Annotated in this window: 94 protein-coding genes (2 of these 94 running past the window's edge); 54 read left to right on the top strand and 40 right to left on the bottom strand. The window is 66.9% G+C overall.

Annotated elements, in window-relative coordinates; translation table 11 throughout:
• A protein-coding gene (locus tag J7U46_RS01505) for a ThiF family adenylyltransferase (protein WP_282823046.1) crosses the window boundary here: on the bottom strand, positions 1-685 show its 5' portion. 188 nt of this gene lie to the left of the window's left edge; 685 of the gene's 873 nt are visible here — the first part of the coding sequence; it begins with the start codon at positions 683-685; the stop codon falls past the left edge of the window.
• A gap of 302 nt (positions 686-987) precedes the next feature.
• Between J7U46_RS01505 and J7U46_RS01500 the strand changes: the two genes are divergently transcribed.
• The 20 genes from J7U46_RS01500 (at position 988) to J7U46_RS01405 (ending at position 25,788) form a co-directional block, all read left to right on the top strand.
• Positions 988-1,611, top strand: coding sequence for an XrtA/PEP-CTERM system exopolysaccharide export protein (locus J7U46_RS01500; RefSeq protein WP_282823045.1), 624 nt, complete (start codon positions 988-990; stop codon positions 1,609-1,611).
• Positions 1,612-1,705: 94 nt separating this feature from the next.
• A complete protein-coding gene (locus J7U46_RS01495) occupies positions 1,706-3,292 on the top strand; it encodes an XrtA system polysaccharide chain length determinant (protein WP_282823044.1) in 1,587 nt (528 codons plus the stop codon).
• 2 nt (positions 3,293-3,294) lie between these two features.
• Positions 3,295-4,203, top strand: coding sequence for an XrtA-associated tyrosine autokinase (locus J7U46_RS01490; RefSeq protein ID WP_282823043.1), 909 nt, complete (start codon positions 3,295-3,297; stop codon positions 4,201-4,203).
• A complete protein-coding gene (locus tag J7U46_RS01485; protein WP_282823042.1) occupies positions 4,184-5,752 on the top strand; it encodes a TIGR03016 family PEP-CTERM system-associated outer membrane protein in 1,569 nt (522 codons plus the stop codon). The genes J7U46_RS01490 and J7U46_RS01485 overlap by 20 nt, the downstream gene beginning before the upstream one ends.
• Positions 5,753-5,757: 5 nt before the next feature.
• Positions 5,758-6,834 carry an XrtA/PEP-CTERM system-associated ATPase gene (locus J7U46_RS01480; RefSeq protein WP_282823041.1) on the top strand — a complete coding sequence of 359 codons (1,077 nt, stop codon included), beginning with the start codon at positions 5,758-5,760 and terminating at the stop codon, positions 6,832-6,834.
• Complete coding sequence (wecB, locus tag J7U46_RS01475) at positions 6,831-7,976, top strand: UDP-N-acetylglucosamine 2-epimerase (non-hydrolyzing) (RefSeq protein WP_282823040.1); 1,146 nt, start codon at positions 6,831-6,833, stop codon at positions 7,974-7,976. The genes J7U46_RS01480 and wecB overlap by 4 nt, the downstream gene beginning before the upstream one ends.
• A 22-nt stretch (positions 7,977-7,998) precedes the next feature.
• The gene (locus tag J7U46_RS01470) at positions 7,999-8,886 is read left to right on the top strand and encodes an XrtA system polysaccharide deacetylase (protein ID WP_282823039.1); all 888 of its coding nucleotides are present in this window, start codon (positions 7,999-8,001) and stop codon (positions 8,884-8,886) included.
• A complete protein-coding gene (locus J7U46_RS01465; protein ID WP_282823038.1) occupies positions 8,883-9,929 on the top strand; it encodes a FemAB family XrtA/PEP-CTERM system-associated protein in 1,047 nt (348 codons plus the stop codon). Before J7U46_RS01470 ends, J7U46_RS01465 begins: the two co-directional genes overlap by 4 nt.
• Before the next feature lie 5 nt (positions 9,930-9,934).
• Positions 9,935-11,149, top strand: coding sequence for a TIGR03087 family PEP-CTERM/XrtA system glycosyltransferase (locus J7U46_RS01460; protein WP_282823037.1), 1,215 nt, complete (start codon positions 9,935-9,937; stop codon positions 11,147-11,149).
• On the top strand, positions 11,146-12,708 hold the full coding sequence (gene xrtA, locus J7U46_RS01455) for an exosortase A (protein WP_282823035.1): 1,563 nt from the start codon (positions 11,146-11,148) through the stop codon (positions 12,706-12,708). The genes J7U46_RS01460 and xrtA overlap by 4 nt, the downstream gene beginning before the upstream one ends.
• A gap of 39 nt (positions 12,709-12,747) precedes the next feature.
• Positions 12,748-14,031 (top strand): nucleotide sugar dehydrogenase, encoded by a 1,284-nt coding sequence (locus tag J7U46_RS01450; RefSeq protein ID WP_282823034.1) that lies wholly within the window; start codon positions 12,748-12,750, stop codon positions 14,029-14,031.
• Positions 14,032-14,099: 68 nt separating this feature from the next.
• The gene (locus tag J7U46_RS01445) at positions 14,100-15,584 is read left to right on the top strand and encodes an MBOAT family protein (RefSeq protein ID WP_282823033.1); all 1,485 of its coding nucleotides are present in this window, start codon (positions 14,100-14,102) and stop codon (positions 15,582-15,584) included.
• Positions 15,584-16,633, top strand: coding sequence for a hypothetical protein (locus tag J7U46_RS01440; RefSeq protein ID WP_282823032.1), 1,050 nt, complete (start codon positions 15,584-15,586; stop codon positions 16,631-16,633). The genes J7U46_RS01445 and J7U46_RS01440 overlap by 1 nt, the downstream gene beginning before the upstream one ends.
• Positions 16,630-17,781, top strand: coding sequence for a TIGR03088 family PEP-CTERM/XrtA system glycosyltransferase (locus J7U46_RS01435; RefSeq protein ID WP_282823031.1), 1,152 nt, complete (start codon positions 16,630-16,632; stop codon positions 17,779-17,781). The genes J7U46_RS01440 and J7U46_RS01435 overlap by 4 nt, the downstream gene beginning before the upstream one ends.
• A 12-nt stretch (positions 17,782-17,793) precedes the next feature.
• Positions 17,794-19,749: an XrtA/PEP-CTERM system amidotransferase gene (locus J7U46_RS01430; protein ID WP_282823030.1), complete on the top strand. Its 1,956-nt coding sequence runs from the start codon at positions 17,794-17,796 to the stop codon at positions 19,747-19,749.
• Between the two features lie 8 nt (positions 19,750-19,757).
• Positions 19,758-20,990 carry a TIGR04063 family PEP-CTERM/XrtA system glycosyltransferase gene (locus J7U46_RS01425; protein ID WP_282824930.1) on the top strand — a complete coding sequence of 411 codons (1,233 nt, stop codon included), beginning with the start codon at positions 19,758-19,760 and terminating at the stop codon, positions 20,988-20,990.
• Positions 20,991-20,999: 9 nt separating this feature from the next.
• On the top strand, positions 21,000-22,106 hold the full coding sequence (locus tag J7U46_RS01420) for a glycosyltransferase family 4 protein (protein WP_282823029.1): 1,107 nt from the start codon (positions 21,000-21,002) through the stop codon (positions 22,104-22,106).
• Between the two features lie 17 nt (positions 22,107-22,123).
• A complete protein-coding gene (locus tag J7U46_RS01415) occupies positions 22,124-23,473 on the top strand; it encodes an AMP-binding protein (RefSeq protein ID WP_282823028.1) in 1,350 nt (449 codons plus the stop codon).
• 24 nt (positions 23,474-23,497) lie between these two features.
• Positions 23,498-24,823 (top strand): putative O-glycosylation ligase, exosortase A system-associated, encoded by a 1,326-nt coding sequence (locus J7U46_RS01410; protein ID WP_282823027.1) that lies wholly within the window; start codon positions 23,498-23,500, stop codon positions 24,821-24,823.
• Positions 24,820-25,788: a polysaccharide deacetylase family protein gene (locus tag J7U46_RS01405; RefSeq protein ID WP_282823026.1), complete on the top strand. Its 969-nt coding sequence runs from the start codon at positions 24,820-24,822 to the stop codon at positions 25,786-25,788. Before J7U46_RS01410 ends, J7U46_RS01405 begins: the two co-directional genes overlap by 4 nt.
• A gap of 70 nt (positions 25,789-25,858) precedes the next feature.
• On the opposite strand, the gene J7U46_RS01400 is transcribed toward J7U46_RS01405, so the two are convergent.
• The 13 genes from J7U46_RS01400 to J7U46_RS01340 are packed head-to-tail and all read right to left on the bottom strand — an operon-like array spanning position 25,859 to position 43,211.
• Positions 25,859-30,817 carry an Ig-like domain-containing protein gene (locus J7U46_RS01400; protein ID WP_282823025.1) on the bottom strand — a complete coding sequence of 1,653 codons (4,959 nt, stop codon included), beginning with the start codon at positions 30,815-30,817 and terminating at the stop codon, positions 25,859-25,861.
• A gap of 32 nt (positions 30,818-30,849) precedes the next feature.
• Entirely contained in the window at positions 30,850-31,587 is a 738-nt protein-coding gene (locus J7U46_RS01395) for a class I SAM-dependent methyltransferase (protein WP_282823024.1), read from the bottom strand.
• Positions 31,588-31,602: 15 nt separating this feature from the next.
• Positions 31,603-33,273 carry an asparagine synthase C-terminal domain-containing protein gene (locus J7U46_RS01390; protein WP_282823023.1) on the bottom strand — a complete coding sequence of 557 codons (1,671 nt, stop codon included), beginning with the start codon at positions 33,271-33,273 and terminating at the stop codon, positions 31,603-31,605.
• A 32-nt stretch (positions 33,274-33,305) separates the two neighbouring features.
• Positions 33,306-34,295, bottom strand: coding sequence for a glycosyltransferase (locus J7U46_RS01385; RefSeq protein ID WP_282823022.1), 990 nt, complete (start codon positions 34,293-34,295; stop codon positions 33,306-33,308).
• Positions 34,292-35,395: a glycosyltransferase gene (locus J7U46_RS01380; RefSeq protein ID WP_282823021.1), complete on the bottom strand. Its 1,104-nt coding sequence runs from the start codon at positions 35,393-35,395 to the stop codon at positions 34,292-34,294. Before J7U46_RS01380 ends, J7U46_RS01385 begins: the two co-directional genes overlap by 4 nt.
• Positions 35,379-36,833: a lipopolysaccharide biosynthesis protein gene (locus tag J7U46_RS01375; RefSeq protein WP_282823020.1), complete on the bottom strand. Its 1,455-nt coding sequence runs from the start codon at positions 36,831-36,833 to the stop codon at positions 35,379-35,381. Before J7U46_RS01375 ends, J7U46_RS01380 begins: the two co-directional genes overlap by 17 nt.
• Positions 36,830-38,086: a glycosyltransferase gene (locus J7U46_RS01370; protein WP_282823019.1), complete on the bottom strand. Its 1,257-nt coding sequence runs from the start codon at positions 38,084-38,086 to the stop codon at positions 36,830-36,832. Before J7U46_RS01370 ends, J7U46_RS01375 begins: the two co-directional genes overlap by 4 nt.
• The gene (locus tag J7U46_RS01365) at positions 38,083-39,216 is read right to left on the bottom strand and encodes a GNAT family N-acetyltransferase (protein WP_282823018.1); all 1,134 of its coding nucleotides are present in this window, start codon (positions 39,214-39,216) and stop codon (positions 38,083-38,085) included. Before J7U46_RS01365 ends, J7U46_RS01370 begins: the two co-directional genes overlap by 4 nt.
• The gene (locus J7U46_RS01360) at positions 39,213-40,496 is read right to left on the bottom strand and encodes a DegT/DnrJ/EryC1/StrS family aminotransferase (protein WP_282823017.1); all 1,284 of its coding nucleotides are present in this window, start codon (positions 40,494-40,496) and stop codon (positions 39,213-39,215) included. The genes J7U46_RS01365 and J7U46_RS01360 overlap by 4 nt, the downstream gene beginning before the upstream one ends.
• A complete protein-coding gene (locus J7U46_RS01355; protein ID WP_282823016.1) occupies positions 40,493-41,206 on the bottom strand; it encodes an ABC transporter permease in 714 nt (237 codons plus the stop codon). The genes J7U46_RS01360 and J7U46_RS01355 overlap by 4 nt, the downstream gene beginning before the upstream one ends.
• Before the next feature lie 39 nt (positions 41,207-41,245).
• The gene (locus J7U46_RS01350; protein ID WP_282823015.1) at positions 41,246-42,112 is read right to left on the bottom strand and encodes a hydrolase 1, exosortase A system-associated; all 867 of its coding nucleotides are present in this window, start codon (positions 42,110-42,112) and stop codon (positions 41,246-41,248) included.
• Positions 42,109-42,933 (bottom strand): hydrolase 2, exosortase A system-associated, encoded by an 825-nt coding sequence (locus tag J7U46_RS01345; protein ID WP_282823014.1) that lies wholly within the window; start codon positions 42,931-42,933, stop codon positions 42,109-42,111. Before J7U46_RS01345 ends, J7U46_RS01350 begins: the two co-directional genes overlap by 4 nt.
• A 26-nt stretch (positions 42,934-42,959) precedes the next feature.
• Positions 42,960-43,211, bottom strand: a complete 252-nt coding sequence (locus J7U46_RS01340; protein ID WP_282823013.1) for a phosphopantetheine-binding protein — start codon at positions 43,209-43,211, stop codon at positions 42,960-42,962.
• Between the two features lie 205 nt (positions 43,212-43,416).
• Between J7U46_RS01340 and J7U46_RS01335 the strand changes: the two genes are divergently transcribed.
• Positions 43,417-45,015: an acyl-CoA ligase (AMP-forming), exosortase A system-associated gene (locus J7U46_RS01335; RefSeq protein ID WP_282823012.1), complete on the top strand. Its 1,599-nt coding sequence runs from the start codon at positions 43,417-43,419 to the stop codon at positions 45,013-45,015.
• A gap of 21 nt (positions 45,016-45,036) precedes the next feature.
• On the top strand, positions 45,037-46,293 hold the full coding sequence (locus J7U46_RS01330) for a pyridoxal-dependent decarboxylase, exosortase A system-associated (RefSeq protein WP_282823011.1): 1,257 nt from the start codon (positions 45,037-45,039) through the stop codon (positions 46,291-46,293).
• A 13-nt stretch (positions 46,294-46,306) separates the two neighbouring features.
• Here the strand turns inward: J7U46_RS01330 and J7U46_RS01325 are convergent, their stop codons facing one another.
• From J7U46_RS01325 to galU, 3 genes are all read right to left on the bottom strand, one after another.
• Positions 46,307-47,107 (bottom strand): class I SAM-dependent methyltransferase, encoded by an 801-nt coding sequence (locus J7U46_RS01325; RefSeq protein ID WP_282823010.1) that lies wholly within the window; start codon positions 47,105-47,107, stop codon positions 46,307-46,309.
• Positions 47,108-47,233: 126 nt separating this feature from the next.
• Positions 47,234-48,277, bottom strand: coding sequence for an acyltransferase (locus J7U46_RS01320; protein ID WP_282823009.1), 1,044 nt, complete (start codon positions 48,275-48,277; stop codon positions 47,234-47,236).
• The gene (gene galU / locus J7U46_RS01315) at positions 48,274-49,161 is read right to left on the bottom strand and encodes a UTP--glucose-1-phosphate uridylyltransferase GalU (RefSeq protein ID WP_282823008.1); all 888 of its coding nucleotides are present in this window, start codon (positions 49,159-49,161) and stop codon (positions 48,274-48,276) included. The genes J7U46_RS01320 and galU overlap by 4 nt, the downstream gene beginning before the upstream one ends.
• A gap of 93 nt (positions 49,162-49,254) precedes the next feature.
• Between galU and J7U46_RS01310 the strand changes: the two genes are divergently transcribed.
• The gene (locus J7U46_RS01310) at positions 49,255-50,226 is read left to right on the top strand and encodes an NAD(P)-dependent oxidoreductase (RefSeq protein WP_282824928.1); all 972 of its coding nucleotides are present in this window, start codon (positions 49,255-49,257) and stop codon (positions 50,224-50,226) included.
• A 6-nt stretch (positions 50,227-50,232) separates the two neighbouring features.
• On the opposite strand, the gene J7U46_RS01305 is transcribed toward J7U46_RS01310, so the two are convergent.
• Positions 50,233-53,037: a valine--tRNA ligase gene (locus J7U46_RS01305; protein ID WP_282823007.1), complete on the bottom strand. Its 2,805-nt coding sequence runs from the start codon at positions 53,035-53,037 to the stop codon at positions 50,233-50,235.
• Positions 53,038-53,210: 173 nt separating this feature from the next.
• On the opposite strand from J7U46_RS01305, the gene J7U46_RS01300 reads away from it, so the two are divergent.
• From J7U46_RS01300 to J7U46_RS01285, 4 genes are read left to right on the top strand one after another with little or no spacing between them, the layout of a single operon-like run.
• Positions 53,211-53,651, top strand: a complete 441-nt coding sequence (locus J7U46_RS01300; RefSeq protein ID WP_282823006.1) for a Spy/CpxP family protein refolding chaperone — start codon at positions 53,211-53,213, stop codon at positions 53,649-53,651.
• A gap of 4 nt (positions 53,652-53,655) precedes the next feature.
• Positions 53,656-54,351 (top strand): response regulator transcription factor, encoded by a 696-nt coding sequence (locus J7U46_RS01295; RefSeq protein WP_282823005.1) that lies wholly within the window; start codon positions 53,656-53,658, stop codon positions 54,349-54,351.
• A complete protein-coding gene (locus J7U46_RS01290; RefSeq protein ID WP_282823004.1) occupies positions 54,348-55,424 on the top strand; it encodes an ATP-binding protein in 1,077 nt (358 codons plus the stop codon). The genes J7U46_RS01295 and J7U46_RS01290 overlap by 4 nt, the downstream gene beginning before the upstream one ends.
• A 48-nt stretch (positions 55,425-55,472) precedes the next feature.
• The gene (locus J7U46_RS01285; protein ID WP_282823003.1) at positions 55,473-56,696 is read left to right on the top strand and encodes a phospholipase D-like domain-containing protein; all 1,224 of its coding nucleotides are present in this window, start codon (positions 55,473-55,475) and stop codon (positions 56,694-56,696) included.
• 29 nt (positions 56,697-56,725) lie between these two features.
• Here J7U46_RS01285 and J7U46_RS01280 read toward each other — a convergent pair whose 3' ends face one another.
• Positions 56,726-57,703, bottom strand: a complete 978-nt coding sequence (locus tag J7U46_RS01280; RefSeq protein WP_282823002.1) for a GMP reductase — start codon at positions 57,701-57,703, stop codon at positions 56,726-56,728.
• A 237-nt stretch (positions 57,704-57,940) separates the two neighbouring features.
• Here J7U46_RS01280 and J7U46_RS01275 point away from each other — a divergent pair, with 237 nt between their 5' ends.
• The gene (locus J7U46_RS01275; protein WP_282823001.1) at positions 57,941-59,068 is read left to right on the top strand and encodes a beta-ketoacyl-ACP synthase III; all 1,128 of its coding nucleotides are present in this window, start codon (positions 57,941-57,943) and stop codon (positions 59,066-59,068) included.
• Positions 59,069-59,083: 15 nt separating this feature from the next.
• Here the strand turns inward: J7U46_RS01275 and J7U46_RS01270 are convergent, their stop codons facing one another.
• The 3 genes from J7U46_RS01270 to J7U46_RS01260 all read right to left on the bottom strand — a co-directional run bounded on the left by J7U46_RS01270 (position 59,084) and on the right by J7U46_RS01260 (position 63,849).
• Positions 59,084-60,631, bottom strand: coding sequence for a methyl-accepting chemotaxis protein (locus J7U46_RS01270; RefSeq protein ID WP_282823000.1), 1,548 nt, complete (start codon positions 60,629-60,631; stop codon positions 59,084-59,086).
• A gap of 12 nt (positions 60,632-60,643) precedes the next feature.
• A complete protein-coding gene (locus J7U46_RS01265) occupies positions 60,644-61,423 on the bottom strand; it encodes a transporter (RefSeq protein WP_282822999.1) in 780 nt (259 codons plus the stop codon).
• A gap of 98 nt (positions 61,424-61,521) precedes the next feature.
• Positions 61,522-63,849, bottom strand: coding sequence for a PBP1A family penicillin-binding protein (locus J7U46_RS01260; protein ID WP_282822998.1), 2,328 nt, complete (start codon positions 63,847-63,849; stop codon positions 61,522-61,524).
• A gap of 129 nt (positions 63,850-63,978) precedes the next feature.
• Between J7U46_RS01260 and J7U46_RS01255 the strand changes: the two genes are divergently transcribed.
• The 3 genes from J7U46_RS01255 to J7U46_RS01245 all read left to right on the top strand — a co-directional run bounded on the left by J7U46_RS01255 (position 63,979) and on the right by J7U46_RS01245 (position 68,410).
• Positions 63,979-65,964 (top strand): prolyl oligopeptidase family serine peptidase, encoded by a 1,986-nt coding sequence (locus tag J7U46_RS01255; RefSeq protein WP_282822997.1) that lies wholly within the window; start codon positions 63,979-63,981, stop codon positions 65,962-65,964.
• Positions 65,965-66,001: 37 nt separating this feature from the next.
• A complete protein-coding gene (sbcB, locus tag J7U46_RS01250; RefSeq protein ID WP_282822996.1) occupies positions 66,002-67,447 on the top strand; it encodes an exodeoxyribonuclease I in 1,446 nt (481 codons plus the stop codon).
• 114 nt (positions 67,448-67,561) lie between these two features.
• Positions 67,562-68,410 (top strand): DNA ligase, encoded by an 849-nt coding sequence (locus J7U46_RS01245; RefSeq protein ID WP_282822995.1) that lies wholly within the window; start codon positions 67,562-67,564, stop codon positions 68,408-68,410.
• A 12-nt stretch (positions 68,411-68,422) separates the two neighbouring features.
• Here the strand turns inward: J7U46_RS01245 and J7U46_RS01240 are convergent, their stop codons facing one another.
• On the bottom strand, positions 68,423-69,745 hold the full coding sequence (locus tag J7U46_RS01240; protein WP_282822993.1) for an amidohydrolase family protein: 1,323 nt from the start codon (positions 69,743-69,745) through the stop codon (positions 68,423-68,425).
• The gene (locus J7U46_RS01235) at positions 69,742-72,849 is read right to left on the bottom strand and encodes an amidohydrolase family protein (protein WP_282822992.1); all 3,108 of its coding nucleotides are present in this window, start codon (positions 72,847-72,849) and stop codon (positions 69,742-69,744) included. The genes J7U46_RS01240 and J7U46_RS01235 overlap by 4 nt, the downstream gene beginning before the upstream one ends.
• A gap of 237 nt (positions 72,850-73,086) precedes the next feature.
• Between J7U46_RS01235 and J7U46_RS01230 the strand changes: the two genes are divergently transcribed.
• The 3 genes from J7U46_RS01230 to J7U46_RS01220 all read left to right on the top strand — a co-directional run bounded on the left by J7U46_RS01230 (position 73,087) and on the right by J7U46_RS01220 (position 75,454).
• Positions 73,087-74,025: a sensor domain-containing diguanylate cyclase gene (locus tag J7U46_RS01230; RefSeq protein WP_282822991.1), complete on the top strand. Its 939-nt coding sequence runs from the start codon at positions 73,087-73,089 to the stop codon at positions 74,023-74,025.
• A 356-nt stretch (positions 74,026-74,381) separates the two neighbouring features.
• Positions 74,382-74,924 carry an alpha/beta hydrolase gene (locus J7U46_RS01225; RefSeq protein WP_282822990.1) on the top strand — a complete coding sequence of 181 codons (543 nt, stop codon included), beginning with the start codon at positions 74,382-74,384 and terminating at the stop codon, positions 74,922-74,924.
• A 233-nt stretch (positions 74,925-75,157) separates the two neighbouring features.
• Positions 75,158-75,454, top strand: a complete 297-nt coding sequence (locus J7U46_RS01220; RefSeq protein WP_282822989.1) for a flagellar basal body rod protein — start codon at positions 75,158-75,160, stop codon at positions 75,452-75,454.
• Positions 75,455-75,487: 33 nt separating this feature from the next.
• On the opposite strand, the gene J7U46_RS01215 is transcribed toward J7U46_RS01220, so the two are convergent.
• From J7U46_RS01215 to J7U46_RS01175, 9 genes are all read right to left on the bottom strand, one after another.
• On the bottom strand, positions 75,488-77,413 hold the full coding sequence (locus J7U46_RS01215; protein ID WP_282822988.1) for a bifunctional 2',3'-cyclic-nucleotide 2'-phosphodiesterase/3'-nucleotidase: 1,926 nt from the start codon (positions 77,411-77,413) through the stop codon (positions 75,488-75,490).
• 40 nt (positions 77,414-77,453) lie between these two features.
• Positions 77,454-79,490 (bottom strand): ATP-binding protein, encoded by a 2,037-nt coding sequence (locus J7U46_RS01210; protein WP_282822987.1) that lies wholly within the window; start codon positions 79,488-79,490, stop codon positions 77,454-77,456.
• Positions 79,491-79,624: 134 nt separating this feature from the next.
• Positions 79,625-81,382 carry a S41 family peptidase gene (locus J7U46_RS01205; RefSeq protein WP_282822986.1) on the bottom strand — a complete coding sequence of 586 codons (1,758 nt, stop codon included), beginning with the start codon at positions 81,380-81,382 and terminating at the stop codon, positions 79,625-79,627.
• A 205-nt stretch (positions 81,383-81,587) separates the two neighbouring features.
• Positions 81,588-84,179 carry a bifunctional aconitate hydratase 2/2-methylisocitrate dehydratase gene (gene acnB / locus J7U46_RS01200; RefSeq protein ID WP_282822985.1) on the bottom strand — a complete coding sequence of 864 codons (2,592 nt, stop codon included), beginning with the start codon at positions 84,177-84,179 and terminating at the stop codon, positions 81,588-81,590.
• Between the two features lie 34 nt (positions 84,180-84,213).
• Positions 84,214-84,621, bottom strand: a complete 408-nt coding sequence (locus tag J7U46_RS01195) for a type II toxin-antitoxin system VapC family toxin (RefSeq protein ID WP_282822984.1) — start codon at positions 84,619-84,621, stop codon at positions 84,214-84,216.
• Entirely contained in the window at positions 84,618-84,881 is a 264-nt protein-coding gene (locus J7U46_RS01190) for an AbrB/MazE/SpoVT family DNA-binding domain-containing protein (RefSeq protein WP_282822983.1), read from the bottom strand. Before J7U46_RS01190 ends, J7U46_RS01195 begins: the two co-directional genes overlap by 4 nt.
• A gap of 126 nt (positions 84,882-85,007) precedes the next feature.
• Positions 85,008-85,556: a hypothetical protein gene (locus J7U46_RS01185; protein WP_282822982.1), complete on the bottom strand. Its 549-nt coding sequence runs from the start codon at positions 85,554-85,556 to the stop codon at positions 85,008-85,010.
• A gap of 115 nt (positions 85,557-85,671) precedes the next feature.
• Positions 85,672-86,667, bottom strand: a complete 996-nt coding sequence (locus J7U46_RS01180) for an aldolase/citrate lyase family protein (RefSeq protein ID WP_282822981.1) — start codon at positions 86,665-86,667, stop codon at positions 85,672-85,674.
• A gap of 68 nt (positions 86,668-86,735) precedes the next feature.
• Positions 86,736-87,722 (bottom strand): malate dehydrogenase, encoded by a 987-nt coding sequence (locus tag J7U46_RS01175; protein WP_282822980.1) that lies wholly within the window; start codon positions 87,720-87,722, stop codon positions 86,736-86,738.
• A 259-nt stretch (positions 87,723-87,981) separates the two neighbouring features.
• Here J7U46_RS01175 and J7U46_RS01170 point away from each other — a divergent pair, with 259 nt between their 5' ends.
• From J7U46_RS01170 to J7U46_RS01100, 15 genes are all read left to right on the top strand, one after another.
• Positions 87,982-88,767: a GntR family transcriptional regulator gene (locus tag J7U46_RS01170; protein ID WP_282822979.1), complete on the top strand. Its 786-nt coding sequence runs from the start codon at positions 87,982-87,984 to the stop codon at positions 88,765-88,767.
• Positions 88,768-88,905: 138 nt separating this feature from the next.
• A complete protein-coding gene (gene sdhC / locus J7U46_RS01165) occupies positions 88,906-89,295 on the top strand; it encodes a succinate dehydrogenase, cytochrome b556 subunit (RefSeq protein WP_282822978.1) in 390 nt (129 codons plus the stop codon).
• Positions 89,296-89,326: 31 nt separating this feature from the next.
• Positions 89,327-89,686, top strand: a complete 360-nt coding sequence (gene sdhD / locus J7U46_RS01160) for a succinate dehydrogenase, hydrophobic membrane anchor protein (protein ID WP_282822977.1) — start codon at positions 89,327-89,329, stop codon at positions 89,684-89,686.
• Between the two features lie 2 nt (positions 89,687-89,688).
• Positions 89,689-91,464: a succinate dehydrogenase flavoprotein subunit gene (gene sdhA / locus J7U46_RS01155; RefSeq protein ID WP_282822976.1), complete on the top strand. Its 1,776-nt coding sequence runs from the start codon at positions 89,689-89,691 to the stop codon at positions 91,462-91,464.
• A gap of 12 nt (positions 91,465-91,476) precedes the next feature.
• Positions 91,477-92,178, top strand: a complete 702-nt coding sequence (locus J7U46_RS01150; RefSeq protein ID WP_282822975.1) for a succinate dehydrogenase iron-sulfur subunit — start codon at positions 91,477-91,479, stop codon at positions 92,176-92,178.
• 32 nt (positions 92,179-92,210) lie between these two features.
• Positions 92,211-92,480, top strand: a complete 270-nt coding sequence (locus J7U46_RS01145; protein ID WP_282824925.1) for a succinate dehydrogenase assembly factor 2 — start codon at positions 92,211-92,213, stop codon at positions 92,478-92,480.
• 34 nt (positions 92,481-92,514) lie between these two features.
• Positions 92,515-93,825 carry a citrate synthase gene (gene gltA / locus J7U46_RS01140; RefSeq protein ID WP_282822974.1) on the top strand — a complete coding sequence of 437 codons (1,311 nt, stop codon included), beginning with the start codon at positions 92,515-92,517 and terminating at the stop codon, positions 93,823-93,825.
• 257 nt (positions 93,826-94,082) lie between these two features.
• Complete coding sequence (locus tag J7U46_RS01135) at positions 94,083-95,108, top strand: substrate-binding domain-containing protein (protein ID WP_282822973.1); 1,026 nt, start codon at positions 94,083-94,085, stop codon at positions 95,106-95,108.
• The gene (gene rbsK / locus J7U46_RS01130) at positions 95,105-95,998 is read left to right on the top strand and encodes a ribokinase (RefSeq protein ID WP_282822972.1); all 894 of its coding nucleotides are present in this window, start codon (positions 95,105-95,107) and stop codon (positions 95,996-95,998) included. The genes J7U46_RS01135 and rbsK overlap by 4 nt, the downstream gene beginning before the upstream one ends.
• Positions 95,999-96,009: 11 nt before the next feature.
• Complete coding sequence (locus J7U46_RS01125) at positions 96,010-96,978, top strand: nucleoside hydrolase (protein WP_282822971.1); 969 nt, start codon at positions 96,010-96,012, stop codon at positions 96,976-96,978.
• 29 nt (positions 96,979-97,007) lie between these two features.
• Positions 97,008-98,321 carry a TRZ/ATZ family hydrolase gene (locus tag J7U46_RS01120; RefSeq protein ID WP_282822970.1) on the top strand — a complete coding sequence of 438 codons (1,314 nt, stop codon included), beginning with the start codon at positions 97,008-97,010 and terminating at the stop codon, positions 98,319-98,321.
• A gap of 125 nt (positions 98,322-98,446) precedes the next feature.
• Positions 98,447-102,427: a phosphoribosylformylglycinamidine synthase gene (gene purL / locus J7U46_RS01115; RefSeq protein WP_282822969.1), complete on the top strand. Its 3,981-nt coding sequence runs from the start codon at positions 98,447-98,449 to the stop codon at positions 102,425-102,427.
• A 210-nt stretch (positions 102,428-102,637) separates the two neighbouring features.
• Entirely contained in the window at positions 102,638-103,582 is a 945-nt protein-coding gene (locus J7U46_RS01110; protein WP_282822968.1) for a LysR family transcriptional regulator, read from the top strand.
• 322 nt (positions 103,583-103,904) lie between these two features.
• A complete protein-coding gene (locus tag J7U46_RS01105; protein WP_282822967.1) occupies positions 103,905-104,777 on the top strand; it encodes an ABC transporter ATP-binding protein in 873 nt (290 codons plus the stop codon).
• Positions 104,778-104,789: 12 nt separating this feature from the next.
• Positions 104,790-106,085 (top strand): ABC transporter permease, encoded by a 1,296-nt coding sequence (locus tag J7U46_RS01100; RefSeq protein WP_282822966.1) that lies wholly within the window; start codon positions 104,790-104,792, stop codon positions 106,083-106,085.
• 4 nt (positions 106,086-106,089) lie between these two features.
• Here the strand turns inward: J7U46_RS01100 and J7U46_RS01095 are convergent, their stop codons facing one another.
• Both J7U46_RS01095 and J7U46_RS01090 read right to left on the bottom strand, forming a co-directional pair.
• On the bottom strand, positions 106,090-107,085 hold the full coding sequence (locus J7U46_RS01095) for an LLM class flavin-dependent oxidoreductase (RefSeq protein ID WP_282822965.1): 996 nt from the start codon (positions 107,083-107,085) through the stop codon (positions 106,090-106,092).
• A 55-nt stretch (positions 107,086-107,140) separates the two neighbouring features.
• Positions 107,141-108,238 carry a trypsin-like peptidase domain-containing protein gene (locus J7U46_RS01090; protein ID WP_282822964.1) on the bottom strand — a complete coding sequence of 366 codons (1,098 nt, stop codon included), beginning with the start codon at positions 108,236-108,238 and terminating at the stop codon, positions 107,141-107,143.
• Between the two features lie 46 nt (positions 108,239-108,284).
• Here J7U46_RS01090 and J7U46_RS01085 point away from each other — a divergent pair, with 46 nt between their 5' ends.
• Genes J7U46_RS01085 through upp form a run of 3 tightly spaced genes read left to right on the top strand, consistent with a single transcriptional unit; the run spans position 108,285 to position 110,437 of the window.
• Positions 108,285-109,025 carry a heparan-alpha-glucosaminide N-acetyltransferase gene (locus J7U46_RS01085; RefSeq protein WP_282822963.1) on the top strand — a complete coding sequence of 247 codons (741 nt, stop codon included), beginning with the start codon at positions 108,285-108,287 and terminating at the stop codon, positions 109,023-109,025.
• Positions 109,022-109,768: a 23S rRNA (guanosine(2251)-2'-O)-methyltransferase RlmB gene (gene rlmB / locus J7U46_RS01080; RefSeq protein ID WP_282822962.1), complete on the top strand. Its 747-nt coding sequence runs from the start codon at positions 109,022-109,024 to the stop codon at positions 109,766-109,768. The genes J7U46_RS01085 and rlmB overlap by 4 nt, the downstream gene beginning before the upstream one ends.
• A gap of 36 nt (positions 109,769-109,804) precedes the next feature.
• Positions 109,805-110,437, top strand: a complete 633-nt coding sequence (gene upp / locus J7U46_RS01075) for a uracil phosphoribosyltransferase (RefSeq protein ID WP_282822961.1) — start codon at positions 109,805-109,807, stop codon at positions 110,435-110,437.
• A 13-nt stretch (positions 110,438-110,450) separates the two neighbouring features.
• On the opposite strand, the gene J7U46_RS01070 is transcribed toward upp, so the two are convergent.
• From J7U46_RS01070 to J7U46_RS01060, 3 genes are read right to left on the bottom strand one after another with little or no spacing between them, the layout of a single operon-like run.
• Entirely contained in the window at positions 110,451-110,990 is a 540-nt protein-coding gene (locus J7U46_RS01070; RefSeq protein ID WP_282822960.1) for a chromate transporter, read from the bottom strand.
• Positions 110,990-111,568, bottom strand: a complete 579-nt coding sequence (locus tag J7U46_RS01065) for a chromate transporter (protein WP_282822959.1) — start codon at positions 111,566-111,568, stop codon at positions 110,990-110,992. Before J7U46_RS01065 ends, J7U46_RS01070 begins: the two co-directional genes overlap by 1 nt.
• The gene (locus J7U46_RS01060; RefSeq protein WP_282822958.1) at positions 111,568-112,575 is read right to left on the bottom strand and encodes a D-2-hydroxyacid dehydrogenase family protein; all 1,008 of its coding nucleotides are present in this window, start codon (positions 112,573-112,575) and stop codon (positions 111,568-111,570) included. The genes J7U46_RS01065 and J7U46_RS01060 overlap by 1 nt, the downstream gene beginning before the upstream one ends.
• 87 nt (positions 112,576-112,662) lie before the next feature.
• On the opposite strand from J7U46_RS01060, the gene J7U46_RS01055 reads away from it, so the two are divergent.
• Positions 112,663-113,172, top strand: coding sequence for a DUF1993 domain-containing protein (locus tag J7U46_RS01055; RefSeq protein WP_282822957.1), 510 nt, complete (start codon positions 112,663-112,665; stop codon positions 113,170-113,172).
• 14 nt (positions 113,173-113,186) lie between these two features.
• On the opposite strand, the gene J7U46_RS01050 is transcribed toward J7U46_RS01055, so the two are convergent.
• Complete coding sequence (locus tag J7U46_RS01050; protein WP_282822956.1) at positions 113,187-113,528, bottom strand: hypothetical protein; 342 nt, start codon at positions 113,526-113,528, stop codon at positions 113,187-113,189.
• Positions 113,529-113,532: 4 nt separating this feature from the next.
• The gene (locus tag J7U46_RS01045; protein WP_282822955.1) at positions 113,533-113,952 is read right to left on the bottom strand and encodes a hypothetical protein; all 420 of its coding nucleotides are present in this window, start codon (positions 113,950-113,952) and stop codon (positions 113,533-113,535) included.
• A 321-nt stretch (positions 113,953-114,273) separates the two neighbouring features.
• Here J7U46_RS01045 and J7U46_RS01040 point away from each other — a divergent pair, with 321 nt between their 5' ends.
• A protein-coding gene (locus J7U46_RS01040; RefSeq protein ID WP_282822954.1) for an acetylglucosamine transferase crosses the window boundary here: on the top strand, positions 114,274-114,625 show its 5' end (the start). The gene runs 1,529 nt beyond the window's last position; only the first 352 of its 1,881 coding nucleotides appear in the window; its start codon is at positions 114,274-114,276; its stop codon lies off the right edge, out of view.

Below are 114,625 nucleotides of genomic sequence, written 5' to 3'. Positions count from 1 at the left end.
AACCCATGACGCCGCCGCACAAGGCACAGGCCATCGGCGTGGAGGGGCCACGGCGCTCGCCGAAATTGACGGACGTCGGATCCACAAGATAGCTGCGATTCAGCATGGCCGGCGACAGGCCGACGATGAATCGTGCCAATTGCTCATCCTTTTCATGACCTTCGAGTTTGAAATAGTCCTCGAAGCTCATGCCGGCCGGATCGAAATAGAGAAAGGCCGTGCCCATGCCCAACGGCGCGGCTGTCAGCGCCGGAATGTGCTTCTCCTTGCACTTGGCAAACACCATCCGACGAATATCAAGGGCAAAGACATCGAGCGCGTCCGCGTAAATATCCACGCCCTCCAGGAATTCATCGACATTTTCAGCGTTTACCCCATGCGGGAAGGCGCGAATCTCCATTTCCGGATTGATGTCGCGCGCTATGCGCGACATCACTTCCAGCTTGGATTGGCCCATGGTGGACATGAAAGAGCCGGCCTGGCGGTTCATGTTGTGCAGGTCGAACTCGTCAAAATCCGCAATGACCAGCTTGCCGACGCCCAGGCGCGCCAGGGTCTCCACATATTTGCCACCGACGCCGCCCATCCCGGCAATGGCGACGCGGGCATTCCGTAGCTTGGCCTGCTCTGCTTCGGTAACCCAACCGATATTGCGGGAGAAGGCGCGGGCGTAGTCAAACTGCATTTGATTCCTTTGCTGGCGGAGGTGCTGCCCAGGCCGCCGGGCGACCTGCCGCGCGGCAGTATCGCCGAGCCCCGACAGGCCGACAACCGAAGGCGGAGGGCTCGGAGTTTCAGCCTTATCGAATCGCCGTGCGATATTGCTCGCGCGCCCTCGCAAGCCCCCTGTTTGCTGGGCACAAAAGCCTCAAAGCCCTGTGGCATGATCCGCAGATCAGCAGTTCGCCGGTCAGTGCTGTGCGTGCAGCAACGCTGTCGTCGCTGGCGCTGCCGCCACGTTCATCGATAGGAATTGCCTTGAAAACTATGTTTGCATCCATTTCGCGCCGCTGCGGCTGGCTGGTCTTGGCGGCTTCGTTCGGTCTGCTGAGTGCCTGCTCCAGCACGCGCGGCCTGCCGCCGGCACCGGCGGCTGCGGCGCAGCAGGATTACAGCTACATCATCGGCCCGGGTGACGGCCTCAACATCATGGTGTGGCGCAATCCCGAGCTGTCGATGCAAGTGCCTGTGCGCCCCGACGGCAAGATCTCCGCGCCGCTGATCGACGAGATGGTCGCGCAGGGCAAGAACTCGGTCGAGATCGCCCGCGACATCGAGAAGCAGCTGAGCAAGTATGTGCGCGACCCGGTCGTGACCGTGATCGTCACCGGCTTTGTGGGCCCGTACAGCGAGCAGATCCGCGTGGTTGGCGAGGCCGCCAAGCCTCAGTTCCTGCCCTACAAGCAGAAGATGACCTTGCTGGACGTGATGATCGCCGTGGGTGGCCTGACTGACTTCGCCGCCGGCAATAGCGCCACCATCCTGCGCTCGTCGGAGGGCAACAAGCAGTACTCCGTGCGCCTCAAGGACCTGATCAAGCGTGGCGATGTGTCGGCCAACGTTGAAATGCGGCCGGGCGACATCCTGATCATTCCGCAAAGCTTCTTCTAACTCTCTCGATCCACGCGCAGATGCATCGCGTTCGCAGCCCTCGCTGCGGCGCGGATGCCCCGGTGCCAGGCACCTCTCGTTTGAAGTAAGTTTGATGGATCTCCTGCTCGCTCAATTCTTCTCGATTGCCCGGCGCATGTGGAAGTACCGCTGGTACGGCCTGCTCGTGTCCTGGGTGGCTGGCGCCATCGGTGCGGTCGTGGTGTTCACCATGCCTGACCGCTACGAAGCCAGCGCACGTATCTACGTGGACACGCAATCGATCCTGAAGCCGCTGATGTCCGGCATGGCCGTGGCGCCCAATGTCGACATGCAGGTCAGCATGCTCAGCAAGACGCTGATCAACCGGCCCAACGTCGAGAAGCTGGTGCGCATGGCCGACCTGGACCTGAAGAACCAGACCAAGGCCGAGCAAGAAGCGACGATTGACCGCGTCACCGCCGAGCTGCGCATCAGCAGCGTGGGCCGTGACAACCTCTACACGCTGTCCTACCGCGACCGCGATCCCGAAACCGCCAAGCGCGCCGTGCAGTCGCTGGTCACCATCTTCATCGAGTCCAGCCTCGGTTCCAGCCGCAAGGACACGGCCACCGCCGCGAGCTTCATTACTGACCAGATCAAGACCTACGAGAGCAAGCTGGAGGAGGCCGAGCAGCGCCTGAAGGAATTCCGCCTGCGCAACATCCAACTGATGAGCGGTGACGGCAAGGACTCGGCCGCCCGCCTGGGCGAACTCAGCACGCAGCTGGAACGCTCACGCCTCGAACTGCGTGAAGCCACCAACGCCCAGGCTGCGGCCCGGGCCCGTCTTGAGGCTGAACGCACGCGCGGCGGCGACTCCACCACGGCCAGCCTGCTGCAGGAATCTGCCATCACCATCAGCACGCCTGAGATCGATTCGCGTCTGGATGCTCAACGTCGCAACCTGGATGGTCTGCTGCAGCGCTATACCGAGGTGCACCCGGATGTGGTCACGGCCCGCAAGCTGATCAAGGACCTGGAAGATCAGAAGCGCAAGGAAATGGCCGAGCAGCGCAAGAATGCGCTGGCCGCGCCGCCCACGCTGAGCGGCGCCAACACCGGCAGCCTGATGGCCCAGGAACTGAGCCGGGCGATTGCCGGGCAGGAAATCCAGATTGCCGCCTTGCGTGCCCGGGTTGACGAGTATTCGTCCCGCTACGCTGCCGCCCTGAATGCCCTCAAGACCGCACCGCAGGTGGAGGCCGAGGCCGCCCAGCTGAACCGCGACTACGCGATTCACAAGAAGAACTACGAAGAGCTGGTCAGCAAGCGTGAGCAGGCAACGATCTCGGGTGACCTGGACGTGGCCAGCGGCATGGCCGACTTCCGCCTGATCGACCCGCCGCGTGCCAACCCGAAGCCGGTGGCGCCGAATCGCCTGCTGCTGCTGGCCGGCGTGCTGGCCGTGGCGCTGGGTGTGGGCGTGTTCACGACGTTCGTCGGCTCGCAGCTGCGGCCAGTGTTCCATGATGCCGGCGAGCTGCGCCTGCGCACCGAGCTGCCCATCCTGGGCGTGGTGTCGCGCCTGGTCAGCGATGCCGAGAAGCGCCGCGCGCGTGTCGACCTGGTGCGCTTCGGCGTGGCCAGCGGTGGCCTGGTGGCCGTGTTTGCCGTGGGCCTCTCCATCATGGCGATTTTGATGAGCAAGCAGGTGGGTTGAGCATGAGCAGCCTGATCGAACAAGCAGCACAACGGCTGGAACAGCTCCGTCAGGCCGGCGTGGTGCTGCCGGACGCCCCGATACAAGCGCCGACGTCGCCCGACCTGCCGCCCACGCTGCCTTCCGCTGAGCCCGAAGCACCGGCCGTGCAGTCCAAACGTGTCGAGCTCGACCTGGTGGCCCTGGGTGCCCAGGGCTTCCTGGTGCCGACGGCGCCGCGTACCTTCATCGCCGACCAGTACCGCGTCATCAAGCGCCCGCTGATCAAGAACGCGATGGGCAAGGGCGCCGACAAGCTGGAGCACGGCAACCTGATCATGGTCACCAGCGCGCTGGCCGGCGAGGGCAAGAGCTTCACTTCGCTGAACCTGGCGCTGAGCATTGCCGCCGAACTCGACAACACCGTGATGCTGGTCGATGCCGACGTGGCGCGTCCCTCGGTGCTGCGCATGCTGGGCCTGCCGCAAGGCCCCGGCCTGCTGGACGTGCTGGAAAACCAGGTCGACATGGCCGATGTGCTGCTGCGCACCAACGTCGACAAGCTGACCATCCTGCCCAGTGGCACGCCGCATCCGCGCGCCACCGAGCTGCTGGCCAGCGATGCCATGACGGCTCTGCTGGCTGACATGGCCAAGCGCTACCCTGACCGCATCATCATCTTCGATTCGCCGCCGCTGCTGCTGACCACCGAGTCGCGCGTGCTGGCCTCCCACATGGGCCAGATCGTCATCGTCGTCCATGCCGACAAGACGCTGCAGGGCGCCGTCCAGCAGGCGTTGGCCAGCATCGAGACCTGCCCGGTCAAGATGATGCTGCTCAACCAGGCCCATGCCAGCTCCGAAGGCAGCTATGGCTACGGTTATGGCTATGGTTATGGCTACGGATATGGCAATGACGCCAAGTCTGAATGACGGACAAGGCTTGTGCATGCCGGCCGTGAGCCGCCTGGTCCAGGCGCTGCTGCTGCTCGGCGCGACCGGCTTGGCCTGGGGGCAGAGCGATGACGGCGGTGCTGATCGCCGTGGCCTCAGCATCAAGCCTTCGCTGAGCATGAGCGGCACCGTGACCGACAACATCGGTCTGAACAGCGGCGCCAAGGACAAGGCCGTGATCGGCATGGTCTCGCCGGGGCTCACGGTGCGCAGCAATACCGGCATGCTGCGGGGATCGCTCGACTACTCGATGGACGGGCTGATGTACTACCGCACCTCCTATGCCGACCGGGTGCAGCACCGGCTGCTCTCGCAGGCAAGTGCGGCCCTGCTTGAGGGCCGTTTTCTCATTGACATGCGGGCCTCGCTGGGCCAGCAGGCGCGCTCCGCCTTTGCCGCCGAACAGTCGGTCAGTTCCTATGTGAGCAACCCCAACCAATCGCAGATGGCATCGCTGACCATCGCACCGCGCTTGCGCGGTGTGCTGGCTGGCCTGGCCAACTACGACGCCAGCGTTTCGGGTACCGAAACCCGGGTCAAGGACTCCGTCCTCGGCGACGGTCGCAGCGGCCAGGCCGCGTTCAATCTGGAAGGCCTGGGGGGCGCCGAGCGCATCATCAACTGGAACTTCTCGGCCCAGGCATCGCGCGCCAAGGGGTCCGGCCTCGCCCGCACCACCTCGACCGACAGCGGCATGCTGGGCCTGCGCTACCGGCCCGACATGGACCTCGGCCTGAATCTGCAGGCCGGCAAGGAGCGCAGCAACTTCATCACGCTCGACCAGGTCACCAGCAACACCTACAGCCTGGGTGCGGACTGGACGCCTACCGAGCGTACGCAGCTGAACGCCGACTGGCGCCGCCACCACTATGGCAACTCGCATTCGTTGAGTTTCAACCATCGCATGTTGCGTTCGTCTTGGCGCTACTCCGACAGCCAGGCCGTCAACGGCCCCGGCGCGGTCGGTGGCGGTACGCGCCAGACCAATTACGCGCTCTACGACGCCATCTTCACGGCGCAGGAACCCGACCCCATCAAGCGCGACCTGATGGTGCGCGCCTTCCTGCTGTCAAGCGGCCTCAGCGCCGACGCCATTGCCAACAGCGGCTTTCTGTCCGGCGCGGCCAGCCTGACCCGTTCGCAGACCGGCGCCTTCTCGCTGCTGGGCCTGCGCAGCACGGCCACGCTGACGCTCAGCCAGGCCAAGACCCGCCGGCTCGACCCGTTCAGCAATGTCAGCGATGACCTGAGCGGTGGCGGCGTGCTGCGTCAGCGCTCGGGGGCACTCAGCCTCTCGCACAAGCTGAGTCAAACCACTTCGGTCAGCGTGAGTGCCGCAGATCAGCAGACCAGCAGCAGCACCACCGTCCTGACGACCGACCTCAAGACCCTGCTGACCAGCGTCAACGGCCAGCTGGGGCAGCGCCTGTCCTATTCGATCAGCCTGCGCCACGCGCGTTTCAGCAGCGAACAGAAGTCCTATCGCGAGAACGCCGTGACCGCCACCCTCACCCAGCAGTTTCAGTAGCCGCCATGTACGAAGCCTTCTACGGGCTCAGCAGCAAGCCTTTCCAGCTGAGCCCGGACCCGAATTTCTATTTCGGCAGCAAGCAGCATCGCCGTGCCAAGGCCTATCTCGACTATGGCGTGCTGCGCAACGACGGCTTCATCGTCATCACCGGTGAGATCGGTGCCGGCAAGACCACGCTCCTGCGCGGCCTGCTCGACAGCCTGAACCGCAGCAATGTGGTGATCGGCAACCTGGTCACCACCCAGCTCGACGCAGAAGACACGCTGCGCATGGTCGGTGCCGCCTTCGGCGTGCGCGTCAAAGACCTGCAGAAGTCCGAACTGCTGATGACGCTCGAGGCGTTTTTCGTCAGCCAGGTCAGCCTGGGCAAGCGCTGCCTCTTGATTGTGGACGAGGCGCAGAACCTTTCGGCTCGCGCCGTCGAGGAACTGCGCATGCTGTCCAACTTCCAGTTCAGCAACCAGTCGCTCTTGCAGACCTTCCTGGTCGGCCAACCCGAATTCCGCGGCATCCTGGCGCGGCCCGAGATGGAGCAGTTCCGCCAGCGCGTGGCAGCCACTTGCCACATCGGCCCGCTGGACGAAGACGAAACCCAGCGCTACATCGAGCACCGCCTCAAGTGCGCCGGTGCGGCCGGCAAGCCGACCTTCGAGGCCGACGCCTTCCCGGCCATCTACAAGGCCAGCCAGGGCATTCCGCGCCGCATCAACTCGCTCTGCGACCGCCTGCTGCTGCTCGGCTTCATGGCCGGCAAGACTCACTTGGCCCTGGCCGATGTGCAGGAAGTGCTGCGTGACGTCGAGTCCGAAACCGCCGTGCCGGTCAAGCCCACGGCCAGCAAGCTGGATGATCTGAGCTCGCTGACCGGCGATGTCGAGATCGACCTGGACCTGCGCGACAGCGAGATGAGCCGCCTCGACGGCGAGCTCACGGCGCTGAGCCAGGCCCAGCAACTGGAGCGCTTCCAGCGCCTGGAAGCCAGCCTGCAGCGGCTGGAGAAGATCAATCTGCAGACCCTGGGTCTGCTGCAGAAACTGGTGAAGGCCGTGCGGCCCACCACGACCGAGACCCGAGAATGAGCGAAGCAGCCGTGAAGACCCTGGCCCCCGTGATGTGCATCGTCGGTGCGCGCCCCAATTTCATGAAGATGGCGCCCATCCTGCGCGCCCTGGCCCAACACCAGCCGGCGATTCCGGCCCTGCTGGTCCACACCGGCCAGCACTACGACACCGACATGAGCAAGAAGCTCTTCGTCGACCTGGGCCTGCCCACGCCCGACATCAACCTGGAAGTCGGCTCCGGCTCGCACGCCGTGCAAACGGCCGAGGTGATGAAGCGCTTCGAGCCGGCGCTCGACGAGCACAAGCCCAGCTGCGTGCTGGTGGTCGGCGACGTCAATTCGACGCTGGCCTGCACCCTGGTGGCGGTCAAGAAGGGCATCCCGGTGGCGCACGTCGAAGCCGGCCTGCGCAGCTATGACCGCAAGATGCCGGAAGAGATCAACCGCCTCCTGACCGACCAGGTGGCCGACCGCCTCTACACGACCGAGCGCAGCGCGCTGGCCAACCTCGTGCGCGAGGGCATTGCCGAGGAGCGCGTGGTCTTCGCCGGCAATGTGATGATCGACTCGCTGGAAGCCAGCCGCCCGCATGCCCGCTCGCCGGCCGAGACGCTGGCCGCGCATCAGCTCGACTCGGCACTCATTCAGCATCCCAAGGGCTATGGCGTGGTTACGCTGCATCGCCCGTCCAATGTGGACGATGCCGAGACCCTGAAATCGCTCTTGAACGTGTTGGCCACCGTGGCCAAGGACCTGCCGCTGGTCTTCGCCATGCATCCGCGCACCCGCAGCAACATCGAACGCTTCGGCCTGAAAGACCTGCTGGACCCGGCCCGCGTGGCTGTGCTGCCGCCGCAGGGCTACCTTGAAATGCTCGGCCTGATGGGCGGCGCCACCCTGGTGCTGACCGACTCCGGCGGCCTGCAGGAAGAAACCACCGCTCTCGGCGTGCCTTGCCTCACGCTGCGTGAGAACACCGAGCGCCCGATCACGGTGGAGCAGGGCACCAACACCATGGTGGGCCTCGACCGCGAGGCCATCCTGCGCGGCGTGGCCGAGATCCTTGCTGGTCAGGGCAAGCGCGGCCGCGTGCCCGAGTACTGGGATGGCCACACGGCCGAGCGCATCGCCGCCGACCTCTACCAATGGCTGGGCGACTGAGCAAGCAAACAGGCAGACCAAGATGTTGATGCCCACTCAGCGCGGCACGCGCAATGCGATGACCATCGACGTGGAAGACTACTTCCAGGTCTCCGCCTTCGCGCCCTACATCAAGCGCAGCGACTGGGACTCGCGCGAGTGCCGCGTCGAGCGCAATGTGCAGCGCATCCTGGCCCTGCTGGCGAAGGAGGGCAAGCAGGCCACCTTCTTCACGCTCGGCTGGGTGGCCGAGCGCTATCCGCAACTGGTGCGCGACATCGTGGCCGGCGGCCACGAGCTGGCCAGCCATGGCTACGGCCATCAGCGTGCCAGCGACCTGACGCGCGAGGAGTTCGCTGACGACGTCGGCCGCGCTAAGCAACTGCTCGAAGACATCGGTGGCCAGGCCGTGCTCGGCTACCGCGCGCCCAGCTTTTCCATCGGCACCGGCAACCTCTGGGCCTTCGACGTGCTGCTGGAGCAAGGCTATCGCTACAGCTCCAGCGTCTACCCGGTCAAGCACGACCATTACGGCATGCCCGATGCCCCTCGCTTTGCCTACCCGGTGCGCGAAGGCCTGCTCGAGATTCCGCCGACCACGCTGCGCCTCGCGGGCCGCAATCTGCCCTCGAGCGGCGGTGGCTACTTCCGCCTGCTGCCCTATGCGCTCTCACGCTGGATGGTGGGCCGTGTGAACCAGGCCGAGCAGCAATCGGCGATCTTCTATTTCCATCCCTGGGAAATCGATGCCGGCCAGCCGCGCGTCGAGGGCATCGACGCCAAGACCCGCTTCCGCCACTACGTCAACATCGAGCGCATGGAAGGCCGCATCGCCCAACTGCTGCGCGATTTCGATTGGGGCCGGATGGATGAGATATTCCTGGGGCGCCGCGCCCAGGCGCTTGCAACGCTTGCAGCTGCAGCGCGATGAGCACAGGCCTCATCGTCAAGCGCCTGCAATCGCAGGACGCTGAAAGCATGCGGCGCTGGGACGAGTTCGTCTTCGCGCAAAGCACCGCCACCTTCTTTCATCGCGCCGGCTGGCAGCGTGTGATCAGCGACGTCTGGGGCCATGCCTGCTTCTTCCTCTACGTCGAGCGCGAGGGCCGCATCGCCGGCATCCTGCCGCTGGCGCAGGTGAAGAGCCGCTTGTTCGGCCATGCGCTGGTGGGGCTGCCGTTCGCCGTTTATGGCGGCGTGGTGGCGGAGGACGAAGACGTGGCCAAGGCGCTTGAGGCTGAGGCCGGCAGCATCGCCCGCCAGCTCGGTGCCGAGCATCTGGAGTTGCGCCAGGTCAACGCCCGCAATGCCGACTGGCCGCGCCAGGACCTCTACGTCACCTTCCGCAAAGAGATCCTTGGCGAGGAAGAGGCCAACATGCTGGCCATTCCGCGCAAGCAGCGGGCCATGGTGCGCAAGGGCATCAAGAACGAATTGCAGAGCCACATCGATGCCGATGCCGGCCGCTTCTTCGCGCTCTATGCCGACAACGTCCACCGCCATGGCACGCCAGCCATGCCGCGCCGATGGTTCGAGGCCTTGCTGAAGGAGTTCGGCAAGGATGCCGAGGTGCTGACAGTGACCGACGCCAATGGCCGCCCGCTAAGCTCGGTCTTGAGCTTCTACTTCCGCGACGAGGTCCTGCCTTACTACGCTGGCGACGATGAAAGCGCCCGCGATCTCGCCGCCAACGACTTCAAGTACTGGGAGCTGATGCGCCGCGCCTGCGCGCGCGGGCTCAAGGTCTTCGACTACGGCCGCAGCAAGCAGGGCACGGGCTCCTACAGCTTCAAGAAGAACTGGGGCTTCGAACCCACGCCGCTGAACTACGAGTACCAGCTCTACAAGCGCGACGCCATTCCGCAGAACAACCCGAACAATGCCAAGTACCAGCTCCTCATCAAGACCTGGCGCCGCATGCCGATCAGCTGGGCCAACTGGCTCGGTCCGATGATTGTTCGAAGCCTGGGCTGAGTCAGATGGCCAATATCCTGCTGCTCGTCCACCGCCTGCCTTACCCGCCCAACAAGGGCGACAAGGTGCGCTCCTTCCATCTGCTCAAGCACCTGTTGGCGCAGCACCGCGTCTTCCTCGGCACTTTCGTCGATGACCCTGACGACGAGCAGCATGTGGACACCGTGCGTGCCATGTGCGCCGGCGCCCATGTGGCGCGGCTGCACCCCTCGCGCGCCAAGATTGCCAGCCTGCGCGGCCTCTTGAACGGCGAGGCGCTGAGCCTGCCGTACTACCGCGATGCCGGCCTCGGTGATTGGGTGAAGCAACTGGGTGAGAGCGGCCAGATCGACGCCGTCGTGGTGTTCTCGTCCTCGATGGCGCAGTACGCCGAGACGCTGCCGCAACTGCCCATGCTCGTGGATTTTGTCGACGTCGATTCCGCCAAATGGACCGACTACGGCACCGCCCACCGCTGGCCGCTGTCCTGGCTCTACAAGCGCGAAGGCGAGCGGTTGCTGGCCTATGAATCCAGCGTGGCCAACAAGGCGCGCTGCTCGTTCTTCGTCACCGACAAGGAAGTGGCCCTGTTCCGCAAGCTCTCGCCGCAGAGCGCTGCGGCGCCGGTCGAGGCGCTTTGCAATGGCGTCGATGCGCAGTTCTTCGAGCCGGATGCCGGCCGTGCCTCGCCCTATGCAGCCGGCGAGGTGCCCATCGTCTTCACCGGTGCCATGGACTACTGGCCGAACGTGGATGCCGTGCAGTGGTTCGCCACCGAGGTGCTGCCACGTCTGCGCGAGCGCCGTCCCGAGATCCGCTTCCACATCGTGGGCCGCAGCCCCACGCCGGCCGTGCAGGCGCTGGCCAGCGATGTCGTCAACGTGACCGGCACGGTGCCCGACGTGCGGCCCTGGCTGCAGCATGCGGCCGTGGTCGTGGCGCCGCTGCGCCTGGCGCGTGGCGTGCAGAACAAGGTGCTGGAGGCCATGGCCATGGCCCGTCCGGTGGTGGCGGCACGCAGCTGTGTCGAGGCGCTGGACGTACAAGAGGGCGCCGAACTGATCGCGGCCGAATCGGCGGACGACTACCTTCGCGCCATCGAACGTCTGCTCGATGCACAAGACCAGGCTGCCGCCGTGGGTGTGGCCGGCCGCGAGCGCGTGCTGAAGTCTTACGCCTGGACGGCCCATCTGTCGGGCCTTGATCGCTACCTGAATCGCTCCGAGGAGATGGTGGGATGAGCCACGTCGTGCAAGAACCTGCGCGCGCAGCGCTGCCCGCCCACTGGCGCCAGCCGCTGGCGGCCTTGGTCGTGCTGCTGCTCGGTCTCGGCTTCCTGTTCCGTGACACCCTCACGGCCATGGTGCTGATCTGGGAACGCTCCGAGACCTTTGCCCATGCCTTCGTCGTGCCACCCATTGCGCTGTGGCTGATCTGGCGCCGTCGCCACGAGCTGGCGCTGATGCAGCCGCGGCCGAGCTTTGTCTTCCTGCTGCCCATGGCCGTGATGGGCCTGGGCTGGCTGCTCGGCGAGCTGGTCTCGACCAACTCGGTGACGCAGCTGATGGCCGTGGCCATGATCGTGCTGTCCGTGCCGGCCGTGCTCGGCACCCGGGTGGCGGCGCACATCGCCTTCCCGCTCGGCTTCCTGTTCTTCTGCGTGCCCATCGGCGAGTTCCTGATGCCGGTGCTGATGGAGCACACGGCCGACTTCACCGTCACGGCCTTGCGGCTCAGCGGCATTCCGGTCTACCGCGAAGGCCTGCAGTTCGTGATCCCCTCGGGCAACTGGTCGGTGGTCGAGGCTTGCAGCGGCGTGCGCTACCTGATCGCCTCGTTGATGGTAGGCACCTTGTTTGCCTACCTGAACTACCACTCGATGAAGCGGCGCTGGGTCTTCGTCGGCGTGGCCATCGTGCTGCCCATCGTGGCCAACTGGTTGCGCGCCTACGGCATCGTGATGCTGGGCCATTACTCGGGCAACAAGCTGGCCGTGGGCGTGGACCACCTGATCTACGGCTGGGTGTTCTTCGGCATCGTGATGCTGGCCATGTTCATGATCGGCGCGCGCTGGAGCCAGCCCGAACTGGCGTTCAAGGCGGGCGTGGCCGACCAACCGCTGACGGGGGCCGACAAGGGCCTGTGGCCCCTCGTGCTGGCGGGTCTCGTGGTGCTGGCCCTGCCGCGCATCGGCCTGAACCGCCTGGACCACTATGAAGGTCCGCGAGAGCTGAACGTGCCCGCGCCGGCTCTGGCCGCCTGGGCCGCGCAGGAGCTGCCGCTGACCAATTGGGCGCCGGTGTTCGAGAACCCGGCGGCGCAGCAGCAGGCCGTCTATGCCAAGGACGGCCGTGCCGTCGGCCTGCACCTGGCCTACTACCGCCATCAGGGCTACGACAGCAAGCTGATCAACTCGCAGAACGTGGCCGTGCGCTCGCACGACAAGCAATGGGCCCGCACCGGCGAGACCCTGGCCAGCGTGGATCTCGGGGCTGCCGGCTCGGTCACCGTGCGCGGCACCGAAATCCGTGGCGTCGAAGGCGCGGCCGCCCCGCGCCTGCTGGCCTGGCAGTTCTACTGGGTCAATGGTCACCTCACCAGCAGTGATATGCGCGTGAAGCTCTACACGGCAGCGGCCCGCCTGCAAGGGCAGGGCGATGATTCGGCGGCTGTCACCGTGTATACCTTGAACCCCGCAGAAAATAGCGAACTCGCACCGGCGCTGCTGAAGCAGTTCCTGAGCGAGAACTGGCCTGCCATCGAGCAGCGCCTGCAGGCTTCGCGCCGCGGCCAGAATTAACCGTATTTCGGAATAGAGAAAGAAAGAAGAGGAATCGAGATGGCGACTACTGTTGCAGTGATTGGCCTGGGCTATGTGGGTCTGCCCCTTGTGGTGGAATTCGGCAAGCACATGCGCACCATCGGCTTCGATATCTCGGTGCCCAAGGTCGAAGCCTGCCAGCGCGGCACCGACCCCTCGCGCGAGCTGACCGACGAGCAGGTGCAGGAAGCCAAGCATGCGGTCTACACCGCCGACCCGGCCATGCTGGCAGAGGCCGACATGATCATCGTGGCCGTGCCCACGCCTGTGGACGAGGCCCACATCCCCGACTTCAAGCCGCTGATCGGCTCGTCCACCAGCGTCGGCCGCCACATGAAGAAGGGCGTCACTGTCGTCTATGAATCGACGGTCTACCCCGGTGCCACCGAGGAGGTTTGCATCCCGGTGCTGGAGAAGGAGTCCGGCCTCAAGTGGAAGCAGGATTTCTTCGTCGGCTACAGCCCCGAGCGCATCAACCCGGGCGACAAGGAACACACGCTGACCAAGATCCTGAAGATCGTCTCCGGCGACACGCCGCAGACGCTCGACAAGGTGGCCAAGCTCTACGAAACCATCATCATCCCGGGCGTGCACCGCGCCTCCAGCATCAAGGCCGCCGAAGCCGCCAAGGTGATCGAGAACACCCAGCGCGACCTCAACATCGCCCTGATGAACGAGCTGGCCATCATCTTCGACAAGATCGGCATCGACACCTCCGAGGTGCTGGAAGCTGCCGGCACCAAGTGGAACTTCCTGAAGTTCAAGCCGGGCCTGGTGGGTGGCCACTGCATTGGCGTGGACCCGTACTACCTGACCCACAAGGCCGACATGCTGGGCTACCACCCGCAGGTCATCCTGGCCGGCCGTCGCATCAACGACAGCATGGGCAAGTTCATCGCCGAGCAAACCATCAAGCACATGATCGCCGCCGGCAGTTACATCAAGGGCGCCAAGGTCAATGTGCTCGGGCTGACCTTCAAGGAAAACTGCGGCGACCTGCGCAACTCCAAGGTGATCGACATCATCAACGAGCTGAAGACCTATGGCGTGGAGGTCTTCGTGACCGACCCGCAGGCCGAGGCCGAAGAGGCCATGCACGAGTACGGTGTGCGCCTGCTGCCCTGGGACGAGCTGCCACGCGCTGACGCCATCGTCGCCGCCGTGGCGCACAAGGAATACGCCGGCCTCAGCGTCGACGACCTGGGCAAGAAGATGGTCAAGGGCGGCGCCTTCATCGATGTGAAGGCCGCCTTCGACGCGCCTGCGCTGGAAGCTGCGGGCTACCGCGTCTGGCGTCTCTGAGGCTCCGCCTCCCGCCCGGCGCCGGCCTGCTTTCCTGAGGCCGGCTCACCGGGCACACGCCGACACGCATGCTGTTCACGACCGCACCGTTTCTGCTGCTGTTCCTGCCGATCACGCTGCTGGGCTTCTATCTGCTCGGTCGGCGCTCTCAGCAGGCGGCAGCGGCCTGGCTGTTCCTGGCCTCGGTTTTCTTCTATGGCTACTGGATGCCGGTGGCCACGTTGCTGCTGCTCGGCTCCATCGCTGGCAACTTCGCGCTGGGCCTGCGCATCGTTGACCTGGCGCGGCAAGGCCTGCAGCCTCAGGCCAAGCGCTGGCTGACGCTGGGCATTGCGCTCAATCTGGCGGCGCTGGGCTACTTCAAGTACGCCAACTTTTTCGTTGACAACCTGAATGCCGTGCTGGGCATGGACTGGCACATTGGGCGCATCCTGCTGCCCATAGGCATCTCGTTCTACAGCTTCACGCAGATCGCCTTCCTGGTCGACGCCTACGAGGGCAAGGTCAAGGAAACGCGGGCCATCCACTACGGCTTGTTCGTCACTTACTTCCCGCACCTGGTGGCCGGGCCGGTGCTGCATCATGCGCAAATGATGCCGCAGTTCGGCGACCCGGCGGTCTACAAGCCGGTACCGGCGGCCTTGGTCAGCGGCCTCACCATCCTGGCGCTGGGCATGTTCAAGAAGGTGGTGATGGCCGATGGCATCGCGCCCTATGCGGACGCCGTGTTCAACGGAGCCGATGGCGGCGTGCTGCCCGGCAGCAGCGAAGCCTGGCTCGGTGCGGTGGCCTATGCGCTGCAGCTGTACTTCGACTTCTCCGGCTATTCGGACATGGCCATCGGCCTGTCGCTGATGTTCAACATCCGCCTGCCGTTCAACTTCAATTCGCCTTACCGCGCGCAGAACATTTCGGAGTTCTGGCGCTGCTGGCACATCTCGCTGTCAACCTTTCTGCGCGACTACCTCTACATCCCGCTCGGCGGCAACCGCAGCGGCAAGCTCAAGCGCCATCTGAACCTGATGACGACCATGCTGCTTGGCGGCCTGTGGCACGGCGCCAGCTGGTCCTTCGTGCTGTGGGGCGGCTTGCATGGTGCCTACCTGGTCGTGAACCATGGCTACCGGGCGCTGCTCGGGGCGGCGCTGCACCAGCGCCTGGTGGCGAATTTCCTGTACCGGGGCGCTAGCTGGGCGCTGACGCTGGTAGCGGTGGTGCTGGCCTGGGTGTTTTTCCGGGCGGTGACGCTGGAGGGCGCCCTGCGCGTGCTGCAAGCCATGCTGGGCTTGGATGGCGCTGGTGCTTCGCCGCAACTGCTCTGGAATGCCGGCCTGCCCTCTGATCGAGGCCTGTTGTGGTGCCTGGTGCTGGGCGCGATCGCCCTGTATGCGCCGAACAGCAATCGCATCGGCGAACGGCTGCAGGCCAAGATGTCCCAGGCCGGCGCGATCCGGCCCTTGCTGGCCGGCGCCGCTCTGTGCGCGCTGCTCCTCATGCTGCTGATCAACATCGCCCGCGATTCGGTCAGCGCCTTCATCTATTTCAACTTCTGATGCTGCGCAAACTCGCGCTCGGTCTTGCTGGGGTGGGCAGCCTGCTGGTGGCGGCCGAGCTGCTGCTCCGCCTGCTGCCGGTGTCCACGGCCACGCTGACCGGCTACTACGTGGACCCACTGATACTCAGCTATCCCCCGGGCCACAGCTGGCAGGTTTCGACCGGCTGGGATCTGCGCAACTCGCGTCGCATGAGCGCCAACAACCTCGGCTTCGCGGCCGAGATCGACTTCGCGCGTGACCCCAATGCCATCGGCCTGATCGGCGACAGCTATGTCGAGGCCAGCATGCTGGACGCCAAGGACAGGCCGGCCGCCCAACTGGCTGCTGCCTTGCCGTCTCAACGTCCGGTCTATGCATTGGGCGGGCCAGGCTCGGCCCTGCTGGACTATGCCGAGCGCATCCGCTTTGCCAGCGAGAAGCTGGGCCTGCGCGATTTCGTCGTGTTGATGGAGTCCGGCGATCTGCGCCAGTCGCTGTGCGGGTCCGGCAATGTCCACGGCCCTTGCCTGGATCGCCAAAGCCTGCAGCCGCGCATCGAGACCCAGCCCGGCCCCTCGGCGGCCAAGCGCTGGCTGCGCCATTCGGCCCTGGCCCAGTACCTGGCCGGGCAGCTGAAGGTCGATGTGTCGCGCCTGCCGGCCCAGGCCTTCGCTGGCGCTTCGCACGACACGGTACCCAGCAAGCCGGTACCGGCCGCGGTGGATGAAGCCCAGCTCCGGGCGCGTCGGCTGATGGACGACGCCATGGTCGCCGCCGTGGTCGAGCGCTTCTTCGAGCGCATCAAGCCCTATGCCACCGGCCGCCTGGTTTTCGTCGTCGACGGCCGGCGCGACGCCCTGGCCGCGGCCTCTCCGCAGCTGCTGGACCGCGATGCCTTCGTGGTCCTGGCCCGGCAGCGCGGCTTCACCGTGGTCGATGCCGAGCCGCTCTACCAGCAGCACAGCGCAGCATCCAAGCTGTCGCTGAGCGTCAGCCCTCAAGACGGGCATCTGAATCCGCTGGGTGTGGGCTTGCTGATGCAGGCCGCCGCCCAGGCACTGCCATGAAGGCGGAACGCCTGGCCGGCGACAGGCCGCTGCTGGTCGCCCACGTCATCCACCAGCTCCACATGGGCGGGCTGGAGAATGGCTTGGTCAACCTGATCAACCGGCTGCCGCGCGAGCGCTTCCGCCATGTGCTGGTCTGCATAGAGAGCATCGACCCGGACTTTGCTCGCCGCATCCAGCGGGATGACGTGGAGCTGATCGCCCTGCATCGCTCGCGGATCGGTGTCTGGCAGCTGCGCTGGCAGCTGTTCAAGCTGTTCCGTCGTCTGAAGCCAGACCTGGTGCACAGCCGCAATCTCTCCGGCCTGGATGCCTTGCTGCCAGCTCGCCTGGCCGGGCGCAAGACCCTGCACAGCGAGCATGGCTTCGACATGGGCGACCTGCATGGCCGTCACAGCAAGCTGGCGCTTTTGCGCCGCCTGCATGCGCCGCTGGTGCGTCGCTATGTCTGCGTCTCGCGCGACCTGGGCCGCATCATGAGCGAGCACTGGGGCATTGCCGCCTCGCGCATCCGCCAGATCTACAACGGCGTCGACACCGAGCGCTTTCAGCCGGCCGAGCCGCGCCGGCATGAGTTGCTACCGGCTGAGTTGCACGGTCAGGGCCTCTTCGTGATCGGCACCGTTGGCCGGGTCCAGCCGGTCAAGGACCAGGCGACGCTCTTGCGGGCTTTTGCCCTGGTCTTGCAGCGCCGGCCCGAGTGGGCAGGGCGCCTGCGCCTCGCCCTGATCGGCGATGGCCCGCAGCTGGCCGAGCTGAAAGGCCTGGCTGCCGAGCTGGGCATTGAACCCCAAACATGGTTCACCGGCGCCCGCAATGACGTGGCCGTGCTGATGCAGGCGCTGGACCTGTTCGTGCTGCCCTCCTTGAACGAAGGTATCTCCAACACGCTGCTCGAGGCCATGGCGACCGGCCTCCCACTGTTGGCCACGGCCGTCGGCGGCAACGTGGAACTCGTGCAGGAAGGCGTGGTTGGCGCCACATTCGCACCCGGCGACGTCCGGCAGCTGTCCGCAATGATCGAGAATTACGCTGGCGATGCGGCGCTGTGCGCACGCCATGGCGCGGCAGCGCGCCAGCGGGCGCTGCAGCAATTCAGCCTGGCGGCCATGATGGCCAGCTACCAGGACGTCTACGAGACGCTTTGAGGATCACCAGCCATGTGCGGTATCACAGGAATTTTCGACACCCGCGGCACCGGCGCCATCGCGCCCGAGCAGTTGCAGCGCATGAACGACTCGCAATGGCACCGGGGCCCCGATGAGGGCTCGCTGCACCTCGAGCCAGGATTGGGCTTTGGCCACCGCCGCCTGTCCATCATCGACATCGCCACAGGCCAGCAGCCGCTGTTCAATGCCGACCGCTCGGTGGTCATCGTCTTCAACGGCGAGATCTACAACTATCAGAGCCTGATGGCCGAGCTGCAGGCACTGGGCTACGCCTTCCACACGAAGAGCGACACGGAATGCATCGTGCACGCCTGGGAGGCCTGGGGCCCCGACTGCGTCAAGAAGCTGCGCGGCATGTTCGCCTTCGCGATCTGGGACAGCAGCAAGCAGACGTTCTTCATCGCCCGCGACCGCCTGGGCGTGAAGCCCATGTACTACTCGCTGCTGGACGACGGCAAGCTGCTGTTCGGCTCCGAGATGAAGTCCATCCTGGCCTACCAGGACGCGCAGGGCGGCATGCGCCGCGAGATCGACCCGCTGGCGGTCGAAGAGTATTTCGCCCTCGGCTATGTGGCCGAGCCGCGCTGCATCTTCAAGCAGGCCAAGAAACTGGCCCCGGGCCACAGCCTGACGATCCGCCGCAGCCAACCGATTCCGGAGCCGGTCGAATACTGGGACGTCCACTTCACGCTCGACAACAAGATCGGCCTTGACGACGCCTGCGACGAGCTGCGTGAGCGGCTGCAGGAGTCGGTGCGGCTGCGCATGATTGCCGAAGTGCCGCTGGGTGCCTTCCTGTCGGGCGGCGTTGATTCCAGCGCCGTGGTGGCCACGATGGCCGGCATCTCGGACGGCCCGGTCAACACCTGCTCGATCGGCTTCGATGATCCCAAGTTCAATGAGTCGGCCTTTGCCCAGACGGTGGCCGATCGCTACAAGACCAACCACCGGCTCGAGATCGTCAAGAGCGACGACTTCGACCTGATCGACATGCTGGCCCGTCTCTACGACGAGCCCTATGCCGACAGCTCGGCCATCCCGACCTACCGGGTCTGCCAACTGGCACGCAAGCATGTGACCGTGGCGCTGTCGGGCGATGGTGGCGACGAGAGCTTTGGCGGCTACCGCCGCTACCGCATGCATTTGATGGAAGAGAAGATGCGCTCGGCCCTGCCGGCCGGCCTGCGCCAGCCGCTGTTCGGCATGCTCGGGAAGATCTACCCCAAGGCCGACTGGGCGCCGCGCATGTTCCGCGCCAAGACCACCTTCCAGGGCATGGCGCGTAGCTCGGTCGAGGCCTATTTCCATTCGGTCTCCATCCTGCGCGGCCCGATGCGCGACCAGCTCTTCAGCCAGAAATTCAAGGCCGAGCTGGCCGGGTACGACGCACAAGCCGTGTTCGATCATCACGCCGCCAAGTCCAATACCGACGATCCGCTGGCGCTGATCCAGTACCTCGATACCAAGACCTACCTGGTTGGCGACATCAACACCAAGGTCGACCGCGCCAGCATGGCGCACTCGCTGGAAGTGCGCGAGCCGCTGATGGACCATGAGCTGGTCGAGTGGCTGGCCACGCTGCCGTCCCACCTCAAGATCAAGGGCCAGGAGGGCAAGTATTTGTTCAAGAAGGCGATGGAGCCGCAGCTGTCGGAAGACATCCTCTACCGCCCGAAGATGGGCTTTGCCGTGCCGCTGGCGCGCTGGTTCCGTGGGCCATTGAAGCAGCGCGTGCGTGACGCCATCCTCGGCGACCGCCTGGCCTCCACCGGTTGGTTCCAGCCCGAGTACCTGCGCCACCTGGTCGATGGCCATCAGAGCGGTGCCTATGACTACAGCGCGCCGCTGTGGACGCTGTTGATGTTCGAAGCCTTCCTGCGCCAGGTCGTGGACGGCGGGGCGAACGTGACCGGCCTCGCACGACAAGCCGAAGAGGCGGTGGCCTGAGCATGACTATCCGCGTTCTGCACGTCCTCGATCATTCCATTCCGCTGCACAGTGGCTACACCTTTCGCACGCTGTCGCTGCTGCGCGAGCAGCGCAAGCTCGGTTGGGAGACCCACCACCTGACCAGCCCCAAGCACGCCGCCGGCCTCGGGCCCAAGGCGACCGACGCGCTCGAAGAGACGGTCGATGGCTGGCACTTCTTCCGCACGCCGCCGGCCACCGGCGGCCTGCCCGGCCTCGGCCAGTTGCAGCTGATGCGCCAGACGCGTGCGCGCCTGCAGCAGGTGGCCGAGCAATTGCGACCCCACATCATCCATGCCCATTCGCCGGTGCTCAATGCACTGCCGGCCATCAAGGTGGGCCGCGCGCTGGGTATTCCGGTGGTCTACGAAATCCGCGCCTTCTGGGAAGACGCGGCGGTGGACCACGGCACGACCAAGGAAGGCAGCCTGCGCTACCGCATCACGCGGGCCATGGAGACCCATGCACTGAAGCAGGTCGACCATGCCTTCACGATCTGCGAGGGCCTGCGTGCCGACATCGTGGCGCGCGGCATTCCGGCGGCCAAGGTCACGGTGATACCGAATGCCGTGGACATCGAGAACTTTGAACCTGGCGGCCAGCCCGACGAGGCCCTGAAGGCGCAGCTCGGCCTCACCGGCTGCACGGTGCTGGGCTTCATCGGTTCTTTCTATGCCTACGAAGGCCTGGACCTCTTGATGGCGGCCTTGCCGCAGATGCTGGCCCAGCGGCCTGACGTGCGTCTGCTGCTGGTCGGCGGCGGCCCGCAGGATGCGGCACTCAAGGAGCAAGCCAAGCAGCTCGGCGTGGCCGACAAGGTGGTGTTCACCGGCCGCGTGCCGCACTCCGAAGTCAATCGCTATTACGACCTGGTCGACGTGCTTTGCTACCCGCGCCATTCGATGCGTCTGACCGAGCTGGTCACGCCCTTGAAGCCGCTGGAGGCGATGGCCCAGGGCCGCATCCTGGTGGCCTCCGACGTGGGCGGCCACAAGGAGCTGATACGCGACGGCCAGACCGGCGTGCTGTTCAAGGCCGGCCATCCCGAGGCCCTTGCCGAAGCGACGTTGGGCCTGCTCAACAAGCCCGAGAGCTGGGACGCACTGCGCCGACAGGGCCGCGCCTTTGTCGAGAACGAGCGCAACTGGCGTGCTTCGGTGAGCAACTATCCGGCGGTCTATGAGCGGCTGCTGGCGGGTGCGCGCCGCGCGCCAGCCTGAACGCGCGAGATGAAGGAGTTCGAGCGCCTGCGCATCCTGCTGGTCGGCCCCTTGCCGCCGCCAGCCGGCGGCATGGCCAATCAGACCCGGCAGCTTTCGGAGTTGCTGCGTGGCGAGGGCGCTGACGTTGAACTGGTGCAGACGAACGCGGCCTTCAAGCCGGCCTGGGTCGGGCGTATCCCCATGCTGCGCGCCTTCTTCCGCCTCTTGCCTTATCTGTGGGCGCTGTGGCGCGCGGCAGGGCGCAACGACGTGATGCACCTGATGGCCAACTCCGGCTGGTCCTGGCATCTGTATGCGGCGCCGGCCATCGTGCTGGCACGCTTGCGTGGCCTGCCGGTGATGGTCAATTACCGGGGGGGCGAGGCGGCCGGCTTTCTTGAATCTTCGGGCGCCGTCGTCGCGATGACGCTCAAGCGCGCGCAGGCCCTGCTGGTGCCGTCCGGTTTTCTGCAGGCGGTGTTCGCGCCCCATGGCTACCAGGCGCAGATCGTGCCGAACGTGGTGGACCTGCAGCGCTTCCAGCCGGCTGAGCACGAACCTGCCACGCCGCACCTGATGGTGGCCCGCAACCTGGAGCCGCTGTATGACAACGAGAGCGCGATCCGCGCCTTGGCCTTGGTGCGCGAGCGCTATCCGGCGGTGCGCATGACCGTGGCCGGCAGTGGCCCGGAGCTGGGCCGCTTGAAGGCGCTGGCCGAGGAGCTGGGGCAGGGCGGTGCCATTCATTTTGCCGGTCGCCTGGATCGCGAAGCGATGGCGGCGCTGTACCGCGAGGCCACGATCTCGCTGAACCCGAGCCTCGCTGACAACATGCCCAACTCGGTGCTCGAGTCCATGGCCAGCGGCGTGCCGGTGGTGTCAACCGATGTGGGCGGCGTGCCCTATCTGCTGTTGCATGAACAGACCGGCCTCCTGGTCCAGCCGAAAGACCCAGCGGCGCTGGCTGCCGCTGTGCTGCGCCTGCTGGACGAGCCTGCGCTGCGGCAGCAATTGCGCCAGGCCGGTCTGGCCGAGGTGCAGCGCTACACCTGGGCCCGCGTGGCGCCGCTGCTGGCCGGCCACTACCGTGCCCATCTGCCACCGCATGCCGCGCCGGCAGCCAAGCATTCCTGAGCGAGCCAGAATCCACCATGCCTTCCCTCTACACCCGCTTCGTCTCTGGCGCGCTGTTCCCGCTGCATGAGCGGCTCAAGCACCACGACTCGGTGGCGCTGCGAAAGCAGATGGAGCGCAGCCAATGGCTGAAGCCGGCTGAGCTGGAAGCCCTGCAGCTCCAGCGGCTCAATGCGCTGCTGGCCAATGTCGGGCGGCATGTGCCTTACTACCGCGAGCTGTTCACCCGTGAAGGCATTGCCGCCGGCGAGTTCAAGAGCCTCTCGGAGCTGCAGCGCCTGCCTTTCCTGACCAAGGCAGTGATTCGCGCCAATACCGAAGCCATCAAGAGCGATCAGGCTGAGGGCCTGGCCCGGTTCAACACCGGCGGTTCCTCGGGCGAGCCGCTGATCTTTTTCATCGGCAAGCAGCGCGTCTCGCATGACGTGGCGGCCAAGTGGCGTGCCACGCGCTGGTGGGACGTGGACATCGGCGACCCCGAGATGGTGGTCTGGGGCTCACCCATCGAGCTCGGCGCGCAGGACCGCGTCAAGGCGATCCGCGACAAGCTGCTGCGCACTGAGCTCTTGCCGGCCTTCGAGATGAGCGAGGCCAAGCTCGACAGCTTCGTGACTGCGATCCGCCACAAGAAGCCGCGCATGCTGTTCGGCTACCCGTCGGCGCTCTCGCACATCGCCAAGCATGCGCGCGCCAAGGGCCAGCGCATGGACGACCTCGGCATCAAGGTCGCCTTCGTCACCTCCGAACGCCTCTACGACGAGCAGCGAGCGCTGATCTCCGAGGTCTTCGGCTGCCCGGTGGCCAACGGCTATGGTGGCCGTGATGCCGGTTTCATTGCCCATCAATGTCCGTCGGGCGGCATGCACCTGACGGCCGAAGACGTGATCGTCGAGCTGGTCGACAAGGATGGAATGCCCGTCGCGCCGGGAGAGGCCGGTGAGATCATCGTCACGCACCTGGCCACCAGCGACTTCCCCTTCATCCGCTACCGCACCGGTGACGTGGCGGTGATGGATACGGCGCAATGTCCATGCGGCCGCGGCCTGCCGATGCTCAAGGAGATCCAGGGCCGCAGCACCGATTTCGTCATCACGGCGGAGGGCACGGTGATGCATGGCCTGGCTTTGATCTACATCCTGCGCGACCTGCCGGGCCTCACGTCCTTCAAGGTGGTGCAGCACAGCCGCGAGCGCTGCGAGGTGCTGCTAGTACCGGAAGCCAGCTTCGATGCCGGCGCGCCGGCGCGCATCATTGCCGGCTTCAAGAAGCGGCTGGGCGAGCAGGTGGAGGTCGAGGTCAAGATCGTCGATACCATCCCGCCCGAGAAGTCCGGCAAGTTCCGCTACATCATCAGCCACGCCGTCTGAGCCCTGACCTGAACGCCTGAACGCATGCGCGATTTACTGATCATCACCATCGTCGTGCTGGCCTCGCTGGCGGCTTTGCGGCGCCCCTGGGTGGGCATCCTGGCCTGGACTTGGCTGAGCATCATGAATCCGCACCGCTACACCTACGGATTCGCCTATGACGCGCCGCTGGCCGCCATGGTGGCGGTGACCACGCTGCTCGGTGCCTTGTTCACCCGCGACAAGCACAGCCCCTTTCTGGGCCCGCCGGTCAAGTGGTTCACCGTGTTCATGCTGTGGATCACGCTGTCCTGGCTGGCTGGCCTCGACACCGATGGCGACTATCCGCAGTGGAACAAGGTCATGAAGATCGATTTCATGATCCTCGTCGCCCTGGCCCTGGCCAACACCAAGAAGCAGATCCTGCTGCTGGGCTGGGTGGCGGTGGGCTCGCTCGCCTTGCTGGGCGCCAAGGGCGGGCTCTTCACGCTGATGACCGGCGGCAGCTATCGCGTGTGGGGACCACCGGGCTCCTTCATCTACGACAACAACGAATTCGCGCTGGCCATGGTGATGACCGTGCCGCTGCTGCGCTTTCTGCAACTGCAGATGGACGGCAAGCTGCTGAGGCATGTGATGTCGGTGCTGATGATTCTCTGCATCGCCTCGGCGCTGGGCAGCTATTCACGCGGCGGCATGCTGGCCACGGTGGCGATGGCCTTGTACTTCTGGTGGCGTTCCAAGAAGAAGCTGATGCCGGCCATCCTGATGCTGGTGGTGGGTGCGGCCTTGCTGGCCGTGATGCCCGACCAGTGGTCGGAGCGCATGAGTTCGGTCCAGTCCTACGAGCAGGATCGGTCTGCCATGGGCCGCATCAGCGCCTGGTGGAACGCCTGGAACCTGGCCTTCCACTATCCGTTCGGCGTGGGTTTCAACGCAGCGCGGCCCGATTTGTTCGCACGCTTCTCGCCCTATCCCGACTACGTGCATGCGGCGCACAGCATCTACTTCCAGGTGCTGGGCAATCACGGCTTTGTCGGCCTCTTCATCTTCTTGGGCATTTGGGTGTCGACCTGGCGCAGCGCGTCCTGGCTGATCAAGAACGGCGCGGCTCAAGCAGAGACCCGCTGGTGCTCCGACCTTGGCACCATGGCTCAGGTCTGTTTGCTGGCCTTTGCCGTGGGCGGGGCTTTCCTGAGCCTGTCCTACTTCGACCTGCCCTATGTGGTCATGGTGCTGGTGGTGACCACACGGGTCTGGATGCAGGGCAAGGGCTGGTTGAGCGAAGCCAAGACCAAGACCAAGACCAGTCGCTGGGACCTGATGCTGGGTCTGGTGACGCGGCCAGACCCCAAGGCGGAGTCGGCATGATCCGCACGCTGATGGGGCTGGCCTCGCCGGCTGGGCCCCGTGCCCGCTTGTCCATCCTGATCTTCCATCGGGTGCTGGACCAGCCAGATCCGCTGTTCCCGGGTGAGATCGACCGGCAGGCTTTCGACGCCATCTGCGGCTGGTTGAGGGACTGGTTCCAGGTCTTGCCACTGGACGAGGCCATGGCCCGCCTCCAACGCGGCGACCTGCCGGCGCGGGCGGCGGCCATCACCTTCGATGACGGCTATGCCGACAACGAGGCCATCGCCCTGCCCATCCTGCAGAAGCACGGCCTGCCGGCCACCTTCTACATCGCCACCGCTTACCTGAATGGGGGCCGCATGTGGAACGACTCGGTGATCGAGTCGATACGCTTGTGTCCGGAGGCGACATTGGACCTGACGGGCACGCCGGCTGCGGCGCTGGGCCAGTTGGACCTTGGATCGATAGAGGCACGCCGCGCCGCCATTGGCGCCGTGCTCTCGGCTACCAAGTACCTGGAGCCGGGTGAACGACAGGAATGGGCCGGTGCTTTGCAACAGCGCAGCCATGCGCAGTTGCCGAAAAACCTGATGATGAGTTCTGAGCAGGTGAGGGCGCTGCGCCGCGCCGGCATGCTGATCGGCGCCCACACGATGAACCATCCCATCCTCGCGCGCCTGTCCGAGGCCGAAGCCGAGACTGAGATTGCTGAGGGGCGCGATGCGCTGGAGCAACTAATCGGCGAGCCGGTGCGGCATTTCGCCTACCCGAACGGCAAGCCGGTGCAGGACTACGACGCGGCCAGCGTGGCCATCGTCAAGCGCCTTGGTTTTGACAGCGCGGTCTCCACCGCCTGGGGGGCGGCCAGTGCTGCCACTGACCTGCACCAGGTGCCGCGCTTCTCGCCTTGGGACCGCAGCCGAGGCAAGTTCGGCTTGCGCTTGCTCAAGAACCTGATGGCCGGGCCCGAAGCCCGGCTCTAGACCCCCGTCCTGCTCCAATGAGAAGGGCCGGCATTGCCGGCCCTTTGTCTTTCAGCCCAGTTGCCGTCGCTCAGTTGCCCCAGGCTTCCAGTTCCACCACGCGGCTGTACCAGTACAAAGCGTTGCTGATGGTGACGCGGACGCGGTCGGTGCTGACAGCCGGGAAGCTGATCGAGCGCATCACCTTGTTGTTGCCGCTCACGGCACCGCCGGGCACGGTGACCCAAGCCGAGCCATTCCAGTACTGCACCGTGAAGTCCTGAACGCCATAGAGCGTGAACGTGGTGCTGTCGGTGGGCTCGACGCCGGCCGCATAGTTGTCGGCCAGTGTGTACAGCACGATGCGATCAATCGTCTTGCTGCCGCTGAAATTGATCTGCAGCCAATCGGGGAAGCTGCTGGCCGACGCGTCGTTCCAGCCACCGCCGTTGGCCCAGCGATTGCCCTTGCGGTCGCCGTCGTTGACGGCGCTCACGGGGTAGGCCGTCGAGTAGACCGAGGACGCCGTGGCCACGCCACCGTTGGCCTGCAGGGCCACATTGATGGAACTGCCGCCGGAGGCCGGGTTGACGGTGATGCTGGTGCCCGCCGTCGTGGTGGTGGCGCCGCTGTTGTCCGTCGCGCGGGCGGTCAGCACATAGCTGCCTGCCGTGACGCCGCTCCAGCTGAAGGCGTAGGGCGCAGACAGGCTCTCGCCGATCTTGCTGCCATTGGCGAAGAACTCGACCTTGCTCACCGTGCCGTCGCTGTCGCTGGCGGAGGCTGTCAGGCTGATCGTTGCTGGGTCGGTGTAGCTGCTGCCGCCGGCCGGCGCCGTCAGGCTCACTGTGGGCGCCACATTGGCCGGCGGGCTGACCGTGATGCTCACGCTGCCCGAGGTGGTGGTGGCACCGCTGTTGTCGGTCGCGCGGGCGGTCAGCACATAGCTGCCGGCCGTCACACCGCTCCAGCTGAAGCTGTAGGGCGCCGACAGGCTCTCGCCGATCTTGGTGGCGCCGGCAAAGAACTCGACCTTGCTCACCGTGCCATCAGCGTCGGCCGCGGTGGCCGTCAGCACGAGGCTGGCCGGCGCCGTGTAGCTGCTGCCGTTGGCGGGGCCGGTGAGGCTCACCGTCGGCGCCTGGTTGGGCGGCGGGTTGACCGTGATGCTCACGCTGCCCGAGGTGGTGGTGGCACCGCTGTTGTCGGTCGCGCGGGCGGTCAGTACATAGCTGCCGGCCGTGACGCCGCTCCAGCTGAAGCTGTAGGGCGCCGACAGGCTCTCGCCGATCTTGGTGGCACCGGCAAAGAACTCGACCTTGCTGACAATGCCGTCGCTGTCGCTGGCGTTGGCCGTCAGGGTGACGCTGGCAGGTGCCGTGTAGAGGCTGCCGCCGGCTGGCGCCGTGAGGCTGACGCTGGGCGCCACATTGGGTGCGTTGACGGTGATGCTGCTGGTCGTCGAGGTGGTGCTGGCGCCCCGGTTGTCGATGGCGCGCGCGGTCAGCACATAGCTGCCGGCCGGGACGCTGGTCCAGGCGAAGCTGTAAGGCGCTGCAGTGGCCTCGCCGATCTTGCTGGCACCGGCATAGAACTCGACCTTGGCAATGCTGCCATCGCTGTCGGCGGCCGTGGCGCTGAGCGTGATGCTGGCCGGTGCCGTGTAGCTGCTGCCGCCAGTCGGGCTGGTCAAGCTGACCGTGGGCGCCAGGTTGATGGTGACGCTGACGCCGGCCGAGGTGGTCGCGGCGCCGCTGTTGTCAGTCGCGCGTGCCGTCAGCACGTAGCTGCCGGCCGCCATGCCGCTCCAGTTCAGGCCGTAGGGCGCTGACGTGCTTTCGCCGATCTTGGTAGCGCCGGCATAAAACTCGACCTTGACGATGCTGCCGTCGCTGTCGGCCGCGTTGGCGCTGACGCTGACCGTGGCTGGCGCGCTGAAGAGGCTGCCGGTGGTGGGCGAGCTCAGGCTGACCGTGGGCGCCACGTTGGGCGCATTGACGACGATGGCCACGGCGCTGGACGTGGTGGTGGCGCCGGCATTGTCGGTGGCCACGGCGGTCAGCACATAGCCACCGGGCGTCACACCCGTCCAGGCATAGCTGAAGGGCGCAGTCGTGCTCTCGCCGATCTTGGTGGCGCCATTGAAGAACTCGACCTTGGCGACGCTGCCGTCGCTGTCGGTCGCGGTGGCCTGCAGCGTGATGCTGGCCGGTGCCGTGAAGTTGGCGCCGGGCAGCGGCGAGGTGAGGGCCACGGCCGGCGGCGTGTTGGGGCCGGCATCGCCCGAGGTCCAGGCTTCCAGTTCGACGATGCGGCTGTACCAGTAGAGCGAGCTGCTGACCAGCACACGGATGCGGTCGGTGGTAACGGCCGGGAACGTGAAGCCGCGCATCACGTAGTTGTTGCCGGTGACGCTGCCGCCGGGCACGGTGACCCAGCTGCTGCCGTTCCAGTACTGCACCTGGAAGTCGGTCAGGCCGTATTGTGTGAACGTGGTGCTGGCCGTCGCCTCGGGGGCGCTGGCGTAGTTGTCGGCCAGCGTGTACACGACGATGCGGTTGATCGTCTTGCTGCCGCTGAAGTTGATCTGTGCCCAGTCGGTCCAGCTGCTGGCCGAGGCGTCGTTCCAGCCGCCGCCGTTGCCCCAGTTGTTGCCGCGCCGGTTGCCGTCGTTGATGGCGCTGACCGGATAGGCGGTGGAATAGACCGACGAGGCCGAGGCCACGCCACCATTGCTTTGAAGGGCCACATTGACGCTGGGGCCACTGCCCACGGGGTCGGACACGGTGACGTTGACCGTGCTGCTGGTGGTGGTGGCGCCGCTGTTGTCGGTGGCGCGCGCGCTCAGGGCGTAGCTGCCAGCGGCAACGCCGGTCCAGGCGTAGCTGAAGGGGGCCGAGGTTTTCTCACCGAGCTTGGTGGCTCCGGCGAAGAACTCGACTTTGGCCACGCTGCCATCGGCATCGGAGGCGCTGGCGGTCAGCGTGATGGCGGCTGGGCTCGTGTAGCTGCTGCCCCCGGTGGGCGCCGTGAGGCTGACCACGGGCGGCTGGTTGACTGACGGGTTGACGACGATGCTGACTGTGCTGCTGGTGGTGCTGGCACCGCCGTTGTCGGTGGCGACGGCCTTGAGGCTGTAGTTGCCGGCACTCACGCCGGACCAGTTGTAGGACCAGGGCGCCGACGTGGCTTCGCCGAGCTTGGTGCTGCCGGCATAGAACTCGACCTTGCTGACCGTGCCGTCGCTGTCACTCGCATTGGCGGTGAGCGTGATGCTGGCCGGCGCAGTGAAGACGTCGCCACTGATCGGCGCCCCGAGGCTCACCGTGGGTGGCGCGTTCGGCACCGGGATGACGGAGATGTTGACCGCAGCCGAGGTCGCCGTCATGCCGGTGTTGTCCGTGGCAACGGCGGTGATCGCATAGCTGCCTATCGCCACGTTGTTCCAGCTCAACGCATAGGGCGCGCTGCTGGCTTCACCGATCTTGGTGGCGCCGGCAAAGAACTCGACCTTGCTGATGCTGCCGCCCACGTCGGAGGCGTCGGCGCTGATGTTGATGCTGGCGGGTGCGAAGTAGCTGCTGCCGGCGGTGGGGGAGGTCAGGGCGACGGTGGGGGCGCCCACGGCCTTGACGAGCTTCAGGGCCCAGATGTCGCCCAGCATGCCAGTGGCGCGGCCGCCGAAGATCACGGTGCGTTTCAGGTCGGCGTCATAGGTGATCTGCGACAGGTAGCGGCCGGGCGGCGTGGTGGGCGTGCTGACCTGGGTCCAGGTGTTGCTGGCAACGTGGTAGTACCAGGTGTCGCTGGCACCTACACCCTCGCCGGTGCCGGCCTCGGCGCCGCCGAACAGCACGATGACGCCGTGCTCCTCGTCGTAACTCATGACCTGCTGCGCCCGGGGGGACGGCGCGACCGGCGGATTCATATTGGTCCAGGTGTTGCTGGGCAGGTGGTAAACCCAGGTCTGCCCGGGCTTGCTGTACTCGGGGCAGACCCCGTCGTATGAGCAGACGCCGCCAAACAGCACGAAGACGTCGTTGGCCTTGTCGTAGACGAGGGAGTTCAGCATCTCGCGCATGTGAGGCGGCGTGCCACCGCTCGGCACGGGCAACTGAGTCCAGAGCTTGGTGCGCACGTCCAGGCGCCAGACGCTCTTGTCCGAGCCCAGCGATTTGCCGCCAAACAGAACGAAGGCTTCGCTCGCGTCCGAATAGGCCACGGCCGGTGCAATCCGGGCGCCGGTGGGTGTGATGCCGGTGTTGCCGGGCGGCGTGTCCTGGCCGACCCAGGTCTTGGTGGCGGGATCGAAGTACCAGATGCCGGCACCAGCGGTTGCATACAGCTGGTAGCTGCTCCCCGGGTTCAGTCCAGTGATGGGGCTGGCCAGGGTCAGGGTCTTGGCGTTGTCGTCGTAGCCGCTCACAAGGACGTCAAAACCGCCCGAACGCAGGTGCCATTGCACGTAGCTGCCACTGGCGGGCGGGGTCAGGCTGGGGTCGACGACCTGGGTGGCCGTGGTGCCGGTGGCAGCGGTGCGTGTGGTGGCATAGGGAGGGCAGCGGTAGCCGCTGGCCACGCCGAAGATCCAGTACAGACGATTGACCGGGTCGTACTTGAAGTTCGTGTCGTCCGTGCCGTTGGGCTTGTCAAAGCCGTAGTTGCCTGGACAGTTGACCTGCGGGTCAATGACCGTCCAGTTGGTCGTGCTGGCGTTGTACGACCAGATGTCGTTCTCGTAACCGGTGGCGCCATTGCCACCGAAGATCACCATTTCATGCAGCAACGGATCCCACAGCATCTCGGTCCATACGCGGGCATAGGGTCCGACCGGCGGCGCGTATTTGGGGTTGGGAAGCTGGGTCCAGTTGCCGTTCAGCACCGGCGCCACCGGCGTTCCGGTGCCGCCTGCCGCTGCAATCCTGCGCTGATTGCCTTGTGCGGTGCTGGTCTTGCTGTCTTCGCCGTTACCGCCGCCGCAACTGCTCAACAGTGCGGCAGTCAGCAGGGCCAGGGCGAGTAGGGGGGAGGGGGTGATGCGCAGGCTCATGCCGCGCATCGTCGCCAGATTTCAAACCTGTGTCACCCCCCAAGTGGTGTGTCAATAGGTGACTCTGCGCTTCGGGTAGACCTGGCCCGCATGGCGAACTGGTAGCTCAGGAACTCGCGGACCGGAGGGATCTTCCCGGCATGGCGGCCGAACCAGCGGTTCAGCAAACGGTTGGCGCGGCCGCCTCCCTGGTCGCCCCAGCGGAGCGTGTAGCTGCTGTCGGTCAGGGCATATCCGGCCTGCTCCAGCAGACGGCGGCCGTCGCCGACGGTGAACCAGCGCCAATGGCTGTCGTCGAAGATGCCGCGCGGGCGGCGCGGAAAGCTGCCCTGCAGGAAGATGGCGCGCAGGGCTGAGAGGTGGCGGATGTTGGGCAGGCTGACCACCAACACGCCGCCGGGCCTCAGCAAGCCGTGCAGTTGCTCCAGCAAGCGTTCCGGTTGCTGCAGGTGCTCAAGCACATCGGCGCAGATGATGCAATCAAAGTCTTTTCGGCTCAGTTGTTCGAGCGCATCGGTCCGGCTCAGGTCGGCCTCGTGCACCTCGTCCAGCCGGCTGGCGGCCCGGGCGGCCAGCTCGCTCGAATACTCGATGCCGCAGACGCGCCGCTCCGGCCGCTGCTGCTTCAGCCCGAGGCCGAGTGAGCCGTCGCTGCAGCCGAGGTCGAGGATGTGCAGGGCCTGCCAAGGCACGAGGCTGGCAATGTCTTCGCGGGCGCCGGTGTACGCGGCCAGCCTTTGCTGAACGACGGCAGGGGCTGCTTCAGGCATGGGCGTCGCTCTCCGTCAGCTCAGCCGCACCAGCTTGCCATCGGCCCCGTGCGCCTGCAGCCATTGCTCCAGCATCATCAGGATCCACACCATCTCGCCGTAGTAGCCGGGGTGGGCTGGCAGCAGCTCGGCGAACAGGCGACGGGCGAATTCGGCGCGCACCCAGCCGCGCCCGACCAGGGCCTGCACGCTGCCTTCGGCCAGCTCGCGCAGTGCGGCATGGCGGGTGCACCAGACACCAAAAGGCAGGCCGAAGCCATGCTTGCTCTTGGTGATGATTTCGTCCGGCAGGAAGCCACGCAGCGCTTCCTTGAAGAACCAGCGAAGCTGGCTGCCCTTGAGCTTGTAGTCCTCGGGCAGCAGCAGCGAGAAGGCCAGGAGGTCGTCGTCCAGCAGCGGGAAGCCGACCTCGACGCCGGCCAGGCCACAAGCCTGGCGCACCTTGGGCAAGTCGCTCTCGGCCAGTGTGAAGCGCCAGTCGAAGGCGAGCTGGCGGTCCAGCTCGCTGGCCTCGGGAACCGCGCTCCAGACCTGGCGCTGCAGGCCCAGCGGCTCGGCCTGGTCGACCCGAGCCATGAATTCGGGCGTCAGCACTTCGGCGCGCCCGATGCGGGTCAAGAGGTTGTAGAGGTCGAGCCGGTCCGGCATTGGCGTGCCGGCCTGCTCGATGTAGCTGCGGCCCTTGCGTGCCAGCGGTAGCGTGCCGAGCGGCGTGTGCATGAGCAGCGGTTCCAGCAGACCGGCGCGCAAGAAGCCCGGCACGTTCTGGTACCAGCCGAACACGCGCTGCTTGGCGTAGCGGGCATTGCCGCCGAACAACTCGTCGCCGCCGTCCCCGGCCAGCAGGCGGGTCACGCCGTCGCTCTTGGCCAGCTTGGCGCAGCAATAGGCCGGCAGCAGCGAGGAGTTGCCAAAGGGCTGATCAATGGACGCGGCCACATGCGGAATCTCGCGCACCAGATCGTCTGGCGTCACGTAGTACTCATGATGGTCGGTGCCGAAATGCTTGGCCGCGAGGCGGGCATAGGCCATCTCGTCATAGCCCTCGGCCTCAAATCCGATGGAGTAGCTGGCCGGCTTGCTGCCCCCCAGCCGTGCCAGCATGCCGGCCACCGTGGAGCTGTCGGTGCCACCGCTGAGGAAGCAGGCGGCTTTGTGCTCACCGAGGCTGCGCTTGACGCCTTGCTGCACCAGGCGGCGGAACTCCTCCTTCAGGGCCACGAAGTCGGGCTGGGCCTGCGGCCGGAAGGCTGGCTGCCAGTAGGGCGTCACCTCGATCTTGCCGTCCTTGAACAGCGCCGAATGCCCGGCGGGCAGGCGCTGCACACCACTGAACACGGTGTGCGGCGAGGGGATGGCATGGAAGTGCAGGTAGTCGAACAGGGCCTGGGATTCGAGCTGGCCGGCGCCGAGTTCGTCGGCGCGGGTGGCGATGCGCAGCTCACCGTCCTCGATGCGCCAGCACAGCGTCTCGACGGCGAAGCGGTCCACCGCCATCCAGATGGCACCGTCGACGCGTCGCACGGCCACGGCAAAGCCACCACCGACCTGAGCCAGCTGCGCCGGTGCAGCGTCGGCCAGTGTGAGCCAGGCCTGGGTGCTGTCGCCCAGCGAGGCGTCGAAACGGGGCTGGCCCGCCGCGTGCAGAAGTGTGGCGCTGACCGTCGGTGCGGAGACTTGATTCATGCGGTGTTGATCAATGCTTGGGTTGCGGCGAATTATTCCCTGTGCTGACGCCTCAGCCGCCCGGCCAGCCCCACAAGTCGGGGACGATGCAGCCCTATCGCACACATCCCGGCGATCAGCAGCCAGCGCCAGCGCCGTTTGGCATCGCGCCGGGCCACGGTCCAGAGTGCTTGACGGGCGCGTGGATGACCGCCGTAGAAGAGCCCATAGGCTGCGTCAGCCTGTCGGACGGTCCAGCGCTGGCGCTGCTCCGGGCTCAGCAGGTCGCGGCTCAGCCAGCGCTCGCAGATGCGGAACAAGGTTTCGTAGTGCGCGCCGTTCGGACGGCGGAACAGCGTGCGCACCATCGAGCTCTCGACGATGCGGTAGCTGGCCAGGCGGCCCGGCAGATGCAAGATGGGATAGCGCTCGGCCAGGCGCAGCCACATGTCGTAGTCCTCGTAGCTGAGGCTGGCGTCGTAGCCGCCGACGGCGTCAATGGCCTCGCGCCGTATCAGGGTGGCCATGGCAGGAATGAAGTTGCCATTGGCGAGCACGCTGAACAGCATGCCGCTGGGCGGCGGCTCGGGTGCATGGTGGGCCTGCATCACGCTGAGCGGCAGGCGCCGGCCTTCCTCGTCGATCTGGTGGGCGTCCGAGTAAACCAGGGCAGCCTCGGGATGCTGACGCAGCAGTGCGAGTTGCTGCGCCAGGCGTTCGGGCTCCCAGAGGTCGTCGGCGGCGACCATGGCGATGTAGCGGCCGCGCGCCAGCCCCATCAGCTCGACCAGCGTCGGGCACAGGCCCAGGTTGCTGGCATGTCGGATGAAGCGGGCCTGCAACTGCAGCCGCTGCAGGCCCAGCTCGATGCGGGCAACCGAGTCGTCGGTGGACGCGTCGTCACAGACGATCAGCTCGAAGCCGGTCAGCGTCTGGGTCGCAACGCTCTGCAGACAGTCGTCGACAAAGCGCGCGTGGTTGTAGCAAAGCAGCAGCACGCTCACCTCGGGTGCCGTGCAGTCTGCCTGGCTCGCCCTGCTCATGGCTGCTGACGGCCCCGGTCCAGTTGCTCCAGCAAGGTCTGCAGGGCCTTGGCCTGGGCTTCGACGGAAAAGCGCTCCACAACGCTGGCCCGCGCCGCCGCACCGATCTCGCGGCGACGCCTCGGGTCGCGCAGTTCGGTCAGGGCCGCCAGCCAATCGGTCGGCGTGTCGGCCAGGAAGCCGTTGACGCCTTGCTCGATCACCGGCTCGTAGGACGGGATGCGCGTCGCGATCACCGGCAGGCCGACCGACATCTTGAGGCTCAGCCGGTTCTCGCTTTTGACGCTCCAACCCGGCGGCGGCATGCTGCCCAGCGGCGGTTGGCGGTCGATAGGAATGATGGCCAGGTCGGCCTCGCACAGGTGCTCGTAGACGCCCTGCGCATCCCAGGCCAGGGTTCGAATGTGCGGGTTCAGCGCCTGGCGCAGCAGGGCCTGACGCTCGGCCGGAAAGCGTTGCCAGTGCAGGCGGTACTTGCTGAGTCGCTCCAGCAAATGGCTGGACGGCGGGTAGTCGCCGATCACGTCGACGCGCAACCAGGCCGGCAGCGGCGGCAAAGCCGGCAGGCTGTAGAGCCGCGCCGAGGTCACGAGTACGGCGCGCAGCGGCCGCAGCCACTGGCCGCGCCCCGAATGCCAGCGTGTCTTGATGACCTCCGGATGCTCGATGCCGTCATGGATGACGGAAATGCGCGACTGCAGGTCGGCCGGATAGAGCTGGCGCAGATAGGGCGTCACGGTGACCGTGGCCGGGCAGGACTCCGCCATGCTGGGCACGACGCGGTCGCAGATCATGAACAGGCAGGGAATGCCCAGTGCACCAAGTTCGCGCGCCAGGGCCTCGGCGCTCTGGCCATAGACCTTCTGAAAGATCACCAGGCGTATGCCCTGGGCGGCGATGTCGGCAGCCCGCAGCTTCAGCTGAGGTTGCTCGCTGGCGGGTTGGCCTTCGTGCAGGGGCACGGCCTCCCAGCCAGCATGGGCCAGCTGGGGCAGCAGGTTGAGCAGGGCGATGCGGGTGCTGGGTACCGGGTCGGCAATGCTGCCGGCCAGGATCAGGCCGAGGCGGCGAGGTAGGCGGGCGTCAGCGCGGGCTTCCATACAGCTTGCCCCGCAAGAAGCCTGCCATGCGCTGACATTCGCTCCAGAGAGGGTGGGCGGCCAGGCGCAGGGCCAGGAGCAGCAGCGCTCCACCGGCCAGCGTCGCCCACAGGAGCGGGGCGACCGGATGCTCGGGGGCTGTGCCGTAGACCAGCACGATCAGCAGCGGGCCGACACCGGCCAGCACCGCGCAGGAGGCGCTGCGCAGCAGCAGCCCAGCCAGTTCGCTCCACTGGAAGGCAATGACTTCGCGGGCGCCACGCAGCCAGCTGACCAGGCTCAGCAACTGCGCGGCAGCAAAGCCGAGGGCTGCCTCCTCGAGGCCGAAGAACGCGCCCACCGAGGTGCAGAGAATCTGGCAGGCGGTGGCGAACAGCGTCAGGCGCAACACCCGGCCAGCCTGTCCTGCACCGATCAGGAGCTGTGGGCACAGCGCCGCCGGCAGGCCCACGGCCATGCCGAGGGCCATCCAGCGCAGTGGTGGTACGGCTTCGCCCCACTGCGGACCGTGCAGCAGCAGCACCAGCGGTGCACCGAGCAGGGCGACGCCTGCGGCAAAGCTCCAGCCGAGCACCGTCACGTAGCCAGTCGCGCGCAACCAGGGCTCGCGGCTGGAGCCCTGCTCCCGCGTGGTGCGGGCAAACAGCGGCAGGGCCACGGCATTGGTGGCATCCATCACCAGGCGAGCAAACATGCTGACCAGGCCGTTGGCCCGCGAGTACAGGCCTACGGCATGCAGGTCCTGCAGCTTGCCCAGCACCATCTCCGGAGCGCCGTTGCCCAGCGTGCCTGCCATGCTGGTCAGCGAGACCTTGCTGCCGAAGCTCAGCACCTCGCGCAGGCCCTGGCGGGTCGGCAGCCAGTGGAAGCTGTCCGGGCGGTAGTACAGGCCCACGGCGGCATTGGTCAGTGCGGTCACCAGGCTGCCCCAAGCGAGGCTGATGGGTCCGAAGTCCCGCCAGGCCAGCAGCAGCGTCGCCGCAGTGCCCGTCAGCGTGGCACTGAAGCGCATCAGGGCCAGGGCCTCGAAGCGCAGCGAGCGCATCAGCCAGGCATAGCTCATTGCGCCGAAGGAGTTGAAGACATAGCCCAGCGCGATCAGCCACATGATGGGCATGATGCGAGGGTCCTTGTAGAAGAGCGACAGCGGCCAGGCGGCCAGCAGTATCAGCACCGCCATCACGCTACCGGCGCCCAGCATGATGGTCCAGACGGCCTTGATGTGCTGCGGCTCCAGCTCACGCTTCTGCAGCAGAAACTGGCCGGCTCCCAGGTCGCGGAAGGCGGCGGCCAGCGAGACGAAGACCATGGTGACCGAGTAGACCCCGATCTCCGATGGTGTCATCAGCCGCGACAGGATGTAGGAAGCAGCGATCGACAGCGCCAATGCGGCGTAGCGATCGAGAAAAGAGAACGCGATGGCGCGGCGGGTGCTCATCGCTTGGGTGGCAAGCTGCTGACTCGCTCGAGCAGGCCGGCCAGGGCCTCGCTGCGGCCGCGTCGCGAGGCGGCCGCAATCGCATCGGAGCGGGCCAGCGTCTGCAGCTGTGACACGCTTCCCGAATGGCAGAACGCCTGCAGCAGGCGGGCGATGTCGGCCGCGTCGTCCAGGCGGGCGATGGCGTCTATGCCCGAATCCCTCAGCACGCGGGCGGTGTCGCCCACCGGGTCGCTGAGGCACAGCACTGGGCGGCCGGCGCGCAGGTATTCATAGAGCTTGGCCGGGATCTGCGCGTTGCAGTTGCTGGCCTGTAGCAGCAGGAGGCCATCGGCGCGCAGCATCTCTTCCAGCGCTTCGCGATAGGGAACGGGCGGCAGGATCTGCACATAGTCCAGCACGCCATGCTCGCTCGCCAGGCGGCGCAGCAGGTCTTCGGCCACCGCCGCGCGAAAGCGCAGTTGCAAGCGCGCCGGCGTGATGGCGCCGGCGTCGTGCAGGCGTTTGAGCGCCGCCATCAGCTGGGTGGGGTCGCGCTCGCTCGGGTAGACGATGCCGCTGTGCAGCAGCGTGATTGCGCCTGGATTCAGCGGGCCACCCGAGGCCAGTTCGCCGGCATGGGCGAAGCTGTCTTCGTCATAGCCGTTCTCCAGCAGGGCCAGGTCTTGCGCGCGCGCCGGATAGCGCTGGCGGTATTCCTCGACGCAACTCGGGGTGGTGAAGGTGCTGAGCGCGGCGCGGGCCACGGCCTCACGTTCAATGTCCTTGTAGGACTGCCAGGTCTTGGGGTCGGCCGGGTAACTGTCCTGCGCCATCGGATCGCGGAAATCGGCGATCCAGGGCAGGCCGCTGCGGCGCTGCAGCTCGGCGCCTATGCGGTGGGCCGTGGCAATGGGGTAGGTGCTCCAGATGGCTGCCGGCTTGTGTTTGCGGATCATCTCCATGCCCACGCGAACGGCATCGAAGCGCCAGCTGATCCAGCGGTCCGGCCGGGCCATCGCGCCGATGTAGCGGCCCTTGATGGACAGGTGGCGGGCGGTGTCGAGCGCGAAGGCGCGCCGCACCACGGTGCCGGCCGGGATGTCGGCCTCCAGGTCGGCGCTGGTGCGCTCATAGGCACGCGGGTCGGCCGAGAGCACCAGCGGCTGCCAGCCGAAATTCGGCAGGTGCTGGACGAAGCGCAGGGTGCGCTGGATGCCGCTGCTGCCCGCCAGCGGCGGGAAGTGGTAGGCAATCATCAGGACCGATTTCATGGCGCGCTGGTCTCCGCTGCAGGTGCGGCCGTGCTGGCCACTGGCGCGCTGGCGGCCTCCTTGGCGGCCTCTTTGGTGGCTTCAGCGGCTGCCGCAGCCGCCGCAGCCGCCTTGGCGCGCCGCGCTGCCAGGGCCTTCAGCCAGCCCCAGCGGAACGAAGTCAGGTGATAGAGCTCGCGCTTGTTGTCGGTCCAGCGCGTGTGCCACTCCATCACCTTGCCGTAGTACTCCAGGCGCTGGATGCGCTGCTGTTCGAGCAGCTGCTGGACGATGTCCTGGTGCAGCAGGAAGGCGGCCGAGTAACTCTGCAGCGCCTCGTCGTAAGTGGTCTTCAGCATCACCAGGGTCGTGCCCCGGCGCAGGCAGAGGTTGCTGGCCACGGTCTTGCCATCGAACAGCAGCTCGTAGACCACGGCCTCGCCCCGTGCGGCGGCCTCCGACAGCAAGCGTGTGTAGAAGCGGCCTTGTGCGTTGTCCGGCGTGATGGCGGTGCCGCTTTGCGCCTTCCAGCTGCGGCCTTCCATTTCGCCGTAGCGCTGGATCACGCCGACCATGTCGGCCTCGGCCTCGAAGCTGCGCATCTCGACGGCAATGCCCTCGGCCTGCAGCTTGTTGCGCTGCTTCTTCATGTTCTGGCGCAGGTTCTTGCCCCGCGCGGCCCAGTAGTCGTCGAAGCTGCCGGCGATGTCGACCCAGGCCGTGTCGATGTAGCCATCGTGGCGGCTGCGGGCCTCATCCTCGGCGCGCGGTGCGAACAGCGGGTCGAGCTGGGTCAGCGACAGGCTCAGTGCAAAGCCGAGCCGGCCCGAGCCGAGCAGGTCTTGTGCGAGCGCGTCGGGCGTGAGGCTGGCTTCGGCCACCCAGGCGCCCAGCGGCTGCTGCGAGGGCTGGAAGGTCTGCCAGCGCAGGCTGCCCGCAGGCTCCAGCAACAGCATGGCCTGGGCCTTGCCCTGAGCGTCGCGGCCGATCAGCAGCTGCTCGGCGCCCTGGCCGAACACGTCAAGGGCGGCCAGCGTCGCGGCACTGCCCATGAAGGGCAGGTCGCCGCGTTGCTGGTTCAGGCGGTCCCAGTCGGCCTGCAACTGCGGGTCCTGCGCCAGCTGGCTGGCGGCGGTGCGGGTCCATTTCATGTGGGGCTGACTTCCTGTTGAGACGGGTGCTGGCGCTGAGGCAGCAGGGACAGCAACTGCCTGGCCGTGTGCTGCACATCGTCGCTGCCCAGGTCCTGGTGGCACAGCAACTGCAGCAGATGGCGGCTCCAGCGGCGGCCCTGGTCCTGCGGCAGCTCGGGCGTGCCGGGCCAGAGGCGGTCCCAGCGGAACACCGGCAGGCCTTGCTCGCGCAGGGCGTGGTAGATCCGGTCGGCGTCCTCGACCCAGAACGGATAGACATAGGGCGCGCAATCGGCAATGCCGTTCTTGCCCAGGCCCGGCATGGCGTTGTGCTCGCCGAGCCATTGCTCGTAGAGCGCGAAGTTGCGCTGGCGCAGCGCGATGATGCGGTCCTGCGGCAGGTGCTCGCGCAGCAGCAGCGACAGTGCCAGCGGCTTGGCCGAGATGCGACCCATGTCGCAGCCCTGCATCAGTTCGTCGGCCGAGGTGTCGGCGGCGGGTGCCGGCGCCACGCGGGTGGAGACGGGCCCCGATTTGAGCCTGAACAGCGGTGCCAGCAGGGCCTGCAGGCCCGCCAGGCGGCGGTGGCGGGTGCCGATCTCCAGCACGTCGACCCAGGCCTTCAGCTGGGCCTTGAAACTCTGCGGCTGCAGGGTGGACGCCGGCAGCTGCCGGGTGGCCGAGGCCAGGACGCCGGCTTCCGGCACGGGAAAGAACTTGGACACGCTGGCGGTGGCGTAGTCGCCCCAGTGGCCGATGGCGCGCTCGCCGGCCTGGCCGAAGTAGCTGTGCGCGCAGTCTTCGATCAGGGCGATGCCCCGCTCGTCGCACCAGGCGCGCACGGCCGCGAGCGAGCGCGGCAGGCCAAAGTAGTGCGAGACCAGCATGGCGCGGGCCTCGGTGGCCTGCGCTGCCGTGATGCTGGCGAGTTCGGGCAGGCCCTCCGAATCGATGCCGAAGTAGGTCGGCTGCAGGCCCAGCATCAGCACCGGCGCGACCATGGTCGGGCAGTGGTAGGTGGGCAGCAGCACGGCGCTGCCGGCCGGCAGCTTCAGCAACTGCAGGGCCTGGTGGATGGCGGCGCGGCCGCTGGTGGTGAAGCGCAACTGCGGCAAGTCTTCGACCGATGGCAGGGTGGGCGCGGGCCGATGGCGCAGTGCGGCCCAGCCGAACACGGGCCCCTTGGGCAAGGGCAGCTTGGGAAGCGCGGGCTGGCTCAGGGCCTGTGCGCTGCTGACTGCGACAGGGCTGGCCCGGCTCAACTCGCCGGCAGGGGCCGGAGATGCCTGGGAGCTCACGGCTTGGCTGGCCCCGATGCTGCCGCAGCGGCCGGTGCCGAGGCGGCCTCGGCAGCCGCATCAGGCTCTTTCCAGCGGCCGGCGGCGCGCAGCTTCTCCTGCAGTTCGGTGCGCGGATACCCGAGGGCGAGGGCCTGGTGGGCTTCGGCCAGGGCCTTGTCGTGCAACTGCAGGCCGAAGTAGAGCAGGCCCAGGTTGTAGTGGGTGAGCGGGTTGTCCTTGGCCAATTGCAGGCGCACGACCTCGAGCTGGCGCAGCGCCTCGTCGGGGCGCTTCTTCTCGGTCAGGAAGTTGGCGTAGAGCATGCGCACGACGTGGTCGTCAGGGCGGAAGCGGATGGCGCGGTCGAACCAGCAGTCGACCGTGTAGCGCGAGCCCGAGGGCTGGTCGGTGCGCTCCCGGTCGGCCAGCTTGGCCATGGCCAGCAGGGCGTTCGGGTGGTTGGGAATCGCGCGCAGCGTGTAGTCGATGTCGCCGCCCGGGCGCAGCGCCGTCGTGCCGCGAATCAAGGCCTCGACCATGGGCGTGAAGTGAGCACCAATCACGATGGGCAGCTTGTCCCGGTCGTAGCGGAAATCGAAAGGGCCATAGGCATTGCCCAACTGGCCGCAGAGATTCGTCACGCCTTCCTGGGCCGATGCCAGCAGCGGAGTGGCCAGCAGCAGGGCCAGCAGCGGCGCGCGCAGCCAGGGCAGGCGGGATGAAGGCATGGGGTGATCCGAGTGGGGCATGGTGTCTCCGAGGGCGCGTCAGGAGCCGGCAGCCAGCCGCTCCAACCAGGCGCAAGTGTGCCTCGCGGCCAGGGCCTTGCCGCCGGGGCCGGAGAACGTGTGGTCCATTCCTGGGCAATCTTGCCGGTCGAGGCCGGGCCGCTGTAGCGCATTCGCCCAGGCCGGGTCTTGCGTCGCGTGGTCCAGGAATTCCTTGGCCGTGTAATCCTCACCGCTCAGCAGCAGCAAGATGCGCCCGGGAAACGCCTGCCAGGCAGCCGCCATGCGGGCCTGGTAGGGCAGATGGGCGTCGACCGTGGCAGCACTCCTGGCGCCCGGGCCGAAGGCACGTTTCAGCGCCCCCAGCAATTCGCCGATGGCGCCCAGGGCCACGCGACCGCTGAACAGCTTGGCCCAGAACTCTCGCTGGCGCAGACGCTGCAGGTAGTAATGCTTGACCTGGGTGCGGGCCTGGCTCAGCACGGAGCGCACCCAGGGATTGACCAGCACGAGGCCCGCGACGCGTGCGTCGCCACGCCGCTGCAGGTAGAGCAGGGCGGCCGAGGCGCCGTCGCACAGGCCCCAGAGCACGATGCGGCGCACTTGGGGCGCATGGCGCTGCAGCTCATCGATGGCGGTGAGGAGGTCATCGTCCAGCGCTTCGAAGCTGCGTGCCGCGCCGCCGCTGTCGCCCATGCCGCGCACGTCGAAGCGCAGGCAGACATGGCCGGCGGCGGCGATGTCGCGCGCCAGCAGCGTGAACTGGCGGTGGCTGCCGACCCGGTATTGCGGGCCGCCGACGACGATGAGCACGCCCAGGTCGCTGCTGCTCTCGCTCGCTGCCGGACTCAGGATGCCGAGCTGGCTTTCGCCGGCGCAGGACCATTGCAGTGCGAGCTCCTTCACGACAAGGCCTCCAGCAGCAAGCGACGGGTGGCCTGCAACAGCAGGGGGGCTTCCTCGATCTCGGTCGTGGCCCAGAAGGCTGGGCCGCTGACAGCTTCGGCGGTGAGCGGCGTTCCGGCGGCGCGCCAGGCGTCGATCTGCTTTGTCGCCACGGGCGTGAGCGCAGGCGCTTCGGCGTCGCGGCTCAGCTCCAGCCAAATCAGCGCTTGCGGGCCTGGCGCTTGCAGGGTGGCTGCTTCCAGCCCAAGGATCAGCGAGGCTGCGCAGGTGTAGCCGGCGATCTCGACGGCCTCGCCGGCCGCGAGCTGCTGGCGCAGCTGGTCCATGGCGCCTTTGGCGGCGTTTGCGCCGCCGCCCAGCATCTCGCCGGCGGCCTTCAAGCGAAGCCACTGCTGAGCCAGCAGCTTGCCGCTGGCCGGGGGCTGCCACCAGAGTTGGCCGGCAACGCCGGGCTGTGCCTGTGCCGCAGCGCTGGCCAGCAGGCAGCCGGCGCGCAGGCCCCAGAGCCACAGCGGCAGGCCCGGGTGCCGGGCTTGCAGCCATTGGCGAGCGAGGGTGATGTCGTCCAGCCAGGCTTGCCAACTGGCGTCACCGAAGTCACCGCTGCTGTCGCCGCAGCCCTTCAGGTCGATCTGCAGCACGGCGATGCCGGCCTCCGCCAGGGCGCGGCTTTGCAGCGCGGCCATGCGGCGGGTCTTGTTCAGCTCTTCGGCGAACGGAGGGATGTAGAGCAGCAGCGCGCGTGGCGCGGCAGTGCTGGAATGGAACAGGCAGTAGCGTTGGCCGCCGTCGGGCGCTTCGAGAAAGAAGGCTTCAACCATCGGCGATCGCAACTCCTGCCAGGGCCTCAGGCGCCCAGCTTGGCGCTGACGAAGTCGCTCAGCGAGCCGACGGTGGCGAAGGTGGCGCCATCGATGTCGTCATCATCGACCACCAGGCCCAGTTGCTCTTCGAGCGCGGTCAGCAGGGAGACCACGGCCATGGAATCGAGCTCGGGGATCGCGCCCAGCAGGTGGGTGTTGCGGTCAAAGGCGGCGCTGCGGCCGTCCAGGCTCAGAACCTCGTCGAGGATGCGGAGGACTTGGGCTTCGATTTGCATGGGGAAAGCTGGGCGCTCGGGGCGCGTTCCGGGTAGCCGGGCATCTTAACAACCGGGCCCAGGCAGGCCGGTGCGCGATTGCCCCTCAAATAGAGGTCAGCTGCGGCTTGCTTCACGGGCGCCACGCGGGGCCTGCGATACATTCCCGGCTGATCGGCCGCGCCTTGGCGCCGGCTTCATTCAGCCTTTCGCCCTCTGCCAGCCCATGCACGCCCGCAACGACGCCAGTCACCTGCACCACCTGATACTGCGCAGCGCAGAACAGAGCCCTGCCGCCGCTGCGCTGAGCTACCAGGGCGCCAGCTTGAGCTATGCCGAGCTGGCCGGCCAGGTGCAGGCGCTGGCCGCCGCGCTGATGGCCTTGGGCCTGGGCCGGGGCGACCGCGTCGGCATCTACCTCGAGAAGCGCTTCGAGACCGTGGTGGCCAGCTTCGCCGCGCCGGCCGCGGGCCTCGTGTTCGTGCCGCTGAACCCGCTGCTCAAGCCCGAGCAGGTCGGCTTCATCCTGCGCGACTGCGACGTGCGGGTCTTGATCACCTCGCCCGAGCGCCATGCCCTGTTGGGCGAGGAATTGAAGGCCTGTCCCACCGTCGCCCATGTGGTGTTGACCGCCAAGCCCACGGCTGAGCCGCAGGGTCAGGTCTTGCTCGACTGGACCGAGCTGTTGGCCACGCCGGCGCGAGCCGGCCATCGGGTGATCGACACCGACATGGCGGCCATCCTCTATACCTCGGGATCCACGGGCCGGCCCAAGGGCGTGGTGCTGTCTCACCGCAACATGGTGGCCGGCGCCAAGAGCGTGGCCTCGTACCTCGAGAACCGCGCCGACGACACCTTGCTCGCTGCGCTACCGCTATCCTTCGACGCCGGCTTCAGCCAGCTGACCACGGCCTTCCACAGCGGCGCCCGCGTCGTGCTCTTGAACTACCTGATGCCGCGCGACGTGCTGAAGGCGCTGGAGCGCGAGAAGGTCACCGGCCTCACGGCCGTGCCGCCGCTCTACATCCAGCTGACGCAGCTGGAATGGCCGGCGGCGATCAACGAACACCTGCGCTACTTCGCCAACACCGGCGGCCGCATGCCGCGCGAGACGCTCGACGCGCTGCGCGCCCGCGTGCCTGCCGCCAAGCCCTATCTCATGTATGGCCTGACCGAGGCCTTCCGCTCGACCTACCTGCCGCCCGACGAGGTGGACCGCCGGCCCGACTCCATCGGCAAGGCCATCCCGAACGCCGAGATCCTGGTGCTGCGCGAGGACGGCACGCCCTGCGCGCCCGAGGAGCCGGGCGAGCTGGTGCACCGCGGCGCCCTGGTCGGCATGGGTTACTGGAACGATGCCGAGAAAACCGCCGAGCGCTACAAGCTGCTGCCCGCCGGTGCGCCTGGCCGCCAGGCTGGCCTGCAACTGCCCGAGTACGCGGTGTTCTCGGGCGACACGGTGCGCCAGGATGCCGAAGGCTTCCTGTACTTCATCGGCCGCCGCGACGAGATGATGAAGACCTCGGGCTACCGCGTGAGCCCCACCGAGGTCGAGGAAATCCTCTATGCCACCAAGCTGGTCGGCGAATGCGTGGCCTTTGGTGTCGACCATCCGACGCTCGGACAGGCGATCCAGGTGATCGCCACGCCGCCCGCAGGCGCCGCCGCGCTGGACCAGGCCCAGCTCGCCGCCGAATGCCGCAAGCACATGCCGGCTTACATGGTGCCGGCCGGTATCGCCGAGCGTGCCGGCCCGCTGCCGCGCAACCCCAACGGCAAGATCGACCGCAAGCTGCTGTCCACCGAGTGGATCGCCAATCTCTGAAGCCCGCCCGAATTTCGCCCGATGTCTGATTCCGCACTCCCCATCCGCAAGGCACCGCCGGTGCATGCGCCCATGTCCCAGTTCGGCATCGAGCAGGGCGAGCTGGTCATTGGTGGCCTGCCGCTGACGCGCCTGGCCGAGCGCGTGGGCCGGACGCCGTTCTATGCCTACGACCGTGGCCTGCTGAAGCGCCGCGTGGCCGAACTGCGCGCCGTGCTGCCCACCGCCATCAAGCTGCATTACGCGATGAAGGCCAACCCGATGCCGGCCGTGGTCGGCGTGATGGCCGGTCTGGTCGATGGCATCGATGTGGCCTCGGCGGGCGAGCTGAAGGTGGCGCTGGATGCCGGCGCTGACGTGGCCGAGGTCAGCTTTGCCGGCCCCGGCAAGCGCGAGGCCGAGCTGCGCCAGGCCGTGGCGGCCGGCGTGTTGCTGAACATCGAATCCTTCCGCGAGGTGGAGCTGCTGGCTGGCATCTCCAAGGAGCTGGGCTTGCCGGCCCGTGTGGCCGTGCGCGTCAACCCGGACTTCGAGCTGAAGGGCTCGGGCATGCGCATGGGCGGTGGCCCCAAGCAGTTCGGCGTCGATGCCGAGTTGGTGCCGGAACTGCTCGCGCGGATCGGCGAACTGGGTCTGGCCTTTGAAGGCTTCCACCTGTTCGCCGGCTCGCAGAACCTCAAGGCCGAGGCGATCTGCGAGGCTCAGCAAAAATCCTACGAGCTGGCCCTGCGCCTCGCCGCCGATGCACCAGCGCCGGTGCGCTTTCTGAACCTCGGCGGTGGCTTCGGCATTCCCTATTTCCCTGGCGAGGAGCGCCTGGACCTGGCGCCCATCGCGGCCAACCTTTCGCAGCTGCTGGAACGGGCCGCGAAGGAAATGCCCGAGGCCCATCTGGTGATCGAGCTGGGGCGCTATTTTGTCGGCGAGGCGGGCGTCTATGTGACCCGCGTGCTTGACAAGAAGGTGTCGCGCGGCCAGGTCTATCTGGTCACCGATGGCGGCCTCAACCACCACCTGTCGGCCTCCGGCAATTTCGGGCAGGTGGTGCGCAAGAACTACCCCGTCACCATCGGCAACCGCGCCGATGCGACCGAACGAGAAGTCGCTTCAGCCGTAGGCCCGCTGTGTACGCCGCTGGACCTGCTGGCCGACAAGATGGAGCTGCCGGCGGCCCGGGAGGGCGACCTGGTCGTGGTGTTCCAGTCAGGGGCCTACGGTGCCAGTGCGAGCCCGCAGGACTTCCTGGGTCACGCGGGCGTGGTGGAAGTGCTGGTCTGAAAGCCCGAATGCGTCAGGCAGCCAGCGCCGCTTCGCGCGGAGCGGGTGCCCGCGCCGCGACGGCCGGCACGGGCTTGTCCAGCAGCAGATGGATCCAGTTGCCATGCGGCCGGGCGGTGACGCTGCTGGGCCAGCGGGCCAGGAAGGCCAGCTTGGTCAGCAGCTTGTGATGCAGGCCACGCGGCGGTGGACCCTGCAGGGCCTGGCCGCAGTGGACGCAAGGCTCGTCCTGGCAGTACGTGCCATAGGGGTTGCCGGCCCAGTCCATCAGGCGTGCCGACAAGGCATTCGTGCGCTCGCGGTTGCTGCCGACGAAGTTCATCCCGGCCACCTGGCAGCCGCTGAATAGATGGGCCAGCTTCTGTTCATCGAACGCGTTCACATGGCCCCAGGGCGGGCTGCCGCCGCCGCAGGCTCGGCAGGTGGTGCGGCCGACCAGGATGTCCTGCTTGTAGGGTACGCCTATCAGCAATTGTGAGCGGCTGACACGCTGCAATTCGCGGCAGACCTGGGGCAGCAGGGGCGTGGGGATGTGCTCCAGCACCTCGGCGCAGAACACCAGATCCACCGAGTTGTCCGGCAGATCAATCTGCGCTGCATTGCCCTGCACACAGTCGATACGCGGATGCTGGATCGTGGGCATCTGCAGGTCCAGCGCGATCACGCGCTCGAAGCGCTCGGCCAGCAGCAGCGAGAAATGGCCATCGCGTGCGCCGATGTCGAGCGCGACGCCGCCCCGGGCCGGCATCAGCGACAGCAGGTCGCGGGTGCGCAATTGTTCCGAAGGCAGGGCGCGGTATTCGTGCGGATCCATGGTCCATGCCACCGCGTCAGGCTGTGGTGGCTGCAATGAGATAGCCGGACTGTGCTACCGGAATCGTTCCGGGTCACTAGGGCTTGCACGCCCAACCCCGTGTTTCGGGGATGTGGATCCAGAGGATCAGGCTGCGTTCACCCGGGAGCCGTCCCAGCGGCGATTCAGCCACCGGCGCAGCGGCTGTTCCAGGGCGTAGAAGGACAGCAGGCCCGCCGCCAGTGAGCCGGCCAGGCCCCACCAGACCGTGCCATCCTCGGGCCGCGACCAGAGGTAGAAGGGCTGCTGCCAGAGGTAGAGCGAGAAGGACCAGGTGCCGAGCAGGCACAGCGGGCGCCAGGACAGGGCTCGCTGCAGCCAGGGTGCCGTCAGCGTCAGCAGGTTGACGGCCAGTGCCAGGGCACCCACGCCCAGGATCTTCTGCGCCGCCGCCGGCACCGACCACCAATGCAGCACACAGGCGAGGAGCAGCAGGGCCAGGACCAGGGCGGCGGGCGCGGCTTTCGGCCGGTAGCGCTGCAGGGCAAGGAAGATCAGGCCCGAGACGAAGATGCCGTAGCCGGCCACCTCGGTGCGCAAGTATTGATCGAACGGCAGTTGCGGGCCGGGCTGGAGCCAGCCGTAGGCGAGGGCGCTGGCCACGCAGACTCCGACGGCCAGCGCGAGTCCGGCCACGGCCGGCAGGCGCCAGCGCCGCGCGGCCAGCGCGATCAGCGACAGCAGCACATAGCAATGCTCCTCGACCGAGAGCGACCAGACATGGCCGAAGGGCATCAAAGCCTGGCCCGGCTCGGGCGCCCAGTAGTTGTTCAGGAACAGCGCGGCGGCCCCGGTCTCGCTGGCGCTGACCGGGCGGCCTGTGAGGTACAAGGCCACGGAGACCAGCAGCAGGAATGCCAGGTGCGCCGGCAGGATGCGCGAGATGCGCCGCCGGTAGAACGTGGCCAGCGGCGTCTGCTGGACGAACAGCAGTCGCGTCATCAGCCAGCCCGACAGCACGAAGAAAAAGTTCACCCCGAGCGCGCCCAGGTTGATGCCGTCCACCGGAAAGAAGTGCCCGGCCAGCAGCAACGCAATTGCGAGGCCGCGCCAGCCATCCAGGTAATCGAGGTGGGGTCGGGTCTCTTGCTGGGGGATGAGTGCGAGGGGCAGGCGGGGATTCGAACTCAAAGGGCCAGGCCCTGCAGATAGTTCCGGAAGCCCGCACCGAGCTCGGGATGGGCCAGCGCCAGCTCCACATTGGCCTGCAGGAATCCTTCCTTGGAGCCGCAGTCGTAGCGCTTGCCGTCATAGCGGTAGGCGAACACCTTTTCCCGGCGCAAGAGGCCGGCGATACCGTCGGTCAGCTGGATCTCGCCGCCCACGCCGCGCGGCTGGTTGGCGATTTCGTGGAAGACACCGGGCGTCAGGATGTAGCGGCCGGCGACGCCCAGGCGCGACGGCGCGTTCTCGGGCGCCGGCTTTTCGACGATGCGGCTCACGTCCACCAGCTTGTCGTTCACCACGGAGCCGGCCACGATGCCGTAGCGGCGGGTGTGCTCGGGGGGCACTTCCTGCACGGCGAGTATGGAGGCGCGCCATTCGGCGTACTGTTCGACCATTTGCTTGAGGATGGGCTGGCCGCCGCTGGGGCCGACCATCAGGTCATCGGCCAGCAGCACGGCAAAGGGTTCATTGCCAACCAGGCGCTGTGCGCACAAGACGGCGTGGCCGAGGCCGAGGGCCTGGGCCTGCCGCACATAGATGCATTCCATGTCGTCGGGCTTGACGCTGCGCACCACCTCGAGCAGCTCGGCCTTACCCGCCTGTTCAAGGGCTACCTCGAGCTCGAAAGTCATGTCAAAGTGGTCTTCGATCGGCCGCTTGTGGCGGCCGGTCACGAAGATCATTTCGCGTACGCCGGCGGCATAGGCTTCCTCGACGGCGTACTGGATCAGCGGCTTGTCGACCACCGGCAGCATTTCCTTCGGTTGCGCCTTGGTAGCCGGCAGGAAGCGCGTGCCCAAGCCCGCCACCGGGAAGATTGCTTTTGTGACCGACGTGCTGAATGCCATGCCCAGAATCTCTCAGATGAAATTGCCGGCGATTGTTGCATGGGGTGCCGCTGCACCCGCCCTGGCAAACGTGGAGTTTGTGGCGCTGTGAGCATGCTGATCGTCGAGCCGCTGGAGGCGGAAGTGATGCAGTGGCTGGCCGAGCGCCATGCCGTGCATTACGCCCCTGACCTGGCCACCGAACCCCACCATCTGCGCGAGGCCCTGCACCAGGTGCAGGCCGTGGTGCTGCCGCCCTCGGTGGCGGTGGATGCTTCCTTGCTCCGCGCCGCGCCGCGCCTGCGCGTGGTGGGCCGCATGAGCGGCGGTGCCGAGAACATCGATGCCGAGGCCTGCCGGGCCGCGCGTGTCGAGGTGGTGCGCAGCCTTACGGCCACGGCGGCTGCCGAGGCCGAGTTCGTCATCGGCGGCCTGCTGGCCATGCTGCGCCGCGTGCCCGTGCTGTCCAGCGACGGCATGCTGGTCGGCCGCGAGCTGGGTTGCGCCACGGTGGGCCTGATCGGCATCACGCCGGCCGCCAAGCTGCTGGCGCAACTGCTGCCGGCCTTCGGCACCCGCGTGGTCGGCTACGACCCCAGCCTGCACCAGAGCGACCCGATCTGGGCCCAATGGGGCATAGAGCCCCTGCCGCTGCGCGAGCTGATGGAGATGAGCGACGGCATCGCCGTGCTGCTGGGTTTCTTCCAGCGCTATCGCGGCCTGCTGGGCGAGCGGGTGCTGGGCTTTGCCAAGCCCGGCCAGGTCTTGATCTGCACAGGCCATTCGGCCTTGGTGGACGATGCGGCGCTCGCTCGCGTGCTGCAGGAAGGCCGCGTGCTGGCGACCTGGTTCGACAGCCTGGAGCCCGGCCTGCTGGACCCCGACCGGCCGCTGCACGGCCTGGCCGGCATCCAGGTCACGCCGCGCCTGTCTGGCACGACCAAGGAGTCGCGCACGCGGGCGGCCTGGGGTGTGGCCCGGCGCATCGACGAGCTGCTCGCCGCCACGCCGGAACCCGCCGGCGAGTTCCGCTCGACGTTCCCGGCCGAGCTGCCCGATCCTTCAGACGAGCCACGGTGGCGGTAAACCGCTTCAGCGGTTCTGCAACTGATTCAGCTGAGCGCGCAAGCGCGCAACGGTATTGCCAAATTCAGCGACGCGCTGACGCTCCTGGGCTACCACGGCCTCGGGCGCGCGGGCCACGAAGCTCTCGTTGCCCAGCTTGGCCTCGGCCTTGACGATCTCGCCTTCGAGGCGGGCGATCTCCTTGGACAGGCGGGCGGTCTCGGCCTCCACGTCGATCTCGACCTTCAGGGCCAGGCGTGCATCGCCATGGACCAGCACCGGCGACATCGAGCTGGCAGCCTGGAAGGCGGCCTCGTCGTCGATGATCTGCACGTCGGCCAGCTTGGCCAGCGTCTTCAGGATGGCGGCGGCTTCCTTGACGAAGCCGGTATCGCCACCGACCAGCAGCGGCACGCGGTCCGAGGGCGACAGGCCCATCTCGCTGCGCAGGCTGCGGCAGGTGCCGACCATGGACTTGAGGTTCTCGACCCAGGCATCGGCTGCGGGGTCGATGCGCTCCGGCGCGGCGACCGGGTAGGCGGCGGTCACGAGGTAGTCGGTCGACTTGCGGCCAGCAATCGGCGCCACCGTCTGCCACAGCGCTTCGGTGATGAAGGGCGTGATCGGGTGCAAGAGGCGCAGCGTGGTCTCGAGCACGCGGATCAAGGTGCGGCGCGTGGCGCGCTGCTGGCTCTCGTCGCCGTTCTGGATTTGCACCTTGGCGATTTCCAGGTACCAGTCGCAGTACTCGTCCCAGACGAAGGAGTAGATCGCGCTGGCCACGTTGTCGAGGCGGTACTCGGCAAACCCCTGTGCCACGGCCATCTCGACGCGCTGCAGCTCGCCGGCGATCCAGCGGTCCGCCTTGCTGAAGGTCATGTAGCCGGGCGGGCATTGGCCTTGCTCATGCGCGAGGCCGCAGTCCTGGCCTTCGGTGTTCATCAGCACGAAGCGCGTGGCGTTCCAGAGCTTGTTGCAGAAGTTGCGGTAGCCCTCGCAGCGCTTGGAGTCGAAGTTGACGCTGCGGCCGAGCGTGGCCATCGAAGCGAAGGTGAAGCGCAGCGCGTCGGCGCCGTAGCCCGGGATGCCTTCCGGGAATTCCTTCTCCGTGGCCTTGCGCACCTTGGGCGCGTTCTCCGGCTTGCGCAGGCCGGTGCTGCGCTTGTCCAGCAGCTCGGGCAGGGCGATGCCGTCGATCAGGTCCACCGGGTCCAGCACATTGCCCTCTGACTTGCTCATCTTCTTGCCCTGTGCGTCGAGCACCAGGCCGTGGATGTACACGTGCTTGAAGGGCACCTTGCCGGTGAAATGCTTGGTCATCATGATCATCCGGGCGACCCAGAAGAAGATGATGTCGTAGCCGGTCACGAGCACGGAGGAGGGCAGGAAGAGGTCCTGTTCGATGGTCTTCTCGGGCCAGCCGAGGGTGGAGAAGGGCACCATGGCAGATGAGAACCAGGTGTCCAGCACGTCCTCGTCGCGGGTCAGCGTCTTGCCCGGCGCCTTGGCCTGGGCTTCCGCTTCCGTGCGTGCCACGTAGACCTTGCCGTCTTCGTCGTACCAGGCTGGGATCTGATGGCCCCACCAGAGCTGGCGCGAGATGCACCAGTCCTGGATGTTCTTCATCCACTGGTTGTAGGTGTTGACCCAGTTCTCGGGCACGAACTTGACTTCGCCGGAATCGACGACCTCGATGGCTTCTTGCGCAATGCTCTTGCCATTGGCGCCAGCCTGGGTCATGGCCACGAACCACTGGTCAGTCAGCATCGGCTCGATCACTTGGCCGGTGCGGGCGCAGCGGGGCACCATCAGCTTGTGCTTCTTGACCTCGACCAAGAGGCCTTCTTCTTCCAGCTGGGCCACGATCTTCTTGCGTGCCACGAAACGGTCCAGGCCGCGATAGGCCTCGGGCGCCTCGTCGTTGACCTTGGCTTCGAGCGTGAAGATGGTCAGCATCGGCAGTTTGTGGCGCAGGCCGACCTGGTAGTCGTTCTGGTCATGGGCCGGCGTCACCTTGACGACGCCGGTGCCGAATTCCTTGTCCACATAGTCGTCGGCAATCACCGGCACCAGGCGGCCGGTGATGGGCAGGCGCACCTGCTTGCCGATCAAATGCGTGTAGCGCTCGTCTTCCGGGTGCACCATCACGGCGGTGTCGCCGAGCATGGTCTCGGGGCGGGTGGTGGCCACGACCAGCGATTCATCCGAGCCGTCGATGGGATAGCGGATGTGCCACAGCGAGCCGTCTTCCTCCTCGCTCTCGACCTCGAGGTCGGACACGGCGGACTTGAGGATCGGGTCCCAGCTCACCAGGCGCTTGCCGCGGTAGATCAGGCCTTCGTCGAACAGCTTGACGAAGGTGTCGGTGACGACGGAGGAGAGCTTCTCGTCCATCGTGAAGTACTCATGCTCCCAGGACACCGAATCGCCCATGCGGCGCATCTGCTGGGTGATGGTGCTGCCGCTCTGCTGCTTCCATTCCCAGACGCGGGCGACGAAGTTCTTGCGGCCCAGCTGATGCCGGTTCTGGCCCTTTTCCTGCAGCTGGCGCTCCACCACGATCTGCGTGGCGATGCCGGCATGGTCGGTGCCCGGCACCCACAGCGTGTTGTGGCCCAGCATGCGGTGGTAGCGCGTCAGCGAGTCCATGATGGTCTGGTTGAACGCGTGGCCCATGTGCAGCGTGCCGGTCACGTTGGGCGGCGGCAGCTGGATGCAGAAAGACTCGCGGTTCGTATCCAGCGTCGGCTTGTAAAGGCCCTGGGACTCCCACAGCGGGCCCCAATGGGCTTCCAGGGCGGCGGGTTCGAAGGACTTGGCAAGTTCGGTCATGGCTCGCGGGCGGCCGTGAGGGGCCGCCAGATCAATGGCTAACGGGGGAGGGGCGATTGTAGAGGGCGGCCCCAGGGACGAAACAAAACGAAACCCAGCGATACCGCCTTGAGATGCCCTGCGAGGCGGGGACGGGAATCATTCGCTCCATCCCAACCGCAACGAGAGAGCAAATGATGAGATTCCTTGCCATGAGCCTGTTTCACCGCCATGGTCGCCATCACGGCCACCACCATCACCACCATGGCTTCGGCCATCATCACCATCACCACGGCCGCCAGCACTTCGAGGACAAGGCCGAGATGCTGGCCCATCGCCTGGACCTGACCACGGCCCAGCAGCAGCAACTCGACGAGCTGATGAACCAGGCCCAGCGACAGCGTCGCGCCCTGCGCAGCGCGTTGTCGCCGGCCGGCCTGCAGGACCTGGTGGCCAGCGAAAATTTCGACCGCGCGGGCGCGCTGGAACTGTTCAACGCCCGCCTAGAAGCGTTGCGCGCTGCCGGTCCGGGCCTGGTCGATGCCGCCGGCGATTTCTTCGACGGGCTGGACTTCGACCAGCAGCAGGCCTTGCGCTTCCTCCTGCGTAGCCGCCTGGGTCGCCGGGCACAATGAAGCGATGCACCGCCTGCTCCTGCTCGACGACGATGAAGCGCTGTCCCAGCCCTTGGCCCTGTACCTGCAGCGCTTCGACTTTGAGCTTGAAGCGGTGACACGGCCTAGCGAAGCCTTGCAGCGCCTGAAAGCCCAGCGCTTCGATGCCCTGATCCTCGACGGCATGCTGCCCGAGATGGATGGCTTTGAGTTCTGCAAGCGCCTGCGCGCCGGCAGCGAGCCCTGGAAAGACATGCCCGTGCTGATGCTGACCGCCCGTGGGGACCTGACCGACCGTGTGGTGGGCCTCGAACTCGGGGCCGACGACTACCTGGCCAAGCCCTTCGAGCCTCGCGAGCTCGCGGCGCGGCTGCAGACCATCCTGCGGCGCACGCGGCTCGCGCCAGCGCTAGCTTTGGGTCAGCTGCAGTTCGAGGGCCTGGCCATCGACACCGTCCGGCGTGAAGTGCGCCGGGTCGGCGGCCTCGTGGAGCTGACTAGCACCGAGTACGAGCTGCTCTTGCTGCTGGCGCGTGAGCCGGGCCGGGTGTTCTCGCGCGACGAGATACTCAACCGGCTGCGCGGCCAGGAGGCGGACCTTTACACGCGGGCGGTCGACATCCTGGTCAGCCGCCTGCGCCGCAAGCTCGAGCCACTGGAGGCACTGAAGACCTTGCGCAATGCGGGCTACTGCTTTGCGCTGCCGGGAGCGGCGCCTTGAACCCGGAACAACGCGCCCAGCATCGGGCCATGATGCGGCGGCTGCAGCGCCGCGTGCACCACCGTCACCGCCGGCCGCTGGCCTGGCAGTTGCGCGCTCGCCAGCGCTGGCATGAGCGCTGGCATCGCCAGCATGCGCATTTCAAGCATTCCATTGGCGCGCGGCTGATCGCCGTGTTCATCCTGCTGGCAGCACTGGGCGGGCTGATCCTCTATGGCGCGCAGGAGGGCCACTACGGCGCCGTCATGGCAGGCTTTCTGCTGTTCCTGGTGCTGGGCCTGGCCTTCGGCAAGATTCGCCGCATGCTGCGGCCGCTGCGGGCGCTGGCCATGGGCGTCGAGGCCTTCGGCCGGGGCGATCTGGACCACCGCATCCGCTACTTCCACCGCGACGAACTCGGCGACCTGGCGCACCGTTTCAACCAGATGGCGGCCGACATCCAGGCCATGCTGGACGGCAAGCGAGCCCTCTTGCTTGCGATGAGCCACGAGCTGCGCAGCCCGCTGACGCGAGCGCGCCTGCATGCCGAGCTGATCGAGGAGAGCGCTTCCAAAGAGGCCCTGCTGCAGGAGCTCGGCGAGATGCGCGATCTGATCTCGGCCCTGCTCGAAAGCGAGCGCCTCGGCAGTGGCCACAGCGCCCTGCAATTGCGCGAATGCGATCTCGCCGCCCTGGTGCGCGAGACCGTGACCGACGATGCCGTGGCCCTGCAGATCGAGACGGGCCTGCCCCTGCTGGCGCTGGACGTGATGCGCATCCAGCTGCTGCTGCGCAACCTGGTGGCCAATGCCATGCGGCACAACGAGGCGGCGCGCGGCCCGGTGCTGGTATCGCTGCGCCGGGCCGGCGCCGGTGTGCGCCTCAGCGTGCGTGACCATGGCCCCGGCGTGCCGCCGGAGGCGCTCGTCCACCTGGGCGAGCCTTTCTACCGCCCCGATGCCGCGCGCAGCCGCCATGACGGCGGCGTGGGCCTGGGGCTCAGCCTGTGCAAGCTGGTGGCCACGGCCCATGGCTCGCAGCTGGAGCTGCGCAACGCCCATCCGGGGCTGGAAGCGGCGCTGACCTTGGGCTGAACGAGTACATTGCAGGCCATCGCCTTCCTGCCTCGTAGCCGCTGTCCCATGCGCCCAAGTCTCCGCCTTCTTGCCTTCGTCCTGGCCTCGCTCGGCAGCTGCCTGGCGCGCGCCGATTTCGCGATCCCCGGCTTCGAGCTGGTCCACACGGTGCCGGTGGAAACCGCCTTGCCAACACCGGATCTGCGCGAGCCCGTGCGGGTCTGGCGCGAGCTGTTCGACGGGGCCGAGCGAGAGATTGCGATTGCCCAGTTCTATGTGGCCGGCCAGGACGGCGAGCCGCTGGACGAGGTGATCGCGAGGCTGGAAGCGGCCGCCGTACGCGGCGTCAAGATCCGCTTCCTGATGGAGGACAAGGGGCAGAAGCTGTCGGTGCCGGCCACGCTGGAACGGCTGAAGAAGATTCCCGGCATCGAGTTCCGCCTGCTCGACTACAACAAGCTCAGCGGCAACGGCATCATCCACGCCAAGTACTTCATCGTGGACCGCGAGCAGGCCTTCGTGGGCAGCCAGAATTTCGACTGGCGCGCGCTCAAGCACATCCATGAGACGGGCCTGCGCGTCAGCGAGCCGGCGATGGTGGCCAAGATCCAGGCCATCTTCGAGCAGGACTGGCAGGCGCAGGCCCTGGTGGCTGCTGGCAAGCCGGTGCCGAGCCTGCCGCAGCCGGCGGCCGACAGCTTCGACATCGCGCAGAAGGCCTTCCTGCTTTCCAGCCCCAAGGCCTGGAACCCGCTCGGCGTGGGCGACTCGGAAGAGGTGCTGCCGCGCCTGCTGGCTCAGGCCAAGCAGGAGGTGCGGGTGCAGGTGATGGACTATGCGCCGCTCAGCTATGCGCCGGGCCGCCGGCCGTTCTATGCCGTGATCGACAACGCCCTGCGCGCCGCCGTGCAGCGGGGCGTCAAGGTCAAGCTGATGGTGTCGAACTGGAACACCGAGGAACCGGCCATTGACCACCTGAAGAGCCTGGCCATGCTGCCCGGCATCGAGATCCGCATCGTCACCCTCCCGCAGGCTTCGGGCGGCTTCGTGCCGTTCGCCCGCGTGATTCACACCAAGACGATGGTGATCGATGGTGAGCTGGCCTGGGTGGGCACGAGCAACTGGAGCGGCGGCTACTTCGACAAGTCGCGCAACCTCGAGATCGTGCTACGCGACAAGGCCATGGCCGACCGCGTGGCGGCCCTGCATGAGCAGACCTGGAGCTCGGCGTATGCAGCGCCCATCGACGTGATGAAGCACTATCCGAAGCCGGCCAAGGCAGCGCCGTAAGAAGCGTGCCTTGACCGCTTCGGCGGGCATCACATGAAGAGGTGTTCTCCTGCATTCTCCCCACCGAGAATGACGTAGTTCACCTTCTTCAGGTCTGACAAGGACCGCCCACCGGCATACGAAATCGAGCTCTGCAGGTCTTCCTGCATCTCGCGCACGGTGTCGGTGAACTTGCCCTTCACGGGCTCGAGGATGCGCTTGCCCTCGACGTGCTTGTACTCGCCCTTGTTGAAGTCCGAGGCCGAGCCGTAGTACTCCTTGTAGAGCTTGCCGTCGACCTCGACGGTCTGGCCCGGCGATTCCTCATGGCCGGCGAACAGCGAGCCCACCATCACCATCGAGGCGCCGAAGCGCACGCTCTTGGCGATGTCGCCATGGTGGCGGATGCCGCCGTCGGCAATGATGGGCTTGGTGGCCACGCGGGCACACCACTTCAGGCCCGAGAGCTGCCAGCCGCCGGTGCCGAAGCCGGTCTTGAGCCGGGTGATGCAGACCTTGCCGGGACCGATGCCCACCTTGGTCGCGTCGGCGCCCCAGTTCTCCAGGTCGATCACGCCTTCGGGCGTGCCCACGTTGCCGGCGATCACGAAGGTGTCGGGCAGCTTCTGCTTGATGTGGGCAATCATGCGTTGCACGCTGTCGGCATGGCCATGGGCGATGTCGATGGTGATGTAGTCGGCGCCCACGCCCTCGGCCGCCAGGCGGTCGATCACCGCATAGTCGGCCTGCTTGACGCCCGAGCTGAGCGAGACGATCAGGCCCTTGTCGCGCATCGAGGCCGCATAGGCCACGTTGTCCAGGTCGAAGCGGTGCATCACGTAGAAGTAGCCGTTGGCGGCCAGCCATTCGGTGAGGTGCTCGTCAATCACCGTCTTCATGTTGGCGGGCACCACCGGCAGCTTGAAGCGGTGCGGGCCCAGCTCCACCGAGGTGTCGCACTCGGCGCGGCTCTCCACGCGGCATTTGCGCGGCAGCAGGAGGATGTTGTCGTAGTCGAAGATTTCCATGGAACTTCCAAGATCGCATTCGGGCTGCGTTGAGCAGTGCAGGCCCTGGGCTGCGAGCGCTTGACTTGAAATCCGGCTGGCCCTTGAAGCCTGCAGCGGGGCAGGGTGGGCATAAAAAACCGGACCTCAATATTTGGGCCCGGTGCCCGATTCTACGCATGCGGGACCCATCTCGGGGCATCGATGCACCAGTCGGTAAAATCGCGCCCAGATTTGGCAGTTCGCAAGAAGGAAAACATGAGCAACAACGCAGTCGTCATCAGCGGCACCGGCATCTACGTCCCGCCGCACACCATCAGCAATGAGGAACTGGTGGCGGCCTTCAACGCCTACGTGGACCTGCAGAACTCGCAGAACGCCGAGGCGATTGCCGCCGGCACGCAGACGGCGCTGACACACTCCAGCGTCGAGTTCATCGAAAAGGCCTCGGGCATCAAGCAGCGCTACGTGATCGAGAAGGGCGGCGTGCTGGACCCGACCCGCATGTACCCGCGCTTCGAGGAGCGGCCGGACGACCAGCTCTCGCTGATGGCTGAGATCGCCGTCGTGGCGGCCAAGGACGCGATGGCGCAAGCCGGCAAGACCGGCGCCGACATCGATGCCGTGCTCTGCTCCAGCGCCAATATGCAACGCGCCTATCCCGCCATGGCCATCGAGATCCAGCAGGCCATTGGTGCTGGCGGCTATGGCTTCGACATGAACGTGGCCTGTTCCTCGGCCACTTTCGCCATCGAGCAGGCGGTCAATGCGGTGAAGAGCGGCTCGGCCAAGTGCGTGCTGGTGGTCAACCCCGAGATCACCTCGGCCCACCTCGAGTGGAAAGACCGTGACTGCCACTTCATCTTCGGCGACGTCTGCACCGCCGTGATCATCGAGCGGGCCGAGACAGCCACTTCCAAGGACCAATGGGAAGTGCTGGGCACCAAGCTCGTCACGCAGTTCTCGAACAACATCCGCAACAACTTCGGCTTCATGAACCGGATGGAAGACAGCGACCCGAATGGCCGCGACAAGACCTTCCGCCAGGAAGGCCGCAAGGTGTTCAAGGAGGTCGTTCCCATGGCCGCCGCCCACATTGAGGCGCACCTCGGTGCGCTGCAGATCGAGCCCACCGCCGTGCGCCGCTACTGGCTGCACCAGGCCAACCTCGGCATGAACCAGTTGGTGATCAAGAAGCTGGTGGGTGGCGAGGCCGGCTCCGATGTGGCGCCGCTGATCCTCGATGAATTCGCCAACACCGCCTCGGCCGGCTCGGTCATTGCCTTCCACCGCCACCGTGCCGACCTGAAGGCCGGCGACCTCGGCGTGATCTGCTCGTTCGGCGCCGGTTATTCCATCGGAAGCGTGATCGCGAAGAAGCGCTGAGCGCGCCCTTGCGCCTCAGTGCCCGCGCAGCTTGAACTGCGCGACCAGCGAAGCCAGCCGCGCGGCCTGGACCTTCAGGCTCTCGGCGGCGGCTGCACTTTCCTCCACGAGGGCAGCGTTCTGCTGCGTCATGCGGTCCAGCTGGGTGACGGCGGCACCGACCTGCCCAATCCCCTGGCTCTGCTCGTGACTGGCCGTGCTGATCTCGGCGATCAGCTGGCTGACCTTCTCAACCTCGCTGACGATGCTCTGCACCGTGCGGCCCGCCTCGCCGACCTGGCTGCTCCCGACCTCGACCTTGCTGACGCTGTCTGCGATCAGCGACTTGATCTCCTTCGCCGCTTCGGCACTGCGTTGCGCCAGGGTGCGAACCTCGCCGGCCACGACGGCGAAGCCGCGGCCCTGCTCGCCGGCCCGGGCGGCCTCTACGGCCGCGTTCAGCGCGAGGATGTTGGTCTGGAACGCGATGCCGTCGATCACGCCGATGATGTCGGCGATGCGGTTCGAGCTGCTGGAGATGTCGCCCATGGTGCTGACGACCTGGGCCACGGCCGATCCGCCTCGTGCGGCGACATCGGCTGCACTCAGGGCCAGTTCGGCCGCGCGGCGCGCCGTGTCGGCGTTGTTCTTGACGGTGGCCGTCAGCTGGTCCATCGCGGCGGCGGTCTGCTCCAGGCTGCTGGCCTGCTGCTCGGTGCGCTGGCTCAGGTTGAGGCTGCCGCTGGCAATTTCCGACGAGCCGGTGGCAATGGCATCCGCGCTGTCACGGACCTGGCCCACGATCTCGCCCAACTGGCCATTCATGCGCTGCAGGGCCTCCAGCAACTGGCCGGTCTCGTCCTGGCCGGCGCCTTCAATGCTGAGCGTCAGGTCGCCATCGGCCACGGTCTTGGTCGCTGCGACAGCAGCGGCCAGCGGTTGCGTGATGCCGCGCCCGACGTAAACGTTGATCGACAACAGCAGCACGGTCGCCGTCAGCGTGGCCAGAACCAGCAGCCAGCGTGCGTGCGTCGAGCTCTCGGCCGCCTGCTGCTCGCTGGTCTTCTCGAAGGCCTCGATCAGGTCGCTGAGTTTGCCCATGTCGTCTTCCAGCGCCTTGAAGCTGACGAGGAAGGCTGGCAGGCGTGCCTCGGCCGCAGCCGGCTCGCGGATCGCCAGACCCACCACTTCCTCGGCACTGCCGATGTAGGCCTTGAGCCCGCCCTGCGTTCGCAGCACGCCGGCATCAATCTCGGCGCTGAGCGACAGGGCCTTGAGCGCATTCATGTGCTCGTGGAATTCCTGCGTGTGCTCGGCCAGGTCCTTCTGGATCTCGGCAAGCTCTTCCTGCCGGCCCTTGCTCGAGGCCAGCAGCGAGCGCAGCACGTCGCCCCGCAGCGCGTCATGCATCATGTCCGCTTCCAGATGGGCGCGCAGCGCCGAGCTGGCCCGCGACTGCTCCTCGGCGGCGGCGGCCAGCTGACCCATGGCCACGTAGCCGACGGCTGCGACGGCCAGCACGAAGGCCAGACCCAGGAGGCTCAAGGCCAGCATGCGTTGGCGAATCGTCATCGCGAAAGCCATGGCGAACTCCTGTCAGAACTTGGCTGAGAAGCCGACGGTCCAGCTGAGGTCCGGGCTGGTCTTGTTCAGCCCGCGCGAGACAGCCATGTCGACCTGCATGTTGTCGGCGAGCAGGTAGGCGAGGCCGGTGTCGAAGGTCAGCAGCTTGCCGCCGTTGCGGCTGGACGCGATCTGCTGCGCCGACAGCTCGACGAAGCCGCGCAGTCGATCGGTGATGGACTTGCCCAGCACGGCGGCCAGGATGCCGCCCACGAAGCGTTTGCCGTCCTCATTGCGGTCCATGTACAGGCCGGGCATCAGGCCGGCAGACCAGCCGGCCGGCAGCTCCCATTCCGCGACAAAGCGCACCGAGGGGCGCAGCCCCTGTCCGCGGTAGGCGCGACTGCCTGTGTCGCCATCGACGTGGAACAGCCAGGCCGTGTCCGGCGTGGCCGTTGCCTCGTCGCCATCCGAGGCATGCCATTTGAGACCTACGGACAGATCGCTCCAGCCCCGCTCGCGTTGCCTGACGCCGAGCGCCGTGCTGCGGCTGCGCATGGCGCCATCAGTTTCGAAGCGGAGTTCCCAGTCGTCGGCCAGGCCGATGCGGAGCAGGCTGGGTGTGCTGCGCGTCCAACTGCGCAAGGCGCCGTCCCGATCACGTTCCCAGGCGAGGCTGGTCTCGATCTGGAAGCGGCCCTTGCCCACGGTGGCGGCCGATTCGACGAAGTCCGGCCGATCCGTGGCGATGGGCTCTGCCGCCAGCAGGGTGGGCAGGGCGAGACAAGCAAGGCCCAACAGCGTGCGCGTCATGGTGTGCTCCTTGTGCAAGTCAACGCCTGCGTGATCAGGCGTGCAGTCGACTATAGGAGCAAGCCGACGGGCTGCACAGGGGCGGTGTCAGTCGGTTATCAAGGGCCCGAAGCCGAGCTTGCCGCAGGGACGGCGCTGCCCTCCATGCCCAGGCGTTGCAGGCCGGCCTCGCCCGCGAACTCCTCGAACACCCAGCCCTCGCCCTGGCGTACCAGGCCCTCGGCCGGTGGCTGGATCTCGCTGACCGGAACGCCGCGCAGGGCCACGCTCATGAAGTCGATCCATGCCGGCAGGGCCAGGCCACCGCCCGATTCGCGGTCGCCCATGGGCTTGGGGTTGTCGTGGCCTATCCAGACCGCTGCGACCAGGCTGGGCTGGAAGCCGACGAACCAGGCGTCGACCGCGTCGTTGGTGGTGCCGGTCTTGCCGTAGATGTCGGGCCGGCGGAGCGATCCCTGCGCGCGCGCGGCCGTGCCGCTGCGGGTCACTTCCTGCAGCAGGCTGGCGACGACGAAGGCATTGCGCTCCGAGATGCCGCGCTGTTCTTCGCTGCGCGGCTCAGGGGCCGCATCGAACAAGATCTGGCCCTTGCTGTCGGTGATCTTCTCGATCAGCAAGGGCGCCACGCGGTAGCCACCGTTGGCGATGACCGCATAGGCTTGCGCCATCTGCAGCGGCGTGACCGAACCCGAGCCAAGGCCCAGGGTCAGGTTGTCGGGTTGCTTGTCCACATCGAGGCCAAAGTGCCCGGCCCAGTCGCGCACCTTGCCGGCGCCCAGCAGCTGCATCACGCGCACCGTGACCATGTTCTTGGAGCGCGCCAGGGCCTGGCGCACCGTCAGCGGGCCGTCGTACTGGCTTTCGTAGTTCTTGGGTTCCCAGTCGCCGATGGTGATGGGCGCGTCGTTGACCACGGTGTCGGGGGTCAGGCCTTGCTCCAGCGCGGCCGAGTAGACCAGCGGCTTGAAGCTGGAGCCCGGTTGGCGCCAGGCCTGACTCACGTGATTGAACTTGTTCTTGGCGAAGTCGAAGCCGCCGACCAGCGCATGCACCTTGCCGCTGCCCGGCTCCAGCGCCACGAAGGCGCCTTCGGCTTCGGGCGACTGGGCCACCAGCCAGGCGCCTTGCGGCTCGGCCTTGCTGGGCGCGCCGCGCAGCACGCGGATGATGGAGCCGCGGCGGATGCGCAGGCTGTCGCGGGCCTTGTCAGACAGCGCCGCCTGCACCGAGCGCAGGCCTTCGCCACTGATGGTGATCTCGTCGCCGCTTTGCAGGCTGGCCTTGAGTTTGCCGGGCGCAACGGCCGTGACCACGGCGGCGCGCAGCTCGTCATTGTCCGGATGCTCGCTCAGCGCATGGCCGATCGCGGCGTCTTCCTCGCTGCTGTCGTCGGGCAGCTCGACAAAGCCCTCGGGCCCGCGGTAGGCCTTGCGGCGCTCGTAGTCCATCAGCGTTTTGCGCAGGCCCTTGTAGGCGGCCTGCTGCTGCTCGGCCACCAGGCTGGTGTAGACATTGATGCCGCGCGTGTAGGCCTCCTCGCCGTATTTGGCGAACACCACCTGGCGGGCCATCTCGGCCGCGTACTCGGCATGCAGCCGCTGGTCCTGGGCGGAGCGGATGTGCAGCTTCTCGGCCTTGGCGCTCTCGTAGTCCTCGGGGCCGATCATGCGCACGTCCAGCATGCGCTCCAGCACCACCAGCTGGCGGCGCTTGGCGCGCTGGAGGTTGCTGATCGGGTTGGCGTAGTAGGGGTTCTTGGGCAGCCCGACCAGCATGGCCGTCTCGGCGATGCTCAGCTGGTCCAGCGGCTTGCCGAAGTAGGCCTCCGAGGCGGCGGCAAAGCCATAGGCCCGCTGCCCCAGGTAGATGTGGTTCATGTAGATCTCGAGGATCTGGTCCTTGCTCAGCTGGCTCTCGATCTTCAGCGCCAGCAGGATTTCCACGAACTTGCGCGAATAGACCTGGCGCTTGCTCAGGTACATGTCGCGGGCCAGCTGCTGGGTGATGGTGGAGCCGCCGCCCTTCTTGTGCTCTGAGAAGGGGTTGGACAGGTTGTTCACCACCGCACGCGCAATGCCGCTGAAGGAGATGCCGTCATGCTCGTAGAACGGCGCGTCCTCGACGGCCAGCAGCGCGTCGCGGGTGCGCTTTGGGATCTGCTGCAGCGTCAGGTAGCGCCGCCGCTCGGCGCCGAACTCGGCCATCAGCTGACCGTCGCTGGTATAGACGCGCAGCGGCTCCTTGGCGTGGTAGTCGGTCAGCTTGTCCAGGTCGGGCAGGTTGGGATAGATCAACGCCGCTGCGATGCACAGCAGCAGTGCGAACAAGGCCATCAGCCCGCCAAAGATGAGCGCCACGCGGCCGGGCGTGTAGCCCCGCGAGGCAAGGAACTCGGGCCAGGGGAAGCGGCGGGATTCAGCGGTCATCGGTGGTCGGCAGGCGCTTGAGGCGAGGCCGCATTATGGGGGGCTCCCTGGGTAAGCACCGTTTCGGCACCCCGGCCTGCATCGCCAGAATCCGGCCCGCAGATCTCAATAAATGCAGGGAGGAATGAGATGCTGAAACGAAGGACTCTGATCGAGGCCGGGCTGGGCCTGGCCGCCAGCACGGCGCCCTTGGTCGTGCGCGCCGCCACGGAGGCCGAGTCGGGCCGCCTGCCGCTGGAAAGCTTCGCCCGGCGGCCGATGATGGAACAGCTGGCGCTCTCGCCCGATGGCAAGCTGCTGGCCGCCATCGTCAACGAAGGCAAGCAAAGCATGATCGTGACCCGCGCGGTGGACGGCGGTGCCTTTGTCGGCGTGCTGGGCACCGACAACCTCGAGTTCACGATCAACTGGCTGGCCTGGGCCAACCCGACGCGGCTGCTGGTCAGCCTGGGCTTCTACACGATCCGCGAGGAGCGTGGCTATGGCCGCATCGAGACCACCGAGACCCGCCTGGTGGCCATCGACGCCGATGGCAAGAACATGGTCAACCTGGTGCGGCCGCGCGGCTCGCAGTCGGCCAACCTGCGCTGGGCCTGGCAGCAGGACAACGTGGTGGACCTGCTGCCGGACGATCCCGAGCACATCCTGATGGCCTTGCCCGGCAGCTCGGAAGATCCCTATCCGGCGGTCATGAAGGTCAATGTCTACACCGCATCGCGCACCACCCATGCCACCTCGCGGGACCGGAACTGGAACTGGATCACCGATGCCCAGCACCGGGTGCGCATCGGCATCGGCAACACGCGAGACGGCGAGACGACCATCTCGGTCTGCGACACGGACGGCAACAACTGGCGCCAGCTGAGCAAGACCGCTGCCTTTGAGGGGCAGGCCTTGACGCCGCTGGGCTTCGGGCTGGATCCGCAGCAGCTCTACGTGACGACGCGGCACGAAGGCCTGGAGGCGGTGTTCACGCTGGACCTGGGCGACCCCAAGGCCAAGCCGGTGCTCAAGCTGGCCAATGAGCGCTACGACCTCGGCGGCTCGCTGGTGCGCGACGCACGCGGCGAGGCTGTGGGTGTCAGCATGCGCACCATGGACGGCTCGTCCGGCTTCTTCTGGGACCCGACCTACAAGGAGAACCAGACCGTGCTGGATGCCGCGCTGCCGGACCGGGCCAATGGCTTCAACGGCCGCGACCGGGCGGGTTCGCTCTTCATCGTGCGCTCGGCGGCGATGGGCGAGCCGGAGCAGTTCTTCCTGGCGCGCTTTGGCGACCAGCCCTCGCTGAAACTGCTGGCCAACAGCTATCCGGAGCTCAAGGGTCAGCCGCTGGGGCGGCGCCAGTCCTTCCGCATGAAGGCGCGCGACGGCTTGCCCCTGCACGGCTACCTGACTTTTCCGCCGCAATCCAGCGGCGGCCCCTTGCCGCTGGTGGTCCTGCCGCACGGCGGACCGCAGTCGGCGGATCATGCCGGGTTCGACGACTGGTCCAGCTTCATCGCCGACCGCGGCCACCTGGTCTTGCAACTCAACTACCGGGGCTCGACCGGCTACGGCCAGAAGCACCTGGAAGCCGGCCTGCGGCGCTGGGGCCTCGAGATGCAGGAAGACCTGGAGGATGGCGTGGCCGAGTTGGTCAAGCTCGGGCGGGCCGATCCCAAGCGCGTGGCCATCGTCGGCGGCAGCTATGGTGGCTACGCGGCGCTGATGGGCGTGATCAAGACGCCCGAGCTCTACCGCGGCGCCTTCGCCTTTGCGCCAGTGACCGACCTGGTCGAACTCACCAAGGATGCGCGCCGGTTCGGCCGGCGCGAGGTGATTCGCCGCCAGGTCGGCGATGCCAGCGACGACCGCGAACGCCTGGAGGCCACCTCACCCTGCCTGCATGCCAAGCGCATCAAGGTGCCGGTGGTGATTGCCCATGGCACGGTGGATCGTTCGGTGGAGTTCGACCAATCGGTCCGCATGGTCGCGGCGCTGAAGGAGGCCGGCAAGCCGCACGAGTTCATCAAGCTCGAACGCGGCGACCACTTCCTCAGCCACCAGCCCTACCGGCAACAGGTGCTGGCGGCGATGGAGCGCTTCCTGGACCAGGTGCTGCCCAAGGCCTGAACCAGGGCTGTGGCCGAAGGCTGCTATCGTGCCGGCCATGCAAGACATGAGCTTCTACTGGCACGACTATGAAACCTTCGGCCGCGTGCCGCGCCGCGACCGGCCCACGCAGTTTGCCGGCGTGCGCACCGACCTGGACCTGAACGAGGTCGGCGAGCCGCTGATGATTTACTGCCAGCCGCCGACCGACAACCTGCCCGACCCCGAGGCCTGCCTGCTGACCGGCATCCTGCCGCAGGACTGCGCCGAGCGGGGCCTGCCCGAGCATGAGTTCGCTGCGGCCATCGAAGACCAACTGGCACGACCCGGCACGGTGGGCCTGGGCTACAACACCATCCGCTTCGACGACGAGGTCACGCGCTTCCTGCTCTGGCGCAATCTGCGCGACCCCTATGCCCGCGAATGGCAGAACGGCTGCGGCCGCTGGGACCTGCTCGACGTGGTGCGCTGCGCCTATGCGCTGCGGCCAGACGGTATTCAATGGCCGCAGCATGAGGACGGCCGCCCGTCCTTCAAACTCGAGCATCTGACGGTGGCGAATGGCCTCACGCATGAAGCGGCGCACGATGCGCTGTCCGACGTGCGCGCCACCATCGCCCTGGCCCGCCTGATCAAGACCGCCCAACCCAAGCTCTGGGACTTCTGCCTGAAGCTGCGCAAGAAGGAGGCCGTCTGGGCCGAGATCGGCGCGGGCAACAAGCCCTTCCTGCACATTTCCGGCATGTATCCGCCGGAGCGCGGTTGCATCGCTCTCGTGTGGCCGCTGGCGCCGCACCCGACCAACAAGAACGAGCTGATCGTCTGGGACTGCACGGAGAACCCGGCCGAGCTGCTGACGCTCAATGCCGAGACGATCCGCCAGCGCATGTTCACCAAGCAGGCCGAGTTGCCCGAGGGCGTGACGCGGCTGCCGATCAAGAGCATCCACGTCAACAAGTCACCGGTGGTGATCGCCAACCTGAAGACGCTCTCGCCGGCCATGGCCGAGCGCTGGGGACTGGACATGGAACAGGCCTTGCTGAACGCCCAGCAGCTGGAGCAGCAGGGCCATCTGCTGGCCGGCCTGTGGGGCGAGGTGTTCAAGCGCCCCGGCGATGGCGCGCCGGTCGATGTGGATGAAGACCTCTATGGCGGCTTCATCGCCCCCGATGACCGCCGCGCGCTGCAGCGCCTGCTGGCCTTGAGCCCCGAGCAACTGGCCGACCGGGCCGCGCAGGGCAAGCTGACGTTCCAGGACGAGCGGCTGGAGGAGCTGGTGTTTCGCTGGCGCGCGCGCAACTTCCCGGCCAGCCTGAGCGGCGAGGAGCAGCAGCGCTGGACCTCGCATTGCGCCGCGCGCCTGCACGGCGGCGAGGGTGGGGCGCTGACGCTTTCCAGCTTCTTCGAGCAGGTCGACGCGCTGAGCGAGCAGGCCGACGAGCGGGGTCAGGCCATCCTCGGTGCACTCTACGACTGGGCCGAGCAGATCGCGCCGCCGGCCTGATGGCGCGAGGCGGCGGCCCACCTCCACCATGTTCGGGAGGCAGGGCCGCTGGCGGCCCTCCAGAATGAATCCCACGCCCCGATCGCTCCGATCAAAGAGGGCGCGGAGGGATTCATGGACAAGCGAGACTTCGCGCGCTGCCTGCTCGGCGCGCTGGCACCCGGCTGGCTCGTCCAGCCGGCGAGGGCTGCAACAACGCCACCGGCCCTGCTGCTGGCGCAGAGCGCGCCAGCCAAGCTGGACCCACGCGGCTACCTGGTCAGCGAGAAGCTGGACGGCGTGCGCGCCTTCTGGACCGGCCGCCGTCTGCTGTTTCGCAGCGGCCTGGAGATCGCGGCACCGGATTGGTTCACGGCACGCCTGCCCTCGCGGCCGCTGGACGGCGAGCTGTGGATGGGCCGTGGCCGCTTCGAGGCCGCGTCAGCCGCCGTGCGGCGCAGCAAGCCGGTGGACGCCGAGTGGCGGGCACTGCGCTACATGCTGTTCGAACTGCCGGAGGGCGCCGGCGACTTCGAGCAGCGGGCTGCCGAGTTGCGGCAGCTCGCGGAATCGCTGTCCTGGGAGAGTTTGCAGGCCGTGGACCAGGGGCGCATCGAGACCTCGGCAGTGCTGCACCAGCGCTTGCGCGAGGTCGTGGCGGCCGGCGGCGAAGGCCTGATGCTGCATCGTGCCGACGCGGCCTACGCGACCGGCCGCAGCGAACTGCTGCTCAAGCTCAAGCCGGTGGATGACGGCGAGGCCGTGGTCATCGCCCATGAGCCGGGCCAGGGCGCGCTGAGCGGAACCCTGGGCGCGCTGCGCGTGCGCAGCCCCGAGGGCCGGGAGTTCAGCATCGGCAGCGGTCTCAGCGCTGCGGACCGGCGCACACCGCCACCGATAGGCAGCCTGGTGCGCTACCGCTTTCGTGGCCTGACCGGCAGCGGCTTGCCGCGCTTCGCCACCTTCGTCCGCATCGAGACCTAGCGCATCAGCGAATCAACGCAGGTAGCGCTGCAGGTACTTGTCGCGCAGGCCGGTCTGCTTGTCCTTCAGCTCGATCTCGCGGCCCTGGATGAAGATGCGCTCGACATTGCTGCGGATGTCGAGCGGGTCGCCGTCGCTGACGAAGAAGCTGGCCAGCTTGCCCACTTCGAGCGAGCCCAGCAGCTTGTCGGCACCGAGGATGCTCGCCGGGTAGAGCGTGATCGCCTTCAGCGCCTCGTCGGCCGGTAGGCCGAAGGCCACGGCCTGGCCGGCTTCGAAGCCGAGGTTGCGCTCGTTGGACGGATCGCGGTCTTCGCGGGCAATGCAGAAGCGCACGCCGGCCTTGGACAGCTCGGCCGGCAGGCGGAAGATCGCGTCTACATCGTCGTCGCGGCGCAGCGGCAGGCGGTTCAGCGAGCCGATCACCACCGGGATGTCGCGCGCCTTCAGCTCGGGAGCGAAGACGGCCGCATCGGCGCCGCCGACGATCACGATCTTCAGCTTGAAGCGCTCGGCCAGGTCCAGCGCCTGGCGGATCTGCCAGCGGTCGTCGGCATCGATGAAGACGGGCCGCTCGCCGCGCACCACGGGCAGCATGGCTTCCCAGCGGGTGTCGAGCGGCGTCTTGGCGTCGGCGGCCTTGGCCTTGGCATAGGCGGCGGCCGATTCGAACACCTCGTCCAGCAGCTTCAGCTTGGCCGTGACCGAGCGGCGCAGCTCCTCGCGCGGCGCCTCGGCCGTGGCGAAGACGCTGGCGATCGAGCGCATCGTGGGCAGGCTCACATGCAGGCCCACCTCGGGGCGGATCGCCATGTCTTCCCAGTTCCAGCCATCCAGCTGCACGAGGGCCGAGGTGCCGGAGACCAGGCCGGTGCCGGCGCGTGCCTGCGGCACCGACAGCACGGTCAGCACGCCGCTGGCGCGGGTCACCGGGATGATGTCGGAGTCTGCGTTGATGGCAACGAGGGCGCGGGCATTCGGATTGACGGAGCCGGACTCCGCCGTGTCCACCGTGGCGCGCACGGCGCTCACCTCGACGAGGCCCATCACCGTGTTGGCCGAGACCATGCCGGGATAGACGTGGCGGCCCTTCAGGTCGATGACCTGGGCACCGGCCGGCGCGGCCAGATCGGCACCGCCTATGGCCTTGATGCGGCCGCCCTCGACCAGCATGCGGCCGTTGGCGATCACCGGCCCGCTGACCGGATGCAGCGTGGCATTGCTGATCAGCAGCGGCTTGGCCTGCACCGGCGGCGGCACATTGGGATTGGCCTGCGCCAGCGCGGCGAGCAGCAGGGCGAGGGCGCCCAGCAGGGGGGTGCGCTTCTTGATCATTGGTGGACCTCCTCGGTGCATTCATGCCATTCGCCGTTGCCGTAGCTCTCGGCATAGCGGGCCTGTTCGTGCAGCCATTGCTGCAGACGGGCTTCGTCCAGGGCCAACTGGTCGCCGGGTTCGCTGCCGGCTGCGGCGCCGGGGCGGCCGCCTGCGCCGGAGCCGCCAGTGCCACCGGCCGTGAGGCGGGCCGTGACGGCCTTGGCTATCAGGCGGGCGCGCTCAACGCGTTGCTGCTCGCGCAGCTTGGCGTCTTCGGCGCGGCTGAAGTAGAGGCGGCCGTCGATCCAGGTCTGCTCGGCACGGCTGGTGGTGGCCAGCGGGTTGCCGTTCCAGAGCACGAAGTCGGCGTCTTTGCCCACCTCCAGCGAGCCGGTGCGGTCGCCAACGCCCAGCTGCTTGGCCGGGTTGATGGTGACGAACTTCAGCGCCTCGGCTTCCTTCATGCCGCCGTAGCGCACGGCCTTGGCGGCCTCGGTGTTGAGGCGGCGCGCCAGCTCGTTGCTGTCGGAGTTGAAGCTGGTGTTGACGCCCACCTTCTGCATCATGGCGCCGTTGTACGGAATGGCATCGACCACTTCCATCTTGTAGGCCCACCAGTCGCTGAACGTGGAGCTGCCGGCACCGATCTCGGCGATCTCCTTGGCCACTTTGTAGCCCTCGAGCACATGCTGGAAGGCCGCGACCTTGAGACCGAACTCCTTGGCGATCTTGGTGAACATCAGAATCTCATCCGCCCGGTAGGAGTGGATGTGGATCTCGCGCTTGCGCTGCAGCAGTTCCACGAGGGTGTCGAGCTGCAGGTCGCGGCGCGGCTGCTCGCTGCCCTTGGGGTTGCGCTTCCATTCCGCCCAGCGGGCCTCGTACTCGCGCGCGGCCTGGAAGGCATCTCGCAACAGCTGCTCCACGCCCATGCGGGTCTGTGGGTAGCGGGTGTTGTTGCCGTCGCCCCAGTTCGATTGCTTGACGTTTTCGCCCAGCGCGAACTTGATGCCTTGCGCGGCCTCCTTGAACTTCAGGGCCTCGGCATCCAGGCCCCAGCGCAGCTTGATCACCTGGTTCTGGCCGCCGATGGTGTTGGCCGAGCCATGCAACAGGTTGGCCGCCGTCAGGCCGCCGGCCAGCTCGCGGTAGATGTTGATGTCGGTGGCATCGATCACGTCGGCCACGCGCACCTCGGCGGTGATCGAGCTCGAGCCTTCGTTGACGCCGCGGGCAATGGCGGTGTGCGAGTGGGCGTCGATGATGCCGGGCGTCAGGTGCAGGCCCTTGGCATCGATCACCAGGGCGTCGGCGGGTGCCTTCAGGTCAGCGCCGATGGCGGCGATCTTGCCGTCGCGTACCAGCATGTCGGCGCGGGCCAGTTGTCCGGCGGCGGCACTGGTCCAGACGGTGGCGTCCTTGATCAGCACCAGCTTGCTCTCGGGCTTGGCGGCCACGCCGAAGGCGCCAGCCGGATAGCGCTGCAGGGCGCCCAACTCGACCTTGGGCTCGGCCTTGGGCGCTGTTTCCGCATGCGGCTTCTCGCGTTCGGCGACCAAGCTGTCGCTGACCAGGCGCTCGCCTTGCAGGCGCAGGTTCAGCCAGGCGGCACTCTCGCCGCCTGCGCAGGGCCAGCGCAGGTGGAGCTGGTCGCCGCGCAGGTGGCCTTCGCAGGTCTTGCCATCGAGCTTGAGCTGCGGCCGGGCGGCCGTGCCGCTGATCATGAGGGGCTTGTCCTGGCCGGCGATCTTCCACTGGCCGCGCACGTCCTTGCGCTGCCAGACCTCTGTGGGCAGGGCGCGGCCGTCGACGAAGGCCAGCTCGATCTCGGCCGATTCGCTGGCGAACAGGTCGCCGGTGGCGATCACGAGGTTGGCGATCTGGCCCGGCGCAATCTGACCCAGGCGCTGCGCCTGGCCGAGCAGCTTGGCCGGTACGGTGGTCAGGCCGGCCAGCGCGGCGTCGGTACTCAGGCCACGCTTGACGGCCTGGCGCAGGCGCGGCCAGAAGTCGCGCTTGGCATCGCTCAAGCCGCGCGGGCTGACGGCGAACTCGACGCCGGCCTGCGCCAGCACCGAGAGGTTGCTGGGCGCCAGCTCCCAGTGCTGCAGCTGCTGCAGCGATACGTCGGCGGCGAGGTCCGGGTTTTCGACCTCGGGCGCGGCCGGGTAGCTCAGCGGCACGATGACCGGCATGCCGAGCGCCTTCAGCTGGGCGGCGCGGCGGTACTCGAAGCCGTTGCCTTGCAGGATCACCTTGAGGCTGAACTCGTCGCGTACCTTGGCGATGCGCAGGAAGTCCTGCTCATCGTCGGCCTGGTAGACCACGGGCTGCTTGCCTTGCACGGCGTTTTGCAGCGCGGCCAGCGAGCTGTTGAACTCGCGTCGCTCGCCGTTGCCGGCGGCCTGGCCGTACCAGCGCGCATCCCACCAGGTCTGGCGCGACAGGGCGACGGCGCCCATCAGCGAGTTCGGGTAGCCGGCGCTCCGGCCCCGCTCAAATTCATGCGAGAGGTGCTGGGCCACGTCGGTGGCGATCAGGAGGTTCTTGGCATCCAGGCCTTCGCCGGCCGAGAGCAGGGCGCTCTGCCCGCGGAAGATGCCGTGAGCCGGCGCGGCGAGCACGGCGGTGAAGCCCAGCTCGCGCGAGGCCTTCAGCTCGTCGGCCTTCAGATCCAGCACGGCGGCCACCGATTGCTCGGGGTGGACCTGTGCATTGCGGCTGCTGGCGCTGCGGCCGCTCATGGCGTTGCTGCCGGCGCCCGTGCCGCGCTGTGGCTTGAGCGATGCAGGCACGCCAACCAGGCTGGACATGTCGATGAAGCCGGCATAGATGCTGCGTCCCGGCAGCTTCCAGACCCGCGCGCCGGCCGGGATGGCCACGTCGGCACCGGCGGCCACGATCTGGCCGTCCTTCAGCACCACGGTGCCACGTTCGATCACCTTGCCCGGCGCCAGCACGAGGCGCGCCTCGGTCAGCGCATGCCAGCGCGGCGTGTTGTCGCGCAGGCCTTCGACACGGTCGCTGCTGCTGTTGTTCTGGGCCAGGGCGGCGCTGCCTAGCAGCAGGCTAAGCAGGCCCAGGCAGGCCAGCGCTGGGCGCTGGGGTCGCTTGAATTGCATGAATGGCTCCCTCACTGGGTGCCGGCGGTGGCCGGCAGGTTCCGGCGCGGATTGTTCAGCGATTCGGCCCGCATCGACATGGCGGAAATACCGGGTGCCCTTCAGCCGGGTGCGTTGCTCGCGCGGGTCGCGCTTGGTCGATTGGGGTTTCCGTCAGGCGGCAAACGCGGTACACCTGCAATAGTTGTCGCATCATGGCGATACCCGCTATTCGCACGCCAGTTCCAGGAGACCTCAATGCAAACCAAGCCCGACAACGCCGAAGCCGGCCACGAGGTGATCGCGGCACGCATGCGCGCGCTGATGGTGCGCTCGCCGGTGGCCGTGGGTTTTGTACTGAATCAGCGCTTCGAGGTGGTCAGCGAGCAGTTCAACCACCTGTTCGGCCATGGCGATGACACCGACCTGGCCGGCCAGCCGACCCGTGCCATCCATGTGTCTGACGGCTCGCACAACGGCGTGCACGAGAAGTCCTCCGCCGCCTTCGTGGCCGGCCGTCCGCTGGACGAGGAATTCGAGTACGTGCGGCGTGACGGCAGCCGCTTCTGGGGCCGCCTGCAGGCCACGCCGCTGCACTGGGACCAACCGGGTGGCGAGGCCGTCTGGATCATCGAAGACATCACCGCAGCCCGCCAGCTGCGCATGCAGCCGACCTGGACCGCCAAGCACGACTCGCTGACCGAACTGGCCAACCGCCGCGAGTTTGAGCGCCGTCTGGCCGAGCACGTGGGCAGCCGCCGCCACGAGCCGGTGTCGGTGCTGTGGGTGGACGTAGACAAGTTCAGCGAGGTCACGGCCTCGATGGGCAGCGAGGTGGCTGACCATTTCCTCTATGGCCTCGGCCAGATGCTGATCACCAAGGTGCGGGCCTCCGACCTGGTGGCCCGCCTGGACGACGACCATTTCGCCGTGCTGCTGCCCGACTGCGACCAGCACTACGCCCAAATCGTGGCCGAGAAGATCCGCTCCGCCATCGCCGGCTTCCGCCTGCGCTGGGGCCTGCACCGTACGCGGGTGAAGGCCTGTGTGGGCGTGGTGCAACTGCAGCCCACACTGGAAACGGTCGATGCCGTGCTGGGCGCCTGCGCCCTGGCTTGCACCGAGGCCAAGGCGGCCGGCGGAGATACGGTGCGGGTCTTCGTCTCGGCCGGCGGCTACGAGGAACTGGCGGGCTGAGCCGAAAGCCGAGTTCCGCTAGGGCCTCACGGGGCTTGCAGCAGCCGTACATCGCCTGTGCGTTGCGCTGGGCGGGCTTGTCCTGCGGAGATTTCGCGCGCTTGAAAAGCCGCCGGGCTGTGCCATGGATGGCATCGCGAGTCGACCTAAGATGCTAGGTCCTTGATGGCGCTGACCTTTGCATGACAGATCGACGTGCGTTCTTGTTTGCTGCCGCCGGCGGCCTGGCCGGATGCGGCGGCGGTTCACCCGAGGCTCCGGCTGCCTCCGTTCGGCCAGTGATTCCTGCCGGCACTTTCACTCGCGGAGACGCCGCAGCGGTCCCATTGATTCTTGCGCCAGTTGGACCTGCCGGCTTGGCGCAGTGGGTGGGCGAGGAGGTGATCGCTGGCCTGGTTCGAGCTGGCTTCTTTGTCATTGGACGACATTGGCCGGGCTTGGATGGAGGGATTGAGGACTATGGTGCCCGCCATGGTGAGATTGCGGCATGGTTGGACAGCTTGCGGCTGTCAGTTCGCCCGGTTTTTTATGTCCAAAGCCGTGGTGGGCTGCAGCTGCTCAATTACGCCTGTGATGAGCCAGAAAGCTTTCGCAAAATTGCTTGCCTCTATCCGGTGACAGACCCGCGTGTGTTCCCGGGCGCTGGGCAGCTGCTTTGGAATGCCCATGCGAGCACGGAAGCAATGTTTCCATGGCTTGCGAACACCCCGAACCTGCGTGCCGCTCGGTTGCGTGGGCGACCCATCCGCATATGGCATGGCGATGCCGACACGCTCGTGCCGAAATCGAGCACCACAGATGTATTCGCGCCCGCAGCGGGCGCGGAGGTCGTGACCATCCCGGGCCTGGGCCACACGCAGGTGTGGATCGAGGCGATAGGCGACTGGTTGAGGGCATGAAACCGGCCTCCCGGCACGCGACCACAGCCGTCCCTTTTTGCCCGCGAGGTGTTTCCATCCTTGGCAAGACAGCTTGGGGATGCCTCAGTGCAGGTGCTTGGCATCGTTCGGACGTAATTGTCGAAAAATAAGACCGGATTTATGGGGTCTTTTCCTAAAGTTCGGGCGTTTATCGCCGATAGTCGGGGAATCCGGCCCGACTTTAGAGGCCTGATGCATCCGAAAGCCACCGCATGATCAGCCTGTCAACCGCCCTGTCCGGCATCTCCGCCGCCAATGAGCGGCTGCGCGCGTCGGCCCACAACGTCGCCAATCTCTCGACCGAGAACTTCAAGCGCGAAACCGTGGAGCTGACCAGCCTGGCCGGTGGCGGCGTCGGCGCCACGAGCCGCACGGCCGACAACCCGGGTGTCTCCGAAACCACCGAGCTGGTCGAACAGAAGTCGGCCACCTATGCCTTCGTGGCCAACCTGCGCGTCTTGCAGACCCAGGTGCGAGCCGAAGGCGCGATGCTCGACATCCACGCCTGATCCGCCGCCGGATCTCGGCAGTCCTAGGCCCATTCAGGGCCGCAATTCATAGTCCGCCCAGCCGTCGCCGCGATCCCGCAGCAGGCGGACTTGCGGCATGCGCTCCAGGTACTTGATGCCGCCGGCTCCCGAGACGAAGCGCAGCTTGATGCCGGGCACGGGCCGGATGCGCCAATTGCCGTCGGCGCTGGGATTCACGCCTTGCTGGGTCCCCAGATAGGCCGCCACGGCCTCGCGGTTCTCGTCCGGCGAATCGATCACGATGCGGGTCGCGTTCAGCCCCGGGAAGTTGCCGCCGCCGGTGGCGCGGTAGTTGTTGGTCACGACCAGGAACTCGGCCCGCTCGTCTATCGGCTGGCCCACGTAGCTCAGCCCCTGGATGCGATGCGATTGCGTTGCCACCAGGGCGCCATCGATGTTGTAGCGCGCTGGCTGGGTCACATCGATCTCGTAGTGCACGCCGTCCAGCGTGTCGAAGTTGTAGGAGCGTGCGTTCGGGTCGACCAGGTCCTGCTCGGCTGGGCCCTGCGGGTCGATGCGGCGCAGCTGGCTGACGGCCATCTCCAGCCACTCGCGCACCTCCGCGCCGGTGAGCTTCACCAGCTTGATGGTGTTGGGGTAGACGTAGAGATCGGCCACATGCTTGATCGCCAGCGGCCCGGCCGGAATGTCGGTGTAGTTGCTGGGACCCTGGCGACCGCCGGCCTTGAAGGGCGCGGAGGCCGAGAGCAGCGGCAGGCTTTCCCAGGCCGTGCCCTGGACCACGCGGCGGCCATAGGCCAGCTGGGCATTGGCCACGAGCTGCACCGAGGGGTCGTCCGTCACCTGGGCGAAGTAGCTGAACACCGGGGCCTCGCTGCGCGTGACCTCGCTGCGCACATGGGCCAGCGTGGCGGCATGCTCGGCTGCAATGGTGGTGGGAAAACGCGGATCGGCATCGACCAGCGGCTTGCGCGTCCGCGCATCCTGGACGGGGCGCAGGCTCGCTTGGCTGTTCAAGACCTTCCAATGGCCGTCGACCTTGTCCAGGCTCAGGTCGATCAGGCCCAGGTGGTCGCCCCAGCGGCCCGGCATCACGGCCGGCGTGCCGAAGATCAGACCGCGGCCCAGGTCCACGCCGGGGAAGTTGCTGAAGTTGGGGCCGGGGAACTGATCATGGGCGTGGCCCAGCAGCAGGGCATCGACGCCCTTGAGCTGGGCCAGTTGCACCGCCACGTTCTCGGCCATGCGGCCGCCTTCATGCTTGTCAATGCCGGTGTGGGCGATGACCACGACCAGGTCGGCGCCCTTGGCCCGCATCTCGGGCAGGATGCGGCGGGCCGTCTCGATGATGTCGGCGGCGATGACGCGGCCCTCCAGGTTCTGGCGATCCCACATCATGATCTGCGGCGGCACGAAGCCGATCACGCCTATCTTCAGGCGCTGCTTCGCCCCCGCCTCGTCCGTGAACTCACGGTCGAGCAGCACATAGGGCGTGAAGGCGTGCTGGCCCGGCTTGGCAGCCTCCATCACGTTCGCGTTCACGTAGGGGAAGCGGGCGCCGCTCAGGGCTCGGCGCAGAAAAGGCAGGCCGTAGTTGAAGTCGTGGTTGCCGAGGTTGGCCGCATCGACCTGCAGCAGGTTCAGGAGCTTGTAGGCCGGATGGACCTGGCCCTCGGCCAGCGGTTGCACGCGCGCCATCTGGTCGCCGAGCGGGTTGCCTTGCAGCAGGTCGCCGTTGTCGAACAGCAGGCTGTTCTTCGCCTCGGCGCGCGCCGCCTTGATCAGGGAGGCGGTGCGCGCGAGGCCGAACTCGGTGCTGGGCCGGTCCTGGTAGTAGTCGTAGTCCAGCAGGTTCATGTGCACATCCGTGGTCTGCAGGATGCGCAGCTTCAGCTCGGCGGCCTGGGCGAGGGCGCTCAGGCACAGCAGGGAGAGGGCAGCGACGGCGGGGGCGAGGGAGCGGTGGGCGTACTTCATGGCGGCGCCATGCTAGCAGCGCGGCTCGGCCTGGCGGGCTTCAGAGGCGCATCGGCAGCCGCAGCTCCACGCAGGTGCCGCCCCGACCCAGCGAGCGTACCTCGATGCGGCCGCGCATCAGCTCCTCGACAAGGGTACGCGCCACGCTGAGGCCGAGGCCCGCGCCGCCCCGGCCGAGCTGGCCGCAGAAGAAGGGGTCGAACACGCGCGGCAGGTCTTCGGCCGGGATGCCACGCCCGGTGTCCTGCAGGCGCAGGCTGCACAGGCTGCTTTCCTGGTCGATGCTGAACTGCAGGCGGCCGCGCTGGCCATCGAGGCCATGGCGCAACGCGTTGTCGATCAGCTCGCCCAGCACGTCCTGCAGCGCCTGCGGATAGCCCTCGAGCAGCAATTGCTCGGGCGCTTCGACGCGGGTGTCGACCAAGCGTTCGGCCAGCGCCGCGCCGCGTGCTTTCAGCATGCTGCGCACCAGGCCGACGAGGTCGAAGCGGCTCGGCGGTTCGGCCACGCTACCCGTGGACAAGGCCTTGAGCCGCTGCACCAGCGAGCCGGCCGAATCGAGCGAGCGGTCCAGCAGGGCGGCGCAGTCGTGCAGAGTGCGCGCTGTGTCGTCCAGTGCCTGCTTCTGCAGCCGGCCGCGCTCCAGGGCCTGCAAGAGCTCGGCGCTGCGCTCGCGGATGACCGAGGCGCCCATGCGCGCATTGCCGAGGGGCGTGTTGAGCTCATGGGCCATGCCCACGACCACGCGCCCCAGGGCCAGCTGTTTTTCCTGCTGTAGCAACTGGCGCAGCGCCTGTTCCAGATCCTGCGTGCGCTGCTGCACGCGCAACTCCAGCTCCTCGTTGGCCTGCTGAAGCGCAGCCTCGGCAGCACGGCGGATGCTGGCCTCGGCCTGGACCCGCGAGAGCGCCAGGTTGAGTTCGCTGTTGCGCTGGGCCAGCGAGCGCTCCAGCTCGTTGCCCTGGCGGCTGAGGCCTTCGTTGTCGACCAGCACACGCTGCAGGCGCAGAGCGTCGTCTATGGTCTGGCCGAGGCTGCTCGACAGGTCCCGCACATGCTGGCGCTGCTGGATCAGCAATTGCTGGCTGGCCCAGACCGCGCGGTCCGGCTCGCCGGCAGCGAGACCCAGGCGCGCGATGGCACGCAGCGCATGCTCGCGCACCATGCGCATGTTCTCGCCCAGCGGATTGAGTTCGCGCTCGAACTGCAGCAGCGCTGCCCAGGCGGCTGGCGTCTTGCCCTCCTGCCAGGCCAGCAGCAGTTCGACCAGGCGGCAGCCTTCCTCGGCACCGTCCAGCAAGGCCATCAGCGGCGCAGCCTCCGGCTTGCGCAGCTCGGCCAGGTGGCGGCGTGCCATGTCGGCCGCGCCGGCGAGGGCCGCGCTCAGCATCACATTGATGGTGGAGAGCACCTGCTCGAAGGCCAGGTTCTCACGCTTGGCCATGGCCAGGGCCTGGGCATGCCAGCGCATGCCTTTTTGCCACAGCGGCGAGCCCGACAGCGCCTGCGGCTCGGACCATTCGGCACTCAGCTCCACTTGGCTGGTGCAGGCCACGGCGGCATTGTTGTAGACGTGGTGAAGGCTGCGCGGCTCGAAGCGCTCGGGCTGCTCCAGCAGCCGCTCCGCCAGCGTCACCAGCTCGGCGTACATCTCGGCCTGCAGCAGCACATAGCAGCGATTGGCCAGCAGGCGGCCAGCCAGCTTCGCGTCGCCCGCCTTCTCAGCGAGCAGATGAGCGCGCTCCAGGCGCGACAGCGAGGCGTGATAAAGCCGCAGGCGCAGCTGCACGATGGACAGGTTGGACAGCGCCAGCGCCTCGATCTGCGGCGCGGCCGTGTAGGTCGCGGCCTGATCCAGGGCCTGCATGGACTCGGTCAGCGTCGAGGCGTCAGCCCGCTTCGGGTTGGCGCGCAGCTCCAGCTGCATGCGGCCTATGCGCAGCAGCAGCTTTTCCTCTTCGCTCTCCACGCTGCTGTCGAGCGCATCGAGCAACTGCCGGGCCTGATCCAAGCGCCCGGCGTAGAGCATCTCGCGCGCCCGCTCCAACTCGCTGAGCACGCTGTGCGGTGGCTCCATGACTGCCTGCCACTTCTGCAGGCCCTGGCCGACCCGGAGCCGGGCCTGCTGTGGTGTGTACTGCAAACCGGGTCGGGATGAGTATGCCTGTCCCGACCGGTCGTTGTCCGTCCCCGATGCGCGGGGCGGCTGTTTCAGCGGGGCCTGGTCAGCAATTGCTCGGCCTGCTCCAGCACGGCGTCGCGGCCCTGGCGCAGATCGGCTTGCGTGGCCTTCGCCAGGTGCTGAGGCTGGATGCCGACGCCGACGAAGCTGCGGCCGTCAGGGTAGCGATCGCGCTTGACGCAGATCAGGCCGAAGCCACCGCCCGGCAGCGACAGGCGCAAGGGCTGGCCGGTGCTGCCGCCGCTGGGTTCGCCGACGATGAGGCCGCGCTGCAGGCTGTCAAAGCCAACCAGGAAGTCCTCGGCCGCCGAGTAGGTGGCGGCGCCTATCAGCACGGCCACCGGGCCGTCAAAGCGCTTCTGGCGGGCGATCTTGACGGTGTAGGGCGCCGACTCCAGTGGCAATAGGCGCTGGCTGCCCGAACCGAAGCGCGCCTGCGTCCAGGGGCTGTCGCCGCGCACCGAGCTTGTGGCCGTGGGGATGGGCTTGTCGCTCAGGTAGGACAGGATGGACCAGCCATGCGAGGAGTTGCCGCCGCCGTTGCGGCGCAGGTCCAGGATCAGGCCCTTGGCCTGCAGGATCTGCGGCAGGGCTTGCTCAAAGGCCTTGAGCCCGGCATCCGATTCGAAATGGTCCAGCGCCAGGTAGGCGATGCCTGAAGGCAGCAGGCGGAACTCGAAGGCCGCCGGCGTGATCAGGTCCTGGTAGCCGCTGCGTGCCACGTCCACTTGGACGCTGAGGCCGTCAGCCTTGCGCACCGAGAGCTTCACCGACTGGTCGGCCGCGCCAGCGAGCAGGAATCGGTTGTAGAGGCGGTTCTGGCGGTCCTGCGGCGTCGAGGCCGAGGTGATCGCGGCCAGGCGTTGGGCCACGTGATCGGCCGGCGTCCTGCCGTCGATGGCCTCGATCTGGTCGCCCGGCGCCAGCTGTGCGGCCAGGCTGCTGCTGCGCACGCGCTGTACCAGCAGCTTGCCTTCCAGCATCACAGTGTCCAGCGGCGGCCGGCTCATCAGCTTCTCGCGCAGCGCGGCCGGCGGCACGACCGTGCTGTGGCCATCTTCCAGCCGGGCCATGAAGCGCATCAGCTCCAGGTAATAGCTCTCCAGATCGGTGGCCGCCTGCACGCGGGGCAGGGCGTCGAGGTAGGCCTGGTCCCAGTCCAGCTTTGGGACATGGTCGAAGTGGACAAAGCCGGCCTTGGCCTCGGCCCAGAGCCTGGACAGCCCGGCCACGCGCTGCGCGGCATCCGGCATGGCCTGGGCCAGGTAGGCGCGGCCTTCGCCCTGGGCCTGAGCCTGCTGCTCGCGCTGCATCAGGGCGGCAAAGCGCGGGTGGGTGCGCAGGCGGTCCAGGGCCGGGTGCTTCAGCCTGTCCGAGCTGGGCAGCACGGCCAGCTCGTAGGCGGCTTCGAACTGGGCCAGTGCGGCTTCATCTTCGCCCAGCCTCGCGCTGATCACGGCCTGGTCCAGCAGCAGGTCGCGCTCGCGGCTGGCGAGGAAGGGGCTGCCGTAGCTGAGCTCGCGGATGCCCTCGCTGCGCACGTAGTCGATCTGCTCCTGCAGCTCGCGGCGTGCCTGTTGCAGCTGGGCCGGGCTGGCCGCATCGCCGGCCTTCTTGCCGGCCTCGGTGCGGGCTTGTTGAACCTTCTGATAGGCCTCCACCTGAGGTGAGGCTGCGACTGCCTGCCCTAGTGCCATGGCGGCCAGCAGGCCGGCCACAGCGAGCTTGTGTTTTCTTGTGGTGCCCACGGGCCTCACGGATGGGATGGCCCGGCTCTTGAATTGCATGTCTCCTCCTTGTGTGTCGAATCGAATGCGGGGCGGCAAGACCCAGCCCCGTGGCGACGAATTCTTCCGAGCCGGACCCGCCCTCGCAGCCCTGGCGCGACGGAATGCAACTTGTGCGGCTTGAGCCGCATCGCCAAGGCGCAACGCACAATGAAAAAGGCCCGCATCGCGGGCCTTTGGGGTGCTCGGGAGGGCTTTGACGGGGTCAGGCGCTCACGCCCTTGGCCGTGTCCGCGTATTCCTCGATCTGGTCGAAATTCATGTAGCGGTACACGCTCGCGGCATCCTTGTTGATGATGCCCATCTCGGCGTGGTACTCGGCGACCGTCGGGATCTTGCCCAGCTTGGACGCGATGGCGGCCAGCTCGGCCGATGCCAGGAACACGTTCGTGTTCTTGCCCAGGCGGTTCGGGAAGTTGCGGGTCGAGGTGGACACCACGGTGGCGCCTTCACGCACCTGCGCCTGGTTGCCCATGCACAGCGAGCAGCCCGGCATCTCGGTGCGCGCACCGGCGGTGCCGAAGGCGGCGTAATGGCCTTCCTTGATCAGCTCGCTCTGGTCCATCTTGGTGGGCGGGGCGACCCACAGCTTGACCGGGATGTCGCGCTGGCCGCCCAGCAGCTTGGCCGCGGCGCGGAAGTGGCCGATGTTGGTCATGCAGGAGCCGATGAAGGCCTCGTCGATCTTGGTGCCAGCCACGTCGGACAGCGTCTTGGCATCGTCCGGATCGTTGGGGCAGCAGAGGATGGGCTCCTTGATGTCGGCCAGGTCGATCTCGATGACGGCGGCGTATTCGGCATCCTTGTCGGCTTCGAGCAGCTCGGGCTTGGCCAGCCAGGCCTCGACCTTCTCGATGCGGCGCTGCAGGGTCTTCGCGTCGGCATAGCCGTCGGCGATCATGTTCTTCATCAGCACGACGTTGCTGGTGAGGTACTCCTTGATCGGCGCCGGGTTCAGCTTGATCGTGCAGCCGGCAGCCGAGCGCTCGGCCGAAGCGTCGGAGAGCTCGAAGGCTTGCTCGACCTTCAGGTCCGGCAGGCCCTCGATCTCGAGGATGCGGCCCGAGAAGATGTTCTTCTTGCCGGCCTTGGCCACAGTAAGCAGGCCGGCCTTGATCGCGTACAGCGGGATGGCATGCACCAGGTCACGCAGGGTGACGCCGGGCTGCATCTCGCCCTTGAAGCGCACCAGCACCGATTCGGGCATGTCCAGCGGCATCACGCCGGTGGCGGCGCCGAAGGCCACGAGGCCCGAGCCCGCCGGAAAGGAGATGCCGATCGGGAAGCGGGTGTGCGAGTCGCCGCCGGTGCCCACGGTGTCGGGCAGCAGCAGGCGGTTCAGCCAGCTGTGGATCACGCCGTCGCCCGGGCGCAGCGAGACGCCGCCGCGGTTGCTGATGAAGGCGGGCAGCTCGCGGTGCGTCTTGACGTCCACCGGCTTCGGATAGGCGGCCGTGTGGCAGAACGACTGCATCACCAGGTCGGCCGAGAAGCCCAGGCAGGCCAGGTCCTTCAGCTCGTCGCGGGTCATCGGGCCGGTGGTGTCTTGCGAGCCGACCGTGGTCATCTTCGGTTCGCAGTAGGTGCCGGGGCGCACGCCCTGGCCTTCCGGCAGGCCCACGGCGCGGCCGACCATCTTCTGCGCCAGCGTGAAGCCGGCCTTGGTCTCGGCGGGCGGCGAGGGCAGGCGGAACAGCGTGGAAGCGGGCAGGCCCAGGAACTCACGGGCCTTGGCGGTGAGCGAGCGGCCGATGATCAGGTTGATGCGGCCGCCGGCGCGCACCTCGTCGAACAGCACGTCGCTCTTGAGCTTGAACTCGGCCACGGTCTCGCCGTTCTTGATCAGCTTGCCGTCATAGGGCAGCACGTCTATGACGTCGCCCATCTCCAGCTTGCCCACGTCGACCTCGATAGGCAGCGAGCCCGAGTCTTCCTGCGTGTTGAAGAAGATCGGCGCGATCTTGCCGCCCAGCGTGACGCCGCCGAAGCGCTTGTTCGGCACGAAGGGGATGTCCTGGCCGGTGGCCCAGATCACGGAGTTGGTGGCCGACTTGCGGCTGGAGCCGGTGCCGACCACATCGCCCACGTAGGCGACCAGGTGACCCTTCTTCTTCAGGTCCTCGATGAACTGCATCGGGCCGCGCTTGCCGTCTTCCTCGGGCTTGAAGGCCGCGTCGGGGCGCGTGTTCTTCAGCATCGCCAGGTAGTGCAGCGGGATGTCCGGGCGGCTCCAGGCGTCGGGCGCGGGCGACAGGTCGTCGGTGTTCGTCTCGCCGGGCACCTTGAACACGGTGACGGTGATCTTCTTCTCGACCTCGGGGCGCGAGGTGAACCATTCGGCGTCGGCCCAGCTCTGCATCACGGCCTTGGCGTGCGCATTGCCGGCTTTGGCCTTTGTGGCGACGTCGTTGAAGTAGTCGAACATCAGCAGCGTCTTCTTCAGACCTGCGGCAGCGACTTCAGCCACCTCGGCGTCGTCGAGCAGCTCGATCAGCGGGTGCACGTTGTAGCCGCCGACCATGGTGCCCAGCAGCTCGGTGGCCTTGGCCTTGGACACGAGGCCCACCTTCAGGTCGCCGTGGGCGACGGCGGCGAGGAACGAGGCCTTGACCTTGGCGGCATCGTCCACGCCCGGGGGCACGCGGTGGGTCAAGAGATCCAGCAGGAAGGCGTCTTCGCCGGCGGGCGGGTTCTTGATCAGCTCGATCAGCTCAGCGACCTGCTTGGCTTCCAGCGGCAGGGGCGGAATACCGAGGGCGGCGCGCTCGGCGACATGTTGGCGATAGGCTTGCAGCATGACTTCTCCTGGGAGGGGCTTGGGTTGTCGGGGATCAAAGGGGCTGAGGCACGATCAGCTTCAGTCCCTTGTAGTAATCGCGGAAGAATCCTTCATCGCGGGTGATCAGCGCCTTGCATTGCAGCAGTGCGTGCGCGCCGATCAGGAAATCTGCCACGACGCGCTCGCGCTTGCCACCGCGGTCGCGGTAACGGCGTTGCATGTGGCCGGCACGCACGGCGGCGGCTTCCTGGATGGGTTCGAAGCGGATGCCGAATTCATTGAGCGCATCCATCACGGTCTCGCGGGTGTCCAGCACGGTCTGGATTTCGGCCACCACTGCTTCGCTGATGACGACATCACCTTCGCCCAGCGCCTGCGCGAGCACGACCGCCGAGGCTTCGCCGAATTCAGTATCGCCGGTGAGCACGTCGATCAGCACGGAGGAATCGACCGCGATCATGCGTCTTCGCTCGGAGGCGGGTAGGGATCGCCAGGGGCGCGGCCGCGCAGGGCGCGCATGGCTTCGTCGGTGCTCTTGAAACCTTCCGCCAGCTTGAAGCGGCCGCGCAGCTTCTGCAGGGCGTCGTCCACGTTCTTGCGCAGGATGATGCGCCCGCCTTCGAGCTCGACCTTGAGCGTCGTGCCCTTGGTCAGGCCCAGGGCATCACGCACCGCCTTGGGCAGGGTGATCTGGCCGCGTTCAGCAACTGTGGCTTCCATGCTGGGCTCCGTCGAGTATGACGATGAAAGTATGCATTGATTCTACATACTTCAATGGGCGGAATGTCGAGAGACCATGAGAAAGGGAGGCCTGTAGCCTCCCTTCGTGGACAAAGCGGTGGGGATTCAGCGGCTGGCCGTGCCGGGCGCTGCCGGGGCGATGCCGATGCCGGCATCGGCCGGAGCGGGTGCTGCCACCTGGGCCATCTGGGCCGGATGCACGCAGGCATCGACCATGCGCTGGCCGATCTTGCTGTTCATCAGCATGGACTTGGTCGGGATCTGCAGCCAGACCACGCCGGCCTTCTTGTCTTCAAGGCGCACGGCGCCGGTGGTGGTGGGCTCGGGCGCCATGTTGTAGACCATCTTGCCGAAGCGCAGATGGAAGCGGCCGGGCTGGTCCGGGTTGGGCGTGATGCTGACCTTCTGATTGAACTCGCAGGGCACGTCGCCATGGTGGACGCGCGGTGCCACGGCCATTTGTTCTTCGCTCAGGACAGCAGGCTCATCCGGCGGCAACGGTGCCACGGCGGTTTGCGGCTTGGCCTTGGCGACCAGGCGGTTGACCGGCTTGACCTTCTCGACGGCAGCGGCGGCGCTGGCTGTGCTCACCAGACCGAAGCTGGCGAGCAGGCAGAAGGAAAGGGGGCTCAGGACGCGAAGCTTGATGTTCATGGGTACAGCTGGAAGTTGTGGCGATTGTCGATGCGCCAGCTGGGTGCCTGGCCTAGCGTTTGCCAGCATAGCGAAGCCGGGATGGGCGACAAACGGTGCGGCGGTAAGCGATGTATCAGGTCGTCCCGAACCAGGCCTGGCGTGCTTCGACCGGCAGCGGCTGGCCGGTGCCATGGGCGCGCTGCAACAGATGCCAGAAGAAGCGGTAGCTGGCGCGGTCGTGCAGGGTGTCGCGATGCTGGATCGGCGCCCAGTGGGCGGCCTGCGCGGCATGCAGGATCTCGACCGCCTCGTCGATCTCGGCGCTGCTCGGCGCGAAGGCGTCGATGATGGGCTGGATCTGGTTCGGGTGAATGCTCCACATCCGCGTGTAGCCGAACTCGCGCGCGGCTCGGGTGGCTGCCTCCTGCAGCGCGGCAGCGTTCTTGAATTCGGTGACCACGCAGTGCGACGGCGTCTTGGCATGCGCATGCGCCGCCGCCGCGATCTCGAGCTTGGCGCGGACCACCAGCGGATGGCTGAACTGGCCCTGCACCGTGAGGCCGCTGCGGGGGATGGCACCGCGATGGGCGGAGACGAAATCCATCAGCCCGAAAGATAGGGACTCGATGCGCGGATGGGCGGCAATCTGCTGCACCTCGCGCAGGGCGCCATGGGTTTCAATCAGCGTGTGAACTGGCGGCTGCTTGACGCCATGCCGCACGCAACAGCCATCGATGAAGTCGACGGCCTTGGCCACCTCGGCGGCGGCGCGCGGCTTGGGCACCATCAGGTAGGCGAGCTGGGCGCCGGCCTGGCTGATCAAGGCGTCCACGTCGGCCTCGAACGAGGCATGGTCCAGCGGATGCACGCGTGCGCCAACCCGGCCATGCTGGTTCAGCGGGCTGTTCAAGAGCTCGGCCACCAGGGCGGCATGCTCGACCTCGCCGCCGATGGGGGCGCCGTCTTCGCAGTCCAGCGTGATGTCAAACACCGGTCCCATCTGCGCCTGCAGCTCCAGGCTCTTGCGCATGCGTGCCTCGACACCGCAGTAGTGGTCGACCACGGGTAGCAGGGTGGCGGCATCGCCTTCTTCGAACAGGGCCTGGCGGGGATGGAGGGCTGCGGTCATTCGGTGGTGCGGAAATAAAAAGGGCCGGCATGTGCCGACCCTTTGAGCTTGCCGAGTTGGCGAGTCGATTACAGCAGATGCTTGACGCCGTCCTGCTCGTCCGTCAGTTCCTTCAGGGTCTTGTTGATGCACTCTTGCGAGAAGGCATCGATCTCCAGGCCCTGGACGATCTTGTACTCGCCACCTTCGCAGGTGACCGGGTAGCCGAACATGACTTCCTTGGGGATGCCGTACGAGCCATCTGACGGGATGCCCATCGTGACCCACTTGCCGTTGGTGCCCAGGGCCCAGTCGCGCATGTGGTCGATGGCGGCGTTGGCAGCCGAGGCGGCCGACGACAGGCCGCGGGCGGCAATGATGGCGGCGCCGCGCTTGCCCACGGTCGGCAGGAAGGTTTCGCGGTTCCAGGTTTCGTCGTTGATCATGGCCTTGACCGAGGCGCCGCCGATGGTGGCGAAGCGGTAGTCGGCATACATCGTCGGCGAATGGTTGCCCCAGACGGTCAGCTTCTCGATGTCGGCCACGGCCTTGCCGGTCTTGGCGGCCAGTTGCGAAGCGGCGCGGTTGTGGTCCAGGCGCAGCATGGCGGTGAAGTTCTTGGCCGGCAGGTCCGGGGCCGACTTCATGGCGATGTAGGCATTGGTGTTGGCCGGGTTGCCGACCACCAGCACCTTGACGTTGCGCGAAGCGACGGCGTTCAGGGCCTTGCCTTGCGTCGTGAAGATGGCGCCGTTGATGGCGAGCAGCTCAGCGCGCTCCATGCCCGGGCCGCGAGGACGCGAGCCGACCAGCAGGGCGTAGTCGGTGTCCTTGAAGGCTTGCATCGGGTCGCTGTGGGCTTCGATGCCGGCCAGCAGCGGGAAGGCGCAGTCTTCCAGTTCCATGATCACGCCCTTGAGCGCGTTCTGGGCCTTCTCGTCGGGGATTTCCAGCAGTTGCAGGATCACCGGCTGGTCCTTGCCCAGCATCTCGCCGGAAGCAATGCGGAACAGCAGGGCATAGCCGATCTGGCCGGCGGCGCCGGTGACGGCGACGCGAACGGGGTTCTTGCTCATGGGACTCTCTCCGAAAGGTTGGAAATGAAAATCTGTTCGGGTGGCGAGCTTGGGCGGCGTCAGCGTTCTGCGCGGCCGGCTGCCGGTGGGGCAGTCGCAAAGTGTAGGCCAGAGTCCGGGCATTCCCGTAGTCGACGCGGCCGGATAAGCGATCTTGCGTACCGATTCTTTGTGCTGCATCGCACAAATCCCACACTCTTGTGTCTTATAGAAGATGTCAGGCATCAGAGGGTGGACGGGACTCAGGGTTTCTGCTCGAATGCCGGCCATGCCGCGCGAGCCCCTGTCCACATCTGCACCAGCCAGCGCATCGAGCCCGGTCGATGCCGGCCCTTCGTTCAGCCCCCTCTATCGCCAGATCAAGAGCCTCTTGATCGCCGGTCTGCAGGGCGGCGAGTGGAAGGCCGGCGAGGGCATCCCGAGCGAGATCGAACTGGCCCAGCGCTACGGCGTCAGCCAGGGCACGGTGCGTAAGGCTATTGACGAACTCGCGGCCGAGAATCTGCTCGTGCGCCGGCAAGGGCGCGGCACCTTTGTCGCCACCCATGCCGAGCAGCAGCAGCAGTACCGCTTCCTGCGCCTGATGCCTGATGAAGGTCAGGAGCCGGGCCTGGGGCGCCAGTTGCTGGACTGCAAACGCCAGCGTGCGCCGGCCTGGATTGCCAAGCAGCTTCAGATGCGTGCGGGCGACCCCATGGTGGAAGTGCGCCGTTTGCTGCACGGCAAGGACAGGCCGGTGGTGCTGGACGACATCTGGCTGCCCGGTGATTTGTTCAAGGGCTTGACCACCGAGCGCTTGAACAAGCATCGCGGGCCGTTCTACGGCCTGTTCGAGACGGAGTTCGGCGTGCACATGATCCGTGCGCAGGAGAAGGTCAAGGCGGTGGCGGCCGATGAGGAGTCGGCGGCGCTCTTGCAGGTGGCTGTCGGCACGCCTTTGCTCAGTGTCGAGAGGCTCTCTTTCACCTATGGCGACAAGCCCGTGGAACTGCGGCGCGGCTTGTACAACACTTCAACGCACTTTTATCGCAACGACTTGAATTGACCCTCGGTATTCATCAGGTACGCAACACGCCCCAAGCGGGTCGGAGCCCTGTTGCGTTGCAATAAAATCCTTGGGTTTCATTCGAATTACAAAGAAGGCAACAGCATGGCTGCTACTCCAAAACAAAGACCGGGAACGATGCGTCTGATCGACGCCTTGCAGTACCGCCTGCCGCTCGCCGGCTACGTGTCCATCCTGCACCGGGCCAGCGGCCTCTTGATGTTCATGCTGCTGCCCTTCGTGATCTGGATGTTCGACACCAGCCTCACGTCTGAAATTTCCTATGACGCCTTCACCAACGCCTTCGTCGGCGGCATCGGCTTTGTGCCGGCCTGGTTTGTGAAGCTCGCCGTCCTCGCCCTGATCTGGAGCTACCTGCACCACTTCATCGCCGGCGTGCGCCATCTCTACATGGACGCCACGCACAGCGTCACCAAGGAGTTCGGCCGCAGCTCGGCGGTCTTCACGCTGGCCCTGAGCCTGCTGCTCACCGCTGCCCTGGGCGCCAAGCTATTCGGCCTGTACTGATGGCCACCCAGCATTCGCGAGGCAAAACACAATGACAACTTTTGGTTCCAAGCGCGTCGTCACCGGCGCGAGCTATGGCCTGCGTGACTGGCTGGCCCAGCGCGTCACGGCGCTCCTGATGGCCCTGTTCACCATCGTGCTGCTGGTGCAGATCCTGCTGCCGGGCCCGCTGGGCTATGACCGCTGGGCAGGCATCTTCAGCCAGCAGTGGATGAAGGTCATTACCTTCGCTCTGATCGTCTCGTTGGCGTACCACGCCTGGGTCGGCATGCGCGATATCTGGATGGATTACGTCAAGCCGGTCGGTGTGCGCCTCGCGCTGCACATCTTCACCCTGGTTTGGCTGGTGGGTTGCGCCGGCTGGGCGATCCAAGTGCTGTGGAGACTTTGAAAATGCAAATTGGATCGACCCTCGCGAAACGCAAGTTCGATGTGGTGATCGTCGGTGCCGGTGGTTCCGGCATGCGCGCCTCGCTGCAACTCTCGCTGGCCGGCCTGAATGTGGCCGTGCTGTCCAAGGTCTTCCCGACCCGCTCGCACACGGTGGCGGCTCAAGGTGGCATCGGTGCCTCGCTCGGCAACATGAGCGAGGACAACTGGCACTATCACTTCTTTGACACCGTCAAGGGCTCCGACTGGCTCGGCGACCAGGACGCCATCGAATACATGTGCCGCGAAGCACCCAAGGTCGTCTACGAGCTTGAGCACTTCGGCATGCCGTTTGACCGCAACCCGGACGGCACGATCTACCAGCGTCCGTTCGGCGGCCACACGGCCAACTACGGCGAGAAGCCGGTGCAGCGCGCCTGCGCCGCAGCGGACCGTACCGGCCACGCGCTCTTGCACACGCTGTACCAGCAGAACGTCAAGGCCCGCACCCAGTTCTTCGTCGAATGGATGGCGCTGGACATCATCCGTGACGCTGATGGCGACGCTGTGGGCGTGACCGCGCTGGAAATGGAAACCGGCGAGGTCCACATCCTCGAAGCCAAGACCGTGCTGATGGCCACCGGTGGCGCCGGCCGCATCTTTGCTGCCTCCACCAACGCCTTCATCAACACCGGCGACGGCCTCGGCATGGCGGCGCGTGCCGGCATCCCGCTGGAAGACATGGAGTTCTGGCAGTTCCACCCGACCGGCGTGGCCGGTGCCGGCGTGCTGCTGACCGAAGGCTGCCGAGGCGAGGGCGCCATCCTGCGCAACGCCAATGGCGAGCGATTCATGGAACGCTATGCCCCGACGCTGAAGGACCTGGCACCGCGTGACTTCGTTTCGCGCTCGATGGACCAGGAAATCAAGGAAGGTCGCGGCTGCGGTCCCAACAAGGACTACGTGCTGCTCGACATGACCCACCTGGGCGCCGACACCATCGCCAAGCGCCTGCCCTCGGTGCTGGAGATCGGCCACAACTTCGCCAACGTCGACATCACCAAGGAGCCGATTCCTGTGGTGCCGACCATCCACTACCAGATGGGTGGCATCCCGACCAACATCCATGGCCAGGTGGTGATCCCGAAGAACGGCAAGCACAACGACATCATCAACGGCCTCTATGCCGTGGGCGAATGCTCCTGCGTGTCGGTGCATGGCGCCAACCGCCTGGGCACCAACTCGCTGCTGGACCTGATCGTGTTTGGTCGTGCCGCCGGCAACCACATCGTCGACTTCAACCTGAAGACGAAGAACCACAAGCCGCTGCCCAAGGACGCCGCCGACCGCACGCTGGCTCGCCTGTCTGCACTGGAAAACCGTACGAACGGCGAGTACGCGCAGAACGTCGCCAACGACATCCGCTCGACCATGCAAAAGCATGCCGGCGTGTTCCGCACGCAGGCCAGCCTGGACGAAGGCGTCAAGAACATTCTTGAAGTGGCCAAGCGAGTTGGTGGCATCGGCCTGAAGGACAAGTCCAAGGTCTTCAACACCGAACGAGTCGAGGCCCTGGAAGTCGAGAACCTGATCGAGGCTGCCAAGGCCACGATGATCTCGGCCGCCGCCCGCCCTGAAAGCCGTGGCGCCCATGCGCACAACGACTATCCGAACCGCGACGACGCCAACTGGATGAAGCACACGCTGTGGTACTCGGAAGGCAACCGCCTCGACTACAAGCCGGTGAACCTGCAACCGCTGTCGGTGGAATCGGTGCCCCCGAAGGTCCGGACGTTCTAAAGGATTGATGAAATGAAGCGCACTTTCCAGATCTACCGCTACGACCCGGACAAGGATGCCAAGCCCTACATGCAGACCCTCGAGGTCGAGCTGGATGGCCATGAACGCATGCTGCTCGATGCCCTGGTCAAGCTGAAGGCGGTTGACCCCACGCTGTCGTTCCGCCGCTCGTGCCGCGAAGGCGTCTGCGGTTCGGACGCGATGAACATCAACGGCAAGAACGGCCTGGCCTGCCTGACGAACATGCGTACGCTGCCGGGCACCATCGTGCTCAAGCCGCTGCCGGGCCTGCCCGTCGTGCGCGACCTGATCGTCGACATGACGCAGTTCTTCAAGCAGTACAACTCGATCAAGCCCTACCTGGTCAACGACAACCCGCCGCCCGACAAGGAGCGTCTGCAGTCGCCGGTGGAGCGTGAAGAGCTGGACGGCCTGTACGAGTGCATCCTGTGCGCGAGCTGCTCCACGAGCTGCCCGAGCTTCTGGTGGAACCCGGACAAGTTCGTCGGCCCGGCCGGCCTCCTGCAGGCCTACCGCTTCATCGCGGACAGCCGAGACGAAGCCACGGCCGAGCGCCTCGACAACCTCGAGGACCCGTACCGCCTGTTCCGCTGCCACACGATCATGAACTGCGTCGACGTCTGCCCCAAGGGCCTGAACCCGACCAAGGCGATCGGCAAGATCAAGGAACTGATGGTCCGCCGCGCGGTCTGACCGTCGCTGAGAGACATAGAGACATGGCGAGCATGGAAGCCACGCTGATTGACGAGAGGGCGTTGTCCAAGCTGCGCTGGCGTTGCCGGCGCGGCCTCTTGGAGAACGACCTCTTCATCGAGCGCTTCTTCAATCGCCACGCGGCAACGCTGACCGAGTTCCAGGCGGAAGGCTTGCGGGTGTTGATGGACCTGTCCGACAACGACCTGATGGACCTGTTGCTGCGCCGCAAGGAACCCGAAGGCGAACTCGTTCGCGCCGATGTGCAAGAAGTCCTGGGCCTGCTCAGAACTGTCGCTTGAGAAGTTATTACCCCGGAACCCCAAAGGAATGACCATGACCCCGTCTGAAGTCAAAGCCACCCTGTCGTTCTCTGACGGCAGTCCGCAAATGGATCTGCCCATCTACAAGGGCTCGGTCGGCCCGGATGTCATCGACATCCGCAAGCTGTACGCGCAGACGGGCAAGTTCACCTACGACCCGGGCTTCCTGTCCACGGCCTCGTGCAACTCGACCATCACCTACATCGATGGCGACAAGGGTGAGCTGCTGTACCGCGGCTACCCGATCGAGCAGCTCGCCGTGAATTGCGACTACCTCGAGACCTGCTACCTGCTGCTGTACGGAGAGCTGCCCAACGCCGACCAGAAGGCCAGCTTCGAAGACCGCGTGATGCACCACACGATGGTCAACGAGCAGATGCAGTTCTTCCTGCGCGGATTCCGTCGTGACGCTCACCCGATGGCGGTGATGACCGGGCTCGTGGGCGCGATGTCTTCGTTCTATCACGACAGCACGGACATCAATAACCCCGAGCACCGCGAGATCTCGGCGATCCGCTTGATCGCCAAGATGCCGACCCTGGTGTCCATGGCCTACAAGTACACCATCGGCCAGCCCTTCATCTATCCGAAGAACGATCTGTCCTACGCCGGCAACTTCATGCGCATGATGTTTGCCACGCCTTGCGAAGACTACAAGCCCAACGACGTGCTGGTGCGCGCGATGGACCGCATCTTCACGCTGCATGCCGACCACGAGCAGAACGCGTCGACCTCGACCGTGCGCCTGTGCGGCTCGTCAGGCACGAACCCGTTCGCAGCCATCGCCGCTGGCGTGGCCTGCCTGTGGGGCCCCGCTCACGGCGGCGCCAACGAGGCCTGCCTGAACATGCTGAACGACATCCAGCAGATGGGTGGCGAAGCCAAGATCGGCGAGTTCATCAAGCAGGTCAAGGACAAGAACAGCAACGTCAAGCTGATGGGCTTCGGGCACCGGGTCTACAAGAACTACGACCCGCGCGCCAAGCTGATGCGCGAGACCTGCCACGAAGTGCTGAACGAACTGGGCCTGCACGACGACCCGTTGTTCAAGCTGGCCATGTCGCTGGAAAAGATCGCGCTGGAAGACGAGTACTTCGTCGCCCGCAAGCTCTACCCGAACGTGGACTTCTATTCGGGCATCGTGCAGCGCGCCATCGGCATCCCGGTGCCGCTGTTCACCGCCATCTTCGCGCTGGCCCGCACGGTCGGCTGGATCGCCCAGCTGAACGAAATGATCGGCGACCCGGAGTACAAGATCGGCCGTCCGCGCCAGCTCTTCGTTGGCGCCACCAGCCGCGACGTCAAGCCCATCGCACAACGCTGATCTAGAGGGCCAGCCTGGCGCCTGCGCCAGCTCGCTCACCATCCCTTGAAAGCCTTCCGAGCGCCCGCGCCGGAAGGCTTTTCTTCTGGGCGGGCCACGCGCAGGCTTTGCGCAACGTGGCGGCGCAAAGGAGGCGATGGCTGGCGCACAAACGGCGATGCGCTATGCTGCGCCCCTGTGGCCAAACGTTTGCCACCAGAGACAACGCAAAGCCCGCAAAAGGGCCTTGTTCCAACAAGCAAACAGAGCGTGGATTCGTGAGCACGATCAAAGATGTTGCGGCCCTGGCGGGGGTGTCCTTCACCACCGTCTCCCATGTCCTCAATGAAACCCGGCCGGTCAGCGCCGATGCGCGCCGCCGCGTGCTGGCCGCCGTCGAGGAAATCGGCTACCTGCCCAGCGCCGTGGCCCGCTCGCTGCGCAAGAGCGAGACCAAGATCATCGGCGTGCTGATCCCCAACGTGGAGAATCCGTTCTTCGCCGAGCTGGTCTGCGGCGTCGAGGACCATTGCCGCTCGGCCGGTTACTCGGTCTTCCTCTGCAACTCCGACAACGACCCGCGCCGCCAGCAGCAGTACATGCGCACGCTCTTGGAGAAGCGGGTCGATGGCCTGCTGCTGTCCTCGGCCGGCGATGCTGCTGCGCTGGCGCGCATCTTCAAGCTGGCCACCGTGCCAGCCGTGACCGTCGACCGTCTGGTGCCGGGCGCCAAGGCCGACCGCGTCTCGGTGCACAACCAGGACGGCGCCTACCAGGCCGTGCGCCATCTGCTGGACCTGGGTCATCGTCGCATCGGCTGCATCAGCGGCCCGGCCGAGTTCGAGGTCGCCTGCGAGCGTATCGACGGCTGGCGCAAGGCGCTGGCCGAGCGCGGTATCGAGCCCGGCGCCGACTGGCTGATCGAGAGCGACTTCAGCAATGCCGGCGGCTACGAATCCGCACGCCAGCTGTTGCGCGGTTCGGCGGGCCTCTCGGCCATCTTCGCCAGCAACGACATGATGGCCATTGGCGCGCTGCGTGCAGCGGCCGAAAGCGGGCTGAAGCTGCCCGAGCAGATGTCGGTCGTCGGTTTCGACGACGTGGAGCTCAGCGCCTTCGTCTATCCGGCGCTCACCACGGTGGGCGTGTCCATCAAGGAGCTGGGCCGCGAGGCCGGCAAGGTCCTGCTTGACCGCATCGAGAACCCCGGCGCGCCGTTGAAGGATGTGCTGCTCACGCCGCGCCTCGTGGTGCGCGAGAGCAGCGCCGCACCGCGCAACCTGGCCACGGCGGTGAACCCATGAGCAAGGCCAAGGTGGTTGTCGTCGGCAGCCTGAACATGGACATGGTGTCCCACTCGCTGCGCCTGCCGGCGCCGGGCGAGACCCTGGTCGGACATGACTTCGTGATGGCCCCGGGTGGCAAGGGCGGCAACCAGGCCGTGGCCGCTGCGCGCCTTGGCGCCTCGGTCGCATTCGTCTCGCGCGTGGGCACGCGGCAGCATGGCGAGGCCTTGTTGCAGGCGCTGCGCGATGAAGGCATTGACACCAGTGGCAGCACCGTCGATCCGCAAGCCCTGCCTGGCATCGCCGTCATCATGGTGGCCAGCGAGGGTGGCGAGAACTCCATCGTCTATGTGCCCGGCAGCAATGCCGACCTGAGCCCGGCGGACGTGCAAGCCAGCCGCGCGCTCTTGCAGGCGGCCAAGGTCGTTGTCGCTCAGCTGGAAGTGCCGATGCCGGCGATTGCCGAAGCCTTCGCCATCGCGCGTGCGGCCGGCGTGACGACGGTCTTGAATGCGGCGCCGGCCTTGCAGGTCAGCGACGAGCTGTTGGCGGTCAGCGATTGGCTGGTCGTCAACGAGACCGAGGCCGGGCAGATGAGCGGCGAGGCCGAGCCTCTGGCCGCAGCCCATGCCTTGCTGAAACGCGGCCCCAGGCAGGTGCTGGTTACGTTGGGCGCTCAAGGCGCCTTGCTGGTGACGGGCGAGGGCGTGCAAACGGCGTCCGCGGCGACCGTCAAGGCCGTGGACACCGTTGGCGCTGGCGACACCTTCGTCGGCGGCCTGGCGACCGGCCTGGCCGAGGGCATGACGGCCATCGAGGCCGTGCGCCTCGGGCAGGCGGCGGCGGCGATTGCGGTCAGCCGCAGCGGCGTGCAATCGGCGATGCCGCGCCGTGCAGAACTGAGCTGAGACCTTGATTGATGAGCGACGTCCAACACCAAGTCATCTTTGACACCGACCCCGGCATCGACGATGCGATGGCCTTGTTCCTGCTCGCGCGCCATCCCTCGGTCAAGCTGCGCGCGATCACGGCGGCCTTCGGCAATGCTTCGGTCGAAACCACGGCCCGCAACGCGCTGGCGCTGGCTGGCTTCTATGGCATCGAGGTACCTGTGGCGACCGGTGCTGGCGGCCCACTGCAATCGAATGCGCGGCGCGACTTCCCCGCCCATGTGCATGGCGACGACGCGCTGGGCGGCATGTTCGCCCGCCTCCCGGCAGCAGCGCAGACGCTCGACCCGCGCCCGGCCCACCAACTGATCTGCGATCTGGTCAATGCCGAGCCCGGCGAGATCACGCTCGTCGCCGTGGGCCCGATGACCAACCTGGCCCTGGCCCTGCGCCACGATCCCGGCATCGCGGCCAAGGTCAAGCAAGTGGTGGTGATGGCGGGCGCCTTCGGTACCCATGGTCACAGCGGCAATGTGACGCCGGTGGCCGAGGCCAACGTGATCAACGACCCCGAGGCGGCCGACCTGGTCTTCACGGCCGCCTGGCCCGTGGTCATCATCGGCCTGGACGTGACGCAGGAAACCGTGATGAAGCACGACTACCTGGCGACCCTGCGCGGCAAGGGGCAGGGCGTGGGCGACTTCCTGTGGGAGGCCACGCGCCACTACCAGGACTTCTATCATGAGCGTGACGGCATTGGCGGCATCTACTCGCACGATGCCAGCGCGGCGGCCTATGTGATCGAGCCCTCGCTGTTCACCCTGCGTGCCGGTCCGGTGCGCGTGGTGCAGGATGGCATCGCCAAGGGCCAGACCATCCAGGACCACCACAAACCCACCGGCGCCACCACGCCCTGGAGCGGCTGCCCGGTGCAGCAGGCCTGCATAGGCGTGGATGCGGCCGGTGTGCTGCGGCTCTATGCCGCAGCCTTTGAATGATTGATGAATCGACAAGACAAGGAACCGACATGAGCATCACCCTCCTGAACGCCGGCTGGATCATCCCCATGGCGGCCGGCACCGGCACACTGGCCCAGCACACCCTGGTGATGGATGGCGAGCGCATCGCCGCCTTGCTGCCCTGGGCCCAAGCTGCGGCGCTGTACCCGGCCGCCGAGGTGGTCGAGCTGCGCGAGCATGTGCTGATCCCCGGCCTGATCAATGCCCACACCCATTCGGCGATGTCGCTGCTGCGCGGCGTGGCCGACGACGTGCCGCTGATGGACTGGCTGCAGAACCACATCTGGCCGCTGGAGAAGCAATGGGTCAGCGAGGACTGGACCTACCAGGGCTCGATGCTGTCGGCCGCCGAGGCCCTGCGTGGCGGCGTGACTTACCTGAACGACATGTACTTCTTCCCGACCGCGATGGCCCGTGCCGCCATCGACTCGGGCATCCGCGCCGGCGTGTCGATCAATGTGATCGACTTCCCCACCGGTTATGCCTCTGGGCCGGATGACTACATTGTCAAGGGCCTCGCGGCCTACGAGCAGTTCAAGGGCGAGAAGCTGCTGGACTGGACCTCGGCCCCGCATGCGCCCTACACGGTGTCGGACGAGACCTTCGTCAAGCTGCGCAAGTTGGCCGAGGAACACGACCTGCAGATGCACTGCCACATTCACGAGACGCAGTTCGAGGTGGATGAGAGCGTCAAGCAGTTCGGCATGCGTCCCTTGGAGCGCCTGAACAAGCTGGGCCTCCTGAACGAGCGCATGATCGCCGTCCACATGGTCCACCTGACCGAAGACGAGATTGGCATGCTGGCCCGCCAGAACGTGCACCTGGTCCACAACCCGAACTCCAACCTCAAGCTGGCCTCGGGCATCCAGCCCTTGACGGCACTGGAGGCGGCTGGCGTCAACACCATCCTCGGCACCGATGGAGCGGCTTCCAACAACCGCCAGGACATGTTCGGCGAGATCCGTGCCGCGGCCCTGCTGGCCAAGGGCGTGACACAGAACGCCACCACCGTCTCGGCCCGCACGGCGCTGGAGATGGCCACGATCCGTGCTGCCAAGGCCATGGGCCGGGGTGACGATCTGGGCTCGCTGGAAGTGGGCAAGCTGGCCGACGTGGTGGCCGTGTCGCTGTCGGCGCTGGAGTGCCGCCCGGTCTACAACCCCGAGGCGCAGCTCGTCTACGTGGCCGGCCGTGAGCATGTGTCCGATGTCTGGGTGAACGGCCGCCAGGTGCTGAAGGGCCGCGAGCTGACCACCATCGACCAGGGCGCGCTGCTGGATCGCACCGAGGCCATCGTGGCCGCGATGAAGGCCGGCATGTAATCGCGCAGAGGCCTTACGGCCTGGTGAAACTTGCCGGCCCAGCCCGGCAAGCGTCCCGGCCATCGGTAGAATCCCGCAGCTTGAAGCCCAGCCCGACCCCGGGCCGGCAGCTATCGCGGGACTCCATGGCACACCAAAAGCATCTGCTCTCGTTCGCAGGCGGCAACGCGCTGTCTGCTTTCCGTTCCCAGGCCCTGCTGCCGCGCTTGCAGGCGGTCAACGAGAAGATCACGGCGGTCCATGCCCGCCACGTCCACTGGGTCTGGCTGGACGCCGCCCTGGATGCCGCCGGCCAGAGCAAGCTCGCCGAACTGCTGAACTACGGCGATGCCTACGAAGGCCCGACGGAAGAGGGCGCCCTGGTCGTCGTCGCCCCGCGCCTCGGCACCGTCAGCCCCTGGGCCTCCAAGGCCACCGACATCGCCCACAACTGCGGCCTGCAGGTCCATCGCGTCGAGCGCGTCACCGAATACCGCATCACGCTGAAGAGCGGCTTGCTCGGCGGTGTGAAGCTGCTGAGCCGCGAGGAGCAGGTGGCCTGCGCCGAGATCCTGCATGACCGCATGACCGAGAGCGTGCTCTTGGCCCGCGAGGATGCCGCCCATCTGTTCGACGAGAAGAGCGCCCAGCCGCTTGAGCATGTGGACGTGCTGGGCCAGGGCCGTGCGGCACTGGAGTCGGCCAACAAGACCTTCGGCCTCGCGCTGTCGGATGACGAGATCGAGTACCTGGTCAATGCCTTCACCACCTTGAAGCGCAACCCCAGCGATGTCGAGCTGATGATGTTCGCCCAGGCCAACAGCGAGCACTGCCGCCACAAGATCTTCAATGCCAAGTTCACGGTCGATGGTGAAGACCAGGCCCTGAGCCTGTTCGGCATGATCCGCAACACCGAGAAGCTGAACCCGCAGCACACGGTGATCGCCTATTCGGACAACGCCGCTGTGATGGAAGGCCATCAGATCGAGCGCTGGATGCAGGCCGGCGACCAGCGCGCCCCGCAGTACCAGGCCCGTGCCGAGCTGTCGCATGTCCTGATGAAGGTCGAGACGCACAACCACCCGACGGCAATCTCGCCTTACCCCGGAGCCTCCACCGGCGCCGGCGGCGAAATCCGCGACGAAGGTGCCACCGGCCGCGGCTCCAAGCCCAAGGCTGGCCTGACCGGCTTTTCGGTCTCGAACCTGCGCCTGCCGGGCCTCAACGAACCCTGGGAAGCGACCAACGTCGGCAAGCCGGCCCACATCGCCAGCCCCTTGCAGATCATGATCGAAGGCCCGCTCGGTGGCGCTGCCTTCAACAACGAGTTCGGCCGCCCGAACCTGAACGGCTACTTCCGCGTCTACGAGCAGGAAGTGGACGGCGTGCAGCGCGGCTATCACAAGCCCATCATGATTGCCGGCGGCCTGGGCACGATCCGCGCCGACCTGACGAAGAAGATCGAGTTCCCGGCCGGCTCCTTGCTGATCCAGCTCGGCGGCCCGGGCATGCGCATCGGCATGGGCGGCAGTGCCGCCAGCTCGATGGCTGCAGGCACCAACACAGCGGACCTGGACTTCGACTCCGTGCAGCGCGGCAACCCCGAGATTGAACGCCGCGTTCAGGAAGTGATCAACCATTGCTGGGGCCTGGCCGAGCGCAACCCCATCCTCGCGATCCACGACGTGGGCGCCGGTGGCATCTCGAACGCCTTCCCCGAGCTGGTGAACGATGCCGGCCGCGGCGCGCGCTTCGACCTGCGCAAGGTGCCGCTGGAAGAGTCCGGCCTCGCGCCCAAGGAAATCTGGTGCAACGAGAGCCAGGAGCGCTATGTGCTGGCCATCGCGCCGGGCAGCCTCGAGCTGTTCCAGGCCATGTGCGACCGCGAGCGTTGCCCGTTCGCTGTCGTCGGCGTGACGACCGAGCAGCGAGAGCTGGTGCTGGAAGACGGCGAGGGCGGTGAGCGCGCCATCGACATGCCGATGGACGTGCTGCTGGGCAAGCCGCCCAAGATGCACCGCGTTGTTTCGCGCCTCGTGCGCGATGCCGGCCGCATCGAGCTGACCGGCGTGGACCTGTCCAAGGTGGCATTCGACGTGCTTCGCCATCCGACTGTGGCCTCCAAGCGCTTCCTGATCACCATCGGCGACCGCACCGTGGGCGGCCTGAACAGCCGCGACCAGATGGTCGGCCCCTGGCAGGTGCCGGTGGCCGATTGCGCGGTCACGCTGGCCGACTTCCAAGGCTTCGCCGGCGAAGCCATGAGCATGGGCGAGCGCACGCCGCTGGCGGCCGTCAACGGCCCGGCCTCGGGCCGCATGGCCATCGGCGAGGCCATCACCAACCTGCTGGCCGCGCCCATTGAGCTGTCGCGCGTCAAGCTGAGTGCCAACTGGATGGCCGCTTGCGGCGAGCCGGGCGAAGACGCTGCGCTGTTTGACACGGTCAAGGCCGTCGGCATGGAGCTGTGCCCGGAGCTGGGCGTTTCCATCCCGGTGGGCAAGGATTCGTTGTCCATGCGCACCCGCTGGACGGACGAAGCCGGCGCTGTGCAGCAGGTCACCGCACCGGTGTCCTTGATCATCACGGCCTTCGCGTCGCTCGCCGATGTGCGCGGCACGCTGACGCCCCAACTGCAGGCCGGTGACACCTCGCTGATCCTGGTCGATCTGGGTCAAGGCAAGAGCCGCATGGGCGGCTCCATCCTCGCGCAAGCGCTGAACCAGTTCGGCGGTGCCGTGCCCGACCTGGACGATGCGGCCCTGCTGAAGCAGTTGGTCGCCGCCGTCAACGAGCTGCGTGCAGACGGCAAGCTGCTGGCCTATCACGACCGTGGTGACGGCGGCCTCTGGGCCACGGCCTGCGAGATGGGCTTTGCCGGCCATCTGGGCGTGAGCCTCAATGTCGACATGCTGGTGACCGAAGGCGAGGGCCTGGCCGATGCCGGCGACGCCAAGAACTGGGCCGGGCAGGTGGCCGCGCGCCGCGAAGAGCTGACGCTGAAGGCGCTGTTCAACGAAGAGCTGGGCGTGGTGCTTCAAGTCGCCACGGCTGATCGCGACGCCACGCTGCAGACCTTGCGCAAGCACGGCCTCTCCACCTGCAGCCATGTGGTCGGCAAGCCGAATACGACGGGCCAGATGGAAGTCTGGCGGGATGCCAAGAAGGTGTTCGCCGCGCCGCTGGAAACGCTGCACAAGACCTGGGACGAAGTGTCCTCGCGCATCTCTCAACTGCGCGACAACCCGGCCTGCGCCGAGAGCGAGCATGCCGTCGCTGGCCGCGCGGAAGACGCGGGCCTGCACGTGCATCTGAGCTTCGACCCGAAGGAAGACGTGGCCGCGCCGTTCATCAACGTCGGCGCCAAGCCCAAGCTGGCCATCCTGCGCGAGCAGGGCGTCAACTCGCATGTCGAGATGAGCTATGCCATGGCCAAGGCCGGCTTCGAGACCTACGACGTCCACATGAGCGACCTGCAGGCCGGTGCCGTTACCCTGGAGCAGTTCAAGGGCTTCGTCGCCTGCGGCGGCTTCAGCTATGGCGACACCCTGGGGGCCGGCGAAGGCTGGGCCCGCTCGGTGATGTTCAACCCGGTGCTGTCCGAGCAGTTCAAGGCCTTCTTCGCCCGCAGCGACAGCTTCGCGCTGGGCGTCTGCAACGGCTGCCAGATGATGGCGGCGCTGTCGCCGATCATCCCGGGCGCCGAAGCCTGGCCCAAGTTCACGCGCAACAAGAGCGAGCAGTTTGAGGCGCGCCTGGCCATGGTCGAGGTGCTGGCCTCGCCGAGCCTGTTCTTCAAGGGCATGGAAGGCAGCCGCCTGCCCATCGCCGTGGCGCATGGCGAAGGCTTTGCCGACTTCTCGCAGCGCGGCGATGCGGCCAAGGTGGCCCGCGCCATGCGCTATGTGGGCAACGACGGCCAGCCGACCGAGGTCTATCCGTTCAACCCGAACGGCAGCCCGGACGGTCTCACCTCGGTGACCACGGCGGACGGCCGCTTCACGGTGCTGATGCCGCATCCGGAACGCGTGTTCCGCAACATCCAGATGAGCTGGACCAGCGGCGACAAGAGCGAACTCAGCCCTTGGATGCGCATGTTCCGCAACGCGCGCCACTGGATCGGCTGAGATGGAGCCCCTCGTCCAAGGAGTACCTTGGCCGGCCATCGCCGAGACGGCGATGGCGCTCGTGCCGTCCAATCCCGCGCAGGCGGGATCGGAGCCGCGGCACTCGCCCCCCCAAGGGGGCGGCGATGCTCGCCGGATTGACCGGCAAGCACATCGCCAACGCGGGCCGGCTTGGGAGCGGCCCTGCGCTCAGCCCGCAAGGTGACCGACATGGGCGGGAAGCAGCCCGGCGACGGCCCCGAACGCTCACCGGAGTTGCTGCATTTCCGGGCCTTCGAGGCGATCTACCGGCTGGGCTCGCTGACGGCGGCAGCCGCCCATCTGGGCCTGAGCCAACCGGCGCTGTCCAAGTCGCTGGCCTCGCTGCGCCGCTATTACGGGGACGAGCTGTTCCTGCGCGGCAAGCTTGGCATGCGGCCGACGGCGCGGGCGCGCCAGCTCTATGTCGGCGTCGCCGACATGCTGTCCATCGCCGACGGCGAACTGCGGGCGCAGCCAGCGTTTGATCCGGTCAGCTCGCACCGGGTCTTCCGCATCAGCTGCTCCGAGGTGGGGGCCATCCACTTCATGCCCCGGCTGATTGCTCGGGCCGGCCAGATCGCGCCCGGCCTGCGCTTCGAGGTCGTGCCGATGATGAGCCGCCACACCGAGTCGGCCCTGGCCAACGGCGAGGTTGACCTGGCGCTCGGCGCCTATGCCGACTTCGGCCCCGGCGTGCTCTCGCAGCCGATGTACGAGGTGCCCTATGTCTGTCTGGTGCGGCAGGACCATCCGCGCGTCGGCGAGACCCTGGACCTGGCCACCTTCTGCCGCGAGCAGCACATCGTGGCCTCGCTGCCGGACCGCATGCATGCCTTCAGCCGCGTGGAGCAGGCCATCATTGACGCCGCCGGCAGCGCCGCCATCACGGTGCGCGTGCATTCCTTGCTGATCGCGCCCTATGTGGTGGCCCAGTCGGATCACATCTTCACCGCCACTCAGCACGTGGCCCGGCGCGTGTCCATCATCCCCGGCCTGCGCATCGTCGACTGCCCGCTGGCCCTGCCACCCATCCTCGTGCGCCAGTACTGGCACAGCGCCCAGGGCAGCGACCCTGCCATCGCCTGGTTGCGCGCGCAGATCGAAAGTCTTTTCCTCGGCGACTTGCGTGCATAACCGACGGCTATTTGCGCAATCAGCTTGGGGCAGCATGATTGCCGCGGCGCATGGTCCCGACTCTAATGTCGCCGCGGTGACAGAGATCACCGCTGTGAGGAGAGAGGGGACCCTGGTTTCAGGCGTCCTGCCGGGTACCAGTGGAGGACCCGGGGGCAACAGATTCCGGCCGGCCGCACGCAGAGGTGGCTGGCCGGCCTGACCCAGGAATCTTCCGCCAAGCGCACAAAGCCTGGCTATCATCCGCCGACTTTTCAGAGCGGGGAGGGCGCGGATGCTGACGGTCCAAGGTCTTTGCAAATCATTCGGCTCGCGTCAGGTCGTGAGCGAACTCAGCCTCGGCCTGAAGGCCGGCCAGACCCTGGGCCTGCTAGGCCCCAACGGAGCCGGCAAGAGCACGACGGTGGCCATGATCTGCGGCCTGTTGCCGCCGGACCGGGGTCAGGTCTTGATCGATGGCCAGGCCATGGTCGGCGATGCCGATGCCAAGAAGCGCCGCATCGGCCTGGTGCCGCAGGAGCTGGCGCTGTACGAAACCTTGTCGGCCCAGGCCAACCTCGAGACCTTCGCCTCGCTCTATGGCCTCGGCGGCGAGACCCGCCGCCAGCGCGTGGCCGCTGCCTTGCAGGTGGCCGGCCTCAGCGAGCGGGCCATGGACAAGGTCGAGCAGTTCAGCGGCGGCATGAAGCGCCGCCTCAACATCGCCTGTGCCCTGCTGCATGAGCCCGACGTGCTGATCTTCGACGAGCCCACCGTGGGCGTGGATCCGCAAAGCCGCAATGCCATCTTCGACACCCTGATCCAGCTGCGCAGCCAAGGCCGCGCCTTGCTCTACACCACACACTACATGGAAGAGGCCGAGCGCCTCTGCGACAGCATCGTCATCATGGACCAGGGCCGGGTGATTGCTTCTGACACGCTGGGCGCCTTGCTGTCCCGCCTGCCGATGGCGGCCAGCCTGGAGCTGCGTCTGGCTGGCGAGCCCGACGAGGCCGCGCTGCGCGCCGTGCCGGCCGTGCAGAGCCTGGAGCGCCAGGGCGAGCAGTTGCGCATGGGCTTGACCACGCTGGAAGCCGTTCCGGCCCTGCTGCTGCAGCTGCAACAGCAGGGCGTGCAGGTGCTGCAGCTCTCCTCGGGCCGCGCCAGTTTGGAAGCGCTGTTCCTCTCCCTGACCGGCCGCAGCCTGAGAGATTGAGGGCAGAAGACCATGAACGCCTTGCTTGCATTGATACGCGTCCAGATCCGGCTCTACCTGAGCAACCGCCGCGCCCTGGCGATCAACCTGGCCATGCCCATCCTGATCGCGGCTTTCTTCGGCTCGTTGTTCGGCGGCGGCGGTGGCGACGACAAGCCGCTGCGCGTCAAGGTGGCCGTGGCCGACCTGGACAAGAGCGAGCTTTCTCAGCGCATCGTCAAGGCCATGGCGGCCGATGCGTCACTTGACCTGCAGCAGCTCGACCAGGCCACGGCCGAAGACCTGGTCCGTCGCGGCAAGCTGCGCGCCGCGCTGATCTTGCCGGCCGGCTTTGGCGACAAGGCCGGTGCCGCACTGATGGGCCAGCAGAAGGCCGAGGTCCGCATGGTCTACGACCCGTCCGAGAAGATGGCCAAGGGCCTGCTCGGCGGCATGTTCTCGCAGTACGCGATGCAGCAGACCATGAGCCATGCCTTCAGCGGCCAGAGCGGCGCCAAGCTGATGGACGAGAGCCTCGCGCGCCTGGACAAGGCCGAGGGCATGGACGCGGCCGACAAGGCGGCGCTCGGCAAGCTGTTCGGCAGCCTGCGCGAGGTGCAGAACCGAGCTTCCTCGGCCGCATCGGCAAGCGATGACGGCAAGGGCAGCTTCGGCGGCATGAGCATGCCCTTCACGCTCCAGGAGCAGGCGCTCAGTTCGGGCGAGCATGGCTACAACGGCTATGCCCATTCCTTTGCCGGCATGGGCGCGCAGTTCGTGCTCTTCCTGGGCGTGGATCTGGGCGTGGGCATTCTGCTCGCGCGCCGCGCCGGCCTGTGGCTGCGGCTGCGCTCGGCGCCGCTGTCGCGCTTCACGCTGCTGGCCAGCCATTTCTGCAGCACGGCCTTGATCGCTGCGAGCATCCTCGGCCTCGTGATGCTCAGCGGCATGCTGATCTTCGGCTTCCGCGTGCAGGGCAGTTGGCTCGGCCTTGCCGTGGTGGTGTTCGGCTACGGCCTCTTCACGGCCGGCTTCGGGCTCTTCCTGGCGGCCGTGGGCCGCTCACCCGAGGCCACGCGCGGCCTCGCCATCCTTGCGACCTTGCTGATGGTGATGCTGGGCGGTGCCTGGGTGCCAAGCTTTGTGTTCCCGCCCTGGATGCAGGAGCTGACGTTGGTGGTGCCGGTGCGCTGGGCCGTCGATGGCCTGGATGCGATGACCTGGCGCGGGTTGGAGCTGATCGAGGCCGTCAAGGCCGGTGCCGTGCTCTTGCTGTCGTCCGCCGTGTTCGCCGGCCTGGCCTGGTGGCGCTTCGACTGGCGCGAGTAGGTCTTCAGCGCCAGAGCTCGGCCAGCAGCGAGTAGGAGCGCTGCCTTGCCGCAGCATCGTGCACGCCGCAGGCGACGATGAATTCATCGACCTGCGTACGCTCCAGCGTGGCCTGCAGGCCGGAGCGTACCGTTGCCGGTGACCCAACCACCGCCTCGGCCAGCATGCGTTGCACACCGGCTTTCTCGCTTGCTGTCCACAGCGCGTCCATGTTGTCGATTGGCCTTGGCAAGGGCCCGCGTTGGCCGCGCTGCATGCCCAGGAATCGCTGCTGCAGCGAAGTGAAGAGATAGGCGGCCTGCTCGTCGCTGTCGGCCACGATGATGTTCAAGCCCATCATGGCGTGAGGTTTGGGATGACGGGCGCTCGGCCGATACTGGCTGCGGTAGATGTCGAGGGCCTGCATCAGCAGCTCGGGCGCGAAGTGCGAGGCAAACGCGAAGGGCAGGCCCAGGTAGGCTGCCAGCTGCGCCCCATAGAGGCTGGAGCCCAGCAGCCAGATCGGCACTTCGGTGCCCTGGCCCGGAATGGCGCGCACGACCTGACCCTCGCGCGCCGGCGCCAAGTAGCTCTGCAGCTCCAGCACGTCCTCGGGGAAACGATCCTCGGCGGCGCTGGAGAGGTGGCGGCGCAGGGCGCGCATCGTCGGCCCGTCGGTGCCGGGCGCGCGGCCGAGGCCCAGGTCGATGCGGCCGGGGAACAGCGTGGCCAGGGTGCCGAACTGCTCAGCAATCGTCAGCGGTGCGTGATTGGGCAGCATGATGCCGCCGGCGCCGACGCGGATCTTCTCGGTGGCGGCCGCGAGCTGGCCGATCAGCACGGCCGTAGCCGAGCTGGCCACGCCTTCCATGTTGTGATGCTCGGCCACCCAGAAGCGCTGGTAGCCGAGGCCCTCGGCATGGCGGGCCAGCGCAATGCTCTGGCGTAACGCGGCGGCGGCATCGCCGCCTTCGACGATGGGAGCGAGGTCGAGGATGGAGAGGGGGACGGCTGAACTCATGCCAGGCAGTCTAGGAGCGAGGCGCCGACCCTTGTCGGGCCGGGTCTATTGGGGCTTATTGGTCGGACTCGGCCAGCTTCACCGCCTGCTGCCGCGTCTTGCCGTCGCGCCACAGCGTCAGGCGCACGGTGTCGCCGGGCTGGCGGCGTTCGAGCAGGCTCAGCATGTCGTCCAGGTCGGCAATCGCTTCGTCATTGATGGCCGTGATCACGTCACCGCCGACGATGCGGCCGCTGCGGTCGCGGCTGAAGGGCTGCAGGCCGGCGGCCTTGGCCGGGCTGCGCGGGCCCACGGCCACGATGGCCACGCCCTTGGGCAGGCGCAGCGCCTGATGCAGTTGGGGCGGGCCCGAGGTGATGCCCAGCGCCGGGCGGATGAAGCGGCCGTCGCGTATCAGCTTGGGCACGACGCGGTTCACTTCGTCTACCGGTATGGCAAAGCCGATGCCGGCGCTGGCGCCGCTGGGGCTGTAGATCTGCGTGTTGACGCCGATCAGGCGGCCGGCCGAGTCGAGCAGCGGACCGCCGGAGTTGCCGGGGTTGATGGCCGCGTCGGTCTGGATCACGCCGCGGATGCTGCGGCGGTTCAGCGAATCGATCTCTCGGTTCAGGGCCGAGACGATGCCGCGCGTCAGCGTCTGGTCGAGGCCGAAGGGGTTGCCGATGGCATAGACGTTCTGGCCCACCAGCAAGTCGCGGCTCGTGCCTATGGCGATGGGCTGCAGCTTCTCGCGCGGCGCCGTGATGCGCAGCACGGCGATGTCGCGGTCCACGAAGGCGCCTACCAGGCGGGCATCGAAGCTGGTCTGGTCCGACAGCGTGACGCGGAACAGGTCGCTGCCCTGGATCACATGGAAGTTGGTGACGATGTGGCCCTGCTCGTCCCAGATGAAGCCGGTGCCCGTGCCGTGCGGCACCTCCTGCACATTGCGCGAGAACAGGTCGCGCTGCACGTCCAGCGTGGTGATGTGGACTACCGAGGGCGAGACCTTGCGGAACACATTGATGTTGTTCTGCTCCGAGGGCTCGAAGGGGCCGCGCTGCGTGACGGGGCGCGGCTGTGCCTCTGGTCCGGCCTGTGCAGGGAACGACGTTGTGGCCAGGGTGGCAAGGGCTGCCAAAACGGCCAGCAGCATCTGACGGGTGGTCTGCATGATCTTCATCGGTTTGATTCTCCGGCCGGCATAGACTGCGCGCCTGATGTCCAGCAGCCTCTCTCATCCATCGCCACGCTTTGATCGTCTCGACGCACTGCGTGGTGCCGCCATTGTCTGGATGGCGGGCTTCCATTTCTGTTTCGACCTGCGCTTTTTCAAGCTGACAGCGGCTGATTTTTACCGCGACCCGTTCTGGACCGGCCAGCGCACCGCCATCGTCAGCCTGTTCCTGCTCTGCGCCGGCCTCGGCCAGGCGGTGGCGCAGGCGCAAGGCCTCGGCTGGCCGCGCTTCTGGCGCCGCTGGGGACAAGTGGTGGGCTGCGCGCTGCTCGTTTCCGCCGGCTCGGCCCTGATGTTCCCGCAGAGCTGGATCAGCTTCGGCGTGCTGCATGGCCTGGCCTTGATGCTGCTGTTGCTGCGCTGGGCCGGGCCTCGCCTGGGGCAGGCAGCCGCCGTGTTGATAGGCGCGGCCGTCATCGCCTTGCCGCAGCTCTGTTCGCATGTCTTCTTCGACAACCGCTGGAGCAACTGGCTGGGCTTCACGACGGCCAAGCCGATCACCGAGGACTACGTGCCGCTCCTGCCCTGGTTCGGCATGATGCTGTGGGGCTTTGCCCTCGGCCGCTGGCTGCTGGCCGCGCGGCCGGCCTGGCTGCAAGGCGCGCTGATCGCGCCACTGCAGCCGCTGGCGCTGCTCGGCCGCTGGTCCCTGAGCTTCTACATGCTGCACCAGCCAGTGCTGATCGGCCTCTTGTTCGCCTGGACTGCGACAATGGCGCGATGAGCGCACCCAAGCAAATCCTCTTCGGCTTCCATGCCGTCACCGTGCGGTTGAAGACCGCCCAGGCCTCGATCCAGGAGATCCATGTCGACGCCAGCCGGCGCGACCAGCGCATGCGCCAGTTCATCGAACGCGTCCGCGAAGCCGGCGTCAAGCTGATCGAGAGCGACGACGACCGCCTGACCAAGCTTGGCGGCAGCCCGCGTCACCAGGGCGTGGTCGCCCGCGTGACGGCCCTGGCCCAACAGCATTCGCTGGACGACCTGCTCGATGCGCTGGAAGGCGAGGGCGGCGCGCCGCTCCTGCTGGTGCTGGACGGCGTGACCGACCCGCACAACCTCGGCGCCTGCCTGCGCGTGGCCGATGGCGCCGGTGCGCAAGCGGTGATCGCGCCCAAGGATCATTCGGTCGGCGTGAACGCCACCGTGGCCAAGGTCGCCAGCGGTGCGGCCGAGACGGTGCCCTACTTCATGGTCACCAACCTGGCTCGCACGCTGAACGAGCTGAAGGAACGCAACATCTGGGTGATTGGCACCTCCGATCAGGCGACCAAGTCGATCTATGACCTGGACCTGAAAGGCCCGGTGGCCCTGGTGCTGGGCGCCGAGGGCGACGGCATGCGCGCGCTGACGGCCAAGACCTGCGACGAGCTGGTGAGCATCCCGATGAAGGGTGCGGTCGAGAGCCTCAATGTCTCGGTGGCTGCAGGCGTCTGCCTGTTTGAGGCGCTGCGCCAGCGCCGATAATCCAGCCACCTCACACCCCAAAAAGAAGTACAGACCATGGCCGTCATCGAAGTCAAACATCCGCTCGTCAAGCACAAGATCGGCCTGATGCGCGAGGCCGACATCTCGACCAAGAAGTTCCGTGAACTGACCGGCGAAGTCGCCCGGCTGCTGGCCTACGAGGCCACGGCCGACTTCCCGCTGGAGAAGACGACGCTGGAATGCTGGAGCGGCCCGACCGAGGTCGACCAGATCGCCGGCCGCAAGGTCACGGTCGTGCCCATCCTGCGTGCCGGCCTCGGCATGCTGGACGGTGTGCTGGACATGATGCCCAACGCCAAAGTCAGCGTCGTCGGCCTCGCGCGCGACCATGAGACGCTGCAGCCGGTGCATTACTTCGAGCGCTTTGTCGGCCAGCTGGATGAGCGTACCGCGCTGATCGTGGACCCCATGCTGGCCACGGCCGGCTCGATGATTGCGACCATTGACCTCCTGAAGCGCCGTGGCGCCAAGGACATCCGCGCCCTGGTGCTGGTGGCTGCACCCGAGGGCGTGACGGCCCTGACCAAGGCCCACCCCGATGTGCGCTGCTGGACGGCCGCCATCGACAGCCATCTGAACGAACAGGGCTACATCATCCCGGGCCTGGGCGACGCCGGCGACAAGATCTTCGGCACCAAGGAAGGCTGAGGCTTGGGCGGGGTCAGACCCAGCCCAAGGCACCCGCCACGCCGCCGCCCAGCACCATCCACACCAGGCTCAGCCTGGTGCGCAGCGTCAGCGCCACGGTGACGGCGATCAGCACCAGGGTGCCGAGGCGGTGCTCGGCCACCGCCAGGTAGGGCTGGGCCAGCAGCCAGCCGGTGGCGATGATGAGGCCCAGGGTCAAGGGCGCCATGCCGGTGCTGAAGGCCTGGACGGCGGTGCGCTCGCGGTTGTCGCGGGCCCAGCGGGTGGCGAACAGCACCAGGGTGGTGGAGGGCAGCATGATGCCGGCCATCGCCGCGGCAGCGCCGGCAGCGCCGGCGATGTTCCAGCCGAGCACGGCCACGAAGAGGATGTTGGGCCCGGGCGCGGCCTGGGCCAGGGCGATGGAGCTGGTGAACGTGGTGTCGCTCATCCAGTGCTGCTCGGTCACCAGATAACGGTGCATCTCGGGTGCCGTGGTGATGGCGCCGCCAATCGCCAGCAGCGAGAGCGCCAGGAAATGCAGGAACAGCTGCAGCAGGTCGACCGGCGGCATCAGCGGGCCTCCCTCAGGCGTCGCCAGGCGAGCAGCATGCCGAGGCCACCGAGGCCGAGCACGGCCCAGATCAGCGGCCAGCGCAGCACCGCGATGGCCACCACGCTGGCGGCCGCCAGCAGCGAACCAGCCACGCGACCCATGGGATTGCCTCGCAGGCTGCCGAGCAGCTTGAGGCCGGTGGCGAGGATCAGCCCGGCAGCCACGGCGCCCATGCCGCGCAGCGCGCCGGCCATGGCCGGATGGGCCAGCAGCTGCTCGGACACCGCCGCCAGACTCAGCACGATGACGCAAGGCAGGGCGAACATGCCGGCCAGGGCCGCGAAGGCGCCGCGCAGGCCGAAGAAGCGGTCGCCGATCATCAGCGAGATATTGACCACGTTGGGCCCCGGCAGCACCTGGGCGATGGCCAGCAGCTCGATGAACTCGGCCTTGCTCAGCCAGCCGCGCTTCTCGACCAGCTCGCGCTGGGCCACGGCCAGCACGCCGCCGAAGCCCTGCAACGCGAGCCAGGTGAAGGCCCAGAACAGCGCCGCTGGCCCCTGGGGCCTCGGTCTTTCGGCAGTGCCGTCGGCCATCAGCGCAGGACCTTCAGCGCCTCGGGATTGACGATGTGGGTGGGCTCGCCCTTGACGAAGTTCAGCACGTTGTCGAAGGCGGCATCGAAGTAGAGCTCGTAGCTGTCCTGCTCCACATAGCCGATGTGCGGCGTGCAGACCGCGTTTTCCAGGCGCAACAGCGGATGGCCTTGAAGGATGGGCTCGCTCTCGAACACGTCGATGGCGGCCATGCCGGGCCGGCCCCGGTTCAGCGCCGAGACGAGGGCGCTCTCGGCCAGCAGCTCGGCCCGCGAGGTGTTGACGAAGAGCGAGGTCGGCTTCATGCGCGAGAGGTCTTCCAGCGTGACCAGGCCCCGTGTGGCTTCGACCAGACGCAGATGCAGACTCAGCACATCGCACTGCTCGAAGAAGGCCTCGCGGCTCTCGGCGGCCTGGTGGCCGTCGGCGCTGGCCTTCAGGCGCGAGGCTTCGCTGCCCCAGACCTGCACCTGCATGCCGAAGGCGCGGCCATAGCCGGCCACCATCTCGCCGATCTTGCCGTATCCCCAGACGCCCAGGGTCTTGCCGCGCAGCTGCATGCCGATGCCGAAGTTCGCGGGCATCGAGGCCGACTTCAAGCCGGCCTGCTGCCAGGCGCCATGCTTCAGATTGCCGATGTACTGCGGCAGCCGCCGCATCGAGGCCATGATCAAGGCCCAGGTCAGCTCGGCCGGCGCTACCGGCGAGCCTACGCCTTCGGCCACGGCGATGCCAAGGCGGGTGCAGGCCTCGACGTCGATGTGCGGGCCGACGCGGCCGGTCTGCGAAATCAGCTTGAGCTTGGGCAGCTTCTCCAGCAGCTGGCGCGGGAACTGCGTTCGCTCGCGCACCGCCACCAGCACCTCGGCATCGCGCAGCCGCACAGACAACTGGCCTATGCCCTTGACTGTGTTGGTGAAGACCTTGGCTTGCAGATGGTCCAGCTTGGCGGCGCAGCGCAGCTTGCGTACGGCGTCCTGGTAGTCGTCGAGGATGATGATGTTCATGGCGGGGCCGGGCCATTGTGCCCGACCCTCACCCAGCGAAGACTCAGGCAAATCGCTAGCATCGGCGTCTTTCGTAAGGAGACTGCGATGACAATTTCCATGCATTCGGCCAGCGCGCCAATCTTCGCCAAGACGCTGTCCAACATGCTGCAGTGGCTGGAGGCTGCGAAGCAGAATGCGGAGGCCAAGAAGTTCGATACGGCGGTCTACCTCGGCCTGCGCCTCGCGCCCGACATGCTGCCCTTCACCCGCCAGATCCAGATCTGCAGCGATGCGGCCAAGGGCTGTGTCGGCCGCCTCGCCGGCCAGGAGCTGCCGCGCTGGGAAGACAACGAGGCGACGCTGGAGGAACTCGCCGCACGCATTCGCAAGACGATTGACTACGTGCAGTCGGTGCCGGCCTCAGCCATGGAAGGCAGCGAAGAACGCTCCATCGAGATTCCGCGCCGCAGCGGCGAGCCCTTGAAGTTCCGGGGCGAGGACTATCTGCGCCAGTACGCGCTGCCCAATTTCTTCTTCCATGCCACGACGACCTATGCGCTCCTGCGCCACGCGGGCGTGGAACTGGGCAAGGCGGACTTTCTCGGCAGAGGCTGAGCCCTGACGGGCTCTCAGCTGCGGGACTGGTGGCGCGGAAAGGCCCGCGCCATGGCCAGTTCGAGGTCGGCCCGGTAGACCAGGGCCAGCTCGCAATGCTCGGGCAGGGCGGCGAGCAGGGTGCTGCGCAGCATCCACAGCTCGATGGGTTCGCAGGCCTGGCGCACCTGGCGCTGCAGCTCGGCGCCTTGAGCGCCTGGCACCTCGGCGGCGATGCGGGTGCAGACCAGCTTCAGCTCGACAAAGCTCTGGCGCATGCGGCTGCTGCGGTTGCGGCGTTCGCCGAGGCCGCTCAGGGAGGCAAACGCCCAGGGCGGTGGGAAGTCGGGAATTTCGCGCAGGGTCAGGGTCAGCATGATCTCAATGCCCCCGGCGGCCGCTGGCGGGCTCGAAAAAACGGTCGAGCTGGGCCAGGCGGCGCTCGGCCTCGTACTGGCTGTGGCTGCGGGCCACTTCGGTATAGACGGCGGTGCGCAAATGCCACAGATCGCGCAGCGTGCGGCTGCGGCGGATGGCGGTTTGCAGCGGCTCTGCTAACTCGCTTTGCACGTCGGTGAGGCCGCGCAGGAACTCGGCGCGGGCGCGCACCAGGTGGTTGCGACCACCGCGAGGCTCGGGCTTTTGCTGCCCCCAGGGGTCGGCTTCGCCGGGGATCAGGCGCAGCAGGCTCTGGAACAGCGAATCGACGCTGTTGCCCGAGCGCGCCGTAGCGACAGGTGCTGTGGGCAGGTCGCCGGGGAGGGCGCTGCGGGTCCAACGACTAAAGAATGCGTTCAGCATGGCTTTGTTCTGTCAGGGTGGCCAGGCCTCCTCCGGCCCGGTCTTCTCTTGATTCTGAGCATCAGGAGTCAGCTCTAATGCCTTGATTAGGCAGGATATTCCGGTTCTGTTTCCACCCAATTCGGCTGTAGGAAGATTTCCTACAGATAAACCCTAGATGACGCCGGCCGTGAATAGATGCGCTTTCGGGCGCCTAATCCAGGGCTCGTGCAGGCGGCCGGGCTTCTAACATCGGGCGAGCCCAAATGGAGGCCGCTGTCAGGGCGGCTGCTCTTGCCCATGGACCTTTCATCGCCCCCTGCGAAGACGCTTGCCCAAGCCGTGAACGCCGCACCCGTCCCCGCCCCGGTCGACATCCCCCGAGCCGAGCCCGCCGTCCTCGCCGTGTTGCAGCGTGCCCGCCTGGGCGGCTTCCAGCTCGGGGAGCTGCTGGCGCTGGCCCAGCAATGGCAGCAGCAGGGCCGCACCGAGGCGCTGTTGCTGCTTTACCAAAACTGGGTAATGGGCGCGCCCTCGGCTTACCGCCATGTGGCCTGTTTCAACTGGGGTTCGCTGCTCGGCGACCTGCGCCGCCATGCCGAGGCCGAGAAGGTCTATCGCCTGGCCCTATCCGTCAATCCCCGTTTCGCCCAGGCGCGCCTGAACCTGGGCCACCAGCTCGAACACCTGGGCC

Origin of the sequence: Pelomonas sp. V22 (assembly GCF_030014915.1) — a bacterium.
Taxonomy (GTDB): domain Bacteria; phylum Pseudomonadota; class Gammaproteobacteria; order Burkholderiales; family Burkholderiaceae_C; genus JAUASW01.
Note: the sequence above shows the minus strand (reverse complement) of the source record. Positions and strands in the feature narration are given on the sequence as shown.

Bases quoted from the DNA above. Each gene is read 5' to 3' on its own strand.
- J7U46_RS01285 (WP_282823003.1), top strand. From the start codon at position 55,473: ATGCGCCCAAGTCTCCGCCTTCTTGCCTTCGTCCTGGCCTCGCTCGGC.
- J7U46_RS01495 (WP_282823044.1), top strand. From the start codon at position 1,706: ATGGATCTCCTGCTCGCTCAATTCTTCTCGATTGCCCGGCGCATGTGG.
- J7U46_RS01410 (WP_282823027.1), top strand. From the start codon at position 23,498: ATGCGCGATTTACTGATCATCACCATCGTCGTGCTGGCCTCGCTGGCG.
- J7U46_RS01060 (WP_282822958.1), bottom strand. From the start codon at position 112,575: ATGAACATCATCATCCTCGACGACTACCAGGACGCCGTACGCAAGCTG.
- J7U46_RS01090 (WP_282822964.1), bottom strand. From the start codon at position 108,238: ATGCAGACCACCCGTCAGATGCTGCTGGCCGTTTTGGCAGCCCTTGCC.
- J7U46_RS01310 (WP_282824928.1), top strand. From the start codon at position 49,255: ATGCTGATCGTCGAGCCGCTGGAGGCGGAAGTGATGCAGTGGCTGGCC.
- acnB (WP_282822985.1), bottom strand. From the start codon at position 84,179: ATGCTGCAAGCCTATCGCCAACATGTCGCCGAGCGCGCCGCCCTCGGT.
- sdhD (WP_282822977.1), top strand. From the start codon at position 89,327: ATGACAACTTTTGGTTCCAAGCGCGTCGTCACCGGCGCGAGCTATGGC.
- J7U46_RS01110 (WP_282822968.1), top strand. From the start codon at position 102,638: ATGGGCGGGAAGCAGCCCGGCGACGGCCCCGAACGCTCACCGGAGTTG.
- J7U46_RS01230 (WP_282822991.1), top strand. From the start codon at position 73,087: ATGCAAACCAAGCCCGACAACGCCGAAGCCGGCCACGAGGTGATCGCG.
- xrtA (WP_282823035.1), top strand. From the start codon at position 11,146: ATGAGCCACGTCGTGCAAGAACCTGCGCGCGCAGCGCTGCCCGCCCAC.
- J7U46_RS01330 (WP_282823011.1), top strand. From the start codon at position 45,037: ATGTCTGATTCCGCACTCCCCATCCGCAAGGCACCGCCGGTGCATGCG.
- J7U46_RS01260 (WP_282822998.1), bottom strand. From the start codon at position 63,849: ATGACCGCTGAATCCCGCCGCTTCCCCTGGCCCGAGTTCCTTGCCTCG.
- J7U46_RS01405 (WP_282823026.1), top strand. From the start codon at position 24,820: ATGATCCGCACGCTGATGGGGCTGGCCTCGCCGGCTGGGCCCCGTGCC.
- sdhA (WP_282822976.1), top strand. From the start codon at position 89,689: ATGCAAATTGGATCGACCCTCGCGAAACGCAAGTTCGATGTGGTGATC.
- J7U46_RS01190 (WP_282822983.1), bottom strand. From the start codon at position 84,881: ATGGAAGCCACAGTTGCTGAACGCGGCCAGATCACCCTGCCCAAGGCG.
- rlmB (WP_282822962.1), top strand. From the start codon at position 109,022: ATGAGCGCACCCAAGCAAATCCTCTTCGGCTTCCATGCCGTCACCGTG.
- J7U46_RS01265 (WP_282822999.1), bottom strand. From the start codon at position 61,423: ATGACGCGCACGCTGTTGGGCCTTGCTTGTCTCGCCCTGCCCACCCTG.
- J7U46_RS01450 (WP_282823034.1), top strand. From the start codon at position 12,748: ATGGCGACTACTGTTGCAGTGATTGGCCTGGGCTATGTGGGTCTGCCC.
- J7U46_RS01500 (WP_282823045.1), top strand. From the start codon at position 988: ATGTTTGCATCCATTTCGCGCCGCTGCGGCTGGCTGGTCTTGGCGGCT.
- J7U46_RS01050 (WP_282822956.1), bottom strand. From the start codon at position 113,528: ATGCTGACCCTGACCCTGCGCGAAATTCCCGACTTCCCACCGCCCTGG.
- J7U46_RS01065 (WP_282822959.1), bottom strand. From the start codon at position 111,568: ATGGCCGACGGCACTGCCGAAAGACCGAGGCCCCAGGGGCCAGCGGCG.
- J7U46_RS01205 (WP_282822986.1), bottom strand. From the start codon at position 81,382: ATGCAATTCAAGAGCCGGGCCATCCCATCCGTGAGGCCCGTGGGCACC.
- J7U46_RS01435 (WP_282823031.1), top strand. From the start codon at position 16,630: ATGAAGGCGGAACGCCTGGCCGGCGACAGGCCGCTGCTGGTCGCCCAC.
- J7U46_RS01485 (WP_282823042.1), top strand. From the start codon at position 4,184: ATGACGCCAAGTCTGAATGACGGACAAGGCTTGTGCATGCCGGCCGTG.
- J7U46_RS01470 (WP_282823039.1), top strand. From the start codon at position 7,999: ATGTTGATGCCCACTCAGCGCGGCACGCGCAATGCGATGACCATCGAC.
- J7U46_RS01340 (WP_282823013.1), bottom strand. From the start codon at position 43,211: ATGCAAATCGAAGCCCAAGTCCTCCGCATCCTCGACGAGGTTCTGAGC.
- sbcB (WP_282822996.1), top strand. From the start codon at position 66,002: ATGCAAGACATGAGCTTCTACTGGCACGACTATGAAACCTTCGGCCGC.
- J7U46_RS01300 (WP_282823006.1), top strand. From the start codon at position 53,211: ATGATGAGATTCCTTGCCATGAGCCTGTTTCACCGCCATGGTCGCCAT.
- J7U46_RS01055 (WP_282822957.1), top strand. From the start codon at position 112,663: ATGACAATTTCCATGCATTCGGCCAGCGCGCCAATCTTCGCCAAGACG.
- J7U46_RS01380 (WP_282823021.1), bottom strand. From the start codon at position 35,395: ATGGAAGCCCGCGCTGACGCCCGCCTACCTCGCCGCCTCGGCCTGATC.
- J7U46_RS01210 (WP_282822987.1), bottom strand. From the start codon at position 79,490: ATGGAGCCACCGCACAGCGTGCTCAGCGAGTTGGAGCGGGCGCGCGAG.
- J7U46_RS01370 (WP_282823019.1), bottom strand. From the start codon at position 38,086: ATGAAATCGGTCCTGATGATTGCCTACCACTTCCCGCCGCTGGCGGGC.
- J7U46_RS01215 (WP_282822988.1), bottom strand. From the start codon at position 77,413: ATGAAGTACGCCCACCGCTCCCTCGCCCCCGCCGTCGCTGCCCTCTCC.
- purL (WP_282822969.1), top strand. From the start codon at position 98,447: ATGGCACACCAAAAGCATCTGCTCTCGTTCGCAGGCGGCAACGCGCTG.
- J7U46_RS01170 (WP_282822979.1), top strand. From the start codon at position 87,982: ATGCCGGCCATGCCGCGCGAGCCCCTGTCCACATCTGCACCAGCCAGC.
- upp (WP_282822961.1), top strand. From the start codon at position 109,805: ATGGCCGTCATCGAAGTCAAACATCCGCTCGTCAAGCACAAGATCGGC.
- galU (WP_282823008.1), bottom strand. From the start codon at position 49,161: ATGGCATTCAGCACGTCGGTCACAAAAGCAATCTTCCCGGTGGCGGGC.
- J7U46_RS01440 (WP_282823032.1), top strand. From the start codon at position 15,584: ATGCTGCGCAAACTCGCGCTCGGTCTTGCTGGGGTGGGCAGCCTGCTG.
- J7U46_RS01120 (WP_282822970.1), top strand. From the start codon at position 97,008: ATGAGCATCACCCTCCTGAACGCCGGCTGGATCATCCCCATGGCGGCC.
- J7U46_RS01445 (WP_282823033.1), top strand. From the start codon at position 14,100: ATGCTGTTCACGACCGCACCGTTTCTGCTGCTGTTCCTGCCGATCACG.
- J7U46_RS01335 (WP_282823012.1), top strand. From the start codon at position 43,417: ATGCACGCCCGCAACGACGCCAGTCACCTGCACCACCTGATACTGCGC.
- wecB (WP_282823040.1), top strand. From the start codon at position 6,831: ATGAGCGAAGCAGCCGTGAAGACCCTGGCCCCCGTGATGTGCATCGTC.
- J7U46_RS01270 (WP_282823000.1), bottom strand. From the start codon at position 60,631: ATGGCTTTCGCGATGACGATTCGCCAACGCATGCTGGCCTTGAGCCTC.
- J7U46_RS01345 (WP_282823014.1), bottom strand. From the start codon at position 42,933: ATGGTTGAAGCCTTCTTTCTCGAAGCGCCCGACGGCGGCCAACGCTAC.
- J7U46_RS01395 (WP_282823024.1), bottom strand. From the start codon at position 31,587: ATGCCTGAAGCAGCCCCTGCCGTCGTTCAGCAAAGGCTGGCCGCGTAC.
- J7U46_RS01355 (WP_282823016.1), bottom strand. From the start codon at position 41,206: ATGCCTTCATCCCGCCTGCCCTGGCTGCGCGCGCCGCTGCTGGCCCTG.
- J7U46_RS01365 (WP_282823018.1), bottom strand. From the start codon at position 39,216: ATGAAATGGACCCGCACCGCCGCCAGCCAGCTGGCGCAGGACCCGCAG.
- J7U46_RS01420 (WP_282823029.1), top strand. From the start codon at position 21,000: ATGAAGGAGTTCGAGCGCCTGCGCATCCTGCTGGTCGGCCCCTTGCCG.
- J7U46_RS01375 (WP_282823020.1), bottom strand. From the start codon at position 36,833: ATGAGCACCCGCCGCGCCATCGCGTTCTCTTTTCTCGATCGCTACGCC.
- J7U46_RS01125 (WP_282822971.1), top strand. From the start codon at position 96,010: ATGAGCGACGTCCAACACCAAGTCATCTTTGACACCGACCCCGGCATC.
- J7U46_RS01195 (WP_282822984.1), bottom strand. From the start codon at position 84,621: ATGATCGCGGTCGATTCCTCCGTGCTGATCGACGTGCTCACCGGCGAT.
- J7U46_RS01295 (WP_282823005.1), top strand. From the start codon at position 53,656: ATGCACCGCCTGCTCCTGCTCGACGACGATGAAGCGCTGTCCCAGCCC.
- J7U46_RS01150 (WP_282822975.1), top strand. From the start codon at position 91,477: ATGAAGCGCACTTTCCAGATCTACCGCTACGACCCGGACAAGGATGCC.
- J7U46_RS01235 (WP_282822992.1), bottom strand. From the start codon at position 72,849: ATGCAATTCAAGCGACCCCAGCGCCCAGCGCTGGCCTGCCTGGGCCTG.
- J7U46_RS01460 (WP_282823037.1), top strand. From the start codon at position 9,935: ATGGCCAATATCCTGCTGCTCGTCCACCGCCTGCCTTACCCGCCCAAC.
- J7U46_RS01100 (WP_282822966.1), top strand. From the start codon at position 104,790: ATGAACGCCTTGCTTGCATTGATACGCGTCCAGATCCGGCTCTACCTG.
- J7U46_RS01220 (WP_282822989.1), top strand. From the start codon at position 75,158: ATGATCAGCCTGTCAACCGCCCTGTCCGGCATCTCCGCCGCCAATGAG.
- J7U46_RS01305 (WP_282823007.1), bottom strand. From the start codon at position 53,037: ATGACCGAACTTGCCAAGTCCTTCGAACCCGCCGCCCTGGAAGCCCAT.
- rbsK (WP_282822972.1), top strand. From the start codon at position 95,105: ATGAGCAAGGCCAAGGTGGTTGTCGTCGGCAGCCTGAACATGGACATG.
- J7U46_RS01280 (WP_282823002.1), bottom strand. From the start codon at position 57,703: ATGGAAATCTTCGACTACGACAACATCCTCCTGCTGCCGCGCAAATGC.
- J7U46_RS01430 (WP_282823030.1), top strand. From the start codon at position 17,794: ATGTGCGGTATCACAGGAATTTTCGACACCCGCGGCACCGGCGCCATC.
- J7U46_RS01185 (WP_282822982.1), bottom strand. From the start codon at position 85,556: ATGAACATCAAGCTTCGCGTCCTGAGCCCCCTTTCCTTCTGCCTGCTC.
- J7U46_RS01245 (WP_282822995.1), top strand. From the start codon at position 67,562: ATGGACAAGCGAGACTTCGCGCGCTGCCTGCTCGGCGCGCTGGCACCC.
- J7U46_RS01465 (WP_282823038.1), top strand. From the start codon at position 8,883: ATGAGCACAGGCCTCATCGTCAAGCGCCTGCAATCGCAGGACGCTGAA.
- J7U46_RS01240 (WP_282822993.1), bottom strand. From the start codon at position 69,745: ATGATCAAGAAGCGCACCCCCCTGCTGGGCGCCCTCGCCCTGCTGCTC.
- J7U46_RS01045 (WP_282822955.1), bottom strand. From the start codon at position 113,952: ATGCTGAACGCATTCTTTAGTCGTTGGACCCGCAGCGCCCTCCCCGGC.
- J7U46_RS01070 (WP_282822960.1), bottom strand. From the start codon at position 110,990: ATGCCGCCGGTCGACCTGCTGCAGCTGTTCCTGCATTTCCTGGCGCTC.
- J7U46_RS01325 (WP_282823010.1), bottom strand. From the start codon at position 47,107: ATGGATCCGCACGAATACCGCGCCCTGCCTTCGGAACAATTGCGCACC.
- J7U46_RS01255 (WP_282822997.1), top strand. From the start codon at position 63,979: ATGCTGAAACGAAGGACTCTGATCGAGGCCGGGCTGGGCCTGGCCGCC.
- J7U46_RS01175 (WP_282822980.1), bottom strand. From the start codon at position 87,722: ATGAGCAAGAACCCCGTTCGCGTCGCCGTCACCGGCGCCGCCGGCCAG.
- J7U46_RS01275 (WP_282823001.1), top strand. From the start codon at position 57,941: ATGAGCAACAACGCAGTCGTCATCAGCGGCACCGGCATCTACGTCCCG.
- J7U46_RS01415 (WP_282823028.1), top strand. From the start codon at position 22,124: ATGCCTTCCCTCTACACCCGCTTCGTCTCTGGCGCGCTGTTCCCGCTG.
- gltA (WP_282822974.1), top strand. From the start codon at position 92,515: ATGACCCCGTCTGAAGTCAAAGCCACCCTGTCGTTCTCTGACGGCAGT.
- J7U46_RS01390 (WP_282823023.1), bottom strand. From the start codon at position 33,273: ATGAATCAAGTCTCCGCACCGACGGTCAGCGCCACACTTCTGCACGCG.
- J7U46_RS01400 (WP_282823025.1), bottom strand. From the start codon at position 30,817: ATGAGCCTGCGCATCACCCCCTCCCCCCTACTCGCCCTGGCCCTGCTG.
- J7U46_RS01385 (WP_282823022.1), bottom strand. From the start codon at position 34,295: ATGAGCAGGGCGAGCCAGGCAGACTGCACGGCACCCGAGGTGAGCGTG.
- J7U46_RS01095 (WP_282822965.1), bottom strand. From the start codon at position 107,085: ATGAGTTCAGCCGTCCCCCTCTCCATCCTCGACCTCGCTCCCATCGTC.
- J7U46_RS01490 (WP_282823043.1), top strand. From the start codon at position 3,295: ATGAGCAGCCTGATCGAACAAGCAGCACAACGGCTGGAACAGCTCCGT.
- J7U46_RS01180 (WP_282822981.1), bottom strand. From the start codon at position 86,667: ATGACCGCAGCCCTCCATCCCCGCCAGGCCCTGTTCGAAGAAGGCGAT.
- sdhC (WP_282822978.1), top strand. From the start codon at position 88,906: ATGCGTCTGATCGACGCCTTGCAGTACCGCCTGCCGCTCGCCGGCTAC.
- J7U46_RS01480 (WP_282823041.1), top strand. From the start codon at position 5,758: ATGTACGAAGCCTTCTACGGGCTCAGCAGCAAGCCTTTCCAGCTGAGC.
- J7U46_RS01085 (WP_282822963.1), top strand. From the start codon at position 108,285: ATGTCCAGCAGCCTCTCTCATCCATCGCCACGCTTTGATCGTCTCGAC.
- J7U46_RS01145 (WP_282824925.1), top strand. From the start codon at position 92,211: ATGGAAGCCACGCTGATTGACGAGAGGGCGTTGTCCAAGCTGCGCTGG.